The 115,343-nt window shown below is 42.3% G+C and carries 110 protein-coding genes, 1 other RNA gene and 2 pseudogenes (2 of these 113 running past the window's edge); 54 read left to right on the top strand and 59 right to left on the bottom strand.

Going from position 1 to position 115,343, the window contains the following annotated elements:
* Nucleotides 1-1,084: the 3' portion of a ribonuclease D gene (locus BLQ60_RS01350; RefSeq protein WP_092614890.1), read on the top strand. Its footprint begins 44 nt before the window's first position; 1,084 of the gene's 1,128 nt are visible here — the last part of the coding sequence; the start codon falls outside the window, past its left edge; the stop codon is at nucleotides 1,082-1,084.
* A gap of 162 nt (nucleotides 1,085-1,246) precedes the next feature.
* On the opposite strand, the gene rnt is transcribed toward BLQ60_RS01350, so the two are convergent.
* Together rnt and pyrC are read right to left on the bottom strand one after the other, a co-directional pair.
* A complete protein-coding gene (gene rnt, locus BLQ60_RS01345) occupies nucleotides 1,247-1,915 on the bottom strand; it encodes a ribonuclease T (RefSeq protein WP_092614888.1) in 669 nt (222 codons plus the stop codon).
* A gap of 17 nt (nucleotides 1,916-1,932) precedes the next feature.
* The gene (gene pyrC / locus BLQ60_RS01340; protein ID WP_092615968.1) at nucleotides 1,933-2,967 is read right to left on the bottom strand and encodes a dihydroorotase; all 1,035 of its coding nucleotides are present in this window, start codon (nucleotides 2,965-2,967) and stop codon (nucleotides 1,933-1,935) included.
* Nucleotides 2,968-3,256: 289 nt separating this feature from the next.
* Between pyrC and BLQ60_RS01335 the strand changes: the two genes are divergently transcribed.
* From BLQ60_RS01335 to BLQ60_RS01305, 7 genes are all read left to right on the top strand, one after another.
* Complete coding sequence (locus tag BLQ60_RS01335) at nucleotides 3,257-3,595, top strand: YcgL domain-containing protein (protein WP_092614886.1); 339 nt, start codon at nucleotides 3,257-3,259, stop codon at nucleotides 3,593-3,595.
* A 2-nt stretch (nucleotides 3,596-3,597) separates the two neighbouring features.
* Nucleotides 3,598-4,023, top strand: a complete 426-nt coding sequence (locus BLQ60_RS01330; protein WP_092614884.1) for a hypothetical protein — start codon at nucleotides 3,598-3,600, stop codon at nucleotides 4,021-4,023.
* Nucleotides 4,024-4,055: 32 nt separating this feature from the next.
* Nucleotides 4,056-4,901, top strand: coding sequence for an AAA family ATPase (locus BLQ60_RS01325; protein WP_092614882.1), 846 nt, complete (start codon nucleotides 4,056-4,058; stop codon nucleotides 4,899-4,901).
* A 24-nt stretch (nucleotides 4,902-4,925) separates the two neighbouring features.
* Nucleotides 4,926-6,113, top strand: coding sequence for a vWA domain-containing protein (locus tag BLQ60_RS01320; protein ID WP_092614880.1), 1,188 nt, complete (start codon nucleotides 4,926-4,928; stop codon nucleotides 6,111-6,113).
* Between the two features lie 120 nt (nucleotides 6,114-6,233).
* On the top strand, nucleotides 6,234-7,442 hold the full coding sequence (gene trpB, locus BLQ60_RS01315; RefSeq protein WP_092614879.1) for a tryptophan synthase subunit beta: 1,209 nt from the start codon (nucleotides 6,234-6,236) through the stop codon (nucleotides 7,440-7,442).
* A 376-nt stretch (nucleotides 7,443-7,818) separates the two neighbouring features.
* Complete coding sequence (locus BLQ60_RS01310) at nucleotides 7,819-8,049, top strand: hypothetical protein (RefSeq protein ID WP_092614877.1); 231 nt, start codon at nucleotides 7,819-7,821, stop codon at nucleotides 8,047-8,049.
* A 160-nt stretch (nucleotides 8,050-8,209) separates the two neighbouring features.
* The gene (locus tag BLQ60_RS01305) at nucleotides 8,210-8,482 is read left to right on the top strand and encodes a hypothetical protein (protein ID WP_092614875.1); all 273 of its coding nucleotides are present in this window, start codon (nucleotides 8,210-8,212) and stop codon (nucleotides 8,480-8,482) included.
* 413 nt (nucleotides 8,483-8,895) lie between these two features.
* Here the strand turns inward: BLQ60_RS01305 and BLQ60_RS01300 are convergent, their stop codons facing one another.
* The gene (locus BLQ60_RS01300) at nucleotides 8,896-9,273 is read right to left on the bottom strand and encodes a DUF1304 domain-containing protein (RefSeq protein ID WP_092614873.1); all 378 of its coding nucleotides are present in this window, start codon (nucleotides 9,271-9,273) and stop codon (nucleotides 8,896-8,898) included.
* Between the two features lie 176 nt (nucleotides 9,274-9,449).
* Here BLQ60_RS01300 and BLQ60_RS01295 point away from each other — a divergent pair, with 176 nt between their 5' ends.
* Complete coding sequence (locus BLQ60_RS01295; RefSeq protein WP_092614871.1) at nucleotides 9,450-10,070, top strand: DUF1287 domain-containing protein; 621 nt, start codon at nucleotides 9,450-9,452, stop codon at nucleotides 10,068-10,070.
* 67 nt (nucleotides 10,071-10,137) lie between these two features.
* Here the strand turns inward: BLQ60_RS01295 and BLQ60_RS01290 are convergent, their stop codons facing one another.
* Both BLQ60_RS01290 and BLQ60_RS01285 read right to left on the bottom strand, forming a co-directional pair.
* Nucleotides 10,138-12,564 carry an ABC transporter permease gene (locus tag BLQ60_RS01290; RefSeq protein WP_092614868.1) on the bottom strand — a complete coding sequence of 809 codons (2,427 nt, stop codon included), beginning with the start codon at nucleotides 12,562-12,564 and terminating at the stop codon, nucleotides 10,138-10,140.
* A 2-nt stretch (nucleotides 12,565-12,566) separates the two neighbouring features.
* Nucleotides 12,567-13,301 (bottom strand): ABC transporter ATP-binding protein, encoded by a 735-nt coding sequence (locus BLQ60_RS01285; protein ID WP_092615965.1) that lies wholly within the window; start codon nucleotides 13,299-13,301, stop codon nucleotides 12,567-12,569.
* 90 nt (nucleotides 13,302-13,391) lie between these two features.
* Between BLQ60_RS01285 and BLQ60_RS01280 the strand changes: the two genes are divergently transcribed.
* The 3 genes from BLQ60_RS01280 (at nucleotide 13,392) to BLQ60_RS01270 (ending at nucleotide 15,322) form a co-directional block, all read left to right on the top strand.
* A complete protein-coding gene (locus BLQ60_RS01280; protein WP_092614865.1) occupies nucleotides 13,392-14,039 on the top strand; it encodes an arylesterase in 648 nt (215 codons plus the stop codon).
* Between the two features lie 99 nt (nucleotides 14,040-14,138).
* A complete protein-coding gene (locus tag BLQ60_RS01275) occupies nucleotides 14,139-14,510 on the top strand; it encodes an XRE family transcriptional regulator (protein ID WP_092614862.1) in 372 nt (123 codons plus the stop codon).
* On the top strand, nucleotides 14,507-15,322 hold the full coding sequence (locus BLQ60_RS01270) for an RES family NAD+ phosphorylase (protein WP_092614859.1): 816 nt from the start codon (nucleotides 14,507-14,509) through the stop codon (nucleotides 15,320-15,322). The genes BLQ60_RS01275 and BLQ60_RS01270 overlap by 4 nt, the downstream gene beginning before the upstream one ends.
* Before the next feature lie 292 nt (nucleotides 15,323-15,614).
* Here BLQ60_RS01270 and BLQ60_RS01265 read toward each other — a convergent pair whose 3' ends face one another.
* Complete coding sequence (locus BLQ60_RS01265; RefSeq protein WP_092614856.1) at nucleotides 15,615-17,342, bottom strand: glutamine--tRNA ligase/YqeY domain fusion protein; 1,728 nt, start codon at nucleotides 17,340-17,342, stop codon at nucleotides 15,615-15,617.
* 191 nt (nucleotides 17,343-17,533) lie between these two features.
* Here BLQ60_RS01265 and BLQ60_RS01260 point away from each other — a divergent pair, with 191 nt between their 5' ends.
* The 7 genes from BLQ60_RS01260 to BLQ60_RS01230 all read left to right on the top strand — a co-directional run bounded on the left by BLQ60_RS01260 (nucleotide 17,534) and on the right by BLQ60_RS01230 (nucleotide 21,855).
* Nucleotides 17,534-18,043 (top strand): peptidylprolyl isomerase, encoded by a 510-nt coding sequence (locus tag BLQ60_RS01260; protein WP_092614852.1) that lies wholly within the window; start codon nucleotides 17,534-17,536, stop codon nucleotides 18,041-18,043.
* Between the two features lie 144 nt (nucleotides 18,044-18,187).
* Entirely contained in the window at nucleotides 18,188-18,910 is a 723-nt protein-coding gene (locus tag BLQ60_RS01255; RefSeq protein WP_092614849.1) for a UDP-2,3-diacylglucosamine diphosphatase, read from the top strand.
* A 2-nt stretch (nucleotides 18,911-18,912) separates the two neighbouring features.
* The gene (locus BLQ60_RS01250; RefSeq protein WP_092614846.1) at nucleotides 18,913-19,200 is read left to right on the top strand and encodes a sulfurtransferase TusA family protein; all 288 of its coding nucleotides are present in this window, start codon (nucleotides 18,913-18,915) and stop codon (nucleotides 19,198-19,200) included.
* Nucleotides 19,201-19,331: 131 nt separating this feature from the next.
* Nucleotides 19,332-20,201 carry an RNA polymerase sigma factor RpoH gene (rpoH, locus tag BLQ60_RS01245; RefSeq protein WP_092614843.1) on the top strand — a complete coding sequence of 290 codons (870 nt, stop codon included), beginning with the start codon at nucleotides 19,332-19,334 and terminating at the stop codon, nucleotides 20,199-20,201.
* A gap of 233 nt (nucleotides 20,202-20,434) precedes the next feature.
* Nucleotides 20,435-20,797, top strand: a complete 363-nt coding sequence (locus BLQ60_RS01240; protein WP_092614840.1) for a DUF423 domain-containing protein — start codon at nucleotides 20,435-20,437, stop codon at nucleotides 20,795-20,797.
* Between the two features lie 37 nt (nucleotides 20,798-20,834).
* Nucleotides 20,835-21,032, top strand: a complete 198-nt coding sequence (gene thiS / locus BLQ60_RS01235; protein ID WP_092614837.1) for a sulfur carrier protein ThiS — start codon at nucleotides 20,835-20,837, stop codon at nucleotides 21,030-21,032.
* Nucleotides 21,033-21,042: 10 nt separating this feature from the next.
* Complete coding sequence (locus BLQ60_RS01230; RefSeq protein ID WP_092614834.1) at nucleotides 21,043-21,855, top strand: thiazole synthase; 813 nt, start codon at nucleotides 21,043-21,045, stop codon at nucleotides 21,853-21,855.
* A gap of 99 nt (nucleotides 21,856-21,954) precedes the next feature.
* Here the strand turns inward: BLQ60_RS01230 and BLQ60_RS01225 are convergent, their stop codons facing one another.
* The 5 genes from BLQ60_RS01225 to BLQ60_RS01205 form a co-directional block, all read right to left on the bottom strand.
* Entirely contained in the window at nucleotides 21,955-22,341 is a 387-nt protein-coding gene (locus tag BLQ60_RS01225) for an SCP2 sterol-binding domain-containing protein (RefSeq protein WP_092614831.1), read from the bottom strand.
* A gap of 244 nt (nucleotides 22,342-22,585) precedes the next feature.
* Entirely contained in the window at nucleotides 22,586-23,197 is a 612-nt protein-coding gene (locus BLQ60_RS01220; protein WP_092614828.1) for a carbonic anhydrase, read from the bottom strand.
* 145 nt (nucleotides 23,198-23,342) lie between these two features.
* Nucleotides 23,343-23,765: an RDD family protein gene (locus BLQ60_RS01215; RefSeq protein WP_092614825.1), complete on the bottom strand. Its 423-nt coding sequence runs from the start codon at nucleotides 23,763-23,765 to the stop codon at nucleotides 23,343-23,345.
* Between the two features lie 234 nt (nucleotides 23,766-23,999).
* The gene (pepN, locus tag BLQ60_RS01210; RefSeq protein WP_092614822.1) at nucleotides 24,000-26,615 is read right to left on the bottom strand and encodes an aminopeptidase N; all 2,616 of its coding nucleotides are present in this window, start codon (nucleotides 26,613-26,615) and stop codon (nucleotides 24,000-24,002) included.
* A gap of 105 nt (nucleotides 26,616-26,720) precedes the next feature.
* A complete protein-coding gene (locus BLQ60_RS01205) occupies nucleotides 26,721-27,056 on the bottom strand; it encodes a DMT family transporter (protein ID WP_092615962.1) in 336 nt (111 codons plus the stop codon).
* A gap of 152 nt (nucleotides 27,057-27,208) precedes the next feature.
* On the opposite strand from BLQ60_RS01205, the gene BLQ60_RS01200 reads away from it, so the two are divergent.
* Together BLQ60_RS01200 and BLQ60_RS01195 are read left to right on the top strand one after the other, a co-directional pair.
* Complete coding sequence (locus BLQ60_RS01200; RefSeq protein ID WP_092614819.1) at nucleotides 27,209-28,402, top strand: hypothetical protein; 1,194 nt, start codon at nucleotides 27,209-27,211, stop codon at nucleotides 28,400-28,402.
* A gap of 179 nt (nucleotides 28,403-28,581) precedes the next feature.
* Nucleotides 28,582-29,232: a LysE family translocator gene (locus tag BLQ60_RS01195; RefSeq protein ID WP_092614816.1), complete on the top strand. Its 651-nt coding sequence runs from the start codon at nucleotides 28,582-28,584 to the stop codon at nucleotides 29,230-29,232.
* A 36-nt stretch (nucleotides 29,233-29,268) separates the two neighbouring features.
* Here the strand turns inward: BLQ60_RS01195 and tsaA are convergent, their stop codons facing one another.
* On the bottom strand, nucleotides 29,269-30,006 hold the full coding sequence (gene tsaA, locus BLQ60_RS01190) for a tRNA (N6-threonylcarbamoyladenosine(37)-N6)-methyltransferase TrmO (RefSeq protein WP_092614813.1): 738 nt from the start codon (nucleotides 30,004-30,006) through the stop codon (nucleotides 29,269-29,271).
* A gap of 100 nt (nucleotides 30,007-30,106) precedes the next feature.
* On the opposite strand from tsaA, the gene BLQ60_RS01185 reads away from it, so the two are divergent.
* Entirely contained in the window at nucleotides 30,107-30,886 is a 780-nt protein-coding gene (locus tag BLQ60_RS01185; RefSeq protein ID WP_092614809.1) for a ferredoxin--NADP reductase, read from the top strand.
* Nucleotides 30,887-31,087: 201 nt separating this feature from the next.
* Here the strand turns inward: BLQ60_RS01185 and BLQ60_RS01180 are convergent, their stop codons facing one another.
* The 3 genes from BLQ60_RS01180 to ligA form a co-directional block, all read right to left on the bottom strand.
* Nucleotides 31,088-32,899, bottom strand: a complete 1,812-nt coding sequence (locus BLQ60_RS01180; protein ID WP_092614806.1) for a UvrD-helicase domain-containing protein — start codon at nucleotides 32,897-32,899, stop codon at nucleotides 31,088-31,090.
* A gap of 2 nt (nucleotides 32,900-32,901) precedes the next feature.
* The gene (locus BLQ60_RS01175; protein ID WP_092614803.1) at nucleotides 32,902-35,046 is read right to left on the bottom strand and encodes an ATP-dependent nuclease; all 2,145 of its coding nucleotides are present in this window, start codon (nucleotides 35,044-35,046) and stop codon (nucleotides 32,902-32,904) included.
* Nucleotides 35,047-35,154: 108 nt separating this feature from the next.
* A complete protein-coding gene (gene ligA, locus BLQ60_RS01170; RefSeq protein WP_092614800.1) occupies nucleotides 35,155-37,215 on the bottom strand; it encodes an NAD-dependent DNA ligase LigA in 2,061 nt (686 codons plus the stop codon).
* Between the two features lie 319 nt (nucleotides 37,216-37,534).
* Between ligA and BLQ60_RS14010 the strand changes: the two genes are divergently transcribed.
* Nucleotides 37,535-37,678 (top strand): hypothetical protein, encoded by a 144-nt coding sequence (locus BLQ60_RS14010; RefSeq protein WP_171259024.1) that lies wholly within the window; start codon nucleotides 37,535-37,537, stop codon nucleotides 37,676-37,678.
* Between the two features lie 91 nt (nucleotides 37,679-37,769).
* Here BLQ60_RS14010 and BLQ60_RS01165 read toward each other — a convergent pair whose 3' ends face one another.
* The 4 genes from BLQ60_RS01165 to surE all read right to left on the bottom strand — a co-directional run bounded on the left by BLQ60_RS01165 (nucleotide 37,770) and on the right by surE (nucleotide 41,515).
* Nucleotides 37,770-38,414 carry a YidB family protein gene (locus BLQ60_RS01165; protein WP_092614797.1) on the bottom strand — a complete coding sequence of 215 codons (645 nt, stop codon included), beginning with the start codon at nucleotides 38,412-38,414 and terminating at the stop codon, nucleotides 37,770-37,772.
* Between the two features lie 224 nt (nucleotides 38,415-38,638).
* Complete coding sequence (locus tag BLQ60_RS01160) at nucleotides 38,639-39,550, bottom strand: LysR family transcriptional regulator (RefSeq protein ID WP_092614794.1); 912 nt, start codon at nucleotides 39,548-39,550, stop codon at nucleotides 38,639-38,641.
* Nucleotides 39,551-39,619: 69 nt separating this feature from the next.
* Nucleotides 39,620-40,465 (bottom strand): peptidoglycan DD-metalloendopeptidase family protein, encoded by an 846-nt coding sequence (locus BLQ60_RS01155; protein WP_092614791.1) that lies wholly within the window; start codon nucleotides 40,463-40,465, stop codon nucleotides 39,620-39,622.
* Nucleotides 40,466-40,693: 228 nt separating this feature from the next.
* Nucleotides 40,694-41,515, bottom strand: coding sequence for a 5'/3'-nucleotidase SurE (gene surE, locus BLQ60_RS01150; protein WP_092614787.1), 822 nt, complete (start codon nucleotides 41,513-41,515; stop codon nucleotides 40,694-40,696).
* Between the two features lie 120 nt (nucleotides 41,516-41,635).
* On the opposite strand from surE, the gene BLQ60_RS01145 reads away from it, so the two are divergent.
* Both BLQ60_RS01145 and dacC read left to right on the top strand, forming a co-directional pair.
* Nucleotides 41,636-42,037, top strand: a complete 402-nt coding sequence (locus BLQ60_RS01145; RefSeq protein ID WP_143005163.1) for an MCR_0457 family protein — start codon at nucleotides 41,636-41,638, stop codon at nucleotides 42,035-42,037.
* 182 nt (nucleotides 42,038-42,219) lie between these two features.
* The gene (gene dacC, locus BLQ60_RS01140) at nucleotides 42,220-43,380 is read left to right on the top strand and encodes a D-alanyl-D-alanine carboxypeptidase PBP5/6 (protein ID WP_092615959.1); all 1,161 of its coding nucleotides are present in this window, start codon (nucleotides 42,220-42,222) and stop codon (nucleotides 43,378-43,380) included.
* Nucleotides 43,381-43,448: 68 nt separating this feature from the next.
* On the opposite strand, the gene BLQ60_RS01135 is transcribed toward dacC, so the two are convergent.
* Complete coding sequence (locus tag BLQ60_RS01135; protein ID WP_092614781.1) at nucleotides 43,449-44,660, bottom strand: aspartate aminotransferase family protein; 1,212 nt, start codon at nucleotides 44,658-44,660, stop codon at nucleotides 43,449-43,451.
* Between the two features lie 248 nt (nucleotides 44,661-44,908).
* On the opposite strand from BLQ60_RS01135, the gene grxD reads away from it, so the two are divergent.
* Both grxD and BLQ60_RS01125 read left to right on the top strand, forming a co-directional pair.
* Complete coding sequence (gene grxD, locus BLQ60_RS01130; RefSeq protein ID WP_092614778.1) at nucleotides 44,909-45,253, top strand: Grx4 family monothiol glutaredoxin; 345 nt, start codon at nucleotides 44,909-44,911, stop codon at nucleotides 45,251-45,253.
* Nucleotides 45,254-45,486: 233 nt separating this feature from the next.
* Entirely contained in the window at nucleotides 45,487-46,134 is a 648-nt protein-coding gene (locus BLQ60_RS01125) for an NAD(P)H-binding protein (RefSeq protein WP_092614775.1), read from the top strand.
* Nucleotides 46,135-46,194: 60 nt separating this feature from the next.
* Here BLQ60_RS01125 and BLQ60_RS01120 read toward each other — a convergent pair whose 3' ends face one another.
* The 3 genes from BLQ60_RS01120 to BLQ60_RS01110 all read right to left on the bottom strand — a co-directional run bounded on the left by BLQ60_RS01120 (nucleotide 46,195) and on the right by BLQ60_RS01110 (nucleotide 50,393).
* The gene (locus BLQ60_RS01120) at nucleotides 46,195-46,932 is read right to left on the bottom strand and encodes a hypothetical protein (protein ID WP_092614772.1); all 738 of its coding nucleotides are present in this window, start codon (nucleotides 46,930-46,932) and stop codon (nucleotides 46,195-46,197) included.
* 52 nt (nucleotides 46,933-46,984) lie between these two features.
* Entirely contained in the window at nucleotides 46,985-48,172 is a 1,188-nt protein-coding gene (locus tag BLQ60_RS01115) for an MBL fold metallo-hydrolase (RefSeq protein WP_092614769.1), read from the bottom strand.
* 196 nt (nucleotides 48,173-48,368) lie between these two features.
* A complete protein-coding gene (locus BLQ60_RS01110; RefSeq protein WP_092614766.1) occupies nucleotides 48,369-50,393 on the bottom strand; it encodes an FAD-dependent oxidoreductase in 2,025 nt (674 codons plus the stop codon).
* 410 nt (nucleotides 50,394-50,803) lie between these two features.
* Between BLQ60_RS01110 and BLQ60_RS01105 the strand changes: the two genes are divergently transcribed.
* Entirely contained in the window at nucleotides 50,804-51,367 is a 564-nt protein-coding gene (locus tag BLQ60_RS01105) for a PadR family transcriptional regulator (RefSeq protein WP_092614763.1), read from the top strand.
* 92 nt (nucleotides 51,368-51,459) lie between these two features.
* On the top strand, nucleotides 51,460-52,434 hold the full coding sequence (locus BLQ60_RS01100; protein WP_092614760.1) for an alpha/beta fold hydrolase: 975 nt from the start codon (nucleotides 51,460-51,462) through the stop codon (nucleotides 52,432-52,434).
* Here the strand turns inward: BLQ60_RS01100 and BLQ60_RS14005 are convergent.
* The gene (locus BLQ60_RS14005; protein ID WP_171259023.1) at nucleotides 52,431-52,598 is read right to left on the bottom strand and encodes a hypothetical protein; all 168 of its coding nucleotides are present in this window, start codon (nucleotides 52,596-52,598) and stop codon (nucleotides 52,431-52,433) included. The two genes, BLQ60_RS01100 and BLQ60_RS14005, sit on opposite strands and share 4 nt — an antisense overlap.
* 172 nt (nucleotides 52,599-52,770) lie before the next feature.
* On the opposite strand from BLQ60_RS14005, the gene BLQ60_RS01095 reads away from it, so the two are divergent.
* The gene (locus BLQ60_RS01095; RefSeq protein ID WP_092614757.1) at nucleotides 52,771-53,832 is read left to right on the top strand and encodes a porin; all 1,062 of its coding nucleotides are present in this window, start codon (nucleotides 52,771-52,773) and stop codon (nucleotides 53,830-53,832) included.
* A gap of 69 nt (nucleotides 53,833-53,901) precedes the next feature.
* On the opposite strand, the gene BLQ60_RS01090 is transcribed toward BLQ60_RS01095, so the two are convergent.
* The 5 genes from BLQ60_RS01090 to BLQ60_RS01070 form a co-directional block, all read right to left on the bottom strand.
* A complete protein-coding gene (locus BLQ60_RS01090; RefSeq protein WP_092614754.1) occupies nucleotides 53,902-54,912 on the bottom strand; it encodes an adenosine deaminase in 1,011 nt (336 codons plus the stop codon).
* A 158-nt stretch (nucleotides 54,913-55,070) separates the two neighbouring features.
* On the bottom strand, nucleotides 55,071-56,393 hold the full coding sequence (locus BLQ60_RS01085; protein WP_092614751.1) for an NCS2 family permease: 1,323 nt from the start codon (nucleotides 56,391-56,393) through the stop codon (nucleotides 55,071-55,073).
* Between the two features lie 230 nt (nucleotides 56,394-56,623).
* Nucleotides 56,624-57,718, bottom strand: coding sequence for a chorismate synthase (aroC, locus tag BLQ60_RS01080; RefSeq protein WP_092614748.1), 1,095 nt, complete (start codon nucleotides 57,716-57,718; stop codon nucleotides 56,624-56,626).
* A 17-nt stretch (nucleotides 57,719-57,735) separates the two neighbouring features.
* On the bottom strand, nucleotides 57,736-58,743 hold the full coding sequence (gene prmB, locus BLQ60_RS01075) for a 50S ribosomal protein L3 N(5)-glutamine methyltransferase (RefSeq protein ID WP_092615956.1): 1,008 nt from the start codon (nucleotides 58,741-58,743) through the stop codon (nucleotides 57,736-57,738).
* A 164-nt stretch (nucleotides 58,744-58,907) separates the two neighbouring features.
* Nucleotides 58,908-59,462, bottom strand: a complete 555-nt coding sequence (locus BLQ60_RS01070) for a DUF4303 domain-containing protein (protein ID WP_171259022.1) — start codon at nucleotides 59,460-59,462, stop codon at nucleotides 58,908-58,910.
* Nucleotides 59,463-59,597: 135 nt separating this feature from the next.
* On the opposite strand from BLQ60_RS01070, the gene BLQ60_RS01065 reads away from it, so the two are divergent.
* The 6 genes from BLQ60_RS01065 (at nucleotide 59,598) to BLQ60_RS01035 (ending at nucleotide 68,110) form a co-directional block, all read left to right on the top strand.
* Complete coding sequence (locus BLQ60_RS01065; RefSeq protein WP_092614742.1) at nucleotides 59,598-60,221, top strand: HD domain-containing protein; 624 nt, start codon at nucleotides 59,598-59,600, stop codon at nucleotides 60,219-60,221.
* 167 nt (nucleotides 60,222-60,388) lie between these two features.
* Nucleotides 60,389-61,762, top strand: coding sequence for an ABC1 kinase family protein (locus tag BLQ60_RS01060; RefSeq protein ID WP_092615952.1), 1,374 nt, complete (start codon nucleotides 60,389-60,391; stop codon nucleotides 61,760-61,762).
* Between the two features lie 447 nt (nucleotides 61,763-62,209).
* Nucleotides 62,210-63,532 (top strand): acyl-CoA dehydrogenase family protein, encoded by a 1,323-nt coding sequence (locus BLQ60_RS01050; RefSeq protein WP_092614739.1) that lies wholly within the window; start codon nucleotides 62,210-62,212, stop codon nucleotides 63,530-63,532.
* Between the two features lie 40 nt (nucleotides 63,533-63,572).
* Nucleotides 63,573-64,793, top strand: a complete 1,221-nt coding sequence (locus BLQ60_RS01045; RefSeq protein ID WP_092614736.1) for an acyl-CoA dehydrogenase family protein — start codon at nucleotides 63,573-63,575, stop codon at nucleotides 64,791-64,793.
* A 433-nt stretch (nucleotides 64,794-65,226) separates the two neighbouring features.
* On the top strand, nucleotides 65,227-67,686 hold the full coding sequence (locus BLQ60_RS01040) for an acyl-CoA dehydrogenase (protein ID WP_092614733.1): 2,460 nt from the start codon (nucleotides 65,227-65,229) through the stop codon (nucleotides 67,684-67,686).
* 130 nt (nucleotides 67,687-67,816) lie between these two features.
* Nucleotides 67,817-68,110, top strand: coding sequence for a DUF2218 domain-containing protein (locus BLQ60_RS01035; RefSeq protein ID WP_092614730.1), 294 nt, complete (start codon nucleotides 67,817-67,819; stop codon nucleotides 68,108-68,110).
* Nucleotides 68,111-68,348: 238 nt separating this feature from the next.
* Here the strand turns inward: BLQ60_RS01035 and pepP are convergent, their stop codons facing one another.
* Both pepP and BLQ60_RS01025 read right to left on the bottom strand, forming a co-directional pair.
* Nucleotides 68,349-69,677 carry a Xaa-Pro aminopeptidase gene (pepP, locus tag BLQ60_RS01030; protein WP_092614727.1) on the bottom strand — a complete coding sequence of 443 codons (1,329 nt, stop codon included), beginning with the start codon at nucleotides 69,675-69,677 and terminating at the stop codon, nucleotides 68,349-68,351.
* 99 nt (nucleotides 69,678-69,776) lie between these two features.
* Entirely contained in the window at nucleotides 69,777-70,400 is a 624-nt protein-coding gene (locus BLQ60_RS01025; protein ID WP_092614724.1) for a UPF0149 family protein, read from the bottom strand.
* 64 nt (nucleotides 70,401-70,464) lie between these two features.
* Between BLQ60_RS01025 and BLQ60_RS01020 the strand changes: the two genes are divergently transcribed.
* The 4 genes from BLQ60_RS01020 to BLQ60_RS01005 all read left to right on the top strand — a co-directional run bounded on the left by BLQ60_RS01020 (nucleotide 70,465) and on the right by BLQ60_RS01005 (nucleotide 73,301).
* Nucleotides 70,465-71,037: a hypothetical protein gene (locus BLQ60_RS01020; RefSeq protein ID WP_092614721.1), complete on the top strand. Its 573-nt coding sequence runs from the start codon at nucleotides 70,465-70,467 to the stop codon at nucleotides 71,035-71,037.
* On the top strand, nucleotides 71,030-71,338 hold the full coding sequence (locus tag BLQ60_RS01015) for a cell division protein ZapA (protein WP_171259021.1): 309 nt from the start codon (nucleotides 71,030-71,032) through the stop codon (nucleotides 71,336-71,338). Before BLQ60_RS01020 ends, BLQ60_RS01015 begins: the two co-directional genes overlap by 8 nt.
* 106 nt (nucleotides 71,339-71,444) lie before the next feature.
* A non-coding RNA gene (ssrS, locus tag BLQ60_RS01010) (6S RNA) lies at nucleotides 71,445-71,627 on the top strand.
* A gap of 534 nt (nucleotides 71,628-72,161) precedes the next feature.
* Nucleotides 72,162-73,301 carry an acyl-CoA dehydrogenase family protein gene (locus tag BLQ60_RS01005; RefSeq protein WP_092614715.1) on the top strand — a complete coding sequence of 380 codons (1,140 nt, stop codon included), beginning with the start codon at nucleotides 72,162-72,164 and terminating at the stop codon, nucleotides 73,299-73,301.
* A gap of 66 nt (nucleotides 73,302-73,367) precedes the next feature.
* On the opposite strand, the gene BLQ60_RS01000 is transcribed toward BLQ60_RS01005, so the two are convergent.
* Together BLQ60_RS01000 and BLQ60_RS00995 are read right to left on the bottom strand one after the other, a co-directional pair.
* The gene (locus BLQ60_RS01000; RefSeq protein WP_092614712.1) at nucleotides 73,368-74,513 is read right to left on the bottom strand and encodes an MFS transporter; all 1,146 of its coding nucleotides are present in this window, start codon (nucleotides 74,511-74,513) and stop codon (nucleotides 73,368-73,370) included.
* Between the two features lie 145 nt (nucleotides 74,514-74,658).
* A complete protein-coding gene (locus tag BLQ60_RS00995; protein ID WP_092614708.1) occupies nucleotides 74,659-75,255 on the bottom strand; it encodes a TetR/AcrR family transcriptional regulator in 597 nt (198 codons plus the stop codon).
* Between the two features lie 105 nt (nucleotides 75,256-75,360).
* Here BLQ60_RS00995 and BLQ60_RS00990 point away from each other — a divergent pair, with 105 nt between their 5' ends.
* From BLQ60_RS00990 to BLQ60_RS00980, 3 genes are all read left to right on the top strand, one after another.
* A complete protein-coding gene (locus tag BLQ60_RS00990; protein ID WP_244515926.1) occupies nucleotides 75,361-76,110 on the top strand; it encodes a hypothetical protein in 750 nt (249 codons plus the stop codon).
* Between the two features lie 368 nt (nucleotides 76,111-76,478).
* Nucleotides 76,479-77,693, top strand: coding sequence for an OmpP1/FadL family transporter (locus tag BLQ60_RS00985; protein WP_092614705.1), 1,215 nt, complete (start codon nucleotides 76,479-76,481; stop codon nucleotides 77,691-77,693).
* Between the two features lie 280 nt (nucleotides 77,694-77,973).
* Nucleotides 77,974-78,804 carry a hypothetical protein gene (locus BLQ60_RS00980; RefSeq protein WP_092614701.1) on the top strand — a complete coding sequence of 277 codons (831 nt, stop codon included), beginning with the start codon at nucleotides 77,974-77,976 and terminating at the stop codon, nucleotides 78,802-78,804.
* Nucleotides 78,805-78,949: 145 nt separating this feature from the next.
* Here BLQ60_RS00980 and BLQ60_RS00975 read toward each other — a convergent pair whose 3' ends face one another.
* On the bottom strand, nucleotides 78,950-79,198 hold the full coding sequence (locus BLQ60_RS00975) for a hypothetical protein (RefSeq protein ID WP_092614698.1): 249 nt from the start codon (nucleotides 79,196-79,198) through the stop codon (nucleotides 78,950-78,952).
* A gap of 280 nt (nucleotides 79,199-79,478) precedes the next feature.
* Between BLQ60_RS00975 and rdgB the strand changes: the two genes are divergently transcribed.
* Together rdgB and BLQ60_RS00965 are read left to right on the top strand one after the other, a co-directional pair.
* Nucleotides 79,479-80,129, top strand: a complete 651-nt coding sequence (rdgB, locus tag BLQ60_RS00970) for an RdgB/HAM1 family non-canonical purine NTP pyrophosphatase (RefSeq protein WP_092614695.1) — start codon at nucleotides 79,479-79,481, stop codon at nucleotides 80,127-80,129.
* A 159-nt stretch (nucleotides 80,130-80,288) separates the two neighbouring features.
* Nucleotides 80,289-81,581 (top strand): Mrp/NBP35 family ATP-binding protein, encoded by a 1,293-nt coding sequence (locus BLQ60_RS00965; RefSeq protein WP_092614692.1) that lies wholly within the window; start codon nucleotides 80,289-80,291, stop codon nucleotides 81,579-81,581.
* Between the two features lie 71 nt (nucleotides 81,582-81,652).
* On the opposite strand, the gene rplT is transcribed toward BLQ60_RS00965, so the two are convergent.
* Both rplT and rpmI read right to left on the bottom strand, forming a co-directional pair.
* Entirely contained in the window at nucleotides 81,653-82,012 is a 360-nt protein-coding gene (rplT, locus tag BLQ60_RS00960; RefSeq protein ID WP_092614689.1) for a 50S ribosomal protein L20, read from the bottom strand.
* Between the two features lie 11 nt (nucleotides 82,013-82,023).
* Nucleotides 82,024-82,221, bottom strand: coding sequence for a 50S ribosomal protein L35 (gene rpmI, locus BLQ60_RS00955; protein ID WP_092614686.1), 198 nt, complete (start codon nucleotides 82,219-82,221; stop codon nucleotides 82,024-82,026).
* Between the two features lie 393 nt (nucleotides 82,222-82,614).
* On the opposite strand from rpmI, the gene BLQ60_RS00950 reads away from it, so the two are divergent.
* Complete coding sequence (locus tag BLQ60_RS00950; RefSeq protein ID WP_244515925.1) at nucleotides 82,615-83,418, top strand: oxidoreductase; 804 nt, start codon at nucleotides 82,615-82,617, stop codon at nucleotides 83,416-83,418.
* A 75-nt stretch (nucleotides 83,419-83,493) separates the two neighbouring features.
* Nucleotides 83,494-84,498, top strand: coding sequence for an NADP-dependent oxidoreductase (locus BLQ60_RS00945; protein WP_092614680.1), 1,005 nt, complete (start codon nucleotides 83,494-83,496; stop codon nucleotides 84,496-84,498).
* Between the two features lie 73 nt (nucleotides 84,499-84,571).
* Here the strand turns inward: BLQ60_RS00945 and BLQ60_RS00940 are convergent, their stop codons facing one another.
* Nucleotides 84,572-85,003 (bottom strand): ABZJ_00895 family protein, encoded by a 432-nt coding sequence (locus BLQ60_RS00940; protein WP_092614677.1) that lies wholly within the window; start codon nucleotides 85,001-85,003, stop codon nucleotides 84,572-84,574.
* Nucleotides 85,004-85,489: 486 nt separating this feature from the next.
* On the opposite strand from BLQ60_RS00940, the gene BLQ60_RS00935 reads away from it, so the two are divergent.
* From BLQ60_RS00935 to BLQ60_RS00925, 3 genes are all read left to right on the top strand, one after another.
* Entirely contained in the window at nucleotides 85,490-86,164 is a 675-nt protein-coding gene (locus tag BLQ60_RS00935) for an HD-GYP domain-containing protein (RefSeq protein WP_092614674.1), read from the top strand.
* Nucleotides 86,165-86,308: 144 nt separating this feature from the next.
* Nucleotides 86,309-87,310 carry a Tim44 domain-containing protein gene (locus BLQ60_RS00930; protein WP_092614671.1) on the top strand — a complete coding sequence of 334 codons (1,002 nt, stop codon included), beginning with the start codon at nucleotides 86,309-86,311 and terminating at the stop codon, nucleotides 87,308-87,310.
* Nucleotides 87,311-87,443: 133 nt separating this feature from the next.
* Nucleotides 87,444-87,941, top strand: a complete 498-nt coding sequence (locus BLQ60_RS00925) for a hypothetical protein (RefSeq protein ID WP_092614668.1) — start codon at nucleotides 87,444-87,446, stop codon at nucleotides 87,939-87,941.
* 16 nt (nucleotides 87,942-87,957) lie between these two features.
* Here BLQ60_RS00925 and BLQ60_RS00920 read toward each other — a convergent pair whose 3' ends face one another.
* The 10 genes and pseudogenes from BLQ60_RS00920 to sthA form a co-directional block, all read right to left on the bottom strand.
* The gene (locus BLQ60_RS00920) at nucleotides 87,958-89,100 is read right to left on the bottom strand and encodes a 3-deoxy-7-phosphoheptulonate synthase (protein ID WP_092614666.1); all 1,143 of its coding nucleotides are present in this window, start codon (nucleotides 89,098-89,100) and stop codon (nucleotides 87,958-87,960) included.
* A gap of 388 nt (nucleotides 89,101-89,488) precedes the next feature.
* Complete coding sequence (locus BLQ60_RS00915) at nucleotides 89,489-90,604, bottom strand: S-(hydroxymethyl)glutathione dehydrogenase/class III alcohol dehydrogenase (protein ID WP_092614663.1); 1,116 nt, start codon at nucleotides 90,602-90,604, stop codon at nucleotides 89,489-89,491.
* Nucleotides 90,605-90,719: 115 nt separating this feature from the next.
* Entirely contained in the window at nucleotides 90,720-91,091 is a 372-nt protein-coding gene (locus BLQ60_RS00910; RefSeq protein WP_378235130.1) for an FKBP-type peptidyl-prolyl cis-trans isomerase, read from the bottom strand.
* Nucleotides 91,092-91,360: 269 nt separating this feature from the next.
* The gene (locus BLQ60_RS00905; RefSeq protein ID WP_092614657.1) at nucleotides 91,361-92,155 is read right to left on the bottom strand and encodes a TIGR01458 family HAD-type hydrolase; all 795 of its coding nucleotides are present in this window, start codon (nucleotides 92,153-92,155) and stop codon (nucleotides 91,361-91,363) included.
* A 227-nt stretch (nucleotides 92,156-92,382) separates the two neighbouring features.
* Nucleotides 92,383-92,670: pseudogene (hfq, locus tag BLQ60_RS00900) on the bottom strand (RNA chaperone Hfq); the annotation flags it as partial.
* A 96-nt stretch (nucleotides 92,671-92,766) separates the two neighbouring features.
* Complete coding sequence (miaA, locus tag BLQ60_RS00895; protein ID WP_092614655.1) at nucleotides 92,767-93,711, bottom strand: tRNA (adenosine(37)-N6)-dimethylallyltransferase MiaA; 945 nt, start codon at nucleotides 93,709-93,711, stop codon at nucleotides 92,767-92,769.
* 1 nt (nucleotide 93,712) lies between these two features.
* On the bottom strand, nucleotides 93,713-95,680 hold the full coding sequence (gene mutL / locus BLQ60_RS00890) for a DNA mismatch repair endonuclease MutL (protein WP_092615946.1): 1,968 nt from the start codon (nucleotides 95,678-95,680) through the stop codon (nucleotides 93,713-93,715).
* 110 nt (nucleotides 95,681-95,790) lie between these two features.
* Nucleotides 95,791-96,261 (bottom strand): annotated as a pseudogene (gene tsaE / locus BLQ60_RS00885) (tRNA (adenosine(37)-N6)-threonylcarbamoyltransferase complex ATPase subunit type 1 TsaE); the annotation flags it as partial.
* A gap of 61 nt (nucleotides 96,262-96,322) precedes the next feature.
* Nucleotides 96,323-96,937, bottom strand: coding sequence for a MarC family protein (locus BLQ60_RS00880; protein WP_092614649.1), 615 nt, complete (start codon nucleotides 96,935-96,937; stop codon nucleotides 96,323-96,325).
* 234 nt (nucleotides 96,938-97,171) lie between these two features.
* The gene (gene sthA / locus BLQ60_RS00875; RefSeq protein ID WP_092614646.1) at nucleotides 97,172-98,590 is read right to left on the bottom strand and encodes a Si-specific NAD(P)(+) transhydrogenase; all 1,419 of its coding nucleotides are present in this window, start codon (nucleotides 98,588-98,590) and stop codon (nucleotides 97,172-97,174) included.
* Between the two features lie 296 nt (nucleotides 98,591-98,886).
* Between sthA and lipA the strand changes: the two genes are divergently transcribed.
* On the top strand, nucleotides 98,887-99,900 hold the full coding sequence (gene lipA / locus BLQ60_RS00870) for a lipoyl synthase (protein WP_092614643.1): 1,014 nt from the start codon (nucleotides 98,887-98,889) through the stop codon (nucleotides 99,898-99,900).
* 189 nt (nucleotides 99,901-100,089) lie between these two features.
* On the opposite strand, the gene BLQ60_RS00865 is transcribed toward lipA, so the two are convergent.
* From BLQ60_RS00865 to BLQ60_RS00855, 3 genes are all read right to left on the bottom strand, one after another.
* Entirely contained in the window at nucleotides 100,090-102,057 is a 1,968-nt protein-coding gene (locus BLQ60_RS00865; RefSeq protein WP_092614640.1) for an alkyl/aryl-sulfatase, read from the bottom strand.
* Between the two features lie 81 nt (nucleotides 102,058-102,138).
* Nucleotides 102,139-103,857 carry a GMC family oxidoreductase gene (locus BLQ60_RS00860; protein ID WP_092614637.1) on the bottom strand — a complete coding sequence of 573 codons (1,719 nt, stop codon included), beginning with the start codon at nucleotides 103,855-103,857 and terminating at the stop codon, nucleotides 102,139-102,141.
* A 149-nt stretch (nucleotides 103,858-104,006) separates the two neighbouring features.
* Nucleotides 104,007-105,440 (bottom strand): coniferyl aldehyde dehydrogenase, encoded by a 1,434-nt coding sequence (locus BLQ60_RS00855; RefSeq protein WP_092614634.1) that lies wholly within the window; start codon nucleotides 105,438-105,440, stop codon nucleotides 104,007-104,009.
* Between the two features lie 156 nt (nucleotides 105,441-105,596).
* Here BLQ60_RS00855 and BLQ60_RS00850 point away from each other — a divergent pair, with 156 nt between their 5' ends.
* Nucleotides 105,597-106,622 (top strand): AraC family transcriptional regulator, encoded by a 1,026-nt coding sequence (locus BLQ60_RS00850; protein ID WP_244515924.1) that lies wholly within the window; start codon nucleotides 105,597-105,599, stop codon nucleotides 106,620-106,622.
* Nucleotides 106,623-106,660: 38 nt separating this feature from the next.
* Here BLQ60_RS00850 and BLQ60_RS00845 read toward each other — a convergent pair whose 3' ends face one another.
* The 3 genes from BLQ60_RS00845 to BLQ60_RS00835 all read right to left on the bottom strand — a co-directional run bounded on the left by BLQ60_RS00845 (nucleotide 106,661) and on the right by BLQ60_RS00835 (nucleotide 109,339).
* Complete coding sequence (locus BLQ60_RS00845; protein ID WP_213030452.1) at nucleotides 106,661-107,602, bottom strand: formylglycine-generating enzyme family protein; 942 nt, start codon at nucleotides 107,600-107,602, stop codon at nucleotides 106,661-106,663.
* Nucleotides 107,603-107,650: 48 nt separating this feature from the next.
* Nucleotides 107,651-108,292: an NAD(P)H-binding protein gene (locus BLQ60_RS00840; RefSeq protein ID WP_092614631.1), complete on the bottom strand. Its 642-nt coding sequence runs from the start codon at nucleotides 108,290-108,292 to the stop codon at nucleotides 107,651-107,653.
* Nucleotides 108,293-108,361: 69 nt separating this feature from the next.
* Entirely contained in the window at nucleotides 108,362-109,339 is a 978-nt protein-coding gene (locus tag BLQ60_RS00835; RefSeq protein ID WP_092614628.1) for an aldo/keto reductase, read from the bottom strand.
* 279 nt (nucleotides 109,340-109,618) lie between these two features.
* Here BLQ60_RS00835 and BLQ60_RS00830 point away from each other — a divergent pair, with 279 nt between their 5' ends.
* The gene (locus tag BLQ60_RS00830) at nucleotides 109,619-110,503 is read left to right on the top strand and encodes a LysR family transcriptional regulator (RefSeq protein WP_092614625.1); all 885 of its coding nucleotides are present in this window, start codon (nucleotides 109,619-109,621) and stop codon (nucleotides 110,501-110,503) included.
* Nucleotides 110,504-110,573: 70 nt separating this feature from the next.
* Here the strand turns inward: BLQ60_RS00830 and BLQ60_RS00825 are convergent, their stop codons facing one another.
* From BLQ60_RS00825 to tolQ, 5 genes are all read right to left on the bottom strand, one after another.
* A complete protein-coding gene (locus tag BLQ60_RS00825) occupies nucleotides 110,574-111,422 on the bottom strand; it encodes an SDR family oxidoreductase (RefSeq protein ID WP_092614622.1) in 849 nt (282 codons plus the stop codon).
* A 157-nt stretch (nucleotides 111,423-111,579) separates the two neighbouring features.
* Entirely contained in the window at nucleotides 111,580-111,933 is a 354-nt protein-coding gene (locus BLQ60_RS00820; protein WP_092614619.1) for an energy transducer TonB, read from the bottom strand.
* 68 nt (nucleotides 111,934-112,001) lie between these two features.
* Entirely contained in the window at nucleotides 112,002-112,430 is a 429-nt protein-coding gene (locus BLQ60_RS00815) for a hypothetical protein (RefSeq protein WP_092614617.1), read from the bottom strand.
* Entirely contained in the window at nucleotides 112,427-112,873 is a 447-nt protein-coding gene (gene tolR, locus BLQ60_RS00810; protein ID WP_092614614.1) for a protein TolR, read from the bottom strand. The genes BLQ60_RS00815 and tolR overlap by 4 nt, the downstream gene beginning before the upstream one ends.
* 15 nt (nucleotides 112,874-112,888) lie before the next feature.
* Nucleotides 112,889-113,632: a protein TolQ gene (tolQ, locus tag BLQ60_RS00805; protein ID WP_092614611.1), complete on the bottom strand. Its 744-nt coding sequence runs from the start codon at nucleotides 113,630-113,632 to the stop codon at nucleotides 112,889-112,891.
* Between tolQ and BLQ60_RS14175 the strand changes: the two genes are divergently transcribed.
* On the top strand, nucleotides 113,631-113,762 hold the full coding sequence (locus BLQ60_RS14175; protein WP_280137871.1) for a hypothetical protein: 132 nt from the start codon (nucleotides 113,631-113,633) through the stop codon (nucleotides 113,760-113,762). The two genes, tolQ and BLQ60_RS14175, sit on opposite strands and share 2 nt — an antisense overlap.
* On the opposite strand, the gene BLQ60_RS00800 is transcribed toward BLQ60_RS14175, so the two are convergent.
* A protein-coding gene (locus BLQ60_RS00800) for a phytase (RefSeq protein ID WP_092614608.1) crosses the window boundary here: on the bottom strand, nucleotides 113,754-115,343 show its 3' portion. Its footprint extends 483 nt past the window's final position; 1,590 of the gene's 2,073 nt are visible here — the last part of the coding sequence; the start codon falls outside the window, past its right edge; its stop codon occupies nucleotides 113,754-113,756. The two genes, BLQ60_RS14175 and BLQ60_RS00800, sit on opposite strands and share 9 nt — an antisense overlap.

Raw genomic sequence — 115,343 nt, 5'->3', positions numbered from 1 at the left:
CATCCAAAAATTAAAACAAAGCCATAGTCATGCGCTCGATACCGAGTTTATTAAGGTCGATACCTTATATCCAAAATTAGGTGTTTTACAGATCAATGTCGATGGTCAAGTCTATCTGGTCGATGGCAATCTCGATCTGTCGATACTTTGGCAAGCCATTTTTACAGCTAAACAAAATATCTTCCATGCTTGTGGTGAAGATGTTGATCTGATTTATCATTATGCACAGCAAAAACCACTGACTAATATTTTTGATACCCAAGTTGCGATGGCGTTTCTCGGTTATGGCATGCAAGTTGGCTATCAGGCTGCGGTAGAAACGATTTTAAATATACAAGTGGAAAAAGATCAGACTCGATCGGACTGGTTAGCACGCCCGCTGAGTCCAGAGCAAGTGCAGTATGCAGCCAATGATGTGTTGTATTTACAACAACTCGCTGAGCGATTGATTGAAGATTTGAAACAGAAAAATCTCTATGACTACGTGATTGAAGACTGTCAAAGCTATTGCTTATCTTTGGCGCAGAATTATTCTCCCGAAGATGCCTATCTGGATATGGCGAACTTTCGGCATAGTTCAAAACAACTCATGCAACTCAAACAACTGATGACATGGCGTGAGGAACTAGCGCTTCGAGAAAATAAGCCACGCAGTTATATCTTGAAAAATGGTGCCATTCAAAAAATCTTAGAACGCAATCCAAAAACCTTTCATCAATTGGCGGGTCAATATGAGATTCGATCAGGGATTTTACGGGAACATGGCAAACATATTTTAAGTCTGATCAATGAGTTACCTGATCCATCGACATGGTTAAAACGTTTGCCACGCCCGTATCGCTATCAGCTTGCGGAGACCAGCGTGGCGATTGAGCAATTATTAAATCAAGTCAGCCGAGATTTATCTGTACCGATCGATACTTTGATGCGTAAAAAATGGATGACACAACTGCAAGTCTTTGCCACTCAAGAACATGCGGATATTCAAACACTGAATCCGTATTTATTGGGCTGGCGTTTAGACCTGATTACCAAGCCAATTCTTGAGTTAATTCGCAAAGATCAAGGTGCTGCACGTCAATAAAATATGTACTGTCATCATACAAAAAATAGTGAGAAAAATTGATGATGAAAAAAGCGAGCGCACTGTAATGGCTCGCTTTTTTTGTGTTGATGTATCGTACTGCATATCAATCAAGCATTTTTAGATTGAATGCCAACAAATGAAAATCAATAAATCCAATGCTTAGGCTTTGCTGTCGGGGTTGACAGGCGTGTATTGAATTGCATTATTCATCAGATAACAAAACAGCTCAGCGGTTTTTTGTGTGTCGTACAAGGCAGAATGAGCTTCTTTGCCATCAAACTCAATCCCAGCTTGAATACAAGCACGCGCCAAAACAGTTTGCCCAAATGCAGCAGCACTGAGCGATACCGTATCAAACACCGAAAAGCTATGAAATGGATTTTGATTTTTGGTGCTTGTACGGGCAATTGCAGCTTGTAAGAACCCTAAATCAAAATGCGCATTGTGCCCCACAAGCACACAATGGGTACAATGCTGAGCACGACGCACTTCATTTAAGGCTTTGAAAATACGTTTAAGTGCATCACGTTCATTTTCCGCCATCGCCATGCGCATCGGATTAAATGGATCGATGCCTGTGAAATCGAGCGAGCGACGATCAAGATTTGCGCCTTCAAATGGGTTGATATGTGCTTGAAATGCTTCACCTTGGATAAATTTGCCATGTTCATCATAGACAATTGGAATACAGGCAATTTCTAATAACGCATCTGTTTGTGCATTAAATCCTGCGGTTTCCACATCGACCACCACAGGTAAAAAACCACGGAAGCGTTGCCCAATAACAGGCGTTTGGTTTTCTTGCTGATTTGGATTTTCAATACTCATTTTTGAATCTTATCCTTTTAAGCAACAGACCAATCTAAAGTCTGACCAGCGTGAAGCGGAATAATGTCATCATTTGGCAAATACTCCATACGCTCGGCAATGGTTTGCGGTTTTCGGATCAAAGTCATGGTGCTGGTATTGCGTGGCAACTCATAAAAGTCTGCACCAAAATGACTTGCAAAGCCTTCAAGTTTTTCAATTTTACCCATTTGATCAAAGGCTTGTGCATAGAGTTCAATCGCATAAGGCGCACTATAACAACCCGCACAGCCACAGGCATTTTCTTTTTTGCTTTGTGCATGCGGTGCAGAGTCTGTGCCTAAGAAAAATTTGGGATTGCCACTGGTCGCCACTTCAAGCAAGGTGGTTTGATGGCTTTGGCGTTTTAAAATCGGCAAGCAATAGAAATGCGGTCTCACGCCACCAACCAACATATCGTTACGATTAAACAGTAAATGTTGTGGGGTGATGGTTGCTGCCACATTACGACCTTGTTCTAGGACAAAGTTGGCTGCATCAGCCGTCGTGATGTGTTCAAGTACCATTTTGAGGTTAGGAAATTGACGCAATAAAGGGGTCAATACTTCATCCAAAAAGCGCTTTTCACGATCAAAAATATCGACGTGATTGTGAGTCACTTCGCCATGCAGCAAAAGCGGAACCTGATGTTCTTCGAGTTGTTCGATGACATGATAGACCTTGCGAATATCACTGACGCCACTGTCAGAATTGGTGGTTGCGCCCGCAGGATAGAGCTTAATCGCATTGACTTCAGTCGATGCTTTGATTTTTACCACTTCTTCAGGCGCAGTATGATCGGTAAAATACAGCACCATACGTGGATCAAAACTCAGACCTTCAGGCACATGCGCCATGATGCGTTCACGATAGGCTTGCGCCTCGCTCACAGTTTTTACAGGCGGTACCAAGTTTGGCATACAAATCACACGGTTAAACTGACGGGCGAGGTCAGGTACTGTGCGTTTTAAAGACTCACCATCACGAAGATGTGCGTGCCAATCATCAGGTTGTAAAATAGTGATGCTATCCAAGACGTTCATACCGCAAATAAGATTGCGCCCATGATAAAGCAAAAACCTTAAATATCCTAAGTGTATTGTGCGAAAAATGGCGGACAATCCGCCTATAGAATGAAAACATTTGTCGATGTTCAGTCGTGGTAACTTCTCAGTCATCATTTGCGATGTGCATGGTGAAAATTGCGTGTATGCTGAATTGAATTGCGCATTTAGACTTAAAAACAGCTTCAAGGTATAATCTGCCTCAGTTTAGGTTTTATTTATAGAAGCCGTTTTTTCAAGAATCTCCAAAGGAACGCAAATGATTTGTGATATTTATCGCTCAAGCAAACGTGATGAGATGTACCTTTATGTGGCACGTCCCGCACAACAGCATCAAGAACAGCAACACAATCAAGCGTGTGCAGAGGACGATCAGCCTGCCGATCCATTTGTCAATGTGCCTGAGAGCATGCAAAAAGCCTTTGGTCGTGCAACCTTCGTAATGCAACTCGAACTGACTGAACAACGAAAATTAGCCCGTGTCTCCACCATGCGTGTACTTGATGCGTTACAAACCCAAGGCTATTTTGTGCAGATGCCACCCGATGGTTTGATCAATCCGAATGCGGTTGCGCCTGAAGGATTGCGAGGAGCATAAGCATGGATCAGTTTTTAGCAGGCTTGCAGTCGTGGTGGTACAGTTTTCTCAGTTTATTTGATGCGATTCCAGAAGATACCATCGCCATTACCGTCTATGTTGGCGGGACAATCGTTGCATTATGTTGCTGGTATAGCGTGGCGAGACGCTTGCCGAGTCCGCTCGGTGCATTAACGTGGATTATTCTCTTTGCCTGTTTGGCGACTCCCACCGTCTCAGAAGGTGAAAATGCAGGGCTTGCACCTGCCTTGATCGGGATGATTTTTGGAATATTAACCAAAGAGCAAAATCTGATTTGGTCGAATTTGTCGGCGATTTTATTTGTGGCGGCGGTGTGTTTCTTGGTGATGTTTTTTTGGACACGCTATCGCAACCAAAATGCTAAGACGCCCTCAAACCCAATCAACACACAGAAAAATTCTGCTTAATTGAAATAGAAAACGAAACAGGACGATTTTTCATGCAAACACAAAAATTCGAAGGCACTTCGCAATATATCGCTACAGAAAGTTTAAAGTTGGCGGTCAATGCGGCTCGAACTTTGCAAAAGCCATTATTGGTCAAAGGCGAGCCGGGTACAGGGAAAACTTTGTTGGCGGAGCAAGTGGCAGATAGTTTGGGCATGAAATTGATCACTTGGCACATCAAATCCACCACCAAAGCACAGCAAGGTTTGTACGAATACGATGCGGTGTCACGTCTGCGTGATAGTCAGCTCGGTGATGATCGAGTTTATGATATTAAAAATTACATTAAACCCGGAAAATTGTGGGAAGCCTTCACCAGTGAAGAGCGTTGCGTACTGTTGATTGATGAAATTGATAAGGCAGATATTGAGTTTCCAAACGACTTATTGCATGAACTGGATCGTATGGCGTTTTACGTCTATGAAACAGGCGAAACCATCAGCGCAAGTCAACGTCCGATCGTAATTATTACTTCAAATAATGAAAAAGAATTGCCTGATGCGTTCTTGCGTCGTTGTTTCTTCCATTACATCGAATTCCCTGATGAAGCAACCATGCGTCAGATCATTGATGTGCATTTTTCTAAAATTAACAACACATTAGTCTCAGAAGCGCTGCAAGTTTTCTTTAAATTACGTGATGTGCCAGGTTTGAAAAAACCACCATCAACCAGCGAATTAATTGATTGGTTACGATTGCTCATGGCAGATGATGTGCCTGAGGATGTACTGCGCAATCGTGATAAGAGTTCTGCGATTCCACCGATGTATGGTGCATTGCTCAAGAATGAACAAGATGTACAGTTGCTTGAGCGTTTAGCCTTTATGTCACGTCGCTAAGCGCAAGCAGACGAGGGCAGAACGATGTTTATTCGCTTATTCTATAAACTGCGCAAGTATGGCGTGCCTGTCAGTACCCGTGAGTTGATTGATCTCAATCAAGCGGTTGCAGATGGAGTGATTTTCGCAGATCAAGAGCAATTTTATCAATTGGCTCGCACCGTCATGGTCAAAGACGAGCGTTATTTTGATAAATTTGATCGAGCCTTTAAAGATTATTTTGAAGGCATTGAAAGTTTTGATATTGATGATTTACTCAATCAAGTCAAACACTTGCCTAAAGATTGGTTTGACCTTGAACTTTTAGAGAAACATCTCACACCTGAGCAACGTGAAGAACTGAAAAAAGCAGGCTCACTTGAAGAATTGATGAAAATGTTGGAAGAGCGCTTGCGTGAACAACATAAAAAACACCAAGGTGGCAATCGCATGATTGGCACGGGTGGCACGTCGCCATTTGGTGCGTTTGGTGATCATCCTGAAGGTGTGCGGATCGGCGGACCAGGACGCAAAAAGTCTGCGGTGAAAGTCTGGGAACAACGTAAATATCAAAACCTCGATGATGATCAAATTCTCGGTACACGTCAGATGCAAATGGCGCTCCGTCGTCTGCGTAAGTTTGCCCGCCAAGGCGCAGAAGAAGAACTGGATATTGATTCCACCATTCAAAAAACGGCACAAAAGGGCATTTTGGATGTGCAAATGGTGCCTGAACGGCGTAATCGTATCAAAGTGTTGATGTTATTTGATATTGGCGGTTCGATGGATGCGTATATTGCGCAGTGTGAAAAACTGTTTAGTGCAGCCAAGACCGAGTTTAAAACCTTAGAATATTTTTATTTTCATAACTGTTTGTACGACTATGTGTGGAAAGACAATAATCGTCGTCAAAGTAGCCGTATGGAAACCTTTGATTTATTTCATACCTATGGCAAAGACTATCGGGTCATCGTGGTAGGTGATGCCAGTATGGCGCCGTATGAGCTATTTTCCGAAGGCGGTTCGGTTGAATATATGAATGCCGAAGCTGGTGTGGTGTGGCTACAACGTCTGCGCAAACATTTTGAAAAAACCGCATGGCTCAATCCTGAAACAGAAAGTTATTGGCAATATACCCAAACGATTCAAGGCATTAAGCAAGTCTTTGAGGATCATATGTATCCAATGACACTCAAAGGCATTGAAGACATGACTAAATATCTATCACGTTAATCCAGCGTGATAGATCAAATCAGATTCTTAACGGATACACCTACAGCGCCTTGTGCTTTACATAAGCCAAGGCTATGATCGATCCATGATGATTGATTGAAAATAAACAAGGAAATCAAAGTGACCACACAGCAATTGAATGGCGTTGCGCTACCCAACGAAGATGGATTTTTTGGAGAATATGGTGGGCAATTTATCCCGCCACATTTAAAAATCGCCATGGACGAGATCAATGTGGCGTACGAAGAAATTCGACAACAACCTGAATTTATTCAAGAGTTAAAAGATTTATTTCAATATTACGTCGGTCGACCAAGCCCATTATTTCATGCAAAACGACTTAGTGAAAAGCTCGGTGGTGCGCAGATTTATCTCAAACGTGAAGATTTAAACCACACAGGTGCGCATAAAATTAATCACTGTCTGGGTGAAGCCTTGCTGGCGAAATATATGGGCAAAAGTAAAGTCATTGCGGAAACAGGTGCGGGTCAGCATGGTGTTGCACTGGCGACAGCGTGTGCTTTGGTGGGTATTCCATGTGAAATCCATATGGGACAAGTGGATATCGAAAAAGAGCATCCAAATGTCGTCAAAATGAAGATTTTAGGTGCAAAATTAGTCGCAGTCACTCGTGGTACAGCAACCCTGAAAGATGCGGTGGATAGTGCTTTTGAAGAATATTTAAACGATCCTGAAAACTACATTTATGCCATTGGTTCAGTGGTTGGACCACATCCATTTCCAAAAATGGTGCGTGATTTTCAATCCATCATCGGCGAAGAAATTAAGCAACAATCACAGCAACAGTTTGGAAAATTGCCTGATTATATTGTTGCCTGTGTTGGCGGTGGTTCGAATGCGATTGGCGCATTTACCGCATTTTTGGCGGATGATGCGGTGCAATTAGTGGGTGTTGAGCCATCAGGCCACGGCTTAGACACGGATAAACATTCTGCAACGTTGACACTCGGCAAACCGAGTCAGATTCACGGTATGGCATGTTATGTTTTAGAGGATGAGTCTGGCGAACCTTTGCCTGTGCATTCGATCGCATCTGGCTTGGATTATCCTGGTGTTGGTCCACAGCATAGCTATCTAAAAGATGTTGGTCGTGTGCAATATGATGTGGCAAGTGATCAAGAGTGTTTGGATGCGTATATGACATTATCTCGGGTTGAAGGCATTATACCTGCGCTTGAAAGCGCACATGCTGTTGCTTGGGCGATACGCACCGCAGGCAATTTATCGAGTGACATCAATATCGTCATCAATTTATCTGGGCGTGGTGATAAAGACGCAGATTATGTTGCAGAGAAACTCGGACTCTAAGCACCAGAATACCTAGCGATATGCTGGGTATTTTCTTCCTACATATATTTCGCATAATGTACGTGATTATGTTACATAGCCGTTTTGCGAAAATGTGTTAACTCGCAAAACGGCGTTATTTAACATAGTCTGGATTCTGCGACTTTCTGCACCGATCGGGGCGGTAGGAGGAGCTTGCCGACCGTCCGCCCCGACCCGATCGGGCGCTTAAAGTCCACGTTCTCTAGTGTGGACTTAGGTGCGGAATTCCGCATTGCTTCTCATATTTCTTATATAACATACTGATTTGATTTAATTTTAAAAAATCATAAAAAATTGTAAAATATATATTTAGAGTGTATTTTGTATATACAAATGGTTCAAAATGGATTATTAAATGAACGATCCTATGAATATTATTCAACAACTTCAGCAAAGAAAGCTATTGCATCAACAAAAGGTTGATGAGATCAAAGCTGCATCTCATGAGCTTGATGATGTGATTAATTTTCGTGTTAGTAAGAGATTGAAAGCTGAATTTAATCGCATATGTAAAGATAGCCAGTCAACCATCAGTAGAGAACTGAAACGCTACATGCTTGAGGCAATTGAAAAAGAACGTATCTAATTCGAAATTTGTATTTTATTGGTGATATAGGATTACCAATAATTTGTTTTTTCAAGGAGTAAGCAACTGCTTACACCGCTGAAAAAACAACTAATCACTGTATGGGTTGACTGCAATCAACCCATACAGCTAACCACAACGATCTAGTTAGGAGATCATCATGGCTGTTATGGATTTTACACCTGTTCAGGAGCTATTAGGTAGAGAAGTTTGTTTTCAAGATCTTGCTTTTGAAGCAAGTTTTAGAGAATACAAATCATCATTTCAAAACGAAGAATTTATGAACCAGATTTATTTGGATAGATTTAAGTTTGGCAAGATTAAGGGCTGTGCTGTCACTTTGGACAACTCTGAACAATTGAGCTTTGAAATTTTGATTGATGAAACTTTTTACTCATTGAACGAAGTCAAAATGCTGTTTGTTTCAAACTAACCAGGTTAGGTTTCAAAATCCGCTTTAGAGCGGATTTTTTATTTACTACTTAAAAACGAGGATTTCAGAAAATTAAGCAATCTCTGATTGCTATAATTTTCGAAACAGAAGTTTTATAAGTAGTAGCTATATTTTATGTGTCTGTATGCGCATAGAATCGCACAGATTACATAAAACATGATTTTAGGTGTCTACCTAGCACAATAAAATTAAAATGCAGAATTTCGCATAATGTATATTATGTTAAATCGGATACGCCTAATAATAAGTTCATCTATCTCTTTCTCTAACAACAATTCAATAACTGAACTAATTTCCATTTCATTAGCTTGAATGTCTTAAAGGCACTAAACAATGAAGTGCCTTCCTTTTTAATTATTCGTGCAAAGATTGTATGATTATTTACATCAGCATTAATGATTCGCCAACCACGCCAAATTCACCAAGATCAAAGCAATTGTTGCAGGTATGGTTTGAATAAATAAAATCTTTTTACTTGCCGTCGCTGCACCATAGATTCCTGCAATCGCCACACAGCCAAGGAAAAAATTGGCAAGATAATAAGAAAATGGCTGGCTCACCAATAACGACCAAAACAAACCTGCAGCTAAAAATCCATTATACAAGCCTTGGTTCTGCGCCATGACTTTGGTCAGTTGAGCTTTTTCTAGTGTATTGCCAAAGGCTTTTAGTCCTTTAGGCTTATCCCACAAAAACATCTCTAAAACCAAAATATATACATGTAATAAGCCGATGAGTAATACCAAAATATTTGCGATGAGTTGAAGCATTTTGTGACGCTCAGTTTTTATGATATTTGCATCATATCAAAACCTTAAAGAGAATTCATTGTGCGCTCAGCGATTAAAATGACTTCGGTGTTTACAGAGTGGTACAAGACATCGATACATAAACCTTTCAAAATGAGTTCATCCATTTAACCAAATAGATACACGGACGATCATATATGGCTGATGTAAAACAAACACTGCCCTTTTCTACCCTAAAATGGCTGATTCTCATTATTGTTTTTTTGAGTTGCTTTGCGTTTGCCTCATTGAGTTATGCGATTTCAGCTCAAAAACTAGTCATTAATGCACGCAGTCAGATCGGACAGACGCTCAGCTATGATCCCGCCTACACCAAGTTGGATTATCCGATGGGCGATGTGCCCTTGTATAAAGGCGTTTGTACTGATGTGATTATTCGTGCGCTACGCCTGCAAAATATGGATTTGCAACAGCTCATTCACGAGGATATGAAAGCCAATTTTGGCGCTTATCCCAAAAAATGGGGCTTAAAAAGTACCGATCGCAATATCGACCATCGTCGTGTGCCCAATATTGCCACTTATTTTCAGCGTCAAGGCTATCGTGTACAAAAAGCGCCGTTTCAAACTGCAAAATTCCAAGCTGGCGATATTGTCACATGGGATTTGGGCAAAGGCTTGACCCATATTGGCATCGTCTCAAACCGCAAATCCGCACAGCAGATTCCCTTGATTATTCATAATATCGGTCGTGGCACGCAAGAAGAAGATATTCTACTCAGCTATAAAATCACTGGGCATTACCGCATCCTTGAGTAATCGCCTGCGAAATTCACATCATTGTCAGTTGCTTTAATAAAAGGACTGTTTGTGAGTTTAAAAATCGTTAGTTTAACGACCTCAAGCTCAGCAATGGCGCTATCTGCCACAGTTTAGCCAGCCTATAACGTCCAATCACACCGCATAAAACTGCCATCAATATCGGTAAAATGAGCCAATACCAATAATGTACCGACCACGGCATTTCCATGCGCCATGCCACGATATAGGACACCAATTCGGCAAAAGCAATCGACAAAATCCCTGCGCCAAAACCGATGAATGCCAGTTCAATTGTCAGATAGCGTTTTAAACTGTGCTGTGACATACCGATCGCCCGAAGCAAAGCCACCTCTTGACGGCGCTCGTCCATCATCAAATTCAGACAAGCCAGTAACACCAAAAGCCCTGCCGAAAACACCAAGAAAGCGAGCAGGCTCACCACTTGGGTAATGATATTGACAATACGTTTAATCTGCTCAATGATGCCATCAATATCAATAAATACAGTGGTTGGAAACTGCTGAATCACATCAATCAATTGCGCTTTTTCTGCATCAGGCACATAAAAGCTCCCAAGGTAGCTTCCTGCATTTTCATCCAAAGTGTTAGGGGAAAAAATAAAGAAAAAGTTTGGACTAAAACTTTCCCATTCCACTTTTCGTAGGCTGACCACTTGGGCTTTGAGCTCACCGTCAGGCAGTTGAAAGCCCAGTTCATCACCGATTTGAATACCCAAATTGTCCGCTGTTTCTTGCTCTACAGACACTTGATGTGTTGCAGAGAAGTTTTTCGTCCCTGCTGTTAATTCGTTATCCGCAGGAAATTGTTCAGCTTGTGTCAGATTGAGTTCACGACGTAAACTGTTATTTTCACGAATCAATTCAGGGGAAAAGGCTTGATCATTTTTTGTGACCAAGCGCCCACGAATATTGGGATAAAATGGCGTGCGATGCCAACCCTGTTGATCAACCAGATCGACTAAGGCTTTTTGATCAAACGGTGGAAGCCCATAAACAAATTGATTGGGCGTATTTTCAGGCAGTTGATTTTCCCAACGGTTTTGCAAATCACCACGCAGTAAAAACAGCACCGTAATTAAACTGAGTCCCAACGCCAAAGCAGTCATTTGCAGGCTAAGTTGAGCAGGTGCACGAAGCCATTGTTCGAATCGTGCATTACTTTTTCGAATGGTGCTCAGCACAGCCCACATCAGTAAAAATAACAACACACAAAGTAGTGCCAATGCGCCCATCACCATCAGGCTAAGCGTCAAATTTTCCGTTAAATATAGGGTGAAAATCGCAAGACTAAACACCGCCGACAGCGCCAAAGTCCAGAGTGCGACAGGATCGATCTGAGTGTTACGAAGCACACGAATCGGTGGCACTTTGGCAAGGTGTAAAATACTCGGCAAGACAAAACCTAGCAAAATCACCAAACAGGTCAAAATCGCATTCGGCAAAGGTCCAAACAAAATAGATAAGATTGAAAATTGCAGGTGAATATTTGGCATGGTGCTGAGCATCAAATTCAGCAATAAATAGCCAAAAATCACGCCAAAAACTGTACCGATGACCGTAGCAATCCCGCCAACCACACCTAGCAAGCCTAGATACGCAGAAATGATTTGCCGACGAGATGCACCCATACAACGCAGTAAGGCAATATGATCTTGATTCTGCGTCACATAACGCTGACAAGTCAGTGCAATGGCAATGCCACACAGCAATAAGGTCAATAGATTCGCCAATTGCATGAAAGTATCGAGATTACGCAGTGGTCTCATCAGCCGTGAATTACCTTCGCTTGCGACACGCAATTTCAATGGCTCTTCAATTAACTTTTTATTTTCAGTTTGAAAGGCTTGTAATTGCTCGGGTTGTCCTGCCATCAATAGTCGATAATCAATCCGACTACCCACCTGTACCGCATTGGTTCGAGCGACATCATTTTGATGAATAATCACCGTCGGCGAAAATCCTGAAAATCCTGTTTCTTGATTGGCATCATAGCTAATTTCGCCAGTCACGGTAAATGATCCATCAGCAATATCGACTTGATCACCGACTTTGACATGAAGCAAGTCAAAAACACGCGGACTGAGCCAAATTTCACCTGATTTAATCTGCTTGGTAGTCGGTGAAATATCCAGCTCACCACGTAGCGGAAAGGCATCGTCGATCGCTTTAACATTGACCATGACGAAATGCTCGCCCGTATGCGCCATCGAGCTAAATACGGTACTTTGCGAAGTCTTTAAGCCATACTGTGTTGCACTTTGTCGCCATGTATCCGCAAGTGGCTCATTGGATTCGATCAGCATATCCGAGGCAAGCAATTCCCCTGCTTGTTGTTCGATAGCATATTGGATTTGTTGATTGCTAAATCGCAGTGCAGTACTGGCGCTGATCGCCAATGCCAAAGCAACGACAAGTAAAGTAATCCCGCCACTGTGAAAACTCTGCCGAAGTAAACTTGAAAATAAACGCATACTTATACATCCATCTTCAAGTCAGATACTGCATTGCGATGTGTACTTTCCAATAGATTACCGTCTTCAAGTTGTAGCTGTCGCTGACATTGTGCAGCGAGTTTTTGATCATGCGTCACCAAAACCAATGTCGTGCCAAGCTCATGATTCATCTGAAATAAAAGCTGTTCAATCTCTTTTGCGGTATCTTGATCAAGATTCCCTGTCGGTTCATCTGCAAACACCACTTTTGGCTCTGTGACCAATGCTCTGGCAATGGCAACACGCTGTTGCTCACCACCCGAGAGTACTTTAGGCGTTTGTGACATTTGGCGAACCAGTCCGACTCGCTCAAGCATGTTTTGTGCTTTTTCTTTTGCCTCAGTGTAGCGATAAGCACTTTGCAATCGCATTGGGAGTAACACATTATCCAGTGCGCTGAGGTGTGGTAAAAGCTGAAAAGACTGAAAAACAAATCCGATATTTTCCAAACGCACTTTGGCACGTTGCTCTTCTGTCATGCTGTGAATCGCATGACCGCAGAGGTGTACTTCACCATCAAAAGGCTGATCGAGTGCTGCAAGCAAACCGAGAAGCGTTGATTTTCCTGAACCAGAACGCCCTGTGATTGCCACTTGTTCTTTTTCTACAATCTTTAAATCTATCGACTTTAAAACGTGTAGCCGTTGATCGTGGATTTGTATCACTTGTGAGAGTTTTTGCGTTTGAATAATCGTTTTTTCAGCAAGTTGTGGCATGATGAGATTCACCAAAAAAGTTTTAGGATTTTCAAGTTCAGCTTGATAAATCAGTATTTCATGCTTCAAGCCAAAGGAAAAGATTAATTCATGTACAAAGTTTTTCAGCGCTCAACATTTAAACAACTACCAAAACGACTTGCAATTGTGACTAGCCTTTGTCTGTCAGGATTAACGATTGCTCATGCCGATACTATTCTGATCATGGGTGATAGCATCAGTGCGGGCTATGGCATGGATCGTGGGCAAGGTTGGGTTGATCAACTGCAAAAACGCCTCAATCAAAAATATCCAAAGCAACATCGTGTGGTCAATGCCAGTATGAGCGGTGAAACCACCAGTGGCGCTTTGGCTCGCCTGCCGAATTTGCTGAAAAAGTACAAACCTGATGTCGTCGTGATCGAACTCGGTGGCAATGATGGTTTGCGTGGTCAACCGCCGAAAATCATTGAAAATAATCTATCAAAAATGGTACAGCTCAGCCAGAATACAAAAGCTGAAGTTTTACTATTTGGTATGAAAATCCCACCAAACTATGGCACAAAATACAGTCAAGCCTTTGAAAGTAATTATAAAACTGTGGCGACAAAATATAAAATTGAGCTACTTCCCTTTTTCCTTGATGGCGTAGCAGGACATAAAAATCTGATGCAAGCCGATCAAATCCATCCCAATGTCAAAGCCCAGTCGATACTGCTGAATTCTGCGTGGAAATATATTGAGCCAACCGTTAAGTAAAGTTATAGCCTCAATTACCTATGATTGATTTGTGCAATATACACATTTAAGTTATAATTTGTGCATAAATAACACTCATCATCATGCATAGGTGATTTTATGACTGCTTTAGTGAAGCAACCTGTAGAACAAAAAGTCGTCTTAGCCAAAGCCGTGCTCAACGCTGCCGATCAACTTGGGCTTAAACAATCACAACTTGCCGCCATTCTCGGGGTACATCGTACTGCGATTAGCCGTTTAAAAAGCAAACCTGAGCTTGAGCCAAGTACAAAGCAAGGCGAGTTAGCACTTTTGCTGATTCGTGTATCACGTGCTTTGTTTGCACTGACTAATGGCGATGAAGAATGGATGCGTCATTTTCTCAATTCACCGAATCGAGTCACTGGCGGTGTGCCGATTTTGCAAATGGAAAGTATTCAAGGCTTGGTCTCGGTATTGAATTTCATTGATGGACTTCGAGGTAAAATATGACCTCAACACCAACTGGTCAAGCTAATGATCAATGGCAATCCATTGACTGGGAAACGGTGATTCGTCCGATTCAAGGCACGCTATATCGTTTAGTTGAAAGCCAAGAGCAAATCGCCACACGGCAGTTGGTCGATACCTTAGAGGAACAAGCCCTTTTAGAAGAGATGCTCGATGCGGTCAAACCGCCCTATCCTGAAAATATGACACATCTGCATTATCTACTAAAATCCCCTTTTCGTTATCCACCGTTAAAATGGGGATCTCGCTTTGGACGGACATTTGAGCCAAGTATTTTTTATGGTGGCTGTAGTGTCGATGTGACTTTGGCGGAGTCGGCGTATTATCGTTTTATTTTTTGGCATTCGATGCAGGCAACGCCACCAAAACCCATCATGAGTTCGGTACATACTTTATTTTCAGTCGATTATAAAACTGAAAAAGGCGTGCAACTGCAATCTGCGCCATTCGATCAATATCATGACGTACTTGCACACCCATCGAATTACAGCTACACACAGGCTTTAGGCACGGTAATGCGTAGTCAGTATGTCAAGGTTTTTGAATATTTTTCTGCTCGCACAACTCAAAATCAAGAAAAAAGTCAGGACAAAAAACTAAGCATTAGACAAGGCATTTGTGTTGGGCTATTTACTGCGGATTCATTTTGTACCAATCAGCCCAAAGAACGCCAACAATGGTTTTGTGATATGTCTGCCGATGAGATTATTTTTAAAGCGGTGGAAAGTTCAGAATTAATTCGTTTTCCTTTAGCACAATTTTTGCAAGATGGCGTGTTGCCGATGCCTGCATAAAAAATGCTTTGGTTGGAAGCAAAGCATTTTACGATTGTTTATCGATTACATTTCACTCGAAACATAAGCCCCAAGTCTTGTGAAATAAATATGGATTCTCAATCTATATTTTTTACTCGCAATTAAAATTGCTCGTCTTGCGAAAAATTAATCGATTCTCAATCTATTTTTATTTCATTCGGAGCATACGCTCCGAGTCTTGCGAAATGAAAAAATGATACTTAATCATTACTTTCTACTCGCAACATAGTTGTTCGTCTTCTTGCGAAAGCAAAATCGATAATTAATCGATTTATGCTTTCTCAGGTTTAAAGCTATCTCGCAAATCCAAGATACGGTTAAACACAGGTTTTTTCGCCGTATGATCATAGCGATCTGCGACAAAATAACCTTCACGTTCAAACTGGAAGCGATCTTCTGAACTCGCTTGTGCCAATGATGGTTCAACCACAGCTTGGACGATTTGCAAAGAATCAGGATTGAGATTGTCCAAGAAATCTTCACCTTCTTCAGGGTCTTCGGCGCTAAATAAACGATCATAAATACGCACTTCAGCAGGTACGCCTTTTTCCGCAGATACCCAATGAATTACGCCTTTGACTTTACGTCCTTCAGGATTTTTACCCAATGTATCAACATCGACTGAACATTTCAGTTCAATCACTTCGCCATTTTCATCTTTGACCACTTCATCGCACTTGATCACATAAGCATGACGCAAACGCACCTCACCATCAGGAATTAAGCGTTTGAAGCCTTTTGGTGGCACTTCCTCGAAGTCTTTGCGATCAATATAAATCACATCAGTGAGCGGAATTTCACGCTCGCCCATATCCACATTCGGATGACGTTTTTGCGTTAAGGTGAGTGCTTCAGGCAAATTGGTTAAAGTCACTTTCAGCGGATTGAGCACCGCCATGGCACGAGATGCAGTATTTTCCAGTGATTGGCGAATACAGAACTCAAGCATTGCCACATCGACGATACCATCGGTTTTTGATACGCCAACACGTTTGCAAAAGTCACGCAAACCATCGGCAGTAAAGCCGCGACGACGCATCCCAACCACGGTTGGCATACGTGGATCATCCCAACCGTGTACAAAGTTAACTTCGACTAAACGACGTAATTTACGTTTAGAAGTAATGGTATAAGACACGTTTAAACGAGAAGATTCGTACTGACGTGGTACAGCTTGCGAGTGTACCTTTTCAACAATCCAATCATAGAACGGACGATGATCGACAAACTCTAAAGTACACAGTGAATGCGTCACGCCTTCGATCGCATCAGATAGTGGATGTGCATAGTCGTACATTGGATAGATTTTCCAATGTGCGCCAGTTTGATGATGTTCATTGTCGAGCACACGGTAAAGGATCGGATCTCGCATGTGTACATTCGGGCTTGCCATGTCGATCTTGGCACGGAGCACCGCTTTGCCCTCACCCATTTCACCACTTTTCATTTGTTCAAAACGGCTGAGATTTTCTTCAACCGTAGCATCACGATACGGTGAATTTTTTCCGACTTCGACGAAGCTACCACGATTCAGCTTGATTTCTTCAGGGGTTTGCAGATCAACATAGGCATCGCCTTGTTTAATCAATTGCACCGCCCATTGATAAAGCTGCTCGAAATAGCTCGACGCATAACGTGGCTGACCATCCCAATGAAAGCCAAGCCATTCAATATCAGACTGAATGCCATCGACAAATTCTTGTTCTTCTGCATCTGGGTTTGTGTCATCGAAACGCAGATTACATTTCCCGCCAAATTCTTCGGCAATGCTAAAATTTAGGCAAATCGCCTTAACGTGACCGATGTGCAGATAACCATTTGGCTCAGGTGGAAAACGAGTCACCACGCAATCGGTACGACCTGCTTTGACATCATCTGTTACGATTTGACGGATAAAGTCCAAACCTGCTTGCTGTTGCTGTACCTGTTGATCTACTGCAACATTTTGCTTTGCGGAAGAAGAATTTGGCACATTTTGCACAAGATCATTTGAACTCATAGTCATACATCACTAAAATTGGTGGGTGGGATAAAATTTCATACAAATTTTCGACAAATAGGGTCGAAATAGCAAGTTGTATGTGTGAAATTTTGAATTTTTTACTTGCTATGAAGTTTACAGTTTGCTTATCCTTCTCACAACCAAAAACACATGGCTTTTTTGAAAATCCATGCTCAGGAGATGAATAAATGAGTTTTCCTCAAGTTGAACTTAACACCAACAAAGGTCGTATCGTACTCGAACTCAACACCGAGAAAGCACCAGTGACCGCTGAAAACTTCTTACAATACGTTCGTGAAGGCTTTTATGATGGTGTGATTTTCCACCGTGTTATTGATGGCTTTATGATTCAAGGTGGCGGTTTTGATGAAAACTTCAAAGAAAAATCGACCCGTGATTCAATCGAAAATGAAGCAGATAACGGTCTCAGCAATGACGAAGGAACTGTGGCAATGGCACGTACCCAAGCACCGCACTCTGCTTCTGCACAATTCTTTATCAATGTAAAAAGCAACAGCTTCTTAAACCACACTGGCAAAACTGCACAAGGTTGGGGCTATGCAGTATTTGGTAAAGTGGTTGAAGGCATGGACGTTGTGGCTGAGATCAAGAACGTGCGCACTGGTAGCCGTGGCTATCATCAAGACGTACCACTTGAAAACGTGGTGATCGAATCTGCAAAAATTATTGCTGAATAAATAATCTTCCCTAACTCTAATATGAGATGACATATTAATCCCCACCCAACCTCCCCTTAATAAGAGGAGGAGTCCCCTCCTTTTTAAGGGAGGGTTAGGGAGGGTTTCTATTTTTGATCATAAAGAGGCTTGGCTGAAATTATCATGCAACAATTATTCATTGCTGATCTGCACTTATCTGATGATCACCCTCGATTGATTCGAGGGTTTTTATCGTTATTGGCACACTATCAATCTGAACCGACCGAACTGTATATTCTCGGAGATTGGTTTAATGCGTGGCTCTCAGATCGTGATCCAAGCGACTGGCTATTGCCAATGGTCAAGCAGCTCCGTGAGTTTACCGCAACTGGCAATCAAGTCTATTTCCTCTGTGGCAATCGTGATTTCGTGCTCGGACAACGCTTCTTAGATCGTTTTGGTGGAAAATTACTACAAGAACCCTATGTGTACGACTGGCAAGGTTTAACTATTCGCCTCGAACATGGCGATGCACTTTGCACCGATGATGTGGAGTATCAACGCTTTAAACGCATTATTCGTAATCCTGCATTACTTGGATTTTTAAAACTTTTTCCGTTTTATCTCAAACGTCGTCTTGCGGATTATGCACGTCGAAAAAGCCAAAGCCGTCAGCAAAATGCGCATTACCAACCTGTCGATGTCAATCAATCTGAAGTCGTTAAACAAATTCAAAATGTCGATGTATTGATTCATGGTCACACCCATCGCCCTGCGATTCACCATTTAGAAAATGGTAAACAACGCATTGTCCTCGGTGACTGGCGAGAAGATACAGGCACTGCCAAGATTTTATTGTTAAAATCAGCACAAGACATTTCATTTTTTGATTGGCAGTTTGATTGATCATGGCAACTGAAACAACGCAAAACGCTTCGCAGCTCACACCCGATTTTACCGTCGATGCCCGCAATCAACCTTGCCCAATGCCGATTCTGATGCTCAAGCGTTTACTGAAAACGATTGAAAAAAATCAATCAAATAGCGAAAGTTCAAACTCAAAAAGACTGATTTTAATCAAAGCGACTGATCCCAATAGCCAACAAGATTTGGCGCATTTTTGTCAGATCCAACAGTTGAAAATTGTCCAGCAAATGATCGTTGATGATGAATTCCACTATTTTATTGAAAAATAACCCTTTTAAATTTTACAAGACGCACCATATCGCATTAATTACTTACACATTTATACGTAATCCTACTTACATGTGCTTAAGGTTTAATTATTATATGATTTTGGGAATTTCATCCCTATCAAGGAGCTTACATGGCCACTGACAGTAGCAACCAATTGATGCCCCTGTCATTGACTGCACCTGGTGTAAACCTCGGTGCGTATATTAGTACGGTCAATCAAATACCGATTCTCACTGCGGAGCAAGAAAAAGAACTTGCCGACCGTTATTATTATGATCAAGACTTAGATGCTGCCAAACTATTGGTGATGTCACATTTACGTTTTGTGATTCATATTGCACGGAGCTATGCAGGCTACGGCTTGCCACAAGGCGACCTGATTCAAGAAGGCAATCTCGGCTTGATGAAAGCGGTGAAACGCTTTGACCCGACCATGGGTGTGCGTTTGGTATCTTTTGCGGTGCATTGGATTAAAGCGGAAATTCATGAGTATGTGATCCGCAACTGGCGCATTGTCAAAGTGGCGACGACTAAAGCGCAGCGTAAATTATTCTTTAATCTGCGTAGCCTAAAAAAATCCAGTAAAAAACTGACTTTGGAAGAAGCACAAGCGATTGCTAACGATCTAAATGTAACCCCAGAGCAAGTGCTGGAAATGGAAGGTCGTTTGACCGCTTATGATGCAGCATTTGAAGCGCAAAATGATGATGACGATGAAAGTCATTACACTGCGCCTGCGCTATACCTTGAGGACAATCGTTATGACCCTGCTCGTCTGGTCGAAGAGGAAGACTGGGAAGAGCAAAGTAACAATGCCCTACATGATGCCATGGAACAGCTTGATGACCGTTCACGTAGTATCTTGCAACGTCGTTGGTTAGATGATAATAAATCGACTTTGCATGAGCTCGCAGCGGAATATAACGTGTCTGCAGAGCGTATTCGTCAGCTTGAAAAAAATGCCATGGAAAAGATCAAAACAGCAATGTCTGCGGGGTGATTCAATGTTTCGTTTGATTGAATTATATTTGAATTAAACGCCATTCCAATTCGTCTCACCTATAAAGCATAAGTTTTATAGGTGATATTTTTTCATACATTCATCTCAAACGTATTTTTAAATCTTCTCTCAAATCTGAAATAATTCAATGTTTAAAAGCAAAGACATAGGCTTTTAAATCTCATTCCTCTATACTACTGGCACTCATATTTAGCACTCTGCTTGGAGCAATTATGTGGATTGGTATTGCCGCACTGAATTTAGCCTTAGCCGTGATGCTCGGTGCGTTTGGTGCACATGGCTTGCAAAAAATTGCCAATGCACAGCAACTGACATGGTGGCATACGGCGACTGAGTACTTTTTCTACCATGCTTTGGGATTATTATTACTTGGTATCATGGCCAAATTATTACCCGCATTTTCGATCAAAATGCCCTTTTTACTGATTCAGATCGGGATCATTTTTTTCTGTGGTTCGCTATACATCATGAGCTTAGGCATGCCACGTATCTTGGGTGCGATCACGCCGATTGGTGGATTATTGATGATCCTTGGCTGGTTGGCTTTGGCTTGGCAAGCCTTTAAACAACATTAACATGATCATTTAAATTTGATAAATTGAAGATATATTGATGAATATTTTTTTAAATGGCGAAGCTCAAAATATAGAATTCCGCACTTTACTTGAATTAGTACAATCATTACAGCTTGAAAATAAAAGATTTGCTGTAGAAGTAAACGAACAGATCGTGCCAAAGAGCCGTTTGGCGGAAACCATGATCCAAAACAATGATAAAATTGAAATTATTCAAGCCGTAGGCGGAGGTTAAAGGCGACATTATGCAACATAATACACAGCACGGACATTTCAGCGATTCATCTTTTAAAATCGGACAACGTGAGTTTCATTCACGCCTATTGGTCGGCACGGGTAAATACAAAGATTTAACCGAAACAGGCTTAGCCATCGAAGCCAGTGGCGCTGAGATCGTCACTGTGGCTATTCGCCGTGTCAATATTGGACAAGATCCAAGCCAACCGAATCTGCTGTCTGTAATTCCTCCTGAGAAATACACCATTTTGCCAAATACTGCCGGCTGTTTTGATGCACAAAGTGCGATTCGTACCTGCCAACTTGCACGTGAACTGCTTGATGGACACAACTTGGTGAAATTAGAAGTGTTGGGCAATCAAGAAACGCTCTATCCCAATGTGGTGGAAACGCTTAAAGCCGCGCAAGTGCTGATTGATGATGGTTTCGATGTCATGGTCTATACCTCAGATGATCCGATTGTGGCGCAAGAGCTTGAGTCTATGGGCTGTGTAGCGATTATGCCTTTAGGCAGTCTGATTGGTTCGGGATTAGGGATTTTGAATCCGCATACCCTATCCATCATCGTTGAAAATGCCAAAGTGCCTGTCTTGGTCGATGCAGGTGTCGGTACGGCAAGCGATGCTGCGATAGCGATGGAATTAGGTTGTGATGGCGTACTGATGAATACAGCGATTGCGCAAGCGCAGCAACCAATCTTGATGGCAAGCGCCATGAAAAAGGCGGTAGAAGCAGGTCGTGAAGCCTTTCTCGCTGGACGCATGCCACGTAAACGTCTAGCCAATGCCAGCTCGCCTGAAACGGGTTATTTCTTTAAATAATCAATCGATTCTATCATTTTCAGATTAACCAATTTCAGCAATAAAAAAACTCAAACCGCGGTTTGAGTTTTTTATGGATCATCAAAAAGTAATGAAAAATTAGTTGGTATTTTCTAATACTTTTTTGAACAAGGCTTTTTGCTCGGCACTTGGCTTAGCAGTTTGTAGCGCCATCAACTGGCTCATATCGCCTTGCACTTTGATTTGACCTGTCATAAATGCTTGCATTGCCGCATTTAAGTCAAATTCTAAGAAAACTTTACGAAGCGTTTCAGCATCCATGTTGAGAGTGGTTTTTGCGTTATCTGCCAAACCTTTTTTGATTTTCCCGCCATCTAATGCCAGTTCAGCATTTGAACCATCAGCATTGGCAACCACCAAGTTAATCGCTAAATTTTCTAAGGCAGGTGGTAAGTTTAAATCTCCCGCTTCTGCAGTAAGTTGTTCTACGGTATTAAACCAATCTTCAGTTAAAAAAGCAGGCATGAATATTCCTCAATTTTCCTTGTTGAAAGACTTTGATCAATCGGCTGCAATAAATTTATTCATATCGGATAAATCTAAACTATTCGCAAAAAAAGCACGTTGATCTTTCCGTACCTGTTATAACATGACTGGCACGGATTGCTATAGGTAAATAATAACTCAAGATTCACTTTTTCGGTCAATCACTCACATTGTGTTGCAATTCACAGCTTACATCTCACATCAAACACAAGCGATGAGTCATCTAGTAATCAAAAAATTCCACTTGCCCTGTCTCGAGAGAATATTCTGCACCGACGATCATGAGTTTGCCTTGTTGGGTCAGATTTTCAAGCACAGTCGAACCATGGCGCAATTGATTGACTGATGCAAAAACATTGGCACGAACAGCATGTTTAGACAGTTTGTCGACATCACTTTTTAGATCGGTTTGAAATAGCATTTCCACTGCAGGACGGACACGATTGACAATCGACATCAGATTGCTCGAATGTGGCACATCTGGATTGACCAAGGTATCAATGGTCGCTTGGATTGCCCCGCAGTGACTATGACCCAGCACCACCACCAAAGGACAGCTAAAATGTTCCGCCGCAAATTCCACACTTCCTACTTGCGATGGTGCGACAATATTGCCCGCCACACGAATCACAAACAAATCGCCAAGCCCTTGATCAAAAACGATTTCAGCAGGAACTCGAGAATCTGAACATCCCAAAATAATCGCAAATGGATCTTGTCCGCCAGAGAGGTCGGCACGCTCTTGATGTGTAAATTGCTTGTACTTTACTTCACCGTTGACAAAGTTTTGGTTGCCCTCTTTAAGTCGTTGTAATGCTTCTTTTGCGCTGATCATGTCGGGAGAAATCCTAAGCCTAAATTTATTTTATTTTATGGTGCGATCACGGGCTTGTCATCTGCTAAAACTACCTAAATATCATCAACAAGCTAAATCAGAATCTGAAATGGCGCACTAGGCGCCATTTCTTTATAAAAATAAGTTAATTGATTTCTTTGACCACCACAGTTTTGGCAATCTTGTCGTGCCAGCCTTGCTTTTTACCATCCCAAATCACCCACAAATAGCCCAAACCAAACACGATCGCAGATGGAATGTAGCCAATGTAACGGAGAATCGCTTGTCCTAGCGTCAATTGATTGCCTGTGGCTTCATCAAGCACTTTCAGTTTTAACAAACGTTTACCAGGTGTACCTGCAAATTTGACCCAACAGAAAACCACAAAAATGATGCCGATAAATTGTGTAATGAAATCGACTGTGGTAAATGCCATTGGATTTTGCAGATCCGCATCTGAGCTAAATAAAAAGGTAATCGGGGTAAAGATAATGGCTAAAATTATGCCATCAATGATGAGTGCCGCAAGGCGTATCCAGAATCCCGCATATTGATATTGACCTGACATTGTTTATACTCACTTTATAATAAAAATTTGTCTTTAAAAATCCTAACCTTACTGATTTAGAAATGTACTGTAAGATTGCTATAATTCTATTTGAAAATTATTCTTATTCAAAGCATTTCTTCAAAAAGTTTTCATTTGAAGTGTTATGCGCATAAAAATGCCTGATCGAAATCAGGCACTTTATCTCATTTAGTTGAGATGCTCAGTTAAAAATGAGCTCAATCAATCCAGCCCTTAAATATTCAGCATACTATTGATGGTTTCCACCACATTTTTGGATTTGGCTTGACCTTGTAGTGTTTGCAGTTTTTCTTTCAATTCACTGCGCTTAGGTTCACTCAAAGTATACCAACGTGACAAGGCTTGGATCATGCGAGAGCCAACGATTGGATTTTTCTGATCCATAATTTTTGCCAAGTTGATAAAGTGCGCCGTCCCAACATCTCCCCAAAGATTCACAGGACGTGAGCCGAGTCCGCCTGTGATTGCTCGAATACGATTCGGTGTACCGAGATCATAATCAGGATGTGCCACCAACTGCTCAATACTTGCTTGGTCGGCACGAGGATGCGCTGCTTGGATCATAAACCATTGATCAATCGCTAAATCTTCGTCTTTAAAACGATCATAAAAATCCTGCAACGCATCCGACGCTTGCGGTGCATCAAACCAAACTAAAACACGTAACGCACCAAGACGCTCGGTCATATTGTCAGTCATTTGATATTGCTGATAGGCTAAATCAAATACTTCCGTAGAACCTTGTCGAGCCATCATAGTGAGTGCAATATTCCGCAGTGCTCGAATACCCATCGCTTGGCTAAACTCAGCTTGCGACTTTGGATCAAGTGTTGAATAAATATTTTGCCAAAACTCACCAAATTGTTTTGCTAAATCATTGAGCAAGGCTTCACGTTTGATTTCGACAATTTCAGGACGATAGTCACTATCTATGCGACTTGCCAAATAGCTTTCTGATGGCACATCCAATAATCGAGAAGCAAGATTTGGATCAGTTTTAATCAACTCAGGCAACAATTTTGCATTGGTAATGGCGTCCAAATACACACTTGAATCATGATTTTTCAGCAAAATGTTTTCAAGTAAGGACTGCGCTGCCTGCCATTGGTTAAAGCCACTGGTTTCATGCTGAAGCAAGAACGCAAGCTCGGCATCGTTATAGGCAAATTCAAGATTCACAGGTGCAGAGAAATTACGCAGTAATGACACCACTGGGCGATTGGTCACGTTGTTAAAGTGAACCGTCGCCTCATCTTGATCAAATAAAATCATGCCATCTTTGACATGGTTTTCAGTCAGAGACTCGCTATCGAGCTCAAACTGCTCACCTGTTTCCGCATCGAACAGCGCAATCGCAACAGGAATCGGAACAGCTTTAAGACTTGGATATTTGGTGTGTGGTTTGACGCTTTGTTTTAAACGCAAGGTATAGACATGCGTGGTGGCGTCATATTCTTCATTGACTTCGAGCGTTGGCGTACCCGGTTGGTTGTACCACGTCAGAAATGCTGACAAGTCCACACCCGAACCTGCGCTCAGTGCTGCCACCCAATCCTCGACTGTTACGGCTTGCCCATCATGACGTTTGAAATATTCATCTGTGCCGAGACGGAATTTTTCTTTACCCAATAAAGTCGCCATCATGCGAGAAATTTCCGCACCTTTTTCATAGACCGTTGCGGTGTAGAAATTATTAATCTCAACAAAATGATCGGGGCGTGCAGGATGCGATAATGGTCCTGCATCTTCAGGGAATTGGTGCGACTTCAACACCGATACATCATCAATGCGCTGTACCGCCGCCGACTGCAAATCTTCCGAGAATGATTGATCACGGAAAACCGTTAAACCTTCTTTTAGACAGAGTTGGAACCAGTCACGGCAAGTAATGCGATTGCCCGTCCAGTTATGGAAATATTCATGGGCAATCACCGACTGCACCCGCATGATCGCTGCATCGGTGGTGTATTCAGGATCAGCAAGCACACACGAGGTATTGAAAATATTTAAGCCCTTATTTTCCATTGCGCCCATGTTGAATGCACTGGTCGCCACGATCATATAATTGTCCAAATCATACGGACGACCGTAATGCACTTCGTCCCATTTCATCGAATCTTTCAGGGCTTGCATGGCGATATGGCACTTTGGAATGTCTTTGGCTTCGGCGTAAATTTCCAACGCCACGTCACGCCCTTCGATGGTGGTGTAGCTGTCTTTCAACACTTGTAAATCACCAATCACACAGGCAAATAAATAGCTCGGTTTCTTGGTTGGATCTTGCCAAACCGTATAGTGACGACCGCCGTCCAACTCACCTTTTTCAATCAAGTTACCATTGGCAAGTAACACAGGGAATTTTTTGTCCGCTTCGACACGCGTAGTAAATACCGACAGCACGTCTGGACGATCAGGATAAAAGGTAATTTTACGGAAGCCTTCAGGCTCGTTTTGCGTAACAAAAAGATCATCACCTGCTTTGTACAGACCTTCGAGCTGTGTATTTGACTCAGGGTGAATGATGACTACCGTTTCGACCATTGCTTGATCAGGTGTATTGGCAATGATGAGTTGTTCGCTATCAAGTTGATAATGTTCAGGGCTAAGCTGTTGACCATTGATTTTGATTGATTTTAATTCTAAATCTCGCCCAAGTAGTAGCAAATCCCCTGCATGCTGACGTTGCATATCCAGTTTGGCAGTGACTTCACTGTATGTATCAAATACACGAATATCCAAGTCGATGCTGCTCACCGCAAAGGCAGGTGGCGTGTAATCTTTTAAATAGACGGTTTCAGGGACGCTAGGCGTATCGACAGCAATATTCATATAATTATCCTTTCATGTGAATTCAATTTAAACTATGCAATATTAAGTAATGGCGAATGATTGATTTTAAAGGCACATTGACTACAGCACGATTGTTTTTTGTGCTTAGTGTGAAACAGATTTTGAAAACAAATTAATCACCAACACCCCTACAATAATGAAAGCGATGCCAATCTGCGCAGGCAGATCAAGCCTTTGATTCAAATAAATCCAACCCACAACCGAAATCAGCACAATGCCCAAACCGCTCCACAAGGCATAAGTGATACCAATCGGAATAGTCTTACTGACGATGCTGAGACAATAAAATGCAATGCCATAACCAATAATCATCACTGCAACTGGAATCATCTTGGTAAAGCCTTCTGAACGTACTAAAGCGGTGGTCGCAATTACTTCACACGCAATCGCAAAGGCAAGAATCAAATAGCTTTTTAACATCATCCACCTACACAGCTCATTAAATTAAGTCGTTAAATTATAAATGATTTTAAATCTTTTTCTGGCAATCGATTAAAAATTTACACGATAAAATACGTTGGATACTTTACAATAGCACATTCCCACTTTCACTCGATCGTCAAATCTGTACTATGCCCGAAGTCAGTCAAATTTTCCAAAAGCAATTGGATGCCAGTCAGCATTGTTCCGCCTGTCAAGCAGCCATGTACTGGATCGAGGCAGAATATTATCAACAGCCGATGAGCTATTATCAGTGCTCACATTGCGGTCATTGTCAGTTCGTGCAAAATGGCGGACAAAGTTGTCACTGCGAATATTGTTTAAAGCAACGCAAAAAATCGATTCAAAACAGTTTATACAGCGAACGCAAAGAACAACAACGACAAAAGCAACGTGCCGAAGACAATGTTGAATATCTGCTGGATGATTTAAGTTTATTGGAAAAATTATTTTTACTCAGTTTGCTCGATGGCATGGTCGATCATCACCATGCGCATGCGCAATTTGTGGATTTTTCCCATTATCGCTCCACGCAGATCGCACCGAGCTATCAACTGTTTAAAATGCTGAAACAGCAAATGATTCATAACGACTATTTGCTGGAAAAACCGCTTATAGAAAAACAACACTCGGAAAATGCAGAACAATATTATACCAACCTAAAGCTACAAGGTTATCGAGAGCCGAGCCTACTCAGTATCACGGAACAGCTTCGTGCTTGGTTCTATCGAGATTTTTGTCAAGGCGTACCGTTTCGTAGCAGTAATGAAGTCAAACAAACATTGCAACTGATCTTGGCACATGAACTTTTGCATTTTTGCCAATATCGTTGCCTGGCGTTAAAAGTGCAGTTTTATGGCAATCAAGCCTTGATTGATCACTTTCAAACATTACTCAATGAACTTGCCGTGACGCAAATCTACTTTTTGATTGATCGTGCGCTGAATTATTTAGCAGAAAAAAAGCTATTACAGCCGTCCAATCAAAATTATGTGAATACCAACCGACTACGCAAAACACTGCTGGAATATCGGCAACGTGGCATCGAACAACATTGGGAAACGCAAAACTTATCCCGTCCGCAAGATATGCCACGCTCGCAAATGACGGAGATTTTCCTGCATCGGTTTTTAAAACTTGATGAAAAGGTCTATCAACAGCCTTTATGGAAATCATGGCAACTGATCTTGCCGAAAATCCGTTTTTTCGCAGAATGTCATTGTATTCAATGTGGTAGCCGTGATCTGACCATTGAATATTCAACTGAAGAATATGTCTCTTTTAGTTGCTTGCACTGTAAGCAGCAAGATCATTACTTTATTTAATCTGCTAAATCAAAAATTTGAGCGTAAAGCAATGCGCTGAATGTGAAATACGAAATGAAAGATGAAAACTAAAAAGTACTAAAGAAAACTGGTGCGTTTAGTCGACAGTTGATCTTTTCATGGCATACTTGCTAGATCAGCGCTTTGCATAATAGTGGTCTGCAAAATAAGGAAGAAAAATGCACATCTCATGGGAATTTTTAACCACATCATTGATCGTGATCCTGATCCCAGGTACGGGCGTGTTATATACCATTTTCAATGGTTTGACCAAAGGTGCAAGTGCAAGTATCGCTGCATCCATCGGCTGTACTTTCGGTATCGTGCCGTCGCTCCTTGCCAGCTTGGGCGGATTGGCGGTGATTTTTCATACCAGTGCGCTGGCATTTATGGTGCTGAAGTATCTCGGTGCAGTCTATTTACTCTATCTGGCGTGGTCTGTTTGGCGCTCTAGTGATCTTTTAAACCTCAACAAAGATGACTTAGCCAAGTCTGATCAATCGCAAGACACCAAGCAAAACAATCTATTTAGTATTGCGTATAAGGGTTTGTTAATTAACGCATTAAATCCCAAGCTGTCGATTTTCTTTTTGGCATTCTTACCGCAATTCTTACCACAGCAAGCCACTCAGCCGATCGCTGCGATGATCACATTGGGACTAGTATTTATGCTGATGACCTTGGTTGTCTTTATTGGCTATGGTCTGATCGCCCATCAAATGAGCCATTATCTGATGCAATCCCAAAAAATCAGTCGAGCGATTCAACGTGTATTTGCAGGATCGTTGGCATTTTTAGGAATTAAGCTGGCGTTAAGTAGTCAAAAATAATTCACCATCTGCATAAATGTAGATACAAAAGTAGATTTAGCACTGTTCAACAGCAAGGATCATAATGCTTTGTTGTTGAATATGAAATTTGACATTTAGATTGGCAAAACTGAGTCCATAAACCCGATCAGGATCATCGTGATAGGCAGGTTTTGGATTTTGCGCAAGCACTTGTTCTAACTCTTGAAATATCTGTTCAGTCGCATTTTTTCCATTTATTAAATTTTTCTTTTGAATTAGAGCTTCTTCTGACCAAACGACCTGTAAAATCTGCGGTGCATCAGGTGCATAACCACTTACGGCATCAGGAATTGCATCGGCATAGGCAAGATACGGTTTGATATCTACAATCGGCGTACCATCCAAAATATCAGCACCTTGTACATACAAACGTAATACATTGTCTACCTTTTTCACTTCGAGAAACTGTACTACCGATAAACCAATCTGCGATGGTCGATACATACTGCGACTGGCAAACACACCGATTTTCTGATTGCCCCCTAAGCGTGGTGGTCGAATCATCGGCTGGAATGATTTGCTGATATTTTGCGCTTTATCACTTTTTTTCATATCGTTAGCATGAAATTGCCAAAGCAACCACAGGTGACTAAACTGCGCTATCCCTTGAAATGCGTTGAGCTCATCATAAGGTGCAATCAGCTCAATATAACTTGTTGTATTTACTAGGTTTGATTGTCTTGGAATACCAAATTTTTCGACATAAGGTGAGCGCATATATCCGATAATTGGTATAGAAATTTGATGATTCATCACTTTTTTTGATAAAGACCATTAATTATATTCAGTGTATCGAGAATAGTTTTAGATTAGAATAGCAGTCTGTTTTTATTGAGCAATTATTGAGAAGTAAATGGCTGCATTTAATGTAGAACGTATCACTCACGTTCATCACTGGAATGATACTTTATTTAGTTTTAAAACCACTCGTGACACTGCCCTACGTTTTAAGAATGGTCAGTTTGTGATGATCGGTTTGGAAGTGAATGGCAAACCATTGATGCGTGCCTACTCGATTGCCAGTGCCAATTATGAGGAAGAGTTAGAGTTTTTCTCGATCAAGGTACAAGACGGTCCGTTGACGTCGATCTTGCAAAAAGTCCAAGTTGGCGATGAGATTCTGATCTCGAAAAAACCGACAGGTACTTTGGTGCATGATGATTTGTTACCTGGAAAAAATTTGTATTTCCTTTCTTCAGGTACAGGTCTTGCGCCATTTTTATCACTGATTCGTGATCCTGAAACTTATGAAAAATATGAAAAAGTGATCTTGGTACACGGTGTACGTTATGTCAGTGAGTTGGCTTATCAAGATTTGATCTTGGATGAACTGCCAAACAATGAATGGTTTGAAGATTTGTTGATCAAAGAAAAATTGATCTATTTCCCAACCGTGACGCGTGAGCCGTTCCATACGCAAGGTCGTGTCACCACGCATATCGAAGAAGGTACGCTATTTGAAAAAATCGGTTTGCCAAAATTCAATCGTGAAACCGATCGTGCCATGCTTTGCGGTAGCCCTGCGTTCTTGAAAGATGTGGCGGCATTGCTTGATCAACATGGTTTGGTTGAGTCACCGCGTATGGGTGTGATGGGCGACTATGTGATCGAACGTGCTTTTGTTGAAAAGTAAGTTTTTACTTTAAAAGCTGTGCGTTAAAAAATCCAAATGTTAAGACGTTTGGATTTTTTTATTTTTGAAATTTGTTCTTGGAGATTAACGGTTTGGCGTAGTAACGAATTTTTAGTACAAAAGTTCAACAGAATTACAGCTGTTGAACCTTATACAAATATTTCATGGAAGCACATCAGTCGCCATTGGAACAAACGCATTTTATCCGTAATCCATTGCAGAATAGTCATAATTGTATTCTATTAAGTGTGGGGTTGGTCGTTTTCCTTCGGGTGCGTAATGCCGATGAACATTTCTATATTTTTCAGAAATAAGATGTAAATTTTTTCTTGCTCTTGAAGCTAAAACATACAAAAGTTTCTTTGAATTTTCAACACCATTTTTATCATTAAAATGAGGAACATAACCTTCCAACAAGCCAAAGCCAATAACTGTATCGTATTCTTCACCTTTTGTTCCGTGTATCGTGGAAACGGTAATTCCATCCCGCTGTCTGAATACCTTTCGGAAATTTTCAATATCCCCAATATATAGATTTCCATCATCAATCAGTTTCTGAATTCTACTTTCAGAACTTGCAAAAAATGAATTGAAATGCTCATGTAACATATGAAAATGAGGTAGTACAATTTTTAAATTTTCACAAATCTTATTAAAGAAAATTTTTAAATAAGTCAAACCATCTGTTTCGTTTATTTCCAAAGAATTACAAATTCTTAAGAATTCTTTACTGCTTACATTTGAAACATCGACTCCCGAACTATCCAATTCATTTAAAATTTCTTCACTCCACCTTAACCTTTTTAAATACATAAATGGAGAAGGTTCGGTCAATGCAACTCTTGAAACCTTGAACCAAAAATTATCAATATCCCGAGAAAAAGGAGCCATTCCTGGTCCGTCAAAACTGAAATCAGGAAGTCTGATGATCAGTTTTCTTGTAATACTTGCGATATGAACCCATTGAGGAGCAGTGATACATATTTCGTTTGGGTTAATTCCAGCTGTTTTTACATTATACAAAATTAACTGAGCTAATTCTTCAATTAAATCATCTACTGAGACAACTGAATTGAATGTAATTGTACTTGGATAATCTTTTCCATTACCAAATGCAACAATTGGAGTTTCGAAAGTTTTATAATAATCAAAATAGCTGATAATAGCCGACGATGACCTATAGTTTTTATCTAAGCTTAATGGGGTCAATTCAAATCCTAATAATTTTTCTAATTCATCTTTAGGCATTGGGTAGCCTCCCAACGAGTCGTAAATAGATTGGTTTGGGTCGCCAACAATAAGTGTTTTTGAATTGCCTTTGCTTACGCTTAATATTTTAGATATGATGTGATACTGTATTTCCTTAGTATCTTGATATTCATCAATTAAAATAAAAGAAAATAATTTTGATAGAATATTTGCTACAACTGGTTTTGATTTGAGTATTTCATAAGCGTAAAACAAAATTTGTTCAAAATCAATCTGTCGGTTTTTTTCGAGGATTGCGAAATATTCCCCCAAAATTTTTTGCAATGAGTTATGCTTTTTTGTGTCTAGACAAGTCAAATAGAAATTATCCGTTTTGGCAAGGATGCCACAATCATAATAGGTTATTTTTTCCTCTTTATAGGGCTTGCATAATTCGGTCAATATCTTTTCACTGTCAAAAGAATTGATAACCTTAAAGCCGTTCTTCAATCTTTCGGAATACAAATGATATGGCTTTAAAATCCATTCCATACAAAAAGAATGGATAGTGCCAATCCATAATTGTGTCGTATCAACACCTAATAACTCAACACGCTCCTTTATCTCATCGGAAGCCCTATTAGTATAGGTTATGGCTATAACGAATTCCTTGTCTGATTTCAACCTGCTTAATTCATAAGCAATTTTGAATGTAAGGGTTCTCGTTTTACCGCTTCCAGGACAAGCAATAAGAAGCACGCTATTATCTTCAAGAATTGCATTTTCTTGTTCTATATTGATACTATCTTTTTCCCAAATAAACATAACTACTTCAGTTTGTCTATTAGGGTTAAAATTTGGTCATTTGGCAGTACACGGTCAAAATCAAAAATTAAGTCTTCCAATTTATTTGCCCCTTTCCTATATTTCAAAAGTTCCTTTTTACAACTTGTAAAATCCAAGGTGTCATCATCCTCAAAATGTTTATTCATTCTGTACTGAATAATGTCAGCAACTATGTTTGAAGAATATGTTTCCTTTGCAAAAAGGATAGCATCAAGAATATAAGCTGGAATTTCAGTCTTATACGAAATATGTTTGCCTAGCATAATTGCAAACCAACCTTTTCCTTCTTGTTTTGCCATTGTAAGAACCCGCTTTCCATAAATAGCTATCTCATCACTTTCAATATTTTCTTTTGCTAGCTTTCTTGTTGGTGGATCCGTATAAACTTTATCAATAATTGCTAATATTTCATCTTCATTTCCTTCTGCTAGAAAATCTACTTCAAAAGTATAATCAGCATAAAAAGTTTTTACCCAATCATTTCCAGCTTCAAAAGCATCTAACTTAGCCTTACGCTCTAAACCTTTTTGTTTAGATGCTTCAACTTTTCTCTTATACTTTATTAATCGTTCACTATCATCAATATCATTAATTGTGGTATCACAAATAGCATCATCTAAATCAGTAAGAATAGCACATTTCCTTTTTATCCTTTCATTATGAAAAAGTTGTGCAACATTTTCAAACCCAGTACTTCTTATATTTATCAAACTTATACCCAACTCGTCCAAGCTTACCCCCAAAACTTTCTTTACTACAATTGGGATTAGAATTTCTTCGGCATCGCCTTCTACCAAAATCACACCTTTAGCGAAGAGCAAATTGGTTCTTACAGCATCCAAGTAGCGTTGTACTTGATTAATGTTTTCTGCACCTAAGCCTGTAGAAGGCTGATAAACTTCTGCATAGTTTAATTTTTTAGCTAAGATGTTTATGTTTTCTACATTACTGACTTCAGATATCTGAGTAGAGTGGGTTGAATATATGATTTGAGTATCACCATAATCTAATTTGTCGAACAATGTTTTCTGAATATGATTATGGATATGAGCCTCTGGCTCTTCTATAATTAAGAAATTTGCGAAAGTATCTTTTGACTTTCGATACTTAAATTCTAAAAGTTTTAGTGTTAAAAAGATAAGGTTAGCACCTCCCAAGCTTAACTCATGAATACCACCTTCATATTCTTCCCCCGGTTCCCCGATAAATAGTTTTAAAGATTGAAGCAATTTTTCTGCTTCATCAGGAACGCTGGATTTTATAGATAAGGATGAGGGAGAATAAGTAAGCCCAACAGCATCCTGAATTGTAGTTTTAATATCCTTACGGATAGTCTGTACATCAGGAAGTCCTTCAATGCTTTCATTCAAATCTTTTACTAAATCGCTGATGGGTTGGTAATCAGAATCTTTAATTTCGCCACTTTTATTTTTTAAAAGAGTGAGTAGCGGATTGGTTCTGTTATTATGAAAATCGCTTACAACATCTCTTAGTGCCTGTATAAAAGTAAATGAAACTTCTTTTGCAACAGATAACTGATGAGGGATTTTAGAACCAAATTTTGATGCGTCAATAGCAGAAGGGAAAACAACATTTTCAAAATCACCTACAAGTTCTTTGTATACATCAGGGTCGTTAAAATCCGCTGTGCTTTTCCCTGTAAAAAATGTTTCATAATTATCTAAAATGTTAATATCATCAAGTATAGATTGTAATCCCACTTTGTCGCCTTCAGCTAACTCCGAAAGTTTTTGTCTGATGTCTGCTTTTGGGCGAAAAAAAAGATTGTATGTAGCTTTTTCTACATAGTCAGCTTCGGCAATGCCGGTTCCGTGTATGAATAATGATTGAATGGCTTCTTCATCATTTAGTTCATCAAATTCAATACTGATAATTATCCAATGCCCTTTCCATCTTCCTTTGTCTAGAGTTCTATTAAAATCACCTTCAGTTAGTTTATAGGCAAACTGTAGAGAAGCATCTTCCAAAAGCAATCTGATAGCTCTAAAAATGTTTGTCTTTCCTGAACCATTTTCACCTATAACAGTGTTAATTCCTTCATTAAACTTAAAATACGAATTGGCGAAATTTCTATAATTGACAAGACTTATTTTAGATATGTACATTTCACTATTGCCCTTGGCGCTTTATTTGGATTAGTGTTAACGTTTGTTTTAAGAACTTTATATAACATGCTCGTGAAGTTCCGTCAAAAGCTAACTTTCAACCAACGTTTATCCTTCAAATCCACCTAACATCTGCAAAAACTGATCTTCATTCATCACCGCCACACCAAGCTTTTCCGCTTTATCCAGTTTACTGCCTGCTTTCTCACCTGCCACCACACATTTGGTCTTGCTCGATACACTACCCGATACCCTCGCACCAAGCGCCTGCAATCGCTGTGTCGCCTCATCACGCCCCATACTAGCAAGCGTACCTGTCACCACCCAACTTTCCCCATTGAGTGGCTGACGTGTCGGTGCTTGCGGTGCAGCCCAGTGAATCCCTGCATCAAGTAAGGCCTGAATCACTTCAATATTATGCTCAGCATGGAAGAAATCAAAAATCCATTCTGCGGTAATGTCGCCAACATCAGGCGTTTTCTTGAGTTGTTCTAAATCCGCCGACATCAACGCATCTAAAGTTTGGAATTGATTGGCAAGCATCCGAGCAGTAGTTTCTCCCACTCCACGAATACCGAGCGCATAGATAAATCGGTGTAGCTCAGTTTCTTTACTTTGCTCAATCGCATCAATTAAGTTCTGTACGGATTTTTCACCCATCTTATCAATAGTGAGTAATTTTTCATGGTGCAAATGCAAACTGTAAATATCAGCCACATTATCCAGTAATTCTAGGTGTAGCAAAGACTCGACCCAACGATCGCCCAAGCCTTCGATATCCATCGCCTTACGCGCCACGAAATGGCGAATCGCTTCAATACGCTGCGCCGCACAGTACAAACCACCCGAGCAACGTGCCAATGCCTCACCTTCAGGCATCACCACAGGCGACTCACATACTGGACATTGACTCGGTAATTCAACCACTTGCGCTGTATCAGGACGGAATTCTTGCCAGACTTTTTCCACTTTAGGAATCACGTCGCCAGTCCGATACACGCTGACCGTATCACCGACTCGCACATCAAGACGATGAATCTCGCCAATATTGTGTAGCGTAACATTGGATACCGTCACACCACCGACGAAGACAGGTTTTAGACGTGCCACAGGTGTCAGCGTACCTGTACGCCCGACTTGCCACTCGATATTATCAACCGTCGTCAGCGCAGCTTGTGCAGGGAATTTATACGCCGTCGCCCAACGTGGCTCACGACTCAAGAATCCAAGTTGTTTTTGTTGTTGTAGGCTATCGACTTTGATCACCATACCGTCAATCTCAACGGAGAGATTTGGACGCTCTTGCATAATTTCTTGATAGCAATTTTCTACATCTTCGATGCTATCCACGAGCCATTGTCGCTCGGCGATTTCAAAACCTAATGTTTTTAACCAATGCAAACTGGCACTCATCGAATCCAAATCATGATGCGGTTCGCACTGCGCTATACCGTACGCATAAAATGCAAGTGGTCGGCTTGCAGCAATTTTCGGATCAAGTTGGCGTAGACTTCCTGCGGCGGCATTACGTGGATTGGCAAAGGTTTTTTCACCTTTTTGTTCTGCTTCACGATTGAGCTTTTCAAAGCCTGATTTAGGAATTAAGACCTCGCCACGCACTTCTAATAATTCAGGAAGCTCATCTTTGCTATGAGTCAACTGCAATGGAATGTTACGAACAGTTCGCACGTTTTGACTAATGTCCTCACCTGTTTCACCATCGCCACGGGTCACGCCTTGCACCAGCTGACCATTTTTGTACCACAGTGAAATCGCCAAACCATCGAGTTTCAGTTCAACATCATATTGTACTTTTTGATTGGGCAAACGATCTTGAATACGTTGATCAAATGATTTGAGCTCATCAAAATTAAAGACATTACCTAGCGACAACATCGGCACTGCATGTTTGATGGATTGGAATTTTTTTAAGGCTTCACCGCCGACTTTCTGCGTTGGCGAATCATTTTGGATGGATTCAGGATATTGTTGTTCTAAGGCTTTGAGTTGATGAAACAGTTGATCGTATTCCGCATCGCTAATGCTCGGCTGATCCATCACATAATAGGCATGATTATGTTTGGCTAAAATCTGAATCAACTGACGCATCTGTAAGGCAATTTCTTGATCACTGCTATTTTGAGCTGAGCTGTTTTGATCTGAGCGCATCAACACGGTCTTCCTAATGTTATGAAATTTATGAAACGATTCCCCAATATTTAAGCATAATCAATGGTTCTGGCATAGCGACTTCGAGCGAGATATTCGGTTTTTCAGCACGTTAGCGCATGTTGTATTCATATTACAAAAGGTACGTAAACTTGCACTAGCACTGTGCAGGCGATAAGGTTATTGTGTAGGTCTTGATCTGCAAGATGTAATAAATTTCATAGATCAAGTCAAATTTTAATGATTGAATTTGTTGTATTTATTCTAGCTTGGTGAACAACCAATCGGCATAGCATCAGCAAATCTTAGGAGTATGATAATGGCGAAGAAAGTCAGTAAAAAAGTCGCAGTAAAGCAAAAATTGAAATCAGTAAAGCGTGAAATCAAGCAACGCTTGAACAAAATTGACAAGCAAGAAGGTAAAGTCAAAAAGCTGAAAAAGAAACTGAAAAAAATGAAGTAATCATCAACTGATTCATTTTTTAAATTTCACAAAAAAGCTGAACCATCGAGTTCAGCTTTTTTATTGCTCAAATTTATTACTCAAGCCATCGTTAACGAATATTCAAACTATTGAGGATATTTTGAATATCATTATTGGCTTCAGATTGACTGCTCGATTGACCTTGAGGTGTCAGTGAATCAATAATTTGTGGCAATACCGTCGCAATCGCAGCATAGACATTCTGCTTTGACTCGTTAGTTTGATTGGCAACTTGCTCTACATCCTGATCATCAAATAGTTGTTCGACATGCTGTTCTTCAACATTTTGATTTTGTGCCGTATTTGGATCTACCCAAGATTGGGCTTGTCCGCCCAACCCCGATTTAGTCAGTTTATCCAAAGCACCTTGTAGACCACCTTGCTTTTGAATCCACGCCAGAACGATCGGCAATACCGCAACCAACAGCGCACTTTTACCACCACCAAAGCTCGAACCACTGCCTTGATTTTGGTTTCCACCACCATTGAGCTGTCCAAGTACCGAGCCCAAAATACTGCCTAAGCCACCAGAAGACTGCCCTTGTTGGCTATTTCCACCATTGAGTTGACCCAGTACAGAGCCCAAGATGCCACCTAAGCCACCTGCATCGTTACTTTGTTGGCTGTTTTGTTGTGAATTTTGCTGATTGCTATTGTTTTGACCGCCCAATGCTTGTTTGGCAATCGCTTCGACTAAACTCGCTAAATTTGTCATGTCTGTCCCTTATTTTTGCATATCCGAAAAGGTATTTACGATGTTTGGCATTTATTGAAGATCAAATTTTAAAAATGTGATCAGCAACACAATATTACAGAGTAAAACATTCCTTTGTCTGTAAGCCCAATGTATATATCTACACAAAATCATGGAGAAAACAAGTATAAAATCCGCAAAGATTGAACAACTTAACAATGCTGTTCAGCTAAAACGGATTGAGTTTAGCGACCACCAGGTAACTGCGAAAAATAACTTTTCAGCGTTTCAATACAACGGATCACTTTGACAGGCTGTTGTTCACGCTTCAGAGTGACTGCATATAAGGTATATTCTGGCAATTTCCAATCAGGGAGCACTTCGACAAAATTACCATGCTTCAGATCTTTTTGCGCATCCAGATGTAAAATACGTCCAATACCGTGCCCTTCCATGCACAGTGTTTTCATGACAAACACATTATTGGTGCGGATTTTAACAGGCATTTCCAGCTCAACTGTTTCATTGGTGCTGTCATTGTGAAATTTTAATTTTGAGAATTTTTTCATTAAATCAACAGGAAGCAGTTGATGATTTAGCAAATCATGCGGATGTTCGATATTGCCACGTTGACTAATATAGCTTGGTGAAGCAATCAAGACCTGTTGCACGCGCGCCATTGGATAGACTTCAAAATCATCATCACTAATATGCTGACTCATTCGCACCGCAACATCGATACGCTCATCAATCAGATTCAGATATTGCTCTGACGCCATGATGTTCACTTTCAAAGTTTCATGCGCCATCATCCAACGAGAAAGTGCAGGAACGATGTGCAAAGACGCCAGCTCTGGCGAAGTCGCTAAGCGAAGTTCCCCAATTAAATCATCTTGAAGCTCGCTGATGCGAATTTTGCCTCGCTCAGCGGCAGCCATCATTTCCTGACAGCTTTGGAAAAAAGCCTGACCAGCTTCAGTCATGCTGATTTTTCGTGTTGAACGATGCAAAAGGGTCACATTCAGCTCGATTTCTAGCGAACGAATTTGTTGACTCACAGCACTGGTGGTGATGCCCAAATCTTTGGCAGCACCACTAAATGATCCACGCTCTACTACGCAAGCAAAGACCCCCATCGCACGAAGATTTTCCAACACGGTTGATTTCTCAAATGACTTAAAAATTTGATACTAAACGAAATTCTACCGAATGAAAACAGCTTGAGCTCAACTAATTGGCAAAATTGAAACGGGATCAATCGGCTTGCCATCGAGACGAATTTGGAACTCGAGCATGGTTTTATTGGTTCCTGTGCTGCCCATCTCAGCAATTTTTTGACCTGCTGTCACTTTATCGCCGTTTTTGACGAGTAGTTTGCTATTGTGTGCGTAAGCCGTAATGTAACCATTTGTATGTCGAACTAAGACTAATTGACCATATTCTTTAAGTCCATCATCAGCATAGACCACTTCACCAGCCGCTGCGGCATAGATTGGATCACCCGCATTACCCGCAAAACGAATGCCTTTTTTATTTTGACTGAGGTCATAACGATCAATCACACGCCCATTACTTGGCATCACCCAATTTAAACCTTGGGTCGATGTGCCAATCGGGGTTGGGTTGACTGTAGGCGTCGGCGTCGTGCCTAAACCAACCGAAGGCTGTGCATTTGGCATATTCGGCTGAACGACATTGACTTGATTCGGCACTTGTGCGGATTGCGCCTGTGCTAGGACACTTTCACGTTGAATGCTACCCTGTTCTTGGATCGGCTGTGTTTTGACCAGTCGAGAATCATTGCTGCTATTGCCACGTAGTCGAAGCGACTGATTGACATAGATTTTATCCATGACCTGAATATTATTTAAGCTAGCAACATTGCGATAATCTAAGCCATATTTCATGGCAATTTTGCTCAGACTATCACCTGGTTTGACCGTATAAAATTCAGGCACATAAAATACACGGGAGCTTTGCTGACTGGTGATTGGCTTGGACGCACAGCCCACCAAAAGTACACTAGATAATACGCCAAGTGTCATGGCAGTTCGAATAGCACGGTATTCCATGGATAAAATTTCCTACATCCTCAACATGACAGCGCAAAGCGATGTCGGTTTTAAAGCAAATTAAATTCAAATACGCTCAATGAATGCCAATCAGCATAACAAAAGCATGGCAAAAAATAGCAAGCGGCATGCCGATTGTCACAAAGCAATAACATATTTGCTTACAAATGCTGTTTTTTTACCCAGCCTTTGTTGCAAAAGCGTTGTGCGTATACCGACCAAAACCGTCTAGTCTTGTGATGCCGTGGTCTCATTGCCACGTAGCCACTCAGACATTTCATCCAAAACCGCATAATTGGTCGAATCCATTTGGATCGGTGTGATACTAATATAGCCATGCGTGATCGCATAAAAATCTGACTGCACCCCTGCCGCATTTTGGCTCGGTTCAACGATGGCTTCACCTGACAAACCAATCCAATACACTTGGCGACCACGTGGATCAACATGGCTGGTGATCGGCTTGGACTGCGAACGACGCCCAAGATGGGTGATTTGCACCCCAGCATAATCGTCCACATCAGGAATATTGATATTTAAAATATGCCGTGGTGGCAGGCTCGGTAAGCCGTTGGCAATAAAATCTTTGACCCAATTTGCAGCTTTGGCATAATCATCAGGATGTTCATAGCTACGCACATTTGGCCCTGCAAAGGATACTGCGATCGCAGGTTGTTTCATCAAGCGCCCTTCAAACGCTGCGCCCACAGTGCCTGAATACAACACATCATCACCAAGGTTTGGTCCACTATTGATACCAGACACCACCAAATCGAACTGCTGACCGTCACTGTGCTCGGATTGAATATGTTCAAGCAAGCCATTCATGGATAAATAGACGCAATCTGCTGGTGTGCCATTTACCGCCCAAACCTGCGGGGAAATTTCGACAGCCCGCAGTGGACGATCCAAAGTGAGCGCTGAAGAAAAGCCACTACGCTCACTTTCAGGCGCAACCACAGTCACATTGGCAATCTCAGTGAGGGCTTTTGCCAAAGCCTGAATGCCAGGTGCAAACACACCATCATCGTTAGAAATTAAAATATTCACAAAAACACTCTATAAAAAAGTCTACAAAAATCATCTAGTCACAGTTTAGAACTGTGGCTATTGTAAGACAAATTTTTTGAAACGTGATGAATTGAAGGTTATTTTATAATGCAAAATTTGATGAAGACTGCTCTTAAAAGTACTGTAATTGCACTGATGTTCTCTGGATTAAGCGCTACAGCGATGGCTCAAAGCACTGCACCAGCACAAGATAAAGACAATATCGAAATCACCCCAGCGATTCAGACCACCAAAGAAGAAATCGCTGTGGTACAAGTGCTCTCTGAAATCTGCCCAGACATTATTGGTAAAAATGCCAATTTTGATCAAGGCTATAAACGTGTCTTGACCGATCTTTTACCAGGTATTTCTGATCCCGTCCTTGCGGTACAAGCCTTAAGCGAAGAAAGTGACTACCAACCTGTACTCAAGCAAGCACGCCAAGATGCTGCCAAAGCCAGCCGTGAAGAAAACCGTGCTGTCTGCCTCGATGTCATTAACTGGGGCAAAAAATCATCATAATTGATGCGATCAATCATAAAGCACGCTGTGGTTCACATTTATCGCTGTTGACTTAACAAAATATTTTTGAAAAAGCGCTTAAATCGTTTGGTTTAAGCGCTTTGCTATTTTAGAATGCTATTTTTAGATTTTGTTAAAATTCGGACTGGATAAATCGCATGGCTCGCCGTTTTGCTTCAACAATGACCTACACAAAAACTTTTGCCACAACAACGCTACTGCTGAGTACCACTTTTCAATTTAGCTATGCCGCAACAGTGATCGCCTCGCCACCAGAATTAGACAACAAGTCTTATGTGATCATGGATTATGACTCTGGCAAAATTCTCGCTGCAAAAAATGAAAATGAGCATCTTGCACCTGCATCAATGACCAAGATGATGACCAGTTACATCATCGAGCAAAAACTACTCAAAGGCGAACTCACCGAAGACGAAAAAGTCCGTATGAATGAGTCTGCGTGGTGCCGTGGTAGTAGTAGCGAATCATGTATGTATGTGCCGCTCAACGGTACGGCAACAGCTTTAGAAATGTTACGTGGCATTATCATTCAGTCTGGTAATGATGCCTCTAAAGCCATGGCGGAACATATCGCAGGCAATGAGGGCACCTTTGCCCACATGATGAACCAAGAAGCCAAGCGTATTGGCATGAGCAATACCAATTTTGTCAATTCAACAGGTATGCCAGCCGAAGGACATTACTCTAGTGCGCTGGATATGGCGAATCTGGCAAAACACATTATCCATGACAGCTCAAAATATTATCCGATTTATTCAGAAAAAGAGTTTACCTTTAATGGTATCAAACAAGGTAACCGTAATGCTTTGCTCTACACTGATCCAAGTGTAGATGGTCTAAAAACAGGTCATACCAATGAAGCAGGCTTTTGCTTAACTACATCAAGTAAACGTGGTCCAATGCGTTTGATCACCGTGATCATGGGCGCACCAACCATGCAAGCACGTGCATCTCAAACCCGTGAATTGCTCAACTGGGGTTTTGGCAACTTTGAAACCACTACCATTCGTCCAGCAAAACAAGCCTTAGCGACCAGCCCAGTGTGGTTTGGTACAGAAGATCAAGTGCAATTGGGCATTGTTGATGCGCTCGCTGCAACCATGCCTAAAGGTCAAGCAGATAAAATCGAGACCAAACTCCAAGTCAATCCTGAGCTTCGTGCACCGCTCAAACAAGGTCAAGTGGTTGGTAAAATTACTGCAATTTCCAATGGTAAAGTGGTTGCTGAACAGCCTTTGGTAGTACTCAAAGCAGTTGAAGAAGCTGGTTTCTTTGCCCGTATGATTGATCATATCAAGTTGTTCTTTAGCAGTTTCTTCTAAATTATTGTTCAAACTAAAAAAGGTTCTCAATTCGAGAACCTTTTTTTAACTCAAAATTTAAAACAGAATTATCCCAAGAAGTCTTCAATCAGTGGTACCAAACGATCAAGCACTTGATCTGCCTCTGCTTGGGTCAGATTGAGTGGTGGCAACAAACGCACCACATTACCCGCCGTGACATTAATGATAAGTTGTTTTTCATCTCGGGCACGAGCGACCAATTCTGCGCAATCTTTTGGCAACTCAATCCCAATCATCATGCCAAAACCACGCACATTGACATCATGTACAGAGAGTCGGCGGTTAAACTCATCTGCAAGATATTGACCAATTTTTGCAGCATTTAGAATCGCTGCTTCATCAACCAAACAGTCAATCACTGTACAGACCACTCGGCTACCCAACGCTGTCCCGCCATAGGTCGAACCGTGATTGCCCGCAGCAAGTACACCGACCGCTTTAGCGCTAGTGAGCACTGCACCAATCGGAAAACCATTGCCCAAACCTTTCGCAGTGGTCACCACATCAGGTCGGATATTGGTATGTTGATAGGCAAAATATTTGCCAGTCCGTCCATTACCCGTTTGCACTTCATCCAGCATCAGCAACCAGTCATGTTGATCGCAGAGATCACGTAATTGTTGCAGATATTGAAAGCCCTGCGGTGCGGTATTGACACCACCCTCGCCTTGGATTGGCTCGACAAAAATTGCCACAATATCAGGATGGGTCAATGCCAATTTTTCGATGGCATCAATGTCGCCATAAGGCACACGCAAGAAACTATCGACTAACGGCGCAAAACCTTCCTGTACTTTGGCATTGCCTGTTGCAGAAAGTGTCGCCAAGGTGCGTCCATGAAATGACTTTTCAGCAACAATAATTTTGCCATTCAAAATATCTTTGTCATTACCATATTTGCGGGCAATTTTAATCGCCCCTTCATTGGCTTCTGCACCACTATTGGCAAAAAACACCTCATCCATGCCTGAAATTTCAGCCAGCTTTTGCGCCGCCGCAGTTTGCCAAGGAATTTCATACAAATTACTGGTATGAATCAATGTTTGTGCTTGATCGGCAATCGCTGCGGCAATCACAGGATGTGCATGCCCTAAACCACACACCGCAATCCCTGACAATGCATCTAAATATTCCGTACCATCTTCTGTATACAGATAAGCACCTCGCCCTCGGACAAACGCAATCGGCTGACGTGCATAAGTTTGCATCAGATGTGAGGGTTGATTGGTCTGAACGGGCGCCTTGCTATACTGTGTCATGATTTATCTCTATATAAAATCAATATTAAAAATCAATATTAGAAACCATTATTTAGATCGTTATTTAAGATCAATAATGTCTTAGAAAAAATTCCCTTGAAAAAATAATTTCTAAACCCATCAAATGTATAACGAAATCCACACTCGTCCAAGCCTTTTTCAGTAGCAACTACTAAAAAATGTGAATTAACGCTGTGTAAACAAGTACTTTTGGCTATAATAGACCGATTGAAACAGAGGAAATGAAAATGACTGAACAAGCTCGTGATACCGAAGCCTTGATCCGTGATCAAATCGCCAAACATGCGGTATTACTGTACATGAAAGGGACACCACAGTTTCCACAGTGTGGTTTTTCTGCCCGTGCAGTAGAAATCTTGAGCCAAATTGGTCGCCCTTTTGCCTATGTTAATATTCTTGAAAATCAAGATATTCGCGCAACTTTGCCTGCGATTGCCAACTGGCCAACTTTCCCACAGCTGTGGGTCAACAAAGAATTGATCGGGGGTAGCGACATCATGATGGAAATGTTCCAAAATGGCGAATTACGCACTTTGGTGGAAGAACACAGCCCTGCACCTGAAGAAAACTAAACCCGTTCAATTTTGCTTTACGCAAAAACTGAATCGAAACCTTTAATGGTAGATACTGTTAAAGGTTTTTTTATGGCTGAAGATTGCTTCAGTCAGTATAAATTCACAAAGTTATTCTTGCCTAAGCTGTGAATTCTTTTATAGTCAAAACAGATTAAAACGATGAATTTTAACTCAGTTGAGTTTCAAAGCAGATAAATTTTAAGCCATTAAGTTTTACAAAGGATTGAATCATGAATATTTTACTGCTCGGTGCGACAGGTGTGGTCGGTCAACAAGTGTTGAGCCTTGCCCTTCATCATCCTCGCATTACCAAAGTCTACACCCCAGTGCGCAGACTGATGCCGATGGAGCACGACAAATTACAGCAGTTTCAGCTTGATTTTGCTCATATCGATGCACAACTACCAAGCAAACTCAATCTCAATGACATTGATGCGGTGATTTGTGCGCTTGGCACCACTATGAAACAAGCAGGTTCCAAGAATGCTTTTCGCAAAGTCGATTATGATTTCCTTTTAACCTTTGCAAAAATCGCCAAGGAAAACCATATTTCCACCTATGTGCTGAATTCGGCGATGGGTGCTGATGCGAATTCCCGTATTTTTTACAATCAAGTCAAAGGTGAGCTGGAAAATGCCTTGCAACAGCTACACTTTCCATCGTTGACTTTGGTTCGTCCAGGCTTGATCGATGGCAATCGTGACGAATTTCGTCTCGGCGAAAAAATCATGTTAAAAATCATGCGTCCGATCAATGGCTTTTTACCCAAATCGTGGCGACTGAGTCCTGCGCAAAATATTGCCAAAGTGCTATTACAATCGGCATTAGAACAAAAGTTAGGGGTACACATTATTTCTGCTGATCAACTGGCAGAATAATTTAATCATCAAGGGCAGCGCATCGTGACTGCCCTGATTATTTTTGAATGTTTTGGATGATTAAATTTTGAGATAATCCAACACCCGATTGGTGCTTTCGCCAAACCATTCTTGACGTTGTTCTTGGTCAATATCGCTCATTTCTGCTAAACACAAGGCATCGTGATCAGGCGATATGTTTGTAATAATCGGCTGAATTTTAGAAAAGTAATCTTCAATGAGCTGATCGACTTTACCCGCTTCCACTTCTTCGAGTAAATAAAACACCATAAAGAGCGCCCAGTCATAGGCAAGGTTTGGCTTGCTTTGATGAACCAGCTCAATAATTTTGACGGCGACAGCCAATGCCTTGTCATAGACCACGGTTTCGTCATGTAGAGTGTAATACGGCGTGCCAAACTCGACATAAATCAAGTCTGAATCTCGATCCCACACCGCAATGATGTCATTATCTTGATCTTCAACGTCGATGTCGGCGTTGATGTCATGCTCTACATCACTTTGTACTTGCTGATCCTCAGGATATTCATTGAGGTATTCGAATCTTTTACTTTTTAAGTCTTGGTAATAGTCAGGATATTTCTTTGCCAGAGGGAAATCATCGATGCGATAGGTCTGCATATAGTCATTTTCTAGCAGAATATCCATCAGGCGAAAATGGGTATAACTGGTATCGAAATATGCCTGTAAACGATAGCAATTGGCGAACAGTTGGCGCTTTTCTGCCGCAGGAATATCCGAACTGTGCAATGTTCGAATGGTGATTTCGATCAAGTCTTCAATTTCATGCATCGACATTGTTATGACTCCTGATGATTAAACTTTCATATCTTTAGTGTCTTTCATATCTTTAAGGTGTGTCTGTGTTCTTAGCTGTGTTTTTTGATGTATTTTTAGCCGTCGTTTGATAATCTGTCGCATACGGCGATTTCCACCATTCATGCTGTGGCAAAGCCTGAATTGAAAACACTTCGCCAATCATCGGTGTGGTTAAGGTCACAGAGGTCTTGGCAATGGCTTTTTGCACACGTTCGATCGGATCACGCCACTGATGTAAGGACAAATCGAACTTACCCCAATGGATCGGCAACATCGCTTTGGCATTCAGATCTACGGCGGCTTGTACGGACTGTTCTGGGAACATGTGAATCTGCGCCCAGTCTTGGTTATAAGCACCATCTTCAACCAGCGCAATATCAAACGGTCCAAACTGCTGACCGATCTTGGCAAACTCAGGCGAATACCCACCATCGCCACTAAAATACAGCGACAAATTCGGAGACTTCACCACCCATGAGCCCCACAGGGTGGTATTACGCTCGAAGGTTCGTCCACTAAAATGACGAGATGGCGTGAAGATCAAGCGAATATTTTTCAGTTGAACCTCATCGTACCAATCCATTTCAGTGATTTTCTCGTTGGGCACATCCCAGCGTTGTAAGTGCGCTTTTACCCCAAGTGGCACATAGAAATGTCCAACTTTATCATTGAGGTCTTGAATGGCGTGATGATCCAGATGGTCATAATGATCGTGAGAAATAATCACGGCATCGATCTTTGGCATATCATCGATCGTCGGTGTGTTGGTCATTGCAAACGCTTTGCCACCCAGCGGAATCGGTGAGGCACGATTAAACACAGGGTCGGTCATGATGGTCAGATCATCACTACGAAATAATACCGAAGAATGTCCAAGCCATACCAGTTGTCCATTTTGTAAAGGCTGGTTTTTAAAATTTAAGGCGATGGTCTGCAATGCGGCGGTTGGATTTTTATTGGCTTCAGGGCTGACCAAACGATACAGCACCGATGCCATCGATGGGCTTTTATCAGATGAGGTATCCATTTTTGTTGGGATTAAATTTTTAAAGATTTCACCATTAAAATGCGTTGAATCCGCAAAACGCTTTTGACTTTGCGCATCAGGTTGACCGCCAAAAGTTGGCGCAAAGGTTAAGAATAAATAGGCGCATAATGCTAGAAGGAGCAGAATAATGACCAGCCATTTTAAAAACGCCCAAAGGTGTCGTAACATCATTTTTCTCTATATTCAAAATTTTCTAAATACACAAGGCAATACACCAAGAAATATGGGTATTGCCCTCATAATTTTCTGTAGGCACAGTGCTTTATCGTGACGTTATTTATAGCGAAATTTTCATCAATACAACATGCGAATTTCGTCACAATTTGTTTTAAGAATCATCTGCGCTATCAGAATGTGCTGTGCCAGCCTAAATCTTTGCAGCAAGCTCGGCACCTTGTCGAATGGCACGTTTCGCATCCAGCTCACCCGCCTCCTTTGCGCCACCGATCAAATACACGTCTTTGCCGACTTGCTTGAGCTCATCATACATTGCAGTAAAAGATTCTTGCCCAGCACAGACCACCACGTGATCAACGGGGAGTAGTTTCGCTTCATCATTGACATGGATATGCAAACCATCTGCATCAAACTTGTCATAGCGCACCCCAGAGAGCATTTTAACTTGATGATTTTTTAAACCTGTACGGTGAATCCAGCCTGTGGTTTTACCGAGATTGGCACCAACCGCACTGTTTTTGCGTTGTAATAAATACAGCTCTCGAATCGGTTCTTCGTGCTGTGCAGGCATAACACCGCCTTCATTTTGGTAGGCTTTGTCGATACCCCATTGACGATAAAACACCTCAGGGTGCATGGTGGCACTTTCACCTTCTTGCAGTAGATACTCTGCGGTATCAAAGCCGATGCCACCTGCCCCAATGATCGCAATGCGCTTACCGACATACTTTTTGTGTTTGAGTACATCCAGATAGCTGACCACTTGCTCTGCATCAGCACCTTCAAAATCGACTTGGCGTGGTGTGACGCCTGTTGCCACAACCACGGCATCAAAATCATCTTTATTCAGCTCGTCAAAGCTCACACGATGATTGAGCTTGAGTGTGATATTGTCACTCAGTTCAATTTGTCGTTTGAAATAACGTAGCGTTTCATAAAACTCTTCTTTGCCTGGAATGGTTTTGGCAATGTTAAATTGTCCACCGACCAGACTGTCTGCTTCAAACAAAGTCACCTGATGTCCACGTCTTGCGGCATACAGTGCAAAGCTACAGCCCGCTGGACCTGCACCGACCACAGCGATTTGCTTGGCTTCACTGGCTAATGGGAAAAGTAATTCTGTTTCATAAGCCGCTTCAGGATTCACTAAACAGGTGGCGATTTTATTGCTAAAAATATGATCCAAACAAGCCTGATTACAACCGATACAGCTATTAATCTCATCACTTCGCCCTTCGCTGGCTTTGTTGACAAAATCAGGATCGGCAAGCATAGGACGTGCCATCGACACCATATCGCCATGACCTTGTGCTAGAACGAATTCTGCAACTTCAGGGGTATTAATACGGTTTGAGGTAATTAACGGGACTTTTAGATGTTTTTTTAGCTTTTCTGTGACCCACGTAAAGGCAGCTCGAGGGACTTTGGTGGCGATGGTTGGAATACGTGCTTCGTGCCAGCCGATGCCTGTATTGATAATGGTGGCACCCGCCTGTTCGATGGCTTTGCCGAGCTGAATTACTTCTTCTAAAGTCGAGCCACCCTCAACCAAATCCAACATCGACAAACGATAAATAATAATAAAATGCTCGCCCACCGCTTCACGGGTTTTTTTGACGATCTCGATTGGGAAGCGCATGCGATTTTCATAGCTTCCACCCCATTCATCATCACGGTGATTGGTGCGTTCAGCGATAAATTCATTGATCAGATAACCTTCTGAGCCCATGATTTCTACGCCATCATAGCCTGCGTATTGTGCAAGTCGTGCACAATTGACAAAGTCAGCAATGGTTTGATGTACTTCGGCACTACTCAGTTGTTTCGGCTTTACGGCGTTAATCGGTGCTTGTACCGCAGATGGCGCAACGATATTTTCCTGATAGGAATAGCGCCCTGTATGCAAAATTTGTAGCGCAATTTTACCGCCAGCTTCATGCACTGCCTCAGTGATGACTTTGTGCTTATCCGCCTCTTCGGTGGTGTCTAGCTTTGCTGCATGATCAAAAGTACGTCCTGCATCATTCGGCGCAATGCCACCTGTCACAATCAACCCGACGCCGCCTTGCGCCCGCTTGGCATAAAAGCTCGCCATACGTGCATAGCCATTCGGTGCTTCTTCTAAGCCGATATGCATTGAGCCCATCAAGACTCGATTTTTTAATGTGGTGAAGCCTAAATCCAATGGCTGTAATAAATGCGGATAATGCGACATGAGTTCTCCTGTGGCTGATCAATCCGCATAGGTCGTTACACAGTGCTTTATCCGCTTCAATGATCAAGACCTTCATGATTAAGACCTTCATCATCGAAACCGATATAGCGGATAATTTAATCATCCCAACTGCTTAACATTCAGCGTATCGCATATCACCGATGCTTGGATTGAATGGCTTATATTTGTCGTTCACACGTTATAAACCAAGCCAAGTTGCGATGCAATATCAGAAACCGTGTAGTATCAGAAACTATGCAATATGTTGCAGAATAACTTACAATTTGGCGCAAAGCGATGCAAAATGTAGCCAAAGCAATCTGTCCCAACACAGCCAAATTGAATAAACAGCCGAATTGAAAAATAGACTGTTTTACTGACCCATATTACCGATGGAATGAAACCGTACGATGTCCTTAGCACATGTTCTTTTAACCAGTCTTTTAGAAAAACCAAGTACAGGCATCGAACTGGCTCGACGCTTTGATCGCTCGATGGGCTTTTTTTGGAATGCGACCCATCAGCAGATCTATCGTGAATTGAAACAGATGCAAGTGAAGGGCTGGATTCAACCGATTGCCACGGACGACACCGATTCCCGTAAAAAAACCTATCAAGTCGAAGTCGAAGGTCGAACAGAATTACAACGCTGGGTAGCGCAGCAGGATGCACCGAGCAAACTGCGGGATGAACTCATGGTTAAGTTACGTGCCGAAGCGCAACTCGGTGGTGCGAGTATCTTGCCAGAACTCAGACGTCACCTCGATTTACATCAAGCACAGTATGTGCTGTATCAGCATATCGCCGAGCGAGATCAGCATAAACAAAATTCGACTCCTGCCCGCACGACACGCATTCAGCACAAAATCCTCGAACTGGGGATCGCCTTTGAACTGGGCTGGATTGATTGGCTCAAAGAAGTCATTGCGCTATTAGAACAGGATACAGACACCATATCCGTATCCAATCACTAAAATGATTTCGCATAGATGCAAATACGAAAATGTGTGAAATGTATTTTAAAATCCAAAGAATATTGAATAAAAATTCAACATAGGAATAAGGAATGCCCTACTACACCATGCCAGATCAACAGCGTCTTTTTGTCCGAGAAATTGGTCGTGGCAGACCTGTATTGATCTTATCAGGGCTCGGGATGAGTAGCTGGCAATGGTTGCCTTTTATCGCCAGTAGTCTTGCGCATCGAAAATTCTATATTCCTGATTTTCGCGGTTTTGGTCGCTCCAAAGATTGTCAAATTCCAACTGATGCCGATTTTGCATGCGATGCCATTGCAAGCCATTGGCGTGATGTAGCGTGCTTAGTCGAACACATTTCCGCAGTCGAAAATCTTGCACACGGCATTGATCTCATCGCCTATTCAATGGGTGCAACAACGGCGATGCACGGCATGAAATATGGCAATTTTTCCCATAAAATCAAACGCTATATCCATATTGACCAAAGTCCATGCATTCGCAATCAGTCCGATTGGCAATTTGGTTTGTATGGCGATCAGCAAGCGGTTTTTTTAGATATTTTGGATCGATTACTGCATTTGCTTACGCCCTATCGACAGCTTCATCAACCTTTAAAACAATTACCATTACACATCAAACAACTGTTTTTGCCTTTGTTTGATGAATTTGTCACCTTACAGAAAGTCGGTTTGCCACAGCACAAATCACAAAAATCCTATTCCCAACGATTTACATTTTTTGAGCAAATAGCACCGTCAAATATCGCCAAAACGATGCAGCTCAAACTGCTCCCTTTTCACAGTGTGGATTATTTATTTTGGTATCTGAATAGCTACCGTCAGCACCAGCATGATTATCGTGCGGTACTTTTCTCACTCACAACGCCAGCACATTTCTTGATTGGTCAGCAATCTGTGCTCTATCCTGCCGAAGGACAAATAGACATCGCTCGCCAACTCAGCGATGCAAAGTTGCATATTTTTGAGGGCGCTGGACATGCTTTGGTCGCTCAGCAACCGATACGATTTTCTCGGTTAATGTATCAGCTTCTGTTGGACTAATTTGCTTGCTTGATTTGCCAAATCCCCACATGTTTTAACGCACTTTCGGCACAATGTTGCTGCCTTGTTTTAGTGATTAAAAAACATTCTATAAAAATAACAATCAAAGATAATTCTAAAATATCAGATAATTCAATGTCATATAACTGCAATATTACAGTCATGTTTCTGTCATACAAAATCCAGATACTTGCTCACAAGTTCGTAACCTTATGTAAATTTAATCTAAAGATTTGAGTTGCATAAGACATAACAAGGCTTACTGCTTGTCGTGCATAAAAACATCGGGTTGTGTCGGCACGACAAGTTATCCCAAAAAATCTGGAGTTTGTTTCAATGAAAAAATTACTACTTGCCACAGCTGTTGCAACGCTTAGCCTAAGTACAGTTCATGCTGCACCCACTTTGTACGGTAAATTGAATGTTACCCTTGATCAAGTTTCTAATGCAGATTTTAGCGATGATAAAGTCACTGAACTCAACTCTAACGCATCACGTATCGGCATCAAAGGTGAAGAAGCCCTAACGGATACGATCTCTGCGGTGTACTTGGCTGAATGGGGCGTATCAACGGATGGCGCTGGTTCGGACACGGATTTAAGTGCACGTAATCGCTTCTTGGGTGTGAAATTTGCCAATGTGGGTACAGTGAAAGCAGGTAAATTTGACTCATATTTCAAAACTGCTGCAGGTAGTGCACAAGACATTTTCGGTGACCACACTCGCCTTGATTTCACCGATGTTTTGGTTGGTGAAGATCGTTTAAATAACGTCATCGGTTTTGAATCTGATCCAAAAATGCTTGGTGGTGTGCAGTTCAATATCATGGCACAACAAGGCGAAGGTGATGAAGATGATGCGAGTAATTCACGTGACGGCTTCGGCGACAGTATTTCAACTTCTGTAAGCTATGAAAGTGACATTGGCTTAGCATTGGCTCTAGCTGGCAACTTTGATGTGCAATCAAAATGGGCTGGCTTAGATAGCGACAAGCTGTATACCGATGCTTACCGCTTAACAGGTTCTTATGACTTTTCTAAAATCGGCGCTGACGGTCTAGTGCTTGGTGGTTTGTTCCAACATGCTGAGCCGTCAGATGATTTGGATGGTGCAGAAAGCCTTGAAGAACAAGCATTTGGCATCACTTTAGCCTATAGCATTCCTTCAACTGCATGGACTGTAAAAGGTGAATACATCGCAGCAGAAACCTCTGCAGATGGTTGGGATGATCGTGAAATTGATCGCTATGGTCTCGGTGTGGACTATAAGCTCAATAAGCAAACTAAACTTTATGGCGTACTGGCACAAACCAAAATCAATGAAGCACTACAAGTAGCTTATGATCGTGCAGAAGACAAAGAAACTGTATTTGGTCTTGGTATGGAAGTAAAATTCTAATCTAAGCCGTCACTGTAAAACAAAAAAGCTGAACTTCATGTTCAGCTTTTTTATGCTCGGTGGAAAATATTAACTCTTGACGACTTTTTCCATCCACTGTGCTTTTTCAGCTTCAGGTAAAAAGCTCGCTTGGAATGAGTTCGATGCAAGTTGACGAATATCTTGTGATGACAAATCTAATGCGTCAGAAATTGCATAGAAGTTATCATTCATATAGCCACCAAAATAGGCTGGATCGTCTGAATTCACTGTGACATTAACGCCTTGATCGAGTAAGCGTTTGATATTGTGCTGTTGCATATCATCCACTACGCAGAGCTTGAGATTACTCAATGGGCACACGGTTAAAGGCATCTTCTCAGCGATTAAACGAGCCATCAACTGCTCATCTTCTTCACAGCGTACACCATGATCAATACGATTAACTTGAAGCAAGTCTAATGCTTCCCAAATATATTCTGGCGGCCCTTCTTCACCTGCATGCGCCACGATCAGATAGCCTTGTGTTTTGGCTTCCTTAAATACCCGCTCAAACTTACTTGGCGGATGTCCTACTTCACTTGAATCCAGTCCCACAGCGATGATTTTATCTTTGTACGGTTTTGCCTGCGCCAAAGTTTCAAATGCTGCTTCTTCGCTTAAATGACGCAAGAAACACATGATCAAATATGAACTAATGCCCAAGTTTTTCTTGGCATCTTGGCACGCTCGCTCAATCCCATTGATCACGGTTGCAAATGCCACGCCACGATCGGTATGGGTTTGCGGATCAAAGAAAATCTCGGTATGCACTACATTGTCGGCTTTGCATTTTTCAAAATAAGCATAGGTCAAATCATAGAAATCTTGCTCATGTAGTAGTACATTCGCCCCTGCATAATAGATGTCTAAGAATGATTGTAGGTTGTGAAAATCATAGGCTTTTTTGAGATCATCAACCGAAGCATATGGAATATCCACGTGATTACGCTGTGCAATTTCAAACATCAGCTCAGGTTCAAAAGTGCCTTCGATATGCACATGCAACTCTGCTTTTGGCAGAGACTGAATCAGCGCATGATGTTGACTTTGATTTTGCATCGCAAAACTCCAAAATAGTGCAAAAAGAAAAAAGTAGGAAAAAAGAAAATGGTGCAGGCTGATTATAACCTACACCATTTTGCATCGTTGAATAAAATCAGCAGTGACTTAATTCAAACCCAGCAACTAGACTTAACAACTAGACTTAGCAACCAAGATCAGCCACCAAATACTGCAAATTTGATCGCCCAGACGATGGCGATAATCCATACCATATATGGCACAGCTTTGGCTTGACCTGTCAGTAATTTGACCACTGCATAACTGATAAAACCGATGGCAATACCGTCAGCAATCGAGTAAGTAAACGGCATAAAGGTCATAGTCAAAAATGCAGGTACCGCTTCGGTAATGTCATCCCAGTCAATGCCGGTAATGCCGTGTACCATTAATACACCAACATAAAGTAGTGCAGGCGCAGTCGCATAAGCAGGTACACTTTGCGCCAGTGGAAACAAGAACAACGCCAGCAAAAATAAGATCGCCACGACCACCGCAGTCAAGCCAGTACGACCACCTGCCGCCACACCAGAAGCTGATTCAATATACGGCGTGGTTGATGATGTCCCCAATGCCGCACCGGCAATAATCGCTGATGAATCCGCCATCAAGGCACGTTTTAAACGTGGTAATTTACCATCAACCAACAGTCCTGCACGCTGTGACACACCGACCAATGTGCCTGTACTGTCAAACAAATCGACCAAGAAAAATACGAAAATTACACCGATCATCGAGGCTGTAAATAAGCCTTCAAAATCCATTTGCATCAAAGTCGGCGCAAGCGATGGAATCTCGCCAAAGACGCCTTTAAACTCATTATGTCCTGTCAAAGTAGACAAAATAGTGATCGCCAAAATACTGATAATGATCGCACCACGAATCTTGAAATGATGCATCACCACGATCAATAAAAAGCCTAATGCAGCGAACAATACAGAAGCCGAAGAGAGATCGCCCATTTTGATTAAAGTCGGCTCATTGGCAATGATGACACCTGATGATTTCAACGCAATCAGTGCCAAAAACAAGCCAATCCCGCCTGCAATCGCCAGTTTTAATGACATTGGAATGGCATTGATCATCGCTTCACGGAACTTAAATAAGCTCACGAATAGGAACACCAGACCCGATACAAACACCGCAGCGAGTGCAGTTTGCCACGGTACGCCCATGCCCATACACACGGAAAAGGTAAAATATGTGTTTAAGCCCATACCCGGTGCAAGTGCGATCGGATAGTTTGCAACCAGCCCCATCACCATACAGCCTAATGCCGCTGCCAAACAGGTTGCCACAAAGACAGCGCCTTGATCCATGCCTGTCATTGCAAGAATGCTTGGGTTGACGATGATGATATAGCACATCGCCAAAAATGTAGTAAAACCAGCCAAAACCTCAGTGCGCACACTGGTATTGAGCTGTTTGATATGGAATAGTCGATCCAGTAGACCATTACCATTGTTGGAATTCGATGCCATGGGCTTCCCCTGTAGAGCAAAATGCAATGAACGGAACAAGCAAAGCTCATACCACTCGATTGAAATCGATTTAAATTTTGCGCAAATTTAAATCAAATTTTAAAAAACAATATCTAAACTGCGCAACATTTTGAAAAGTTTGCCAGTATACGTCTGAAATGAAAAAGCCCCAAGTCATGTTGGGGACTTTTACTTGACTGTAGATTCAGCGCTTAGCTAACCGTCATGCATCATTTCGGTTCAATCGGTGTCAGTGGCGCAACCACATCGGCATTTTGCGCACGATTGCGTAAGAAATGATCCATCAGCACGATCGCCAACATCGCCTCAGCAATCGGCGTGGCACGTACACCAACGCATGGATCATGACGACCCTTGGTAATCACATCCGTCGCTTCACCATGCAAATTAATGGTTTTACCTGCGGTGGTAATACTTGCGGTTGGTTTGAGTGCAATCGCTACTCGGATCGCCTGACCACTGGAAATCCCGCCTAAAATTCCACCTGCGTGATTGGCAGAAAAACCATCAGGTGTCAGTTCATCACGTGACTGATGTCCAAACTGTCCTGCAACAGCAAAACCATCGCCAATTTCTACGCCTTTGACCGCATTGATGCTCATCATGGCGTGTGCAATATCGGCATCTAAGCGATCAAATACAGGCTCACCCCAACCGACTGGCACATTTTCAGCGAGAATTTCCAGTTTTGCACCACAGCTTGTGCCTTGTTCACGCAGTGAAGTGACCAATGCCTCAAAGCGTGGCACAGCATCAACATCACCACAGAAAAATGGATTATTTGGTACTTCATTCCAATCCAACTTTTCAGCCGTTTCCGTGCCAATCTGTGTGACATGACCACGAATCAATACGCCGAATTTTTCCGCCAAATATTTCTTGGCAATTGCGCCTGCGGCAACACGCATTGCAGTTTCACGGGCGCTTGAGCGACCGCCACCACGATAGTCACGGAAGCCATACTTTTGCGTATAGGTATAATCAGCATGACCTGGTCGGAAGGTTTCAGCGATATTGCCGTAATCTTTTGATTTTTGGTCAGTATTACGAATCAATAAGCCAATTGGTGTACCTGTGGTTTTCCCTTCAAATACCCCAGAAATGATTTCCACTTGATCAGGTTCTTTACGCTGCGTCGCAAATTTTGACGTGCCCGGTTTACGACGATCCAAATCCGCTTGCAGATCACTTTCCGTCAGTGGCAAATTTGGCGGTACACCATCGACGATCGCCATCAAGCCCACACCATGCGACTCACCGCACGTTGTCACACGGAATAATTGACCAATACTATTACCTGCCATGCGCAATTACTCCTATGTTATTCAATAGACTGTTGAAAGATTGCCTGATATTCACGACATTGTTGTGCTGTTAAGGCAAAAATGCCTGAACCACCATTTTGGAACGTCAGCCAGTGGAAGTCGATTTTATTAAAATTCTGCTTAAGCGCCCACTCGCTATTGCCCACTTCGATGATGAGTAAACCATTTTCACTGAGATAATCTGCCGCTACAGCAAGCATCTTACGCACTAAGTCCAAACCATCTTGCCCTGCTGCCAATGCTAATTCAGGCTCATGATGAAACTCCGCAGGCAAGTCCGCCATATCTTCGGCATCGACATACGGCGGATTGGACACGATCAAATCATATTGATTTTCCGCAGGGACACGATCGAACAAATCTGACTCAAGCAGTGCTACTTGATATTGCATATTATGATGTTCGACGTTAATCGCAGCGACTTCCAAAGCATCTTTGGAAATATCTGTGGCATCGACCGCCGCATCAGGATAAGCATATGCCAACGCAATGGCGATACAGCCCGAACCTGTACAGAGATCCAAAATACGCTCAGGCGTTTTTAATGCAGTCGGCTGAGTCGCAGTTGGCAGACTGTGTTGATCGGTTTGCATCTGACCATGTTCATCTAGGAAAAATGGCGCAAAACGATCGGCGATCAATTCGGCAATTGGTGAACGTGGAATCAATACACGATCATCGACATAAAACGGCTTGCCTGCAAAATAAGCAAGGTTGAGCAAATATGATGTTGGAATACGTTGATTGACACGGACTTCGAGCAAATCTAAAACCGCTTGTTTCTCAGATGGAAGCAATTTTGCATCTAAAATTTCCGCATCAGCAGACCAGTCTAAAGATAAAGTTTGCATCACTAATGCTGAGCTTTCTGCAAAAAAGTCTTCTGTGCCTTGCCCCAGATGTGCATCGTACTGACGTAAAATCGTCACGCCAAAACGGATAAAATCACGAATGGTTGATAAGTTTTCTAATGCTTCTTGTAGCACCTCACTGCTGACTTGCATTGCAGTGTCATCATTGCTTTGCTCATCAAGCATATCGTCTGAAGACTGATTTACATCATCTGGAAGGAATTGATCCACGCACTACTCCAAAAATCGAAATTTCCCAATATGGAAAAATCGCTAAAAATTTGACGATGTATTCTACTGGATTTAAGGATGTTTTGCTATTCACCGCCAAGGTCTAACCACGCCTCTACTTTCTCTTTGCGATTGAGTTGTATCGCACGTGATAGATTACTTTCATCTGGCGGAATCACTTCAACATTGATAAACCAGCGTGCTCGCTGTTCACCTACGCCAAAGCCTTGCGCTTCATCGACGGTCTTCAAGGCGTTCAGCATGGTATTGATACGCAGATCAAATTCCGTTTGCCATTCATTTTCACTGAGATCATCAATGCACGGTCTGGATAGGAACAATTGGTTGACGGCTTGAAAATGATGCTGGTAACGCTCGAATAGCGGTGAATCCGCAGCAGAAAATCGTAACATCGCTTTCATGCTTTCCACATCACAACCACACTCTGGGGCTTGTCTTTGTGCCTCTTGATCGAGAAGACGTTCGCTCCAGATGGCATGTGATGGGCACAAACCTTCGCCAGTAGTACTGAGCACAAAATAATAAAAATCTTCTGCGGGATAGTCTTGATATAAATCTTGTAATGTCAGGCGCAAAGCTGTGACCAGCGCCATTTCGATGTCTTGTATTGTATTTTCCATCAGCGTACAGTCCTTAGAATAATGAGCTTTGTGTTGAGATTTTACATCACCGTCCATTTACAAAGACTAGAATTTTCACAATACAAAAGAAATATCGGTATAGACTGAACTCGAGTTAGCCTTTGAAAAATTAAAATGCTTAAAATCACATTCTTGTCCTTGCTCGATCGCTATACAACCGATGAAGTATTGAAAAATCAATTGTGGGCAGAAATCGAAACGCATTATGCTGAACAAGGACGGCATTATCATACATTGCTACACCTCGAAGCACTGCTTACACATTTGAATGCAGTTGAAAGTAATATTGCCTGTTGGGATAGCATCCTATTTTGTCTGTATTATCACGACATGATTTATGATGTGAACAGATCAGATAATGAAGAAAAAAGTGCCGAACTTGCAACCCAGCGCATGACACAACTTAAGATTTCCAACGAAATCATTCAATTATGTAGGTCACACATTTTAGCCACAAAATCGCATCAGCGCTCAACCAATCAAGATACCAATTACTTCCTTGATGCAGATTTATCAATCTTAGGGCAAGCTTGGGACGTATACAGTCAATATACAGCGCAAATTCGCCAAGAATATGCCATCTACCCAGAAAAAATTTACAGCGCAGGACGCAAAAAAGTTGTACAGCATTTTTTAGAGATGCAGCGAATTTATAAAACGGATTATTTTTATGATCGCTTGGAAGCGCAAGCCAAATGCAATCTACAGCAAGAACTCCATTTGTTAAACACGCTGTGAAATACCGAGCGATATTAAGCCATATCAACAAGCCAAAGTGTTCTTTTTAGAAGGAAAATCGATCGTCATTAATATTTGCAAGGATGTAATGTTTTTTATACGTTTCCCGCTAGACTTTACTGTACAATAGCTTGCGTATGTTTTTCAATTTTCAGGATTTTGCTTTTATGTCAGATAAAAATGACAAGTTGGACAATCTCAAAACTTCTGCTTTTGATCGTCGTTTCTCTATTGCAAAAGCATCGTTTCTTGCAGGTACGCGCTGGGCAACTGCCAATGCCAGCAGTATGTTTTCGAATGAGCAAGATAAAGAAAAAAAACGCAAACAAGCCATGACCGAACAGGCGAATTATCTCGTCGCAGAAATCGGCAAACTCAAAGGCTCAGTGGTCAAAATCGGGCAAATGATGGCGCTGTATGGCGAGCATTTTCTCCCTGCGGAAATCACCCAAGCATTAAATACTTTAAATGATAAAACCGTTGCCCTGTCTTGGCATGCCATCCACAAACATCTACAACAAGAACTCGGCTCAAAACTTGATGATCTGACCATTGATCATGAACCGCTGGGTACGGCATCGCTTGCACAAGTACACCGTGCCGTGCGTAAGTCTGATGGTTTAGAACTCGTGTTAAAAATCCAATATCCAGGCGTTGCCGAAGCGATTGACTCGGACATGAGTTTGTTTCGTAGTATGCTTCGTCTAACACGAATGGTGCCTCAAACTCGTGAGTTTGATGAATGGTACGAAGAAGTGCGTAGCATGATGCACCGTGAGGTGGACTATCATATGGAAGCTGCGACCACACAACGCTTCCACGATCGTCTAAAAAATGATGACCGCTATGTCGTCCCAAAAATCATTGATCAATATTGTACCGATCGTATCTTATGTATGACCTTTGAACGTGGCGTACCGATTAATAGCCCTGTGATGTTGTCCTTGCCACAAGCTCGCCGTAATGCGCTCGGTGAAGCATCTCTTGAGATTGCTGTACGTGAGTTGTTTGAATGGGGCGAAATGCAGACCGATCCTAACTTTGGTAACTATCTAGTGCGTCTTGGTAATGGTCAAGAGATTAAAGATAAAATCGTGCTCCTCGACTTCGGTGCGATTCGTCAGTTTGATGAACATTTGCTGAATGTCGCACGTAATCTGATCATTGCTGGTTATCAGCATGATAAATCCGAAATGATCAAATCCATGTCGGGCTATACCTTCTTCGATTCAATCCCAGAATCCATTAAACCTGATATGGCGGAAGTGTTTTTATTGGCGACCGAAGCCTTTAGTGAGCCTGCGAATAATCCTGATATGCCTGAGGGCTTGATGGATGCAGAGCACCGCTACGACTGGAAACGCAGCCAATTGCACAATCGGGTGATTCAACGTGCCAGTAAGTCGATGGCATCACGCTACTTCTCTGTGCCGCCAAAAGAGTTTATGTTTATTAGCCGTAAGTTCATTGGTGCATATACCTTTATGACCGTCATTGATGCCAAAACCAATGTCCGTCGTATGATCACGCCATTTGTTTAATGGTGTGATGAACGGGCATTGATGACTTCGCCAAAACCTTATTGAATCTTCGCCGACCTTGCTTTATTGGCAACAAAGTATCATGAGGAAAATGGCAAATACTTTTGGCATTGGGTGGTGTTTAAACGTATTGAAGGCAAACCATATGTTTTAGATTCTGCCAGTTATTTAGCTGAAAACTTGCGCACAGATTTTGAAAATATCCATCCAAAATGGTGTATTGAAATCTTATAGCTGGGCAATTTCAAATGTCAAAAAAGTCAATTTCAATTATAAAAATAAAACCATAATTTAAAAATAATTATTAAATTTCAATACAATAAAATGTTTTATATCAACCTCATTCCAGACATTTTATCCAACTCAAATTTGTCAGCCCTGCGATAGTTTTTTTATTGATCTATGCCAATATATAGAAATGTGTAATAAATCATCTCAGGAACCATGATGAATAAAACAACAAATCAGTTGCGCAATAAAGGTGTTTTAGATAAGGCACAAAGTATTGGCTTATCTTTAATGACCAAGCTCGCCTCAAGTGATGCACTTGATCAATTGAAACTGCGAAAATTCCTTGAGCGCTCGTTTTATCATGGATCACGTACCAGTTTTAGTACGCTATCAAAAACCCAAAAATTTCTAAAACCTCACAGCAAGCAACCGCAACAACGCCTGCAATCTCAAAGTAAAAACCTATTTGATCTGAGCCTCACCGCAGAACAAAGCATGCTCCGTGAGGCAGTCCAACGCTTTGCCAGCAATGCAATTTACCCAAGTGCAATGCAAGCGGATCATCAAAGCATTTTCCCCAAAGATTTACTGGAACAAGCCGATGAGCTAGCACTGAATTTTTACGCACTTCCTGAGCAATATGGCGGTGTTGCGACCGAACAAAGTGCGGTGAGTAATGTCTTGATCGCTGAAGATTTGGCACGGGGTGACTTTAGCTTAGCGGCAGGATTACTCAGTACATTTAGTGTGATTAATGCCATTACCCGTTGGGGCAATCCTGATATTCAAAGTCAATATTTGGCGGATTTCGCTGAACAGACCGATATTCGTGCAACCATTGCCAGTCAAGAAAATACGCCTGCATTTAACCCTTTTGAACTCACCACACAAGCGGAAGCCTTAGATCAAGATTTCCAAATCAGTGGTGAAAAGACCATGGTGGTCATGGGTGAATATGCCGATATTTTACTGGTCAATGCCATGTATCAAGGCAAACCTGAGCTGTTTATCGTGGAACGTGATGACAGCATCAGTATGCGCCCAAGTCCTGCGATGGGACTGCGTGCAGCAGAAACTGTGACTTTGCGTTTTCATCAAACCCCCGCTCGTCGTCTAAGCGCTGAGGATTTTGATTATCAAGCATTCTTAGACTTTGGACATCTGATGTGGTGTGCCATGGCGGTTGGCACCTGTGAAGCGGTCAAAGCCTACTGTATCCAATATGCCAATGAACGTACTGCGTTTGGTGAGCCGATTTCTCATCGTCAAAGTGTGGCATTTATGATTGCCGATATGGCAATTGAGATTGATGCAATGCGCATGTTGGTTTGGAATGCTGCAAGTCTTGCCGAAGCAGGCAAAGACTTCCATCGTGAAACTTATCTCGCTCGCCTACTTTGCGCTGAAAAATCCATGAAAATTGGTACGGATGGTGTACAAATCTTAGGTGGTCACGGCTTTACCAAAGAGCATCCTGTCGAGCGTTGGTATCGTGATTTAAGGGCGACGGCAATTATGCAGTCTGGGCTACATGCTTAATTTCAACTGAATAATGAAAATGATTAAGGAATAAAAGACCATGAATTTACAAAATCCAAAAAAATTCCGCATGCTCGTCACCCAAGCGCATGAAGTAGCAGTCAACGTACTGCGCCCAATTTCACGCAAATATGACAAGGCTGAGCACGCCTATCCAAAAGAACTCGACATGCTTGCATCCTTAGTTGATGGTATGAATGAAGGTGGCGAAGGCATGAATGCGGGTGCAGCTGGCGCAGGCAAGCGTGGCGAAAATCAAAAAGCGACGCATAAGGATCTTGGCAATCGCAATGGGACGAATATGTCGACTGCGCTCAGCATCATCGAAATGTGCTATGGCGATACAGGTCTGTTACTGTCTATGCCACGTCAAGGCTTAGGCAACTCGGCAATCGCTGCGGTTGCCAATGATGAACAACTGGAACGCTTTAAAAATACATGGGCGGCAATGGCGATCACAGAGCCAAGCTGTGGCTCGGACTCAGCATCGATCCGTACCACTGCAAGCAAAGACGGCGATCATTACATCTTGAATGGTGAAAAAATCTTTGTTACTTCAGGCGACCGTGCCGATAGTGTCGTAGTTTGGGCAACCCTAGATCGTAAAGTCGGTCGTGCTGCGATTAAATCTTTTGTCGTGGAAAAAGGCACAGCAGGCATGCGTGTTGAACGCTTGGAACACAAACTGGGCATTAAGGCCTCTGATACAGCGACCATTATTTTCGACAATTGTCGTGTGCCGGCAAAGAATCTGTTGGGTAATGCAGAAGTCGATGTCTCCAAAGGCTTTGCTGGTGTCATGGAAACCTTTGACAACACACGTCCACTGGTGGCTGCAATGGCTGTGGGTTGTGCCAAAGCATCATTGGAACGCATTAAGCAAATCTTTAAAAATCAACTCGATGACAGCTACAGCACGCCCTATTTGCAAACTTCAAACTTGGCAGCACAAATCTATCGAATGGAAGCCGAATGGGAGTCTGCTCGCCTGCTGACGCTCAAAGCGACTTGGATGGCAGATAATAAAATGCCAAACTCCAAAGAAGCGTCCATTGCCAAAGCCAAAGCAGGACGTGTTGGTAATGAGATTACTTTGAAGTGTGTCGAACTTGCTGCAAGTCTGGGCTATGGTGAAGATGAGTTGTTAGAAAAATGGGCACGGGACTCGAAGATTCTTGATATTTTCGAGGGGACTCAGCAGATTCAGCAACTGATCATTGCCCGCCGTGAATTGGGTAAATCATCGAGTGAATTGAAGTAAATCCATTCCACGCCTTACACACATTAAAAGCATATCCGATGGCGCATTGTCGAATGCGTCATTTTTAACGATTATAATATTTACTTAAAAAAACAATACGCCATCATTTCAACCATTTACAAATATTTTGTGATTGCTTTAATTATAAATCATGAAGGCACTGTATGTTTTCTCAGCATAAGCAACGTGATTACATTGATTATCGAGTTGATTTTTGATTGCTGTCTGCGTTGTATCATGTGTTGATGAAAGCATGTGATTTTTTAATATTTGCCAGCCTTAAAACGTTTGGTTGCCATGCAAGCACACGCTTTAGAAAAATAAATTGGCAAAGCAGTTGCCCCTTTTCTCAAACACTGAATCTTTCATCAGCTTGACCCAAAGATTTCAATACAGCTCGACCTGATGATTGGTTCCTTTTGGAGGCGTTTGTATGGTTTTTATCTTGAATATTCTGATGCTGCTCTTTGTCCTTTGGGCGGTATTCTTTTGGCAACTCTCCCGTTCTGTTGGCGCATTGATGGTAATCGGCGCCAGTATTCTGCTGGCATTTTGGACACCGTGGTCGCTCCTGCTTGGCTTGCCATTGATTATCGCCAGCATCATTGTGGTGATTGATCCACTGCGTATGTCGCTGATCACCAAACCTGCCTATAAAACCCTAGCCGATGCCATGCCGTCGATGAGTGTCACCGAGCGTGAAGCACTAGATGCAGGTACCAGTTGGTGGGAAAAAGAATTGTTTATGGGTGCGCCGAATTGGGAAACTTTTGAACAATACCCATTTCCGCAGCTCAGTACCGAAGAACAATCATTTATTGATCATGAAGTCGAAGAATTGTGTAACATGCTGGATGAATGGGAGATTCACCATCATCACAAAGATTTACCCCCAGAAGCATGGCAATTCATCAAAGATAAAGGCTTCCTCGGCTTAATTATCCCCAAAGAATATGGTGGTAAAGAGTTTACGCCATTTGCGCAAAGTCGCATCATGAGTAAGATTTCAACTCGCTCACTCACCGCTGCGGTGAGCTGCATGGTGCCAAACTCTTTGGGACCGGGTGAGTTATTACTACATTATGGGACGCAAGCGCAGAAAGATCGTTATCTCCCCGGTCTAGCCAATGGTACTGAGATTCCATGCTTTGGTTTGACCAGTCCAGAAGCAGGCTCGGATGCAGGCGCAATTCCTGATACAGGTGTGGTCTGCATGGGCGAGTTTGAAGGTCAGCAAGTGCTTGGTCTAAAAATGAATTTCTCTAAACGCTGGATTACCCTTGCACCGATCGCAACTGTGATCGGCGTGGCATTTAAGCTCTATGATCCAGAAGGCTTGCTTGGCGATAGCAACAAGCAAGACTACGGCATTACTTGTGCTTTGATTCCATCATCGCACGAAGGTGTTGAAGTTGGGCCACGACATAATCCAGGTTCACCATTTATGAATGGTACAGTCGAAGCCAAAGATGTGTTTGTGCCACTCGACTATATCATCGGTGGTGTGGAAAATGCGGGCAAAGGCTGGCGCATGCTGATGGAATGCTTAAGCGTGGGTCGTGGTATTTCTCTGCCTGCCCTGTCTACTGGCGCAGGTGAAATGATGTACCTGAATGTCGGTGCATTTGCCAAGATTCGTGAGCAATTCAAGCTCTCAGTGGGTCATTTTGAAGGGGTTCAAGAAGCCACTTCGGATATTGCTAGCGATGCCTATATGCTCGAAGCGTTTCGCTATATGGTGACCTGTGGTCTAAATCAAGGTGGTAAGCCTGCCATGATGACTGCGATTGCCAAATACTATGCCACTGAAACCATGCGTAAAAGTGTCAATCATGGCATGGACGTGGTCGGAGGACGAGCGATTCAGCTTGGACCACGTAATTTTATCGGTTTGGCATATCAAGCGATTCCCGTATCGATCACCGTGGAAGGTGCAAATATCTTGAGCCGTTCATTGATGATCTTTGGTCAGGGTTCGATGCGTAGCCATCCGTATCTTTTCGATGAGCTACAACTACTGCAAGCGGAAAATCCTGATACCGCACTGCCTGAGTTTGACAAGATTTTGTATCGTCATTTGGGCTATACCTTCAACCGTGTAGCACGTTCATTTGCCTATGCGTTTACGGGTGGTAGCCATGATACCCCGACCACTGCGGACGATTTTACCGAAGGCTATTATCAGTCGATCAACCGCTTGAGTGCCAATTTCGCATTCACTGCTGATATGTGTTTAGGTCTACTCGCAGGTGATATTAAGCGCAAGGAAATGCTGTCTGGTCGCTTGGCGGATATGATTTCGCATCTGTTTATTGCGACGTCGATCTTGAAGTTTTATGAAAATGGTCAACGTACCGAAGCCGATCAACTGCATGCACAATTGACTTTGGACAAGAGCTTGTATCAAGTGCAAGAGGCATTTTATGGATTGATTGACAATTTCCCAATGCGTTTGCCTGCATTCGTATTGAAAATGATTTGTATGCCATTTGGTCGCCCATTTGCCAAGCCAAGTGATCAGCTCAAAGGCAAACTTGGTGAAATGATCATGACTGATAACAGCTTCCGTGATCTGCTGAAACAACATGTGCACTACAGCCTCGATCCTGAAGATGTCAATGGTCGTATGGAAAGCACATTCCAAATGTTGCTCGCAGTCGAGCCGTTATGGCAGAAGTTCAAACGTGCTGAAAGTAAAGGTCAGTTCCAAGGTTTGACATTCCAAGAGCACTTAGATGACGCCGTGACGCAAAACTTTGTCACTGCCGAAGAGGCAACGCAAATCGCGAAGTACAACGTACAGCGTTTTGACAGTATGCTGACCGATATTTTTGATATGCAGATTAACCAAACATTACCGTTAGATAATCCATATCTGGAAAAATCGCAGTAAACTATCTGAACACCGAGCGTTTATTCGAAATCATTTCCAATCACCTCAAACTTCGGTTTGAGGTTTTTTATTTTTGAATATTCTCCCTAGATTCACCAGACCACAACATCACTCAAGCAAGGAATACCCGATGAGTCACACCAGCCAACTGATCATTGAGACTGATAATGCAGAAATTATTGTCAAGAAATTAGTCAACCACTGGCGCCACAAGATGGAAATCACTCAGCAAGACAATGTCTCTACCATTCCATTTAGCGAGACGGCGCATGCCACACTTGAATTTCAAGCAACGCAATTGATCGCAACATTACATACTGAGCAAGCCGAAGACTTAGATCGTCTGCAAAATGTGGTATTGGTGCATTTAAATCGCATGGCAAAGCAAGAATTTGCGGATAATTGGCAAAAAGTGACTGCCTAATCACAAATTTGACGATTATTTTTCTTCTGGGATATTGTATTCCGCTACGGAAACGGATATAAATTACTCAAGCAAGCTCAAATCGTGAATTTTTTTATTTTTATTAAACAGTTATCACGGATGCGCAATCATCCATCGCTTATCCAGCAGTCTAACATCAGCGCTAGACTGCTTTTTTTATGGCGCTGTTTACATAAACATGAACCGAGCGCCGTCTGCAATTTCTAAAAATTAACGGTCAAGATGAGCAATTTTCTGCCATTAAGTGCTCAATATCCTCAATCGATTTCACCACATCTTTAGTGAGTATCAAAGGTGCATCGTTAGTCAGCACTACATCATCTTCGATACGAATACCGATGCCACGCCATTTCTCATCGACCGTTTCATCGTCAGGCGCAATATAGAGTCCAGGCTCAACCGTGACCACCATACCTTCTTGATAAGCACGCCATTCACCATCAACTTTATACTGCCCAACATCATGCACATCCATGCCCAGCCAATGCCCTGTACCATGCATAAAGAATTGATGGTAGGCTTCTTTTTCGATCAGCTCATTCAGCTCACCTTTGAGCAAGCCAAGATCAAGCAAACCTTCTGTCAATATACGAGTCACTTGCTCATGCGGCAGTTTGTAATGATTACCAACACGTGTCGCATCAATCGCAGCCAATTGCGCTGTCAACACCACTTCATATAGCGCTTTTTGTTCACCCGAAAATTTGCCATTGACTGGGAAAGTACGGGTAATATCGCCAGCATAATATTGATATTCACAGCCCGCATCGATCAGTACTAAATCGCCTGATTTAAGCGCTTGATTATTTTCGACATAATGCAAAATACAACCATTGGCACCACCGCCGACGATGGTATTGTATGCAGGCACAGTACTATATTGTCCGAAGATGTAATTCAGCTCGGCTTCCAGCGCATATTCCATCATCTCAGGTCGGACTTTTTGCATGGCACGGGTATGCGCTTCTGCACTGATTTTCCCAGCCATTTGCATTAATGCCAGTTCATCAGCGGATTTGATCAAACGCATCTCATCGAGTAAGCCATCAAGTTGAATCAAATGTTGTGGTGCTCGATCACCTTGACGTTGTTTGAGTTGAACCGCATGACACCACTCACCAACACGTACATCGAACTTCTTAGTCTGACCAAACCGAACAAAGAGTCTGTCTTTGCCAGCAAGTAGAGAAATAATTTCATCGTCCAAGTCTTCAATGACAAAGGCTTGATCTGCACCATATTGCGCCAATGCACCCTCAACCCCTGCACGATAACCATTCCAAATTTCTAAGGCACGATTACGCTCACGGCAGAATAAGGTGTAACACAGCTCACCTTGATCATCTGTTTCCAGCACCGCTACTGCTTCAGGCTCAGCAAATCCTGTCAAATAGTAAAAACTACTGTCTGGACGGTATTTATAATCTGCATCTCGATTGCGATACATTTCCTCACGTGTAGCGATAATGGCAATGGCATTGGCACCCATCGCTTGAGCAAGTTTGGTACGACGTGAGGCAAAAACGGATTGATCGAGACTAGACATAACATACCTTTTCAATTATCAAGACACCCTCCCTTTTCAAAGGTCAGAAACAAAGTTTCGCAAGGAGGAGGATGAATTTTTCTATGACTTTACTATAGTTCAACTTGGGCGATGCGGGGTAAACATTTCCACCACATTTGACGAGGTTTTACTCTGAGAGGCTTTCAGGTGTGAGCCTTTGAGCAACGCAGTCTCTGCCACATCGACTTTTTTACGCCCTGTAGACAAGCTCACTGGAATTAAACGGACAAACTCATACAGTTCGTTATAACTCAGCTCGCCCTCTTCATCGTCATCATCTGCTTCAAATTCCACCGATGCCACATCTTGCAAATGCTCAATCCATTCGGCTTCATCACTACGAATATGACCCGATGCCAGCCCAAAACCGAGTACCACACCCGCACACCAATCCGCCAGCGCATCAACACGCTCATTCAACGTATGTTGATCATCAGGCAACATCGGCAAATAATCCAATTCATCATCATGTAAAGATGCGGCAATATCCTCGGCTTCATCGGTTAAAAGCTGTAAAGCCTCTGTAGATAATTCAGGCACTTGCAAGCTATCCAAGATCGCTTGCCACTCTTCCAATGTCGGCGCTTGGGTTACACAAACAATACCTGTCAAGATACCATGTAACTCACTCGGACTTGATAACTCTTCGATGCCGTTAAAAGCATCATTCCAGTCATTCCAACCTGTAATATCGTCTTGCATTCGTCTTTCCAATCTCTATACTGCTAATATATTAACGGGTAAATAGGCATTGTGCGATACCACTATGTTAGAACAATTACAGCATTTACGGCAGCAAGTACAAAGTTTGGTCAGACACGCCCAAAGTTTGCAACAAAAACTGAGCAATCAACAGCATGAGCATGCACAAACGGCGCAAACTTTACAGCGTCAGTTGGATGATGCACGGGCGCAATTAAAACAAGCTGAACAACAGCAACAAGCGCATGTTGATGAACTGCGTCAAGGAAAAGATCGTCATCAACAATTGCAACAAGAACATCAAACCTTGTCCGATAAATATCAGCGCCTAGAAAGTAGTTGTAATGAACTGCGTAAGCGCTTTGAAGCCTTAATCACTCAGAAAAACCAACTGAAAAGTGACTATGACAACCTCGGTGTGCAAAACGACAGCTTGCAATTGCAGCTCAAAGAACTCGGGCAAATGCGTGATCAACTCCATAAGAAAAATGAACAGGCACGACAAAAAGTGGAAGCCATTATTCAGCGTTTGGCGATCTTAGGTACGGCACAAGACAGCCATAGCCAAGAAATCCAACAGCTTGCCCACCCACATGCAGAACAACTCGACCTTGAGGACAGTACCAGCAATGAGTGAAAATACCGCAGTAGAAATTTGGCTATTAGATAGTGTTTATAAGTTGGGTTGCCCTGCTGATCTACAAGATGATTTGCGTGGCGCTGGTGATCTGCTTGAACAAAAATTTAAAGCGATGCGTAGCGCCAATCCACGCATGGACAATCAAAAAGTGGCTGTCATGGTTGCACTACAACTCATGCAAGATGTGGTTGAACTAAACAAATCGTTACAACAATACAGCCAATGCGAAAATGTACTGGCTGATGTGATTGAAGAATTAGATCAACAAATCGAACAAATTCAAACCGCTAAAGGTTAAACAGTTGATCTGGATTTCGTCCTATTTGTTCGTCTTTTCATCTGAATTTGCGCTCAAATTAAACAAAGGCATTTGTACATTGTTTTGATCAAGCGTTATAATAAGTTCAACTCTGGGATGTTTGCCAACGGGTCTATTCCCCTGAGCCGATATCATCACTTACGGATATGTTCTGTATGGTTTGGGTGTATGTCTACCTTGAGTAGAAAACCGAAAAATGATACGTCATGTCCACCTTGAACTTTAGGGTTCAAGGGTAACGACTAGTAGCGGCATCTTCGGAGTTATTTATTTCAATAAATACAACAAGTTACAAAACAAAGTTAAATCAAATTTCAGTCATTAGCTGGTATATTTTGAAAAAGTATACCTCTCGTAAACTTACACAGCATTACCTTTCATTATATTTCGAGCTCTCCAAGTATTATTTCCAACAGTTTAAATGACAAAGTTATTTTGCGATTAGATAAGATATTTGATTTTTGTTAGTCAGTCTGAAGCCTCCCCCTACAATGCTGTGTAAAAGCAAGTTTTCACTTTGTTATAGATTAAAATTCCCCCCTATAGACTTATAAACTATCATTTAAAAAGCAGAACAAAAAACCTTGCATATAAGTTAAACTTACATTATTCTCATTTATAGCAACTGAGGTGCGTTGTAGTCGAGCCTTTCCTCTTTAACATCTTTACCTCATTTCTGCTTAAGGATTTGCAGTTTTAGAATGCGGTAATTCAATCCGACCGCATTCTTTTTTTATTCAGATGGATCAAGGTGATTTCTATAGCAATGCGCTGATTTGAAATGACTTATCGAAGGTTTATTATGCAAAACGATACCGAGTTTGAACTCTTTAGAGACAATTACCGACGCTTCTTAAAAGAGCATGTTGCGCCTTATTTTGAGCAATGGGAAGAAGATGGCATCATTCCACGTGAGCTGTGGTACAAACTCGGTGAGAATGGCTTCTTGTGCGTCGATGTGCCCGAAGAATATGGTGGTTATGGCGCACCGATCGAATATTCGTTGATGTTGGTGCAAGAAACGGCCTATGCGGGTTTTAGTTCACTTGCCATTGCGATCGGCGGTCAAAGTGAGTTGGTTTCGCCATATATCCAAAATATCGGTAGTGAAGAACAAAAGCAATATTGGTTGCCCAAAATGGTAACAGGTGAAGTCGTGACCTGTATTGCGATGACCGAAGCCAATGCAGGCTCTGACCTTCAAGCGATTCGTACCCAAGCGATTGCTGAGGATGATCATTATATCGTTGATGGTTCAAAAACCTTTATCTCTAATGGTATCCATGCCGATCTGATCGTGTTAGTGACCAAGACTGACCCTCAAGCAAAGGCAAAAGGGATTTCCATTTTATTAGTCGATGCCAAGTTGGATGGCGTGAAAAAAGGTCGTGCGCTAAAGAAAATCGGCTTGCACAGCCAAGATACTGCTGAGCTATTTTTCGATCAGGTCAAAGTCCCGAAAAATGCATTGCTTGGCGCAGAGGGACGAGGCTTCACTTACCTCATGCAGGAACTTCCTCGTGAGCGTTTGTGTATTTCCATGACTGCACTTGGCTCGATTTTGGGTGCGATTGAGCTGACCAAAGAATATGTCTTGGTGCGTAAAGCCTTTGGACAAACTTTAAGTCAAATGCAAAATACCCGCTTTGTTTTAGCCAATGCTTATATCAAAGCCCAAGCAGCGCAAGCCTTTGTCGATCAATGTGCTGATTTGTATAGCAAAGATCAGTTAACGGTCACTCAAGTCGCTGCCTTAAAATGCTTTATCACCGACTTACAGTGCGAAGTCATGGATCAGTTGTTACAACTCTTTGGTGGCTATGGCTATATGCAGGAATATCCGATTTCGAGATTGTTCGTAGATGCTCGTGTGCAGAAAATCTATGGTGGCACCAACGAGATCATGAAAGAAATCGTGGCGCGTGAATTACTCGGTAAATAAGCTGTACTCGTTTAAACCGAATCAACTGTAACCACATACTACAATTTACCCTCTCATATTTCCCGATTATACAACAGAGTCTGATCGGGTCTTTTTTTGGGCGATGATCAACAAAACGATAGAAAACAGCATCAATAACAATGGAATAGAAAATAATTCGGTTAGACCAACAGAAAACATTTCAACGTAAATCGGTGCAAGGCTTGCGCCGAGAAATACAATGAATGAATAAATCGCAATCGCCATTCCTCGACTAGCATCATCAGCACGACTAGAAACAATGTAGATAATACTCGACAAAGTCAGTGCTGTACCCGTGCCGATTAAAACGATTGCCAAACCAATCATTTGCGGAACGATTAAGGTAATCATCATGGCGAAAATTGAACACAACAAGCCAATGCAAGTCATCATTGTTGCGCCAAATTTTTGAATCAACGAGCCTGCAACAAAGCTCGCCAACATGCCACAGACCGTAAAAGCACTCAACAGACTTTCATGCCAATGGTAAATATTCAGCGTACCGTGCATTTCTGCTTGGAAAATCACAAAGCCAAACAACACAGTAATTGATGTCAGCCAAGCTGTGATGATTAAGGGATCATTTTTAAGAAAATGAAAACTTTCAATCAAACTATTTTTATGATGACTTGTACCGCTAAAATGCTTAGCACCTAAGCTAATCAAGCTAAAAAAACACAGCGCAAAAACCACACCGCCAGCGATCAACAAGGTCGAAAAATGCCAACCAGTTGCTTTGGCATAATACTGTGCAGTCGGTGCTGCCACGATAAATGAAAAACTCATCATCGCTAGCCCGATCGGTTTAAATTTTTCAGATAAACTTTCGCTTAGTAGCGCCAATCCAATCGGTGGAATACTGGCAGCACAGATGCCTTGCAGGATGCGCAGTAATAATAGAAGTTGGAAATCTTTCATGAGCCCTGCGCATAGTGTTGTCGATGCAGTTAAAGCCAGTCCAACCAACAAGGATGGATAACGTCCGAAGCGATCTGAGATTGGGCCCCAGAGCAAAAAACCAAAGGCATACGCCAACCCAAAAGCAGTGCCGATCAACGATGCCGAAGATGTGCTTATCCCATAATATTGTGCAGTTTCATTGGCGATTGGCAACACCAAATACAATTGTCCTGATGCCAACGCACCTGCACACATCAACGTGATCAATAATATGATGGCACGAACATTCATCTTCAAATCCTCTTGGTTGGCTCATCAAGCCAAGTGTGATACAGCAAATCAGTACAATATTTCGGTGGCGAGTAAATTCTGGACACAACAAAGCCCGATCCATTGCCAAGACAATGGATTAAAAATTTAGCGAGCTAGATTGAGATTATTTTTTACTAAAAATCATGAGTGTGCGTTGCATTGCTTTTTGTATATCCGCATCAGTGTTGGGAATATTTAATGCCAAGGTGTAATAAAACAATGGCGCAACAGCCACCTCTAAAAAATCTCGAGCTTGTGTAGTCGATGTAAGCTCACCACGCTCAATCGCACGAAGCACCATCGGTTCCGCCAATAAAAAGCGTGTTTTCCAGAAATTTTGCTTGGCGTGTTGGGTCGTGTCATCACTATAACCAAGCCATGCTTTAAACAGATTCTGCACAAAAGGCTGCTCAAGTGTTTTGGCAATACTGACCAAGAGTTGATACAAATCATCGTGAATATTACCCGTATCGGGCAGTGGCACATCCGTTTTTAACTGCGCAAGTGCCACATCCATCACCAATTCGAGCTTGGTCGACCAACGCCGATAAATCGATGTCTTATTGACCTCCGCCAATTTGGCAATCTCAGGGATTTCAATGTCGTCATAGCCCTTCGTCTGCAATAGCTCAAAGGTCACTTGATGCACTTTTGCCACCATCTGCTCTGCTCGCCCGCCTGGGCGACGTTTAATTTCAGTATTTGGAAGCGGATTTTCCATGCAAAGCTCACTTGCTCGTTTAATAAAAATGAAAAGGATGACTTTACAACCCAACTAAATGCAACTATAGTTGCTTTTGTTAAATTTGTAAAGGCGTATCAACACATGCAAAAACATCATAACATCCGCCAGAATCTCCATGTATTCATTAATGGCACAGAAATTCCCAATCAAGACATTCTTGCATGGGAAACAGCGCGTGCGATTCAAGTTGCGAAAAAACTTGGAATAAAATATGAAAATCAAACACTTGATGAACTACATCAGCAATTACTGAAACGTAAGCAAGAACTCGGTCACGATGGATTAAAAAAATTACTGGCAACAGAAATTAAACTTTCTGATGTCATGGGTAAAGTCACAGGTAAACTTTCTTTGGGACGTCGTCGCTTTTGTGTGATCGAGATTCTTTCGGAACAAGGCTCTGCTGAGCAATTTGTTGAATGGTTTCAAAATTGTGGAAAAATCAATGACGAACCATCTATGCTTGCGGGGACACCTGACCATTACATCATCTCTACGGTCGATGGACGACAAGAAGTGGTTGAAACCAATGGTGGCTCACCATTCGCTGCCCGCTTCCTGATTAATTATGAGGACTTGTCTAGTCTACGTTCAAAAGCTGATCCCAACTATGACTTACAACTTGCTGGCGTGGCGGTACTTGACAACGGATTATCATTGGGCGGTGTACGGCATCAGTTCCGTAACGAAGGGACAGGCTTTCGTGCAAAATTATTAGTCGAATTTCCGCTCATGATTTTGCCGTCCATTCTCAGTGGTCATCAGTGGCATCTCGCCAGTGAGTTTTCCAACTGGATCATTGCCTCGATCCAACAGCATCTTAAGAATTAAACATTCATTAGGAAGTGAAAAGATTCAGACACGCACCTGAGCTGAAATAGACTTAAAAAATCACAAATCAAATAATCATTACACTTAGTTACAACTGACTTAAATATCAGTTGGACTGATATATTTACACTAAAAATTGATGCAACTATAGTTGCATTAATAAAATACATGCAAAGGATTCTGCATCATCAATACATTGTAAGTCGCACAATGTTGAGCATAAACCTCGCCTGTCATTTTTTAAGTGAATCATTAATGCCTAAGCCTTACGCAAAATGGCTTCTGTATTACCGAGTACAACACGAATATTTCCAGTGAATAATCCGTCACAACATTCTAGGCAAAACACTTTAGGAAGGAATCCTGATATGAAAAAAACTGTTATCTCCACCATTGTCCCAACTGTCATGCTTTGTTCTGCACAGCTTCACGCAGCAGCACTCGATCGTACGGGACAATCGATCTTGCCATTTTTACAACCAGGGAATTACTTTGAGGCAGGCATCGCCATTCTTGATCCAAGGTTATCAGGAAAAATGAATGATGATTTTAATAAAGGTGATCTTGTCGCTGCCGCAGGAACAGATACAGGAGATATTGGCAAAACTTATGTTACACCGTCCGCAGCAATCAAGTTTCAGCCGAGCGAACATGTTTCAGTTGGTTTTATCTATGAGCATCCCTTTGGTGCCGATGCAGGTTATCCAACCAAAGACCTACCAACCTATACCCTAAATGATGACAATACAGGTTCAAAAGTCAAAACCGAAAGTCTTAGTAGCATTATCGGCTATCAACCAAACAAAAACTGGAACCTCTATGGTGGCGTGGTGGTGCAAAGCCTTGAGGCGGAATCGCATGCGCATGGTGCAGGCTTCAAGTGGATGAACTATGACATGAAAGCCCCGAAAGAAACAGGTTACGGCTGGCTCGCTGGTGTTGCCTATAGTGTGCCTGAAATTGCACTACAAGTTGCGCTGACCTATCGCTCGGAAATCGACCATAAAGTCAATGATATGACCGAATCTGTAGCCATTGAGTCACCTGCTGGGGTGATTATAGACTTTGGTACAGAAACCACTTCTGCAACGCTGACCACACCACAAAGTGTCAATCTCGACTTGCAAACTGGAATTGCCAAAGGAACTGTTGCCTTTGCTAATGTGCGCTGGGTCGATTGGAATAAAAACCCAGTACGTCCACCAAAATTGTATGAGTCTACAGAAATTTTAACAGGAAAAGGCACAACATTGGTGTCGTATTATGATGATCAAATTTCGGCAAACCTTGGGGTCGGGCGAAAGCTCAATCAAAAATGGGGCGGTAATGTGTCAGTGGGTTGGGATAGTGGCGCTGGGGAATTGGTCAGTACCCAAGGTCCTGTGAATGGTTACTGGAATGTTGGTGCTGGGCTCAAGTTTAATTCGCAACCGAATTATGACATTTCTTTTGGGGTGAAATACTTTTGGTTAGGCGATGCCAAATCACAATCTGCCTCTGACTTTGGAACGAGCAATTATGATGCCGAATTTACTGATAATAGTCTTTGGGCGTATGGTTTAAAACTGGGCTATCGTTTCTAGGTAATTGTTTGAAAACAATCCCAGTCACCAAAAAACATCATAACCCTCAGCGACCATCCGATGATATTGATCGACCATAATAAAAATCAAAGTTGCTTCATATCATCGTATTTTCTAATAAATAGGAACTTTAACTCTAAACACGGCATGACGAGTTAATCGATTACAAATTGCAATCCTTTAAATCAATATCAGCCAAGCTGATGACTTTACAAAATATCAAAAAGCAACTATAGTTGCATTTATTGAATTTAAATACAATTTAAGCAGAGTGCAAATCATGTCTAAGCCTGAGTTTGAAAAAAAAGTCCCCGTCACTACCGTGGTCAATCATCCCAAACATGGTGCGAACACCCCGTATAAACAGCTTGATACCGCCAATGCACACTATGTTTTGCATGACAATGCCACATCTGAGGCCTATATCGAACATGCCAATATGCGTGGTGTGACGCCAGAGATGATGCTTTGGTTTTTTAAACATCTTGATTGTTATACCACGTACAATCCTGCCACAGGTGATTTCGACGGTCCTGAGATTGCGGTGTATCGTTTATGGCATTGCCGTGATCACATTGCCATCAAGCTCTTAAAACCAGGCAAATATATCGAAGATGCAGACTGTGCGGTATCGTATGATTCGACCTTTAGTATCAATGAAATTATTTTACAAAAATATCCAATCGAATCATGTTCTTTGGTCTACGACCTCTATTATGATGATGAACATGGCAAGCGCATTGGTGATGGCACGCAAGTCAATGGCAGCGATGGCAAAACTAAAAATATTGGTAATTTTGGATTTTGGTTGCTCGGTCCCTTAGGAATGCGCTGTGGTTATATCAATCATTTCTTTAGTGTGGTCGATGCTGAGCAACAAATCTTGTCATTCCATACCCAATTTATTTTAGGTTCACCATCGATCAAAATTTTACATTCATTATTGCCAAAAATCTTACCGAATGGCGCTACGCCTGAACGCTTTTTAAAAGATTGGATTTTGCACAATGTCGAAGAATCAGGTGAATCTGAGAAAATCGTACCGATTTTATTTGCAAATCAAGATAAAGTCTTTCGCCGCTCTGAGCTGTTAAATCGTACTGTACTTTGATATTCAGCAGAACCCTGACTAAGATTGGGAGCACTCCTGATCTAAACAAACAAAAGCATGACCGATTTCAGTCATGCTTTTGTCATTTTTAAAATGTAATGTCTTTCAAACACATGTTATTTGCTTAGCATCAATCGTTTTTGTATTAATGCATATAACTTTGTTGCATGGTCATCAGGAATTTATCATTAATCGGGAATTTCGACGCATCACCAATCACCGAATTGGCACCACAATATGGACATTGTGCAGTTTTACCTTGATCCGACCATTGTTCGATCACATCAGGACTGTAGATTTTAAGACATTGAAAACATCCACAAGCACGACTTGCAAGTAGCTCTATACGATGGAATGTCGCATGTTTAAACGCTTTTTTCGGATTAAGTGACATGGGGTAATTACCTCTTATTTCATTAGATTTCCAACTATATTCAAAGACTTATATGTGTCACTTGCAATGCATAACACGATACGAATTCACAAGCGACATCCTCTAGACTAAATCAATCCGCAATGCTGTAAAGCCCCTTTATCCCCTGCACTGTTTCAAATTATTTCAGAATCATGACTATTACCAAAAATCAGCCAATTAACATTGTTGTTGTTTTGCAAACGCAGACTTTTACTTATAATTCATTTTCAGAATTTTTTAGAACATTAAAGGCGAAACAATGGCACTTTCAACACCAGACCTACACAACAAACTCCCGCAATGGCAAGGTGAAGAGTTGGTGCTCGCCAGCAACAATAAAGGTAAACTGGCAGAATTTGAAAGTTTATTTGCCAACCTGAATCTCGACACCAAAATCATTCCGCAAGCACAGCTGGGGATTGAGGATGCGGTCGAAGATGGTTTGAGCTTTATTGAAAATGCCATCATCAAAGCCCGTCATGCTGCTCGTCAGTCTGGCAAAGCAGCGATTGCGGATGATTCAGGTTTAGTCGTCCCGATCTTAGGCGGTGCACCAGGGATTTATTCTGCACGTTATGCAGGTGAGCACGGTAATGACGATGCCAATAATGCCAAACTCTTAGCATCGCTTTTGCCGTTTCGAGAAGAAAATACGATAATTCCTGCAATGTTTGTCTGCGTCTTAGCTTTGGTTCGACATGCGGATGATCCACTACCGATTGTGGTGGAAGGTTTATGGCATGGTGAGATTTTAACGGAAATTCGTGGTGCACAAGGTTTTGGTTATGATCCGCTGTTTTGGGTTCCAGCGTTGAATTGTTCTAGTGCAGAGTTGCCAAAATCTGAAAAAAATAAAATCAGCCATCGTGGTCAAGCCATGCAAAAACTCGCTTCACATTTTGCAGGTTAATTCGGCGATTGCATCATTTTCTGCCCTATTCAGCTTAATCAATATCCATTGTCAAAAAGCTGAATAGTAAATGCGTGGTTTTTACTTAATATTTTTAAAATTTCTCGATACACTACGTCTTTGTGCGATCAATTTGGCTTCTAGCCTTTGGAGTTTTTCATGTCTTGGTTTTCTGCTTTAAAAGCAAAGTTCTCCCCTAGCAATGAAGCGGCGACTTCGCCAAGTCTGAATGAGCAACGCATTGAGCAGTACCTTGAACAATTCCAACTCCCAAAAAGCAATGATGCGTTAAAAGATCGTATTACTCAGCTGAAAATTGAACAAAATACCTTGCAACTGAGTATTTTTGTTTATGAAAATGAAATTGATGATCTACAACAGATCCATGATGCACTCAGTGAAGATTTAGCAAAAGCAGGTGTAGAAACTTTAAACCTGCATGTGGTGCAAAAGAAAAATCCGCAAGCAAATAGTGAAGCAAAACCTGCAAGTACTACAAAGCCTACAAGCACTGCAAAACTACCACCTGTACAAGATGCCAGTGGTAAAGCTACAACTGAAATTCAAACGAAACAAACTGCTCAACCACACAGCGCATATCAACCAAAGAATGATGAAGCACCCATTAAAAAGCCTGCGCCAACACAGTCCGATGTCAAAGCCCATCCGCATATTCAACATGTGATCGTGGTTGCCTCAGGTAAAGGCGGTGTCGGTAAATCCACCACGACGGTGAATCTTGCACTTGCTCTGCAACAGTTAGGTTTAAAAGTGGGTGTCTTGGATGCAGACATTTATGGTCCAAGTATTCCGACCATGCTCGGCAATGCAGGTCAAACGCCACTGATTGAAAATGAGCAGTTCGTCCCGCTCAATGCTTATGGGATGCCTATTCTGTCGATCGGTCATCTGACTGGCGATGGGCGCACACCTGTGGCGTGGCGTGGACCGAAAGCGACTGGCGCGTTAATGCAACTATTCAACCAAACCCAGTGGCCGAACCTTGATGTGTTACTCATTGACATGCCACCGGGTACTGGCGATATTCAGCTGACTTTGGCACAGCGCATTCCTGTATCTGGCGCAGTAATCGTGACTACACCGCAACATGTGGCATTGATGGATGCGCAAAAAGGCATCGAACTATTTAATAAAGTGAATATCAAAGTGCTTGGTGTGGTGGAAAATATGTCTACACATATCTGCTCGAATTGCGGTCATGAAGATCAGATATTTGGTACAGGCGGCGGTGATCAGCTTGCCACGCAATATCACGTGCCTTTGCTTGGTCATCTGCCACTTAATGCCGTGATTCGTGAAAATACCGATCAAGGCAAACCAAGTGTGATCGCAGAAGATATGACAGCAAGTCATTACCTTGCCATTGCAGAAAAATTAAAGCAGACCATTGTAACTTTACCAACTAAGCAAGATGAGAAGCGAATTTTTTAATTTGCTTTTTCATTATAAACTTACAGACATAAAAAAACGCACCTAAAGTGCGTTTTTTAAATATCAATGACTTAAGCAGCCAATGCACCTTTCGCTTTTTCAGCCAAAGCAGCAAATGCAACCGCATCATGATAAGCGATGTCAGCTAATACGCGACGGTCGATGATTACTTGTGCTTTTTTCAAGCCAGCAATCATACGGCTATATGACAAACCATTTTGACGTGCACCAGCATTGATACGTGAAATCCACAAAGCGCGGAATTGACGTTTTTTCTGACGACGGTCACGGTAAGCATATTGACCAGCTTTGATCACAGCTTGGAACGCTACACGATAAACACGTGAACGCGCACCATAATAACCTTTTGCACGAGCAAGAATTTTCTTGTGACGGCGATGCGCCACTACACCACGTTTTACACGAGCCATTTAAAATCTCCTTAGATGTATGGGCACATACGACGAACTGAGTTCATATCAGAAACATGAACCATTACACAGCCGCGTAATTGACGAATACGCTTTGCAGATTTTTTGGTCAAGATGTGACGTTTGAACGCTTGCTTGCGTTTAAAACCGTTTGCAGTCGCTTTGAAGCGTTTAGCTGCACCACGGCGAGTTTTTAACTTAACTGCCATAACAACCTCTTTTAGATACCTGTTCGGCTCGATTGCACCATGCAATACGACCTGCAGGTAAGGGATGCGGTATTTTACAGAAAAAATGATCGAGATGGAATAGCCAATCCTTATTTTTCAATGGATAAGCCAAATTTTAAAGTATCTATAATTTAAAGTAGCCATTTACAGTTTTGCAAATTTTACTCATGTCCTCAATCGCCTAACTGGATCAAATTAAAATTAAATTATCTTATAAAACAAAATCTTAAGTTTAAATTCAAATAGTTACTATCTTTTTAGTAGTAACAATTATTTTTTTCCGCTATTATTGTTTCATCTTCAAATCACACTTGAACTTAAACATACAAGATATCAAGTGCGATGATCTCAATTTTAAAAAAGGAAGAAGTCATGTCCAAAGTGGTTTTGATTACAGGTGCATCCTCTGGTATCGGTTTGGCAACAGCACAACATTTACACCAAGCAGGTTTGACGGTTTATGGTACCAGTCGTCGTCAAGCCAGTGCGCTTGCTGACGTACCCTTTCATATGTTGCAACTCGATGTCAGCGATGAAGCATCGATTGCCCTTGCCATTCAGCATGTGATAGATGCCGAAGGTCGGATCGATGTGCTGATTAATAATGCGGGTATCGCTTTTGCACCTGCGGCGGCTGAAGAAAGCTCTTTGACACAGGTACAGCAGATTTTTGATACCAACTTTTTTGGTTTGGTACGCATGAATAATGCAACTATTCCGCATATGCGTCAGCAAGGTACTGGTCAGATTATCAATATTGGATCGGTGCTCGGCTTTCTGCCCTTGCCTTTTGGCGCATATTATGCGGCGACCAAACATGCCATCGAGGGCTATAGTGCCTCGCTGGATCATGAATTACGTTCACAAGGGATTCGTGTTAGCGTAATTGAGCCTGCGTATACCAATACTTCGCTCGATGTGAATTTAATCGAAGCAGATCGAAAAATTGACCATTACAATGATATTCGTGCCAAGCAATTGAAAATCATGACCAAATCCATCAATCGCTCAGATGATCCAAGCATTGTTGCCCAACAGATTTTGGCTGTGATTGAGACGGATCAACCCCAACAGGTTTATACTGCGGGTAAAACGGCAAAACGCTTAAAACTGATCAACCGTTTTGCACCAAAACAGCTTTTAGACCGCTTCATTCAAAAAAGTCTAAAATTGTAATTGACAAGCATGCCATTATTTCACTGAACCTAAAAATCGAAACAACAATTTCGAAACAACAATATCGGAACAACAATGAAAGCCATCTTAATTCAACGCTACGGCAAAATTGACGATCAAGTCCAACTGGCTGAAACGGATCAACATCCACTCAAAGCAGATGAAGTGCGCATCCAAGTGCATGCGGCTAGCATCAACCCACTGGATTTACGCATCGTTGAGGGTGAGTTTAAACTGCTCACCCCAGCAAAATTCCCACTCATACTCGGCAATGATCTTGCAGGGACGATTATCGAGGTTGGTGCACAAGTGACGCATCTGCAGGTTGGTGATGAGGTGTATGGCAAAACTGATCATATTCAACATGGCGCATTTGCAGAATTTTGCGTGGTCAGTGCCAAAAATGTGGCGCTCAAACCCAAAAACCTCAGCATGCAAGAAGCAGCATCTTTACCTTTGGTTGCACTTACAGCATGGCAAGCGCTGGTCGAACTCGCCGAGTTAAAAGCTGGACAAAAAGTCTTGATTCATGCGGGTTCTGGCGGTGTGGGTAGTGTTGCGATTCAATTGGCGAAGCATCTTGGTGCCTATGTTGCAACGACGACCAGTGCTAAAAATAGCGATTGGGTTAAAGATCTTGGTGCAGATTTGGTGATTGATTATAAAACCACAAATTTTACCGATGTGATCCAAGGTTATGATGTGGTTCTGGATACCCAAGGCGGTGAAATTTTAGATAAATCAATCCACGTGCTGCAACGTGGCGGACGGGTGATTAGTATCGCTGGACCGCCAGATCAACACCTAGCACAAACCATGGGCGCAAATGGCTTGGTGAAATTGATCATGTCCTTTATGGGGCGTGCGATTCGTAAAAAAGCCAAAAAGCACGGTGTGGAATATCGTTTTTTATTTATGCAAGCAAATGGCGTGCAACTTCAGCAGATTGCACAATTGGTGGAACAACAACACATCAAACCGATTATCGATCGAGTTTATGATTTTGCGGAGACCAAACAAGCCATGCAATACGTCAATGCTGGACGCAGTAAAGGTAAAGTTGTTGTAAATATTGTTTGATTGTAAAAAAGGGGCTGATCAACGTCAGCCCCAATTTGCATAATATTTTTTACAAAATCACATTTTTTCAAAATCAGATTTTTTTCAACATCATCTGCGCAGGTTTTCCCAAAAACCAAAAGCCAAGTAGCACCAAAAACGCATTCACCATCAAGAATATCGAGGCAAAAATTAGTACAAAGGCAAAACTATTCAGCGCATGCCACAGCGGTGCCAAATCCACACTGCCTTGTAATAGAAAAATACCGATCAAGCCAGCCACAATACTATACAGCCAAAATGCCGTAGCACAGCCAATGCTCAAGTGCCAACGTAGCGCCATGTCGGGTACTGCATGTTTCTTTTTTAAATAATGTCGTGTCATCAAATAAAAGCTGATCATATACGGCAACAACACCAACATGCTGAATACTTGCGGTAACAACATCCCCAAAGCACCTAAAGCAAAGGTCAATACAATGAGCCAGCACAGAAAATATAAAATAAATGGAAAAGCGACTTTCATGAATGGTTAGCTAAACATCTGAATAGTGAAGAATTAATAATGTAACATGCTTCACGGATAAAATTATTCAAATTTTCTTAAAGTTTTTGTCAACCAATTACGACTCGCCGACGTTAATAGAAGTGACATTGGTCATATGTAGCACGTGTTAAAAATTACTGTTTAAAAATCCAATTTGCATGGCATCTGCAAAATAGATTTTTAAAAGTGGATTGAAATTGTGCATTGATGATCTTTTCTCCAGCTTGTTCGGTCGTAGTTATGGCATCTTACTACCGCACAAGCCCGAAGATTCGGTCAGTTAAGCCTCGCATCTTAACTGACCTTTATTTTGTCTGAATGTTAAAAATAATTAGACCAACTTCACACTTTATGTTGCAAATATGATATATTTTTGTAAAATTTATCGAATGCTGTGTAAATGAGAAACCGATTAATTTTCAGTTTATACAGTTTAGTATCACATCATGACCTCAAATAGATTTTATGCAGCCTACTCAATTTGCACCACATGCGTTTGCTACCAGCCTCGATGCTGTAGAAAGCGTGCGCAAATCTATGGATCATTTTACGGATGTGTTGTTTAAATTGCATGAATTGCAAGATATTTATACAGCTGGTCATCAACTTCGTGTCGGCATGCTGTGTGAAGCGATCGCAAAGGAATTGGGTTGGGCGGAATATTATTGCCGCAGAATGTTTCAAATCGGGCTGTTACACGATATTGGAAAAATGGCGATCAAACCAGAAGTTTTACATAAGCCTGGCAAACTCACCAGCGATGAATATAGCTATGTCAAAACGCATGTCGTACAGACCTTTGAAATATTAAAGACATTACCTTTTGATTACCCGCTTGCTGAAATTGTCGGTCAGCACCATGAGCGTATTGACGGATCAGGTTATCCGCATGGGCTTACGGGCGAGCAACTCTATCCTGAAGCCAAAATCTTAATTGTCGCTGATGTTGTAGAAGCGATGGGAAATCGGCGCTCTTATCGCCAAGAACTTGGTATTGATGCTGCCTTAGCCGAGATCAAAAAAGGCATGTCGACCAAATACGATCCGCTGGTCTGTGAGGCATTGTTTCGTCTGTTTCATGAAAAATCATACCAACTACCCAAAGATGGTATTGCCCATTTGGACGCCGCTACAGACTAAATTCCGACCGTTTCGCCAAAATAATTGATATTACAAATATAATCATGGCTTGGCGTTGTATTTTGTCACAGCTTTGCACTTGAATTTCATGAGAATTACCGCATTATTAAATAGAAGTTTTTCTCAATATGGAAATTGCATCTTATGCAAAAAAAAATACAAAGCACTGTGCTTGCAGTCTTGTTAACCAGTCTTTTAGCGGTGCCGATTGCTGAGGCAAAACGTGCTGGTGGCGGTAAAAGTTATGGCATGAAACGTCAAAGCTCAAGCCAAAGCTATAATAGCAGTAGCAGCCAAAACAGTGCTAATTCAAATAGCTATGCGCAGCAAAATGCCAATACACAAACCCAACGTCGTGGCTCGAATGTTGGTGGCATGGTTGCTGCGGGTGTGGCTGGTGCAGCGGTTGGCGCTGTTGCTGCCAATGCGATGGCTGATGACGATCGCCAATCCAATCCAACCGCACAGCAAGAAGAAAAAAGTGGCTTTAACTGGATTTGGCTGATCTTGATCGCAGGTATTGCTTTCTTTTTATTCCGCAAGTTTACTGGAAAAAAGCAACAACCCGCAGGCGGTAATCCGTATGCACCGAACAATCAAGGTCAAGGTGGGTCACAAAATGGTCGTACACAATCTACGCCGACTCAAAACCCATTTCAAAAGCAAAATACGCCATCAGGTAATACCAATATTTTCGGTCAACCTTTGAATGGTGGCAGTGCGAGCAACAATACGCCACCGCCAAGTGCGCCATTTGGTGCGACCATGAGCAGTGGCAATGCCCTGCCTGATGGGACTGAGCCTGCAACATTCTTACGTTTTGCACGTCAACGCTTTAATCATATTCAAGCGATGAATAGTGCAAGCAATATCGAAGAAATCCGTAAATATTTCACAGCGGATATGTATCAACAGATGCACCAAGAAATTGCCAATAATCAAGATGTGGCTGAGTTTAGCAACTTGACTGCGAACATTGTGGATCAAGCGACTGAAAATGGTCAATACGTGGTGAGTGTGCGCTTTACGGGTACGGTGAGTGAAGACTTAAATAGCCTACCACAACCCTTTACTGAGATTTGGCACTTTGTCAAAACAGCTGATAGCCAAGAAGAATGGTTGGTGGCTGGGATTCAACAAGTGTAAACCTTTTGGAAATCCACAATTGCATTGAGTAAAATGACTGCCTTAATGGCGGTCATTTTTTTATGGCGAGAATTAGCAATAGCTTTCTAGCGCATGCAAGTTATAATGCCTGAAATTTTTTGAGTATATTTTTATGTCGAATCCATCTGTACCATTATCTGCTGAATTAAAAGAAAAACTCGAAAAATTACAACAGGTGGATCTCACTAAAGCGTCGACTCAACTTTTGCAACGGAGCAACAAAACGCAGCGTCAAGAAAGCTATAAAAATGCATTGGTCGAATTAAATACCAGCTTTGAACAATACCTTGCTGAAGCGATTAGTCTGCGTTTTGGGCTACATGCGGGACAAACTCGTAAACTCCGCTTCAAAAAAGACCGTATTCGCTTACTTAAACAACATGATATTGATTATCTCAGCATTGATGGTGCCAATACCGCACAAGTTTTATCATTGATTTCTCAAAGTATTTTGCATGAAGATGCAGTGGTCACAGCCGATCTGAATGATGCTTTCCCATTTTGGAAAGAAGGCTATCCAATGGTGCAATTTGATAATACCTATGACATTCTTGCAGAGGACATTCAGGTGCATTATCAAGCGCTCATTGAGCGCCTGTTAACGGTATAAACTGGGCAAAAGCAGTTTAAACACATTCCAATGTCTGCGTTTGAATCGGCTCTTGACGTGCCTGATCTATCATCTGAGCTTTTGGGTTTTGGCAATTCGCCACATGCTTTGCCAAATCCGCCAAAGCAGATTCAGTTTCAGCCCAACCGATACAGCCATCAGTCACCGAACAGCCATATTGCAAAACTTTTGCATCAATGGACTGCTTACCATGTTGCAGATGGCTTTCGATCATCACGCCTCTGATTTGTGATTCAGCCAATTGCTCAGCAATCGTGTTCAGCACTTGTGGTTGCAAATCTGGATTTTTTTGACTATTGCCATGACTACAATCAATGATAATTGCACCGTGCATATTGCGCTTTTGCATACGCTGTTGCACCGCTTGAACGGATGCTAAATCATAATTTGTACCATACTGACTGCCTCGTAAAATCACTTGCAAGCTGTCATTTCCAGTACTTTCAATGAGCGACGATTGCCCTTGATTATTTAAACCGAGAAATTGATGCGGATTGCTAGCGGATTGTATGGCGTCGAGCGCAATATCAACATTGCCGTCTGTACCATTTTTAAAGCCAAGCGCATATGGCAAATTACTGGCGATCTCACGATGAATTTGCGACTCACTGGTACGTGCGCCAATCGCTCCCCAACTGTACAAATCATCAAAATAATGACTCAACATCGGATTTAACACTTCGGTCGCCATCGGTAAATTCATTTCAGCAATTTGTACCAATAATTCACGACTCAGCTGCAAACCCTCAGTCAGGCTACTTTGTCCTTTTAGGCTTGGATCATAGACATAACCTTTCCAGCCCACCGTGCTACGAGGTTTTTCAAGGTAGGTGCGCATAACGATTTTTAAGATATTTTGATGCTGATCAGCAAGGGTTTTAAGGCGCTGTGCATACTCAAGTACTGCTTGTGGCTCATGGATTGAACAGGGTCCAACGATGACCAAAAGTCGAGGATCATCCCCATTTAAAATACTTTTAATCTCTTGGCGGTGTTGTGCAATGTGTTGCTGTACGATTTGCGATAAAGCATATTTTTGCTTTAAAGCGTAAGGAGACGGTAAAACTGTGCTTTGCGATGTAGCTTTAGAATCGGTATTTGATAGTTGAGTGTTTATTTGCGCATTAAGGTTTGACATGACTTCGTACTCTTTAAATGTAGTGAATGTTGATGTATTTGATGTTGAATAGTGTTGTAGAGCCAATAACTCGTAAATCGCTCAAATTTAAAATAATTGTTCGCATAAAAATCATTCACTAAATACATTTACATTCTCCAAAACATTTAAAAAAACGAGTTAAATATTCACAACAGACATAAAAAAACCTGATCGGGGTTGCCGATCAGGTATTAACTTGTTGGGCAACCGTCGCCCAAACGCACTCGGGCAATTAATTAAACTGCCAGAAATAAAAATATGCGTTTTGATTCATCGGTTGCTTTAACATCTTGTGTCCAAACTAAGTATCTCATTAAACTTTCAATAACATACCTGTAGTTTGATGCTTTGACAAGCACTTTTGCATTTATTCTGAAAAATGCACTACACTACGGATCGATTTACCCTCATGCATCAGCTCAAAGGCTTCATTGATTTGCTCAAGTGGCATGGTATGCGTGACAAATGGCGCAAGTTCAATCTCACCTTTCATGGCATCTTCAACCATTTTTGGCAGTTGTGAGCGACCTTTTACCCCACCAAAAGCTGTACCTTTCCACGTACGACCTGTAACCAATTGGAATGGGCGCGTTGAAACTTCTTGACCAGCACCCGCCACACCAATAATTACCGATTGACCCCAACCACGATGAGCCGATTCTAATGCCGAACGCATGACATTGACATTACCGATGCATTCAAAAGAATGATCTACGCCCCAATCCGTCATTTCTACGATAACTTGCTGGATTGGTTTGTCATAATCTTTTGGATTGACACAATCGGTTGCACCAAACTGTTTTGCCAATTCAAATTTGTCAGGGTTGGTATCGACCACGATGATGCGCCCCGCTTTGGCTTGGCGAGCACCTTGTACTACCGCTAGACCGATCCCGCCCAAGCCAAATACTGCCACGCTATCGCCTTCTTGTACTTTGGCTGTGTTATGTACCGCACCAATCCCTGTGGTCACACCACAACCAAGCAAGCAAACTTGTTCAGGATTGGCTTCTGGATTGACTTTTGCCAAGGAAACTTCTGCAACCACAGTATATTCACTAAAGGTTGAACAGCCCATATAGTGATAAATCGGCTCGCCATTATAAGAAAAGCGTGTCGTCCCATCAGGCATCACACCTTTGCCTTGTGTGGCACGCACCGCAACGCAAAGATTGGTTTTACCTGATTTGCAGAATAGACATTCTTTACACTCGGCGGTGTACAGCGGAATCACATGATCTCCTGGCGCCACACTGGTCACGCCTTCACCGACTTCAACCACAATTCCTGCACCCTCATGCCCAAGCACGGCAGGAAATACCCCTTCTGGATCATCACCAGATAAGGTAAAAGCATCGGTATGACATACGCCTGTATGGGTGATTTTAATCAGTACTTCACCCGCTTTTGGTGGCGCAACATCGATTTCAACAATTTGTAAGGGTTCACCCGCAGCGAAAGCAACAGCAGCACGAGATTTCATAAAAAATTCCTTATTCATATCTAAATAAATGACAACAGCATCTATGTCACAAGGTTTGCAAGATCAGGAGAAAACTAATCTGCAAAATTAATCTGTAAAAGCACATCTGCAAAAATCAGTCATCACGTGTTAAAACTTCCAGTAACTCAATTTCAAAAGTTAAATTAGAATTTGGTGGAATCAGCTTGCCCATTTGACGTTCACCATAGCCCAAATGTGCAGGTACTAGCAACTTCCGCTTACCACCCACTTTCATCGCAGAAATGACACTGTCAGGGTCAATATTCGTACCGAGCATGCCTTGATCCCAGCCTTTGATCACCCGCCCTGTGCCAATCACACATTGAAAAGGTTGTCCACGGTCATGTGATGAGTCAAATTTTGTGCCATCTTCCAGCCACCCTGTATAGTGTGTTTTAATCAACGCACCTTTAACCGCAGCCTTTCCTGTGCCTTCAATTAAATCAATTACTTGTAAGTCTTGCATCAGACATTATCCACGCATTTATCATCATTACTTTTATCTTAAACAACTCAGACATACTTTGTGATGATTTTTATCAAATCCTGCTTGAAATTCACCCGAATAAACCGCATATATAAAGTAACTGAGATGATTCCTTCAGTTTAGGTGATCTGTTCTCCAGGCAGATGACCAAGTTTGCAGTCCATTCCCCTTTTGGACTGCATTTTTTATGCTGATCGAAACGTGACAAGCCCAACCATCCTCAATCATCTTGATTCTCTAACGCATCATTACGCTAAGTACTGCGCCAAATCTGCCACACTATCAATCACCAAGTCTGGCTGTATTTTCGATTCTGCATGGTATTCACTACGATATTTCCCTGTTTTAACCAAGACTGAAAAAATATCCAAACGCTGTGCACCGCCGACATCGCTATCAATATCATCACCGATCAACACTGCTTCACTGGCATCACAGTGTGCACTCGCCAAAACCTGCTTAAAAAAAGTGATATTCGGTTTGCCCATAATCAGTGCAGATTGACTCGACACATATTCAAGTCCAGCAATAAACAAGCCAATATCAACTTTTAGCCCTTGCCGTGTTTGCCAAAATTTATTTTTATGCAAGGCAATCAGTTTGGCACCACGGTTTAAACAGCTAAAAATTTGGTTAAGCAAATCAATCGACCAATCTTTACCAATGTCGCCAATCACCACAAAGTCAGGGCGCTCACTGCTATGTTCAAATGCATCAAAATCGGCGCGGATATGATCATTCACCACCGCCCATATTTTAAGTGGTCGTCCTGAAGATTGTTGTTCTTGTTTTAAGAAAATACGACTGGCTTCTGGGGCACTCAAAATCTCGTCTGTGTTCGCTTCAATGCCTAAACCATTGAGTTGATCCAAAAGCATCTGCTGACTTTTGGTGGTGGTATTGGTCATAAAACGGATCTGAAAATTTTCCTGCCTAAGACGTTGTAATAACTCCAGCGCACCCGAAACTAACACCCCATCGACATGTAAGGTGCCATCAATATCAAAAATAAATAATTTGGTTTCATTGGGAATTCTTTGCATATTGCCCCCTGATGAAGTGCGATATTGTCAAAAATGATCATCAACTGATTTATCTATCTTAATGATATTTTTGATGATTGAGCAAGTTTTAAATCACAATAATTTGTGAAGCATTTCATTCTTTCAGACCATGTTGCTCGACATGCAGACATAAAAAAACTGGGACGGTGCCCAGTTTTTTCGGTGAATTGATTCGATTAACGGTTGTTATTTGAATCGTCTTCGCCACCATCTTGTTGGTCGTTGTCAAAGCCACCCTGACCACCAAAGCCACCGCCTTGACCGCCAGTTGCAGGTGCACCCGCTGGACGTGGATTACGTGCAGGAACAACTGTAGAAATAGCGTGTTTGTAGACCATTTGGCTTACTGTGTTTTTCAGCAAAACCACGTATTGGTCAAAAGACTCAATATGACCTTGTAGTTTAATACCGTTAACCAAGAAGATAGAAACTGGAATACGTTCTTTACGAAGAGAATTTAGGAACGGATCTTGTAAGGTTTGACCTTTAGACATTTTATTACTCCAAAAATAATTTAAATATCAGCGCAAAAAATTTCACCTTCATATTTCACAAAAAATTATAATCAAAGGTGACCCTTCAATTTTGCGCTAAGTGAAGCGCTTTAGCAAGTCCTCATGCCCTTGTGAAAGCGTATAATAATTGTGAAAACTATGGAGATTTTGCAGAGATTTCAACCATGTATATTGACGTTTCGCCAGTTGCCGTGTCGCATATAGCGCTTTTAACTGCATTTCCTCAAAAGAAATGAGATTTGTATCACTTTGTTGCAAATATTCGAGTGCCTGACGATAGCCTACGCTACGCATCGACGGGGTTTCGGCATTCACATCATATTTTTCTATAAGTGCCTTCACCTCATTGAAAAAACCGATTTCCCACATTTGATCCAAACGCAGTGCAATACGTTGATGCAATTCTGCACGATCTGGGACAAGCGCATAATTTTCAAAGTGATATTTATAGTTTTCACGTTTAACCTGTTCAGCTTGCAACTGGGTAATTGGCTGTCCAGTCAGACGATAAACCTCTAAAGCACGGATAATGCGCTGACGATCACTGACTTTGAACTTATCTCCTGCGATCGGATCAACAAGTTGTAATTCTTCAAAGACATGCGCCCAACCATGTTGTGCTGCTTCAGCTTCAATCTCTGCACGTACACTGGCATCGGCGCTCGGTAGATTATCCGCTAAGCCTTCGAGTAAACTCTTGAAATACAACATCGTCCCACCCACCAAGAGTGGAATTTTTCCTTTTGCATGGATTTGATCAATTAAACGCTCTGCATCTTCGACAAACTCGGCTGCCGAATAGACCTGCGTCGGATCAATAATATCAATCAAATGGTGCGGATATTGCCCCTGCTCAGCTTTACTGGGTTTGGCAGTACCAATGTCCATATCACGATAGACCAATGCGGAATCCACCGAAATGATTTCAAACTGACCTGTGTCATACAGCGCACAAGCCAATGCGGTTTTGCCACTGGCTGTAGGTCCCATGAGATTGACCACTGGAAGCGTACTCTGCATATTATTCACCTCGTGCAAAAAGTTTATCCAGTTGATCGAGCGGAAAAGCTCGCCACGTCGGACGTCCGTGATTGCACTGACTGGCAAATTCGGTCTGCTCCATCTGACGCAATAACGCATTCATCTCAGCTAGACTGAGCTGACGATGCGCCCGCACAGCGCCATGACAAGACATGGTGGCGAGCAGATGATCTCGTTTTTGCATCAACACTTGCACGTTGTCATTTGGATCAAGATCGTTAAATAACGCAGGAATCAGCCGATCAAAATTGGCTTTTTGCAAGAATGCAGGCACACCACGTACCAAGACTTGATCATCGCCATACAGGTCAACATCGAGCCCAAGTCGATAGAGTTTATCTTGCAATTGTTCCAAGCGAGTAGCTTGCATGGCAGTGATTTTTACCACTTTTGGAATCAGTAATTGCTGTGATTGCCAATACTGCGGTTGATCCCACGCCTGCTTCATTTGTTGTAATAAAATCCGCTCATGCGCTGCGTGCATATCAACAATGATCAAGCCTTCGATATTCTGCGCCAATATGTAAATACCATGTAATTGCGCAATTGCGATACCGAGTGGATATTCATCACGTGTGGTCTGATAATTAACACCTTGATGATCCGTTTGGTTTTGATTGTCTAATGATGATTCAGCGGGATTTACATTATGCTCACTGTCGTGTTGCTGACGCAGTGGCGCAAGATAACTACTGACGGAATTTGCCACATAATCTTTATTCACACGATTGCTATAACTGTGCGGTTGGCTAACATGTGGCTGATTTTGATGTGGTTGCGTTGACTGTGAGCCTGCATCTAAAGGCGTACTATCATTTTGCAAATTTTGCGCTTGTTGGTGCAAAGATAAATTTTCTTGATAACGTGGCTGACTTGGCGCAAAGCGATCATCACGTTTCATTGCCGTAGACAGTTCGGCACTTGCAGTTTGGAACTGTGATAACACTTGCTTGGCATGATGACGTACAAATTCATGTACTTCACGTTGCGTCAGAAAGCGAATTTCGTGCTTAGTCGGATGCACATTGACATCAATTTCATGCGGATCAATTTCAATAAATAACAAATATGCCGAATGTTGATGACCATGCAAAATCCCATCGTATGCCATGCGCAGTGCATGGCTAATGGTCTTGTCTTTGACGATGCGACCATTGACATAAATATATTGCAAATCCGCCTGCCCACGTGCATCGGAGGGATGACCGAGCCAACCGAGCATATGCAGGTTTTCACTTTGCGCATCAATCCAATAGGCATTTTCCGCAAACTGACGACCAAGTAATTGTAAAACACGCTGATAACGCAGCTCACCACTATCGGCAATCGGTAGGTTCAACCGAATTTGATCATTATGCTCAAGGGTAAAATGCACATCAAAATGCGTCAGCGCCATACGCCGTACAATTTCTTCGATATGCTGATATTCTGTGGAAATCCGCTTTAAAAATTTACGCCGTGCAGGCACATTAAAAAATAAATCTCGCACACGTACATGCGTACCACGACTCATCGCAGTCGCTTCCGCTTGCTCTTGTTGCAAGGCTGCGCCGTTAATTTCGATCTGATAGCCAATACCATCATCACTTTGACTACTGGCAATACTCAGACGAGAAACTGCTGCGATCGACGCCAACGCTTCACCACGAAAGCCCAGACTTTGAATCGCAGACAATTCATCAGCGGATCGCACCTTGCTGGTAGCGTGACGCATCACTGCAAGCGGTAAATCGTCAGCATGAATGCCAAAACCATTATCAATGATTTCGATTAGCGTGGTACCGCCTTGCTCAATACGAATACTCAGGCGTGTTGCACCCGAATCGATGGCATTTTCGAGGAGTTCTTTGACCACCGACGCAGGACGTTCGATCACTTCTCCTGCGGCGATTTGGTTGGCAAGTGCAGCATCTAGCGTCTGAATACGGCGTGTCGACCGCTCACGCATGCTAGTCTGCATTGCTTCCGCCGTCATTTTGCATCACCCTTAAAGCAATGATTCTGTACACTTTGATTTTCGATGCTTTTGTTTTCGATGCTTTGGTCTTGCAAGTTGCGTCCGTTCAGATCATGCTGTATCGCATCAATAATCTGCTGTGGTGCGTGGATAGTGATGTGGCGTATTTCATTGTCATCCGCTGTGAGCTCAATGATGACATCGGGTGTACTGAGCATGCCCTCACCTTTGCTCGGCCATTCGATTAATAACAAACTGTCTTGTTCATCGAGATAATCTCGGATGCCCATCAGTTCTAATTCATAAGGATCTTGCAGACGATACAGATCAAAATGATAGACATTTTTCGAGGCGAGATGATAGGGCTCGACTAAGGTGTAGGTTGGGCTTTTGACAGCGCCTTGATGTCCTAAAGACTGAATCCAGTAGCGAGTCAGCGTGGTTTTCCCTGCGCCCAAATCACCGATCAGAAACACCACACCCGATGCAATCTGCCGTGCCAAAACTTGCGCAAGACCTTGTGAATCATCTTCATTTTGAAGTTGAAATTTTGCCAAAGCGAAATCAGACATAACCGCACATCAATAAACTAAAAACTCATGCGGATCATACCATCAAGTAGTTTGAATCGCATTAGGCGTTTTTAATCAGCCCCATTATTCCTGTCACGATCATGTCAATGGCAATAGTCCCGATCAACAATGCAGATAATCGTCCGACAATATCAAAATAGTGATCGATATATTTGGCGTGGCTATGGCGCAAATTATCATGAAAATATTTCATTAAAATCAAAATAATGCAGGTAATCCCGAGTGTCGCTGCCACCACGGCAATGGTGGTCATCATGCCATGATTAATCCCCGTCACCACAGCCGCACTGATCGTCCCAGGCCCGATCATAAATGGCATTGCCACCGTACCCGCCAAATGCTCAGGCGCACCACGAATCTCACCAATGGTATCTGCGCCATGAAACACATAGCGATAACCAATCACCAAGAAAATAATCCCACCAAAAATCTGAAAAGATTCAAAGCGCACATTTAAGTAACGACTAAAAATCGCTTCACCACCCCACGCAAAGAACAAAAATACAAAAAAGGCGATCAAACTGCCTTGGATCAGCGCTTTACTAAATATTTTAACATCGGTATTTCTGATCATCCCGATCATGTAGATGCTCATCAAAAATGGATTGATCAGCGAGAAAAATAGTGCAAAAGCATGGATATAAGACGTTAGCATTGCGACAGCTCAAACTTGAAGCGAATAAATCGGGAAATCGGATGGCGCAGAATTTTAAAGAAATGTCTTACGTATCACAAGAGAAAACACAGCCAATGACTACACAGAAATGTAAAGCAAGCATGTAAAACGGGCATATAAAATACAAATGTTAAATTAGAAATTTAAGCAATAAAAAAGTGGTGAATGACTCACCACTGTTTAAAAAATCACAGCTTAAATTTGACCAAGCATTTAAAACAACCTATTCATCCCATTCAATGCAGCCACACGATAGGCTTCTGCCATGGTTGGATAGTTGAATGTAGTTTCCGCAAAATATTTCAGTGAGTTGTTCGGACTTTGCATCACCGCTTGCCCAATGTGAATAATTTCTGAGGCATTATTCCCGAAACAGTGAATCCCTAAAATCTCTAAAGTGTCACGGTGGAACAGAATCTTCAACATTCCCACCGTATCACCTGTGATTTGTGCACGTGCCAAATGACGGAAGAATGATTGCCCCACTTCATAAGGAATTTTTTCATCGGTCAGTTGTTGTTCACTTTTACCAATCGAGGAAATCTCAGGAATGGTGTAAATCCCCGTTGGAATATCGGTCACAGGTTTCACATTTTTTTCACCGACCATATTCGCACCTGCACAGCGCCCTTGGTCATATGCCGCCGAAGCGAGTGACGGCCAACCGATCACATCGCCTGCTGCATAGATATTTTCCACTTCGGTTTGATACTGATCATTTACCGCAAGCTGACCACGACTGTTTGGTTGTAGTCCGACATTTTCTAGTCCCAAACCATCGGTATTACCAGATCGACCATTACACCACAAGATCGCATCGGCTTTGATTTTTTTACCACTGAGCAGATGCAATACCACGTGATCATCATAGGTTTCGAGTTTATCAATTTGCTCATTGTGGCGAATCAATACACCTAACTCACGCAAGTAATAAGACAAGGCATCAGAAATCTCATCATCGAGATAACTCAATAATTTTTCTTGGGTATTAATCAAATCAACTTTATTTTCAAGCCCGACGAAGATCGAAGCATATTCACAGCCGATCACACCCGCACCATAAATAATAATTTTTTGAATGTGATAATCCAAATCCAAAATCTTGTCTGAATCAAATACACGCGGATGATTAAAGTCCAAACCTGCAGGTTGATACGGACGGCTCCCTGTTGCAATGACGATTTGCTTACAGATCAACGTTTCTTTGATGCCTTCTTGGCTAAACACCAAAATCGTATTTTGATCCTGTACATAGGCACGCCCATGAAAAATATCGATCTTATTACGATCATAAAAACGGCTATGGGTTTCAACTTGTTGCTGGATCACTTTATGTGCATTGCGCAAAATCTGTTTCATGGTGAATTGTTTCCATTCACCTGCTTTTTGAAACAATGAATCACGCTGGTAGCGGATGATACTCGACACGGTTTGACGTAGCGCTTTACTTGGAATAGTACCAACATGGGTACAGTTACCACCGAGTTGCTCACGAATGTCGACAATAGCGACCCGTTTGCCAGACTTTGACAGCTTCATCGCCGCACCTTCACCAGCAGGTCCTGAACCAAGGACCACAGCATCATATTTACTAAAGTTCGTGCTGGATAATTCTTTCTTGCGTGCTGGCATTCAAAGCTCCTTTTACCATAATCGAAACGACAACTGATATACGAACAATCATATCAAGTCAGCGATGAATGACAATATTTGAGTCATTGCTGATCTTGAATCCTGACAACGGATTTGATTGCGTTATCATAAAGTTGAATAATATTATGCCTGAAATCATGTTAAAACTCTGCATCAAACACTTATCGTTTTGGTGATGACGTCATTTCGTATATGAATAGCAAAGGGCTAATTTTTCATTGTGAAATTCGTTATAATATTCGCCTATCTGTAATTCTTGAGGAATAGAGAGCATTATGTCTGCAAACCGTAAGCCTGAACAGGGTGTCAAACTTCGTGGCGCTGAGAAAGTTGCTAGAATTCCTGTGAAAGTCGTCCCTACGGTTGAAGTGCCTCGTAAACCAGACTGGATTCGTGTCAAAATGACTGCACCTGAAGAAGTGCAGCGTATCAAAACCACGCTTCGTGCGCAAAAATTACATACTGTCTGTGAAGAAGCTGCCTGCCCGAATTTACCCGAATGTTTTGGTGGCGGTACAGCGACCTTTATGATTATGGGTGATATTTGTACCCGTCGTTGCCCATTTTGTGATGTGGCGCATGGTCGCCCGAATGCACTCGATGCTGATGAACCTCGTCATATGGCTGAAACGATTTCTAATCTCGGCTTAAAATATGCGGTCATTACCTCTGTCGATCGTGATGACTTGGTCGATGGTGGCGCACAGCATTTTGTTGATTGTATTCGTGAAGCACGTCAGCTCAGCCCAAATACTTTATTAGAGATTTTGGTGCCTGATTTTCGTGGACGTATAGACGTTGCACTACGCATTATGACCGAGTGTCCACCTGATGTGTTTAACCACAATATTGAAACAGTACCTCGTTTATACAAGGCTATGCGTCCAGGCTCAGACTATCAACACTCTTTAAATCTACTCAAAATGTTTAAAGAATATTGTCCAGATGTGCCAACCAAATGCGGTTTGATGGTGGGTATTGGCGAGACTGAGCAAGAAGTCATTGCCCTGCTGGATGACTTACATGCGCATGGTGTGGACTATGTAACCATTGGTCAATATCTACAGCCATCAAAACAACACGCTCCGATCGATCGTTTTGTGACACCAGAAGAATTTGAGCGCTATGCTGAGCATGGTCGCAAACTCGGCTTTCGTAATATTTGGTCTGCGCCAATGGTGCGTTCTAGCTACTTTGCAGATCGTCAATATCATGGCGAACCTGTACCAGGAGTACGCCGTAAAGTTGCGCCTGAAAAGAAAATTAATGTGCTTGCGGTAGAAGCATAAGCGTCTCTAAATTTTAAAATTTCAATTTGAAAATTTAATTTAAAAACCTAAATTTTCACATCTAAACAAAAAGGGCTTTATCCAATTAAGCCCTTTTTGCATGATGCGATAAAGCCATCATGTTTGATTTCTGTAGATCACTACTTGAACAGATAAATATTAAAACAAATCAATACGTTGACCATTCAATTATGGCGTCACAATATTGAATAAATATTCAAACTCATCCAGCATGCCAAATAATGCTGACACCTGTTTCAAATCACCTTGATGTTTGATTTTCCCCTCTTGCATCAGTTCAGCAAAGGTTTTTTGTTTCATCAAAATCATATTCAAATCACTGCGATTCATGGTCAATGTCAGATCAGCATCTGCTTCTTGACGATCTGCGGTGACATTGAGGTGTGAGTTTTTCAGCTCAATGGCAACTTTTTCTTTGCGATCTGGCAAATCGAGATTGATTTTGAACTGCTTACCTTTGGCACGTTCTGCATCTAAGCGTACTCCCATGTAGTCGAATAATAGCTCGGTATCCATCGCTCGGAGCAAATCTGGACCTGCTTTGGTATTTTGCGCCGTATTTTGCAAACCGTGGCGTAACTCATGCGCCGCCGAAAGATAAGCGTTGCGCCACCCTGCTGTTTCAGACTGATAACCGAGTTGTTCGAGTGCGTCGGCTTGCAATGCTTTGGCTTTAACATTGTTTGGATCAGCAAAGACTAAATGATTGACCAATTCAGCAACCCAACGATATTCACCTTGATCATACGCCGTTTGTGCTTTGTTCAATAATGCTTCGCTACCGCCAGCCAACGCAACATAGCGTTTGCCTGCATCATCTGGACTGAGCTTATTCAGCGTTGCAGGATTCATATCGAAGAAGCCGATGTATTTATTCACCACACCACGCACATTGTGACTCACAGAACCATGATAGCCACGGTTATACCACTCTTGAGATAACACTTCTGGCACGGTAATTTCGTTGTGTATTTCATTGATCGTCACACCACTATTGGCAAGATGCAGGCTTTGATCATGCAAATAGCCATACATATCACGTTGTTTTTCCATGAAATCAACGATGTTTTGATTGCCCCAACGTGGCCAATGATGCGATGCCATCAGCACTTCGGCTTTTACCCCAAATTGCTGTAAAGCCTGATTAATACTTTTACTCCACATCGATGCATCACGGGCTTCTGCACCACGAATGGTATAGATGTTGTGCATGCCTGCAACGGTGTTTTCCGCCATCCATAAGGTTTTGAATTGTGGGAACCATGTATTCATTTCCGATGGTGATTCGGTATTCGGCGTGTTTTGGAACACCATTTCCACACCATCAATGGTCAGGGTTTCTTCATCTTTTTCAACAATATAATTCGGTGCGATCAATCCAACCAAACCAAATGGAACGCCTTTACCCAGTGCACCATCGACTGCACCTCGTTCGCCTTTCGGCAGTAAGATGCCATATTGGTAGGATGCACGGCGTTGCATGGCATTGCCCGCAAGGACACTTTCTTTGACCACATGTTCCATAAAGTCACGTGGGGCAATGAGTTTAACCTCTCCACTTTTCACTTGTTCTTCGCTAATAATGCCTTTGACACCACCAAAATGATCAACATGCGCATGGCTAAACACCACAGCCTTGATTGGACGCTCACCTAATTGCTCAGTGACCAATTGATGCGCTGCTTTTGCTGTTTCTGGCACGGTCAACGGATCAAAGACAATCCAACCTGTATCACCTTGGATATAGGTAATATTGGTCAAATCAAACCCACGCACTTGATAAATACGATCGGTGACTTTGAACAAGCCATAATTCATATTGAGCTGTGCTTGGCGGTATAGGCTTGGATTAATACTTGGAGTAAATTGATTTTTCTCTAAAAAATCAAACTCGCCAAGATCCCAAATCACTTCGCCTTTGGCATTTTTAATTTGCTTGCTTTTCGGTTTGGCAATCAGCCCTTTACTGGCAAATTCAAAATCCTGACGATCACTAAATGGTAACTCACTCAGCAAGGCTTGATTGTGTGCTGTGGTGTATTTCGTCGCTGGTTTGCTTTCTAGTGTTGTGTCTGCGTTTGCCACTTGCATTGCTAAAATCGCAGACATGACGATGCCTAATCGTGTTTTGATCATCCTTAAAGTCCTTTTCTAGGTCAGTATTTAAATCGGTTTTTCGTTACTTGTGGCACTGCATTGTAGTGCCAATTTTAAAAGTTAAACTTGGCTAAGCTCACCTGCCAAATCACCCGTTCCTGTGAGTGCCGACACTTGTCCGTCTAACGGCGCACTAAACTGGATCCGCTTGATCTGCCCTGCACGTTCTTCAGAAAACACAGGGATTTGGCTCATGGCAAATTCAGACAATGCAGTAATGGTCAGTGATGGATTGACCCCCAAGTTGCCTGGGATAATTGAACCATCGAGCACTCGTAGATTCTGATAACCAAATACTTCACCCGTTTGATCAATGACGCCATTTGATTTGTCTGTACCAATCGCCACACCACTCATGATGTGTGCGGTCATCGGTGTGCCTAAAAGAATTTCTGTGAGCGCTGAACCTGCTTCCCCGCCCAATTTATCAGCAAAAGATCGGGTTGCTTTTTCCGCTGATGGAAAAGATACAGTCAGTGGCGTGTCATCGGCTTTTTGTACCGCAGTGATGCCGTTGCGGAACAATCGATACCATTTACGGCGCCATTCAAGATGAATAAAAGCCTCTGACTTTTGCATCACCAAGAATAAAATTGAATTGCGTGCTTTGCCTTTTGGACGCAGCATTTTGAAGGTTTTTAGCGGGTGCAATAAGGTATTGAAAATAAACTTCATGATTCGCACAGCGCCTTGCCCTGTAACCATTGGCACATAAGGCACATAGAGCCACGTGCCGTCCGAGCCTTCACGGAAGCGGTTGACTTCCATATTAGTATTGGCATCGACCGAGATGAACGAACTGATCGCCACACCATCATCGACTTTTTCACGGGTATCATTTGCTGTGGTCAATGTTTCAGAGTTGGTACGAATCTGTTGACCGAGCAGTTTAGACATATTGGGCAAAGTCTTGGCTTGATCACGCATTTTCAGTAATAATGGCACCGTGCCCATCACGCCAGCAGAAACCACCACGCCACGGCTTTTTACAGTGTATGTCCGAGTGCCAGATGCAGTGGTTTCTTTGACATGTACTTCATAGCCAGCGCTACCATCGGCATTGAGCGGGACAATTTTTAACACTTCAGAACTTGGGCGAATCTCCACACCGTTACGCTCAGCAAAATACAAATAATTTTTCATCAACGTATTTTTAGAGTTGTAACGACAGCCGATGATACAGTTACCACAATATTGGCAAGTTTGACGGTCGGGACCATCGCCGTTGAAATATGGATCTTTCACCGTTTTGGCACGTGCACCATCCGCCTGCGGAAAGAACACACCCGTTGCTACTGTTTTATAGCTACTACCATGTCCCATTTCTTCAGCGACTTGCTTTAAGGTCTCATCAGCGATATTGGTATAAGAATTCTTGGCTGTACCAAGCATACGCTGCGCCAGTGAATAATAAGGCAATAACGCATCTTTCCAGTCAGTACGAATCTTCGACCATGCAGGTGATTGAAATACCTCATCATCAGGAATGAAATGCACATTGGCATAAATCTGTGAACCACCACCGACACCAACGCCGTGTACCACCGTCACTTTATTGGTAAAGCTCATCTGCAAAGTGCCTTTGAGACCAAGCTCAGGTGCCCAAAGATAGTTTTTGGTATCGAGGTTGGTTTTTGGAAAATCCTCATCTTTACGTCTTAAACCTTTTTCCAAGACGAGGACTTTATTGCCTTTTTCACTCAAGCGTAATGCACTGACTGAACCACCAAAACCTGAACCAATAATGATTTGATCAAAATCAAACTGTGTTGTATTCATTGTATTTACTCCATTAAATATAATGACAAAGTACATCTATTGTCATTACTTTTTCATCCCTAAATCGATAATCACTTGCCAATCGTGACGCCGACTGGCGTTTTTAAACTTGCTTTACATTGTGAGTTGAATGCTTGTGATTTAAATGCTTATGATTTCATTTTGGTCAGGAAATTCAGCATTCGTGTGGCAAAATTACCATACGGTGGCGCGAGGAATTTCATGCTAGAAAAACCTGCTTGATAAAATACTGGGCGCATTTTGGAGAAGGTTAAAAAGCCTTCATAACCATGATAATGCCCCATACCACTAGCCCCCACACCACCAAATGGCAAATCATGTTGACCGACATGGAATAGCGCATCATTGACACAGACCCCACCAGACATGACACGATTGAGATAATAGTCAATCAATGCTTGATTATTACTAAATGGATAAAACGCCAAAGGACGATCACGCTTTGCAATATAGTCGACCACTTGCTTCGGATCCTCGTAGGTTTTCACCATCAAGATCGGTCCAAAAGTCTCACGGGTATCAATGTCCATGTTGTCATTACTATTTAAGATCATGGTCAACGGAAATTTTCGGGTCGTTGCGTCTGCTTCTTGCTGATTCAGATTGACCACCATGGCACCTTGTGCTTTGGCCTGTGCAACACACTGCACAAGTCGATCGAAGGAACGCCCATCAATGATCGAGGTATAATCTACACTATGAATATCAGGCACGTGTTGTTTCACCCAGCGATGTGCAGCATCGATAAAGGCTTGACGCTGAGATTCATGCACAAACACATAATCGACATTGGTACAAATCTGCCCAGCATTAAATTGCTTGACGAACATGATGCGTTCCACGGCTTTTTCCAGTGGATACTCAGGATCGATCACCGCAGGTGACTTCCCGCCAAGCTCAAGCGTGACTGGGGTGAGGTTTGGCACCGCAGCTGCCATGACCTTACGACCTGTAGCGCCAGAGCCTGTAAACATCAAATGATCAAAAGGTAATTTTGAGAATGCGATGCCGACTTCACCAGTCTCATCAAAGATTTTTAATTTTTCAGCACTAAAATATTTCGGTGTGATTTCTATCAGCAATTTTGCAAGATGACGTGAATTTTCAGACAACTTGACCATGGCACGGTTGCCAGCGGCAAACACTGCGGATAGTTGTGAGAACATCAAATTGACAGGGAAATTCCACGGTACAATTAAGCCTATTACGCCAAGTGGCTGTGGAATGACACGGTTTTTCGCACCAAAATACATGCTTTGATCGACTTTGCGCTTTTGCACTTTCATCCATTTTTTAAGATGTTTTAAGCTGCCATTAATATCATCTGTAGATGTAATAATTTCTGCTAGGAGCGTTTCGTGACGTGAGCGATTGCCATAGTCTTGGTTGATCGCTTCGATCAACTCTTCACGATGGTTATTAATCATCGCCTTGAGATTGAGCAAATGCTGTTTGCGAATCGCATAGGTTTCGATACCGTCAGTGTGTGCGCTGGCTTTTTGTAGATGCAGACAATGCTGTAATTCTTGTTCGATCGTGGTTGGTTCAAAAATAGCTTGCATGATTTCACCTTATCCCGACTGGGCTGTCCTTAACCTGTCTTAAATAACAGTCTCTAAAATGGGTATTTCAAGACCTTTTCCTGAGTTAACTTTAACAAATCACTTGAAAGTTGCTTGATATTTTAGGACACTAGGTTGATATTTTAGGACAACTGGATGGTTGAGATGGCAAGCTATATCCGAGCAGCGAGTCTTGGTGGTTTTGAAGACTTAGTGCGTAGTTTTGGAATCAACCCAATGGATGTGATGCGTGAAGTCGGCATATTGCCTGCATTGCTCCGTGATCCAGACTCATTTATTAATTATGAGCATTATCTTGATTTACTCGAAGTGGCGGCTAAACATTGTGATGCGCCATGTTTTGGTTTGAATTTGGCTGCTAAACAAAATATTCAAACCATTGGCTTGATCGGCGTCTATATGTCTCGACAAGACACCGTATTGCAGGCATTAAATGTAGCGCAAAAATATGTCTACTTGCATGCAGATGGCATTATGTTTCAGGTGACCCAGCTGGATGATCAACTGTGTGAGCTGAACTTTATTCGCTTAAATGAGAATGACACAATACTGCCTCAAAAAGCACAGCTATCTATCGGGTTGATTTTTAATATTTTTAAGGACTTGATCGGTCCAACTTGGCAAGCCAAACAAATTAAACTCAAACAAAAACAACCTGATGTAACGACCACGCAAATATTTCGCAATACATTTAACTGTCAGGTTGAGTTTGAAGCAGATCGAGATGCGCTGTACTTTCCTGCAAAACTGCTCAAGGCTCGTCCATATCATTTTCAAGAGGAATTGGTCGATCGCTTGATCGTACAACAACTCGAAACACAGCGTTTGAAAAAACAAGATACCGAGGTGCAATTGATCGAAAGTACCATCAAAATGTTGCTTGCTACTGGCGATTGTAGTATCGAAAATACAGCGCTATGTATGGGCATACATCCCAAAAAACTTCAGCGTATATTAAAAGATCAAGGCACCTCTTATCGGAATGTGCTCGAAGCGGTACGCAAAGCAGAAACCTTACGCATCATGAATCATCATCAAGATATTCATCTGACCGATCTAGCTTTACAGCTTGGTTATGCAGAATTGTCAATTTTTAGCCGAAAATTCAAATCATGGTTTGGCATGACACCGTCGGAATGGCGTATTGCACATTTCAGCTAAAAGATTTGTGCAATGTATTTTGCATCTGGCATATTGCATTATTTGGCGGTAGTTTTCAGTGTTTTGACCAGACGAAAGCCAATACTAATCCCCCGATAGTCTGCGGGATAGGATTTGCGGAAGGCACTAGTCCAACCATCTGCGGTAATATGCCAACTGCCACCTTTGACCACTTTTTCTGTGCCTTTAAGAACTTGCGGATTGTCTAATACCGCTGTTGATGGACTCCCTGAGAAGCGCTCCTCGACAGATACGAATCCATCGGCAACCCATTCCCACACATTGCCATGCATATCGTACAAGCCCCAAGGATTTGGTCGTTTTTGACCGACAGGATGTGAGCCTCCCGTGCGAAAATCCTCGCCGTACCACGCATAGTGCTTGAGTTGATCTTGATCATTGCCAAATGAATAGGGTGTGTTGGTGCCTGCTTTGGCAGCGTATTCCCATTCCGCCTCTGTTGGCAGTCGATAGCTATGTTGCGGATCGAGTTTATTCAACTTTTCGATAAATCTCTGTGCATCATTCCATGACACCGTCGCAGGATGATCAGGCTTGGTGATCCGTTCTTTCATCCCAGGCAAGTTGTAAAAAGAATTTGATCGATCAAGATCGAATGAACTACTGCCCATGACAGCTTGCCACTGTGCTTGAGTCACTTCATATTTCGACAGATAAAAGTCATCAGTTATATTGACCTGTTGCTGTGGGCTATCAGCTTCGCCCATCTGAAAACTGCCCGCCTTGATCAGTACAAAGTCTTGATTGGCAATCACTTGTTGTGATCCGTCCTGCTGTGATGAACTCAGCGCTTGCACCGATTGTTCTGCCTCCAAGGCTTGATCCTGTTTGACTTGTGCTGTGGACTGCGTAGAAGGTTGTTCGCTATTGCCTTGCTTGCTACACCCCATGATCAATAATAGTGTGCACAAGGTCATCATGATTTGCCGTGTATGGCGTGCATCGTACTGATAAGACATGTTGTTCGCTCCTTGCATTGTTTGACTCGCAGCCTTTATCAATGTGACTCAAGCGGCATTATAGATACCGACACTTTGCTGAATATGTTGCGTCGGCTGATCGATCAAGTCACAAATGAAATCTACCAATGCCTGTTTTGAAGTTTCCATACCTGTAAAGGCTTCACCTTTTTGGCTCAATACTACCTTAGAATTTGGCGCATGAACAAACCAACCTGGTCGCACCAAGGTGTAATCTAATCCTGAAGACTCCACCACATCCGCCAAAGCACGATACGGTTTCAGTGCGGGATTATTTTGCAGATTTTGTGCTGGTGTGGTCACTTCATTATATATGCCCATGGATGTAATGAAAATTAGCCGTTTTACGCCTTCTTTTTGCATGGCATTGACGATATTTTGTGTTTGTTGTCCCAAGTCATGACCACTGAGATTGGCATAGACCACATCAATATCAATCATCGCCTGTTCAAGCTGGGCTGTATCATTGACATCCGCCTGAATCACATCGACGTGATGGTGTTCGATGGCATGTTGACAGTATAAACGCTGTGGCTGACGGCAATATAAGAACAAATGATGTGTTTGATCATTCACTAAGTGCTGGTTTAACAATTGCGCATTTAATAGTTGTGCTGTGACCAGTTGTGCAATCTGACCTGTTGCACCGAGGATGAGAATATTGGACATGATATTTCCTAAAAAATGTATTGATTTTCTTCAATTTTCATAAGGTTTAAAAATTAGACATCACTAGGCTTAATCAAACTTTTCATCCAGTGCAAGGAGTTCTTTGGATAGGCGTTCACCTTGGACTTCAATACTGTCGAGAATGTCTTGAATCTCTGCCAACTCTTGCGTGGATAAACTGACCTCAGCAGAACCAATATTGTCACTCAAATATTGCGCTTGATCGATCCCTGGTACAGGCACGATAAATGGCTTTTGTGCAAGTAACCATGCCAAAGCAATCTTTGCCGTGCTCACTTGTTTGCGTGCGGCAATATCATTGATGCGTTCTACCAATGGCATATTGGCTTGCATGGCTTCTTTGGTAAAACGTGGGAAAGTCGCACGCAAGTCGGTCTTTGGATCAAATGTGGTATTTGGGTCAATTTTCCCTGTCAAAAAGCCAGTACCTAAAGGTCCCCAAGGCACAAAACCAATGCCGAGTTCTTCACAGGTTGGAATAACCTGCGCCTCAGGCTCACGTGTCCAGAGTGAATATTGATTTTGTACCGCAGTGACTGGAAATACCGCATGCGCACGGCGGATGGTCTCGGCATTGGCTTGAGAAAGTCCAAAATGCTTGACTTTACCCGCATCAACCAAGTCCTTGATCACACCTGCGACCTCTTCGATCGGTACATTCGGGTCGACACGGTGCTGATAAAACAGGTCGATATAATCGGTTTGCAAACGTTTTAGCGATTCATCACACACTTTGCGGATGTGTTCAGGACGACTATTCACACCAGTATCAGAGATCATGCCAAACTTTGTGGCAATGATGACGTTTTGACGCATCGGTTTCAGCGCCTCGCCGACCAATTCTTCATTGGTAAAAGGCCCATAGGCTTCGGCAGTGTCAAAGAAGGTAATGCCTTGATCATAAGCAGCACGAATCAGATCGATACCAAAGGCGGTAGACTGTGTTTGACCTAAGCCAAAGCTCAGTCCCATACAGCCCATACCGATCGCAGAAACTTCAAGTTGACCGAGTTGACGTGTTTTCATGTGTTTATCCTTTTAATCGCTATACAACAGCGTAATGTGCTTGATGAAATAATTCTAAATAAAATTCTTTGCTGGATTAAGTCAGACATTTCGCAAAGACTTATCTAAATCATTCATCAATGAGCAAGTTTATTTATAATCATGGCAATCAACTATTATTTTATTCATATATTCAGCAAGTTAAATCGGTTTTTATTATTTTAAAATTTACCTAAATACGCTACTTTTCATTGCCATACTTCATTAAGATCGATTTATTTCAACAACAATAACCTGCATATGCTCGACAATCTCAACGAACTCAAAGCATTTATTACCGTTGCGCAGTGTCAAAGTTTTACCAAAGCCGCAGCACAACTTGGCGTCTCGCAATCTGCACTGAGCCACACCATTAAAACGCTTGAAACCTCACTCAATATCCGATTGTTACATCGCACCACACGCAGTGTATCCACCACCGATGCTGGCGAACAATTATTGCAGTCCGTCGAGCCTTTACTCACTCAAATTGGTTCGGAGATGCATCGCTTGACTGAGTTTCGCAACAGTTTATCGGGCACGATACGCATCCATGCGACCGATCATTCGATTCGTATGATCTGGGATCGGCTGTTTCCGCTGTTACAGCAGCATCCTGAAATCCAGCTCGAAGTCGCAACGGAATATCGGTTCACTGATATTGTCGCTGAGCGCTATGATATGGGCATCCGCTTGGGGAGCCATGTTAATAAAGACATGATTGCAGTGCGTATCTGTGAAGATTTGGAGCTTGCTGTTGTAGCAAGCCCTGCTTATTTTCAGAAATATCCGAAACCACAGCATATTGACGATTTGGCTGAACACAATTGTCTCAATATGCGACTACCCACCAAAGGCGGACTGATGGCTTGGGAATTTCGCATGTCAGATCAGCACGTGGTTGAGAAGCATGTCGAGGGGCAATTTACCTTTAACCAAACCCCGCACATTATCAAAGCCGCAAAAGAACATCTCGGTTTGGCTTGGGTGCCTAAAGATTTGGTCAAAGAAGACATTAAAAGTGGAGAACTGATCTGCGTGCTTGAGGAGTATCAAATGAGCTATCCTGGCTATCATTTGTATTATCCAAACCGCCGTGATTCCTCACCGATTTTCCGTTTAATAGTCGATGCATTAAAAATTTAACGATGGCGCACAAAAAGTAGCGCATTTTCATAATGCCCTGCTTTTATATTTTTGATTATTTTAGGAGAATTTATGTATTTGAAGTAGGCTGTAAATAATCCAACTCACCAAACCAGTAAGATGCCGTCACTCCGCCATCAATCAGAAAATCAGAACCCGTGATAAAAGCGCCCGCATCGGTCATAAGTAACTCTGCAACATTGGCAATCTCATCTGCTGTAGCAGCACGTCCAGCTGGCGAGCGAGCTAACATGTTGCGATAGCTTTCGCCTCGTGGTCCATTGAGCTCATCAAGGGCAAGTAGCGTGATCACAATCCCTGGGCTAATGGTATTGATACGTGCGCCACGATCTTTCCACTTCACCGCTTCCGCCATGACACGTAAGGCGTTGCCACGTTTTGAGATTTGATAGGCATTCAGGGTGTCTGTGACAACTTTTGTAGATAAAAAATCTTGTGCCAATAATTCATCACTCGGTGTTGTGGCAAGGATTTTGTTCTTTTCTGCGCTCAGAGCGGGTAAACGATGTCCAGATTGCGATGAAATCACCACACCAGAACCGCCTTGTGCGATAACTTGTCCAAACTCCTCCAAAATCACTGCTGTGCCGTAGAGATCAACTTTCAAGATCACCTCTGGGGTTGCTTGCGATGGCGAAACACCTGCAGCATGAATTAAGCCATGTACCTCACCTAGCTCACAAGCTCGTTTAACCAAGTCTTGAATCGAGCTTTTTGATGAAATATCGACCGTTGTCGTTTCGACTTGAAATCCTGCTTCTCGTAATGTTTTTGCAGCACGTTCAGCATTATCAGGTTTTAAATCAGCAATTAAAATCGTTTTTCCTGCACTCATCCGACGTGCAATGGCAATACCGATTGCACCTGCACCAATCACCACATTAACTTGTTTTTTCATTGGTCTATTCCTTATCTGTTTGCTTCAGCCTTGTATCCGTAAGCACCATAGGTTACGGATTGGTCTGTGTTGGGCTCTATCATAAGGAATTTTTACGTTAGGATTAAGGTGGGCACATCACTTGTACTTATGAGTTTAATTCATTAATCAAAGTGGATTATGATGCACCTGCCAGTCGAAACTGAAAGGTATTTTTCACATTCTGCACCGCCACCGCTTGCCCATTGACTTTACGGGGTTGATATTGAAACTGCTTGGCGGCTTGTAACGCAGGGCGAACAAATAGCGGATGACAATCCCCTTGTGCTTTTGGATTTTCCACACGTCCTTGTGCATTGACGGTATAGGCAATGGTGCAATCCCCTTCTAGCCTTCTATCCAAAGCCTGTTCAGGGTATTTCGGTGGTGCTTTATTGGCAGGCTTATAGTTGCTGACATCAAATTTTTCTTCAGGTACAGATGTGTTTTGCTGAGTTGACTTTTGTGTTGTTTCAGCAGTTTGCTTTTGCACACTTTCAGATTTAGCTGTTTGTGTTTGCTCACTCTTCGTTGATGCTTTTTCAGTCTGACGATTTTGTTCTACTGACTTTTGCTGAGTTTGCTGGTTTCAGTGCTTGATTTATCCGCTGTTTGTTTTTTGGAAACTTTTTGCTCACTTTGTGATGAGAGGATTTTTTTCTCAGGCTGTTGTGTGCGTGCTTGTTCTTTTACTTTTTCCTGTTGTTTCGGTTTCGGCTGTAATTTTTGTTCTGAGTGTTGTTGAGTAGCTTGTTCTTTGACTGCTGGTTTTGGCTCAGCTTTGGGCAATTGCGCAGGCTCAGTTTGAGGTGCAGACAATTGAATCATTTTCAGCTTTATCATTTGTGTCTTTGGCGGTTCTACAGGTTTTTGCATCTCAACTTGAGTCATGCCATACAACGCAGCAAGGTGCAACACTGCTGTCACCGTCAATGCCAAGCCGTGTTCTTTCCAGTGTGTTGTCACGTTATGTGCAGTGGAAACTGTCATTGCGCAGGCTCCTCTGTAATTAAACCAATGTTAGTCACACCACTTTTTTGCAGTGTAGCGATGGCTTCGACCACCATTTTATAATCTGAACCTTGATCTGCTCGGATATACATTTGCATGTTTTTGTCGGCGGTAATCAGCGGTGTGAGTTTTTGTTGCATCGCTTCAAGATCAACCGCTTGATCGGTCACGGATTCGGTATCGACTTGGTTGCCGATATTCCAATAATATTGTCCATCATGCGTGATCGACAAGGTAATGATACGTTGCTGTTGTGACGATGGCATGACATCGGCATTCACATCAGGCAAATCAATCTTGATACCATGTGTGAGCATCGGTGCGGTGACCATGAATATCACCAGCAGTACCAACATCACATCAATATACGGCACCACATTCATCTCGGCATTCAGGGCACGTTTGCGTGGGGCTTTTAACATCAGTAATTCCCCCTTTTATACGTGTTGAGATGGTGCTGATTGTTGGGTTACAACAGATGGATTTTTCGCCATCAAACGGGTCAGTCGACCTTGCAACTCATTGGCAAAGCTGTAATAGCGTGTACTCATCTTATCGGCACGTGCTGAAAAACGGTTGTACGCCACCACCGCAGGAATCGCTGCAAATAGACCGATCGCTGTGGCAATCAAGGCTTCGGCAATCCCTGGCGCAACGGTATTTAAGGTTGCTTGCTCTACACCTGACAGCCCGATAAAGGCATGCATAATTCCCCACACCGTACCAAACAGACCGATATATGGACTGACCGAACCGACGGTTGCGAGAAAGGTCAGATTTTGCTGTAAGCGTTCTTCTTGCTCAGTAATGCTAATCAAAAGACGACGTTCAACACTTTCCATCACATCTTGGTTGCTGAGTTTGCACTGTGCTGTATTGTCTTGATAAATATGTTGATATTCATCCAAACCTTGCTGATAAATATCAACAATACCACTGTTTTTAAGACCACTGTCTTTTGCACTTTGCGTATCAATATTTATTAAATCTGACTGTGAGCGAAACGCATGTAAAAAACGCTTCCAGCCACTTTCTTGACTGCGTAACAACATGCCATGCTTGATGATAATGTACCAACTGACCACCGATGCAGCCAATAAAATCAACATCACACATTTCACCAAAAGACTGGCGTGGCTAATCAAGCTCCAAATCGACATCTGATCTAAGGTTGCTTGCATGGGATACTCCAAAATAGGTCTAAAACTGTATTTAATTCAAGTGAGCAATGACAGCATCGTCATGGGTTGTGTCGTTTTGCGCTGTCATTGCTCGGATTGCGCAGATGATGAAGTGAATAATTTACTCTAAATTCAATGCCTCAGCGATTTTTTGCCATGACACATATTTAAAGTTTTGGTTGCCCTCTGGCATGCGTTTGCGACCGTCTTGCACCACCAACATGCCTTGCTTCCACATGCCATTTGCACCGCCGAAGTTTTTGCTACTGACTTCGAGTCCATCGGTTTCGGATACGGCATCAATGGATTTTTCGGTATTGATGCCTACTCTGAATGCTCCACGCACTTGATATGGCGCAGTGCTATCTATCACCACGTAGCTGTCGTTGCCTTGGCTTGAAATGATTAAATATCGTGCTTTTTGATTTCGGTCATGGCTTTCTGCATGATTTTCTGCATGGTATAGCCCCATCCCCTCAATATCGGCATGTAACACATCACCTGCACTGATCACTTTTTCCAAAGCACTATTCGGCGTGTTTAAGTCTTTCATCCACACGGCATTTCGTTCTTCACCGACAAAGGCACGACCTGTTGCATCATCGACCACACAACCCTCAGGCTGAGAATCAACGGCAAAGCGTTGCACTTCCGTTGCGCTGAATTTTTTCTGTGGTGCTTGGATGTGATATTGCACAAAGGTGCCGTCTTTATCATTCGGAATGGCGTAGATTTCACCTGCACGGTCTTGGTACATGCAGAAGCCATAAATATCGGTTAAATCTGTGGCGAGTTCCCCGAGATTGCTGACTTTACCTTTTGCGTTGATGGCAAACAGTTGCAAGCTGTTGTGATCACGATTGGTGGCGATGGCGAGGTCAATTTGTTCAGTACCAAAATGAAAGCCATAACGTAAATCGACATTGTTTAAACGACCGACATCGAGATACTGCAACATCTTGCCGTGTAGATCATAAACTGCAAGCCCGCCTTGTTTGTCTGTACCAAGCACACGTGAATTGGATGGTTGACTGGCGTTATACCAAATTGCAGGATCATCGGCAGCATCACCTGTGCTTGGCACCACATCGCTTTGTACATCGGCAGGAATGGTACCGATCGGCGTTGTGGCTTTGACCGCATTGGTTTGCCAATTGAGCTCGGCAGTTTTGACAGTATGATCATCTAAAATCAGCACTTTTTTCGCATCTTGATTACCAATGATGCCGAGGCGTTCTGCTTCGCCAATATCAGACAATTTCAATGCTGACAATGCTTGCCATGCGTCATTTTGCCATTGATAGCGATACAACACGCCTTTGGATTCATCGGTCACAGCGATCTGATCATCGACCACTGCAATATCTGTCGGTGTACCTTGAATCGCACCAAATGGCTTCACCATATCAACTGGACGACGCACCAAATCGGCTTCAGGATCGGCAGGATATGCCCAAATCCCTACCTCTTCTTCATTGATAAAAAGCTGTGCATCATGATCACTGACACGACATTTATTACTATTCGGTGGCAAGCTCATGCGGCGAATCAGCTGTGGATTTGACAATGCGTGTTGATCTTTGGCAACTAACCATTGCTCACCGATACCTTCTTCACCGACCAAAAAGGCATAAGCGTAACCCGATTGATCTTGATACAGACAATTGTCATCGCTTTTAAATGGACGTTTTGCCACATAACTTGGCTTAGA

It is taken from the genome of Acinetobacter marinus (genome assembly GCF_900096915.1).
Lineage (GTDB): Bacteria > Pseudomonadota > Gammaproteobacteria > Pseudomonadales > Moraxellaceae > Acinetobacter > Acinetobacter marinus.
The sequence above is the reverse complement of the archived record's forward strand: the minus strand, read 5'-3'. Positions and strand labels throughout refer to the sequence as shown.

Coding starts and splice junctions, on each gene's coding strand:
- rnt (WP_092614888.1), bottom strand. CDS start 1,915: ATGAGTATTGAAAATCCAAATCAGCAAGAAAACCAAACGCCTGTTATT.
- BLQ60_RS01335 (WP_092614886.1), top strand. CDS start 3,257: ATGATTTGTGATATTTATCGCTCAAGCAAACGTGATGAGATGTACCTT.
- BLQ60_RS01330 (WP_092614884.1), top strand. CDS start 3,598: ATGGATCAGTTTTTAGCAGGCTTGCAGTCGTGGTGGTACAGTTTTCTC.
- BLQ60_RS01325 (WP_092614882.1), top strand. CDS start 4,056: ATGCAAACACAAAAATTCGAAGGCACTTCGCAATATATCGCTACAGAA.
- BLQ60_RS01320 (WP_092614880.1), top strand. CDS start 4,926: ATGTTTATTCGCTTATTCTATAAACTGCGCAAGTATGGCGTGCCTGTC.
- BLQ60_RS01310 (WP_092614877.1), top strand. CDS start 7,819: ATGAACGATCCTATGAATATTATTCAACAACTTCAGCAAAGAAAGCTA.
- BLQ60_RS01305 (WP_092614875.1), top strand. CDS start 8,210: ATGGCTGTTATGGATTTTACACCTGTTCAGGAGCTATTAGGTAGAGAA.
- BLQ60_RS01300 (WP_092614873.1), bottom strand. CDS start 9,273: ATGCTTCAACTCATCGCAAATATTTTGGTATTACTCATCGGCTTATTA.
- BLQ60_RS01295 (WP_092614871.1), top strand. CDS start 9,450: ATGGCTGATGTAAAACAAACACTGCCCTTTTCTACCCTAAAATGGCTG.
- BLQ60_RS01290 (WP_092614868.1), bottom strand. CDS start 12,564: ATGCGTTTATTTTCAAGTTTACTTCGGCAGAGTTTTCACAGTGGCGGG.
- BLQ60_RS01285 (WP_092615965.1), bottom strand. CDS start 13,301: ATGCCACAACTTGCTGAAAAAACGATTATTCAAACGCAAAAACTCTCA.
- BLQ60_RS01280 (WP_092614865.1), top strand. CDS start 13,392: ATGTACAAAGTTTTTCAGCGCTCAACATTTAAACAACTACCAAAACGA.
- BLQ60_RS01275 (WP_092614862.1), top strand. CDS start 14,139: ATGACTGCTTTAGTGAAGCAACCTGTAGAACAAAAAGTCGTCTTAGCC.
- BLQ60_RS01270 (WP_092614859.1), top strand. CDS start 14,507: ATGACCTCAACACCAACTGGTCAAGCTAATGATCAATGGCAATCCATT.
- BLQ60_RS01265 (WP_092614856.1), bottom strand. CDS start 17,342: ATGAGTTCAAATGATCTTGTGCAAAATGTGCCAAATTCTTCTTCCGCA.
- BLQ60_RS01260 (WP_092614852.1), top strand. CDS start 17,534: ATGAGTTTTCCTCAAGTTGAACTTAACACCAACAAAGGTCGTATCGTA.
- BLQ60_RS01255 (WP_092614849.1), top strand. CDS start 18,188: ATGCAACAATTATTCATTGCTGATCTGCACTTATCTGATGATCACCCT.
- BLQ60_RS01250 (WP_092614846.1), top strand. CDS start 18,913: ATGGCAACTGAAACAACGCAAAACGCTTCGCAGCTCACACCCGATTTT.
- rpoH (WP_092614843.1), top strand. CDS start 19,332: ATGGCCACTGACAGTAGCAACCAATTGATGCCCCTGTCATTGACTGCA.
- BLQ60_RS01240 (WP_092614840.1), top strand. CDS start 20,435: ATGTGGATTGGTATTGCCGCACTGAATTTAGCCTTAGCCGTGATGCTC.
- thiS (WP_092614837.1), top strand. CDS start 20,835: ATGAATATTTTTTTAAATGGCGAAGCTCAAAATATAGAATTCCGCACT.
- BLQ60_RS01230 (WP_092614834.1), top strand. CDS start 21,043: ATGCAACATAATACACAGCACGGACATTTCAGCGATTCATCTTTTAAA.
- BLQ60_RS01225 (WP_092614831.1), bottom strand. CDS start 22,341: ATGCCTGCTTTTTTAACTGAAGATTGGTTTAATACCGTAGAACAACTT.
- BLQ60_RS01220 (WP_092614828.1), bottom strand. CDS start 23,197: ATGATCAGCGCAAAAGAAGCATTACAACGACTTAAAGAGGGCAACCAA.
- BLQ60_RS01215 (WP_092614825.1), bottom strand. CDS start 23,765: ATGTCAGGTCAATATCAATATGCGGGATTCTGGATACGCCTTGCGGCA.
- pepN (WP_092614822.1), bottom strand. CDS start 26,615: ATGAATATTGCTGTCGATACGCCTAGCGTCCCTGAAACCGTCTATTTA.
- BLQ60_RS01205 (WP_092615962.1), bottom strand. CDS start 27,056: ATGTTAAAAAGCTATTTGATTCTTGCCTTTGCGATTGCGTGTGAAGTA.
- BLQ60_RS01200 (WP_092614819.1), top strand. CDS start 27,209: ATGCCCGAAGTCAGTCAAATTTTCCAAAAGCAATTGGATGCCAGTCAG.
- BLQ60_RS01195 (WP_092614816.1), top strand. CDS start 28,582: ATGCACATCTCATGGGAATTTTTAACCACATCATTGATCGTGATCCTG.
- tsaA (WP_092614813.1), bottom strand. CDS start 30,006: ATGAATCATCAAATTTCTATACCAATTATCGGATATATGCGCTCACCT.
- BLQ60_RS01185 (WP_092614809.1), top strand. CDS start 30,107: ATGGCTGCATTTAATGTAGAACGTATCACTCACGTTCATCACTGGAAT.
- BLQ60_RS01180 (WP_092614806.1), bottom strand. CDS start 32,899: ATGTTTATTTGGGAAAAAGATAGTATCAATATAGAACAAGAAAATGCA.
- BLQ60_RS01175 (WP_092614803.1), bottom strand. CDS start 35,046: ATGTACATATCTAAAATAAGTCTTGTCAATTATAGAAATTTCGCCAAT.
- ligA (WP_092614800.1), bottom strand. CDS start 37,215: ATGCGCTCAGATCAAAACAGCTCAGCTCAAAATAGCAGTGATCAAGAA.
- BLQ60_RS14010 (WP_171259024.1), top strand. CDS start 37,535: ATGGCGAAGAAAGTCAGTAAAAAAGTCGCAGTAAAGCAAAAATTGAAA.
- BLQ60_RS01165 (WP_092614797.1), bottom strand. CDS start 38,414: ATGACAAATTTAGCGAGTTTAGTCGAAGCGATTGCCAAACAAGCATTG.
- BLQ60_RS01155 (WP_092614791.1), bottom strand. CDS start 40,465: ATGGAATACCGTGCTATTCGAACTGCCATGACACTTGGCGTATTATCT.
- BLQ60_RS01145 (WP_143005163.1), top strand. CDS start 41,636: ATGAAGACTGCTCTTAAAAGTACTGTAATTGCACTGATGTTCTCTGGA.
- dacC (WP_092615959.1), top strand. CDS start 42,220: ATGACCTACACAAAAACTTTTGCCACAACAACGCTACTGCTGAGTACC.
- BLQ60_RS01135 (WP_092614781.1), bottom strand. CDS start 44,660: ATGACACAGTATAGCAAGGCGCCCGTTCAGACCAATCAACCCTCACAT.
- grxD (WP_092614778.1), top strand. CDS start 44,909: ATGACTGAACAAGCTCGTGATACCGAAGCCTTGATCCGTGATCAAATC.
- BLQ60_RS01125 (WP_092614775.1), top strand. CDS start 45,487: ATGAATATTTTACTGCTCGGTGCGACAGGTGTGGTCGGTCAACAAGTG.
- BLQ60_RS01120 (WP_092614772.1), bottom strand. CDS start 46,932: ATGTCGATGCATGAAATTGAAGACTTGATCGAAATCACCATTCGAACA.
- BLQ60_RS01115 (WP_092614769.1), bottom strand. CDS start 48,172: ATGATGTTACGACACCTTTGGGCGTTTTTAAAATGGCTGGTCATTATT.
- BLQ60_RS01110 (WP_092614766.1), bottom strand. CDS start 50,393: ATGTCGCATTATCCGCATTTATTACAGCCATTGGATTTAGGCTTCACC.
- BLQ60_RS01105 (WP_092614763.1), top strand. CDS start 50,804: ATGTCCTTAGCACATGTTCTTTTAACCAGTCTTTTAGAAAAACCAAGT.
- BLQ60_RS01100 (WP_092614760.1), top strand. CDS start 51,460: ATGCCCTACTACACCATGCCAGATCAACAGCGTCTTTTTGTCCGAGAA.
- BLQ60_RS14005 (WP_171259023.1), bottom strand. CDS start 52,598: ATGACTGTAATATTGCAGTTATATGACATTGAATTATCTGATATTTTA.
- BLQ60_RS01095 (WP_092614757.1), top strand. CDS start 52,771: ATGAAAAAATTACTACTTGCCACAGCTGTTGCAACGCTTAGCCTAAGT.
- BLQ60_RS01090 (WP_092614754.1), bottom strand. CDS start 54,912: ATGCAAAATCAAAGTCAACATCATGCGCTGATTCAGTCTCTGCCAAAA.
- BLQ60_RS01085 (WP_092614751.1), bottom strand. CDS start 56,393: ATGGCATCGAATTCCAACAATGGTAATGGTCTACTGGATCGACTATTC.
- aroC (WP_092614748.1), bottom strand. CDS start 57,718: ATGGCAGGTAATAGTATTGGTCAATTATTCCGTGTGACAACGTGCGGT.
- prmB (WP_092615956.1), bottom strand. CDS start 58,743: ATGCAAGTCAGCAGTGAGGTGCTACAAGAAGCATTAGAAAACTTATCA.
- BLQ60_RS01070 (WP_171259022.1), bottom strand. CDS start 59,462: ATGGAAAATACAATACAAGACATCGAAATGGCGCTGGTCACAGCTTTG.
- BLQ60_RS01065 (WP_092614742.1), top strand. CDS start 59,598: ATGCTTAAAATCACATTCTTGTCCTTGCTCGATCGCTATACAACCGAT.
- BLQ60_RS01060 (WP_092615952.1), top strand. CDS start 60,389: ATGTCAGATAAAAATGACAAGTTGGACAATCTCAAAACTTCTGCTTTT.
- BLQ60_RS01050 (WP_092614739.1), top strand. CDS start 62,210: ATGAATAAAACAACAAATCAGTTGCGCAATAAAGGTGTTTTAGATAAG.
- BLQ60_RS01045 (WP_092614736.1), top strand. CDS start 63,573: ATGAATTTACAAAATCCAAAAAAATTCCGCATGCTCGTCACCCAAGCG.
- BLQ60_RS01040 (WP_092614733.1), top strand. CDS start 65,227: ATGGTTTTTATCTTGAATATTCTGATGCTGCTCTTTGTCCTTTGGGCG.
- BLQ60_RS01035 (WP_092614730.1), top strand. CDS start 67,817: ATGAGTCACACCAGCCAACTGATCATTGAGACTGATAATGCAGAAATT.
- pepP (WP_092614727.1), bottom strand. CDS start 69,677: ATGTCTAGTCTCGATCAATCCGTTTTTGCCTCACGTCGTACCAAACTT.
- BLQ60_RS01025 (WP_092614724.1), bottom strand. CDS start 70,400: ATGCAAGACGATATTACAGGTTGGAATGACTGGAATGATGCTTTTAAC.
- BLQ60_RS01020 (WP_092614721.1), top strand. CDS start 70,465: ATGTTAGAACAATTACAGCATTTACGGCAGCAAGTACAAAGTTTGGTC.
- BLQ60_RS01015 (WP_171259021.1), top strand. CDS start 71,030: ATGAGTGAAAATACCGCAGTAGAAATTTGGCTATTAGATAGTGTTTAT.
- BLQ60_RS01005 (WP_092614715.1), top strand. CDS start 72,162: ATGCAAAACGATACCGAGTTTGAACTCTTTAGAGACAATTACCGACGC.
- BLQ60_RS01000 (WP_092614712.1), bottom strand. CDS start 74,513: ATGAATGTTCGTGCCATCATATTATTGATCACGTTGATGTGTGCAGGT.
- BLQ60_RS00995 (WP_092614708.1), bottom strand. CDS start 75,255: ATGGAAAATCCGCTTCCAAATACTGAAATTAAACGTCGCCCAGGCGGG.
- BLQ60_RS00990 (WP_244515926.1), top strand. CDS start 75,361: ATGCAAAAACATCATAACATCCGCCAGAATCTCCATGTATTCATTAAT.
- BLQ60_RS00985 (WP_092614705.1), top strand. CDS start 76,479: ATGAAAAAAACTGTTATCTCCACCATTGTCCCAACTGTCATGCTTTGT.
- BLQ60_RS00980 (WP_092614701.1), top strand. CDS start 77,974: ATGTCTAAGCCTGAGTTTGAAAAAAAAGTCCCCGTCACTACCGTGGTC.
- BLQ60_RS00975 (WP_092614698.1), bottom strand. CDS start 79,198: ATGTCACTTAATCCGAAAAAAGCGTTTAAACATGCGACATTCCATCGT.
- rdgB (WP_092614695.1), top strand. CDS start 79,479: ATGGCACTTTCAACACCAGACCTACACAACAAACTCCCGCAATGGCAA.
- BLQ60_RS00965 (WP_092614692.1), top strand. CDS start 80,289: ATGTCTTGGTTTTCTGCTTTAAAAGCAAAGTTCTCCCCTAGCAATGAA.
- rplT (WP_092614689.1), bottom strand. CDS start 82,012: ATGGCTCGTGTAAAACGTGGTGTAGTGGCGCATCGCCGTCACAAGAAA.
- rpmI (WP_092614686.1), bottom strand. CDS start 82,221: ATGGCAGTTAAGTTAAAAACTCGCCGTGGTGCAGCTAAACGCTTCAAA.
- BLQ60_RS00950 (WP_244515925.1), top strand. CDS start 82,615: ATGTCCAAAGTGGTTTTGATTACAGGTGCATCCTCTGGTATCGGTTTG.
- BLQ60_RS00945 (WP_092614680.1), top strand. CDS start 83,494: ATGAAAGCCATCTTAATTCAACGCTACGGCAAAATTGACGATCAAGTC.
- BLQ60_RS00940 (WP_092614677.1), bottom strand. CDS start 85,003: ATGAAAGTCGCTTTTCCATTTATTTTATATTTTCTGTGCTGGCTCATT.
- BLQ60_RS00935 (WP_092614674.1), top strand. CDS start 85,490: ATGCAGCCTACTCAATTTGCACCACATGCGTTTGCTACCAGCCTCGAT.
- BLQ60_RS00930 (WP_092614671.1), top strand. CDS start 86,309: ATGCAAAAAAAAATACAAAGCACTGTGCTTGCAGTCTTGTTAACCAGT.
- BLQ60_RS00925 (WP_092614668.1), top strand. CDS start 87,444: ATGTCGAATCCATCTGTACCATTATCTGCTGAATTAAAAGAAAAACTC.
- BLQ60_RS00920 (WP_092614666.1), bottom strand. CDS start 89,100: ATGTCAAACCTTAATGCGCAAATAAACACTCAACTATCAAATACCGAT.
- BLQ60_RS00915 (WP_092614663.1), bottom strand. CDS start 90,604: ATGAAATCTCGTGCTGCTGTTGCTTTCGCTGCGGGTGAACCCTTACAA.
- BLQ60_RS00910 (WP_378235130.1), bottom strand. CDS start 91,091: ATGCAAGACTTACAAGTAATTGATTTAATTGAAGGCACAGGAAAGGCT.
- BLQ60_RS00905 (WP_092614657.1), bottom strand. CDS start 92,155: ATGCAAAGAATTCCCAATGAAACCAAATTATTTATTTTTGATATTGAT.
- miaA (WP_092614655.1), bottom strand. CDS start 93,711: ATGCAGAGTACGCTTCCAGTGGTCAATCTCATGGGACCTACAGCCAGT.
- mutL (WP_092615946.1), bottom strand. CDS start 95,680: ATGCGTGAGCGGTCGACACGCCGTATTCAGACGCTAGATGCTGCACTT.
- BLQ60_RS00880 (WP_092614649.1), bottom strand. CDS start 96,937: ATGCTAACGTCTTATATCCATGCTTTTGCACTATTTTTCTCGCTGATC.
- sthA (WP_092614646.1), bottom strand. CDS start 98,590: ATGCCAGCACGCAAGAAAGAATTATCCAGCACGAACTTTAGTAAATAT.
- lipA (WP_092614643.1), top strand. CDS start 98,887: ATGTCTGCAAACCGTAAGCCTGAACAGGGTGTCAAACTTCGTGGCGCT.
- BLQ60_RS00865 (WP_092614640.1), bottom strand. CDS start 102,057: ATGATCAAAACACGATTAGGCATCGTCATGTCTGCGATTTTAGCAATG.
- BLQ60_RS00860 (WP_092614637.1), bottom strand. CDS start 103,857: ATGAATACAACACAGTTTGATTTTGATCAAATCATTATTGGTTCAGGT.
- BLQ60_RS00855 (WP_092614634.1), bottom strand. CDS start 105,440: ATGCAAGCTATTTTTGAACCAACCACGATCGAACAAGAATTACAGCAT.
- BLQ60_RS00850 (WP_244515924.1), top strand. CDS start 105,597: ATGGTTGAGATGGCAAGCTATATCCGAGCAGCGAGTCTTGGTGGTTTT.
- BLQ60_RS00845 (WP_213030452.1), bottom strand. CDS start 107,602: ATGTCTTATCAGTACGATGCACGCCATACACGGCAAATCATGATGACC.
- BLQ60_RS00840 (WP_092614631.1), bottom strand. CDS start 108,292: ATGTCCAATATTCTCATCCTCGGTGCAACAGGTCAGATTGCACAACTG.
- BLQ60_RS00835 (WP_092614628.1), bottom strand. CDS start 109,339: ATGAAAACACGTCAACTCGGTCAACTTGAAGTTTCTGCGATCGGTATG.
- BLQ60_RS00830 (WP_092614625.1), top strand. CDS start 109,619: ATGCTCGACAATCTCAACGAACTCAAAGCATTTATTACCGTTGCGCAG.
- BLQ60_RS00825 (WP_092614622.1), bottom strand. CDS start 111,422: ATGAAAAAACAAGTTAATGTGGTGATTGGTGCAGGTGCAATCGGTATT.
- BLQ60_RS00815 (WP_092614617.1), bottom strand. CDS start 112,430: ATGACAGTTTCCACTGCACATAACGTGACAACACACTGGAAAGAACAC.
- tolR (WP_092614614.1), bottom strand. CDS start 112,873: ATGTTAAAAGCCCCACGCAAACGTGCCCTGAATGCCGAGATGAATGTG.
- BLQ60_RS14175 (WP_280137871.1), top strand. CDS start 113,631: ATGGGATACTCCAAAATAGGTCTAAAACTGTATTTAATTCAAGTGAGC.
- tolQ (WP_092614611.1), bottom strand. CDS start 113,632: ATGCAAGCAACCTTAGATCAGATGTCGATTTGGAGCTTGATTAGCCAC.